The sequence below is a fragment of the Streptomyces siamensis genome (assembly GCF_039543605.1).
In the GTDB taxonomy this organism is placed as follows: Bacteria; Actinomycetota; Actinomycetes; order Streptomycetales; family Streptomycetaceae; genus Streptomyces; species Streptomyces siamensis.
This window is the reverse complement of sequence record NZ_BAABKB010000027.1, coordinates 1-115,343: the sequence shown is the minus strand read 5'-3', so window position 1 is coordinate 115,343 and position 115,343 is coordinate 1. Positions and strand designations below refer to the sequence as shown.

General features: G+C 71.8%; 94 protein-coding genes and 2 pseudogenes (1 of these 96 running past the window's edge). 57 read left to right on the top strand and 39 right to left on the bottom strand.

Annotated elements, in window-relative coordinates; all coding sequences use genetic code 11:
- Positions 1-1,227: the 3' portion of an FAD-dependent oxidoreductase gene (locus tag ABEB03_RS29105; protein WP_345655728.1), read on the top strand. It extends 171 nt beyond the left edge of the window; the window shows 1,227 of its 1,398 coding nt (coding positions 172-1,398); its start codon lies beyond the left edge, outside the window; its stop codon occupies positions 1,225-1,227.
- A gap of 98 nt (positions 1,228-1,325) precedes the next feature.
- Here the strand turns inward: ABEB03_RS29105 and ABEB03_RS29100 are convergent, their stop codons facing one another.
- Positions 1,326-1,571, bottom strand: coding sequence for a WhiB family transcriptional regulator (locus ABEB03_RS29100; RefSeq protein ID WP_345655726.1), 246 nt, complete (start codon positions 1,569-1,571; stop codon positions 1,326-1,328).
- Between the two features lie 273 nt (positions 1,572-1,844).
- Here ABEB03_RS29100 and ABEB03_RS29095 point away from each other — a divergent pair, with 273 nt between their 5' ends.
- Positions 1,845-2,633, top strand: coding sequence for a VOC family protein (locus ABEB03_RS29095; RefSeq protein ID WP_345655875.1), 789 nt, complete (start codon positions 1,845-1,847; stop codon positions 2,631-2,633).
- A 139-nt stretch (positions 2,634-2,772) separates the two neighbouring features.
- Here ABEB03_RS29095 and ABEB03_RS29090 read toward each other — a convergent pair whose 3' ends face one another.
- Positions 2,773-3,612 (bottom strand): patatin-like phospholipase family protein, encoded by an 840-nt coding sequence (locus tag ABEB03_RS29090; RefSeq protein ID WP_345655725.1) that lies wholly within the window; start codon positions 3,610-3,612, stop codon positions 2,773-2,775.
- A gap of 141 nt (positions 3,613-3,753) precedes the next feature.
- Between ABEB03_RS29090 and ABEB03_RS29085 the strand changes: the two genes are divergently transcribed.
- The gene (locus tag ABEB03_RS29085; protein WP_345655724.1) at positions 3,754-4,419 is read left to right on the top strand and encodes a TetR/AcrR family transcriptional regulator; all 666 of its coding nucleotides are present in this window, start codon (positions 3,754-3,756) and stop codon (positions 4,417-4,419) included.
- Positions 4,420-4,531: 112 nt separating this feature from the next.
- Here ABEB03_RS29085 and ABEB03_RS29080 read toward each other — a convergent pair whose 3' ends face one another.
- Positions 4,532-5,578 (bottom strand): LacI family DNA-binding transcriptional regulator, encoded by a 1,047-nt coding sequence (locus ABEB03_RS29080; RefSeq protein ID WP_345655723.1) that lies wholly within the window; start codon positions 5,576-5,578, stop codon positions 4,532-4,534.
- Between the two features lie 335 nt (positions 5,579-5,913).
- On the opposite strand from ABEB03_RS29080, the gene ABEB03_RS29075 reads away from it, so the two are divergent.
- A complete protein-coding gene (locus ABEB03_RS29075) occupies positions 5,914-6,801 on the top strand; it encodes an SH2 domain-containing protein (RefSeq protein WP_345655721.1) in 888 nt (295 codons plus the stop codon).
- 247 nt (positions 6,802-7,048) lie between these two features.
- Positions 7,049-8,206 (top strand): serine hydrolase domain-containing protein, encoded by a 1,158-nt coding sequence (locus tag ABEB03_RS29070; protein WP_345655719.1) that lies wholly within the window; start codon positions 7,049-7,051, stop codon positions 8,204-8,206.
- Positions 8,207-8,225: 19 nt separating this feature from the next.
- Here the strand turns inward: ABEB03_RS29070 and ABEB03_RS29065 are convergent, their stop codons facing one another.
- Positions 8,226-9,194 carry a multicopper oxidase domain-containing protein gene (locus ABEB03_RS29065; RefSeq protein WP_345655717.1) on the bottom strand — a complete coding sequence of 323 codons (969 nt, stop codon included), beginning with the start codon at positions 9,192-9,194 and terminating at the stop codon, positions 8,226-8,228.
- A gap of 274 nt (positions 9,195-9,468) precedes the next feature.
- On the opposite strand from ABEB03_RS29065, the gene ABEB03_RS29060 reads away from it, so the two are divergent.
- The 3 genes from ABEB03_RS29060 (at position 9,469) to ABEB03_RS29050 (ending at position 16,320) form a co-directional block, all read left to right on the top strand.
- Positions 9,469-11,898: a ThuA domain-containing protein gene (locus ABEB03_RS29060; RefSeq protein WP_345655873.1), complete on the top strand. Its 2,430-nt coding sequence runs from the start codon at positions 9,469-9,471 to the stop codon at positions 11,896-11,898.
- On the top strand, positions 11,898-14,123 hold the full coding sequence (locus ABEB03_RS29055) for an OmpL47-type beta-barrel domain-containing protein (protein ID WP_345655715.1): 2,226 nt from the start codon (positions 11,898-11,900) through the stop codon (positions 14,121-14,123). Before ABEB03_RS29060 ends, ABEB03_RS29055 begins: the two co-directional genes overlap by 1 nt.
- 100 nt (positions 14,124-14,223) lie before the next feature.
- Entirely contained in the window at positions 14,224-16,320 is a 2,097-nt protein-coding gene (locus ABEB03_RS29050; protein ID WP_345655713.1) for a HEAT repeat domain-containing protein, read from the top strand.
- Between the two features lie 74 nt (positions 16,321-16,394).
- Here the strand turns inward: ABEB03_RS29050 and ligD are convergent, their stop codons facing one another.
- Positions 16,395-17,411, bottom strand: a complete 1,017-nt coding sequence (gene ligD / locus ABEB03_RS29045) for a non-homologous end-joining DNA ligase (protein ID WP_345655711.1) — start codon at positions 17,409-17,411, stop codon at positions 16,395-16,397.
- A 74-nt stretch (positions 17,412-17,485) separates the two neighbouring features.
- Here ligD and ABEB03_RS29040 point away from each other — a divergent pair, with 74 nt between their 5' ends.
- Together ABEB03_RS29040 and ABEB03_RS29035 are read left to right on the top strand one after the other, a co-directional pair.
- Positions 17,486-18,556 (top strand): ATP-dependent DNA ligase, encoded by a 1,071-nt coding sequence (locus ABEB03_RS29040; RefSeq protein ID WP_345655709.1) that lies wholly within the window; start codon positions 17,486-17,488, stop codon positions 18,554-18,556.
- A gap of 370 nt (positions 18,557-18,926) precedes the next feature.
- Positions 18,927-19,937 carry a DUF3048 domain-containing protein gene (locus ABEB03_RS29035; RefSeq protein WP_345655707.1) on the top strand — a complete coding sequence of 337 codons (1,011 nt, stop codon included), beginning with the start codon at positions 18,927-18,929 and terminating at the stop codon, positions 19,935-19,937.
- A 30-nt stretch (positions 19,938-19,967) separates the two neighbouring features.
- On the opposite strand, the gene ABEB03_RS29030 is transcribed toward ABEB03_RS29035, so the two are convergent.
- Positions 19,968-20,432, bottom strand: coding sequence for a MarR family winged helix-turn-helix transcriptional regulator (locus ABEB03_RS29030; protein ID WP_095937823.1), 465 nt, complete (start codon positions 20,430-20,432; stop codon positions 19,968-19,970).
- Between the two features lie 248 nt (positions 20,433-20,680).
- Between ABEB03_RS29030 and ABEB03_RS29025 the strand changes: the two genes are divergently transcribed.
- From ABEB03_RS29025 to ABEB03_RS28990, 8 genes and pseudogenes are all read left to right on the top strand, one after another.
- The gene (locus ABEB03_RS29025; protein ID WP_345655703.1) at positions 20,681-21,463 is read left to right on the top strand and encodes a CoA transferase subunit A; all 783 of its coding nucleotides are present in this window, start codon (positions 20,681-20,683) and stop codon (positions 21,461-21,463) included.
- Positions 21,463-22,134, top strand: coding sequence for a CoA transferase subunit B (locus ABEB03_RS29020; protein WP_345655701.1), 672 nt, complete (start codon positions 21,463-21,465; stop codon positions 22,132-22,134). Before ABEB03_RS29025 ends, ABEB03_RS29020 begins: the two co-directional genes overlap by 1 nt.
- Before the next feature lie 17 nt (positions 22,135-22,151).
- Positions 22,152-22,334 (top strand): annotated as a pseudogene (locus tag ABEB03_RS29015) (3-oxoadipyl-CoA thiolase); the annotation flags it as partial.
- Positions 22,335-22,344: 10 nt separating this feature from the next.
- Positions 22,345-23,115: a protocatechuate 3,4-dioxygenase subunit beta gene (gene pcaH, locus ABEB03_RS29010; protein ID WP_345655699.1), complete on the top strand. Its 771-nt coding sequence runs from the start codon at positions 22,345-22,347 to the stop codon at positions 23,113-23,115.
- Between the two features lie 2 nt (positions 23,116-23,117).
- Complete coding sequence (gene pcaG, locus ABEB03_RS29005; RefSeq protein ID WP_345655697.1) at positions 23,118-23,681, top strand: protocatechuate 3,4-dioxygenase subunit alpha; 564 nt, start codon at positions 23,118-23,120, stop codon at positions 23,679-23,681.
- Complete coding sequence (gene pcaB, locus ABEB03_RS29000; protein ID WP_345655695.1) at positions 23,678-25,024, top strand: 3-carboxy-cis,cis-muconate cycloisomerase; 1,347 nt, start codon at positions 23,678-23,680, stop codon at positions 25,022-25,024. The genes pcaG and pcaB overlap by 4 nt, the downstream gene beginning before the upstream one ends.
- Complete coding sequence (pcaDC, locus tag ABEB03_RS28995; protein WP_345655693.1) at positions 25,021-26,163, top strand: bifunctional 3-oxoadipate enol-lactonase/4-carboxymuconolactone decarboxylase PcaDC; 1,143 nt, start codon at positions 25,021-25,023, stop codon at positions 26,161-26,163. The genes pcaB and pcaDC overlap by 4 nt, the downstream gene beginning before the upstream one ends.
- Positions 26,164-26,259: 96 nt before the next feature.
- Positions 26,260-27,051 (top strand): SDR family NAD(P)-dependent oxidoreductase, encoded by a 792-nt coding sequence (locus ABEB03_RS28990; RefSeq protein WP_345655691.1) that lies wholly within the window; start codon positions 26,260-26,262, stop codon positions 27,049-27,051.
- Positions 27,052-27,096: 45 nt separating this feature from the next.
- On the opposite strand, the gene ABEB03_RS28985 is transcribed toward ABEB03_RS28990, so the two are convergent.
- Positions 27,097-29,763: an ATP-binding protein gene (locus tag ABEB03_RS28985; RefSeq protein WP_345655689.1), complete on the bottom strand. Its 2,667-nt coding sequence runs from the start codon at positions 29,761-29,763 to the stop codon at positions 27,097-27,099.
- 260 nt (positions 29,764-30,023) lie between these two features.
- Between ABEB03_RS28985 and ABEB03_RS28980 the strand changes: the two genes are divergently transcribed.
- The 3 genes from ABEB03_RS28980 to ABEB03_RS28970 are packed head-to-tail and all read left to right on the top strand — an operon-like array spanning position 30,024 to position 33,534.
- Complete coding sequence (locus ABEB03_RS28980; protein WP_345655687.1) at positions 30,024-31,352, top strand: MFS transporter; 1,329 nt, start codon at positions 30,024-30,026, stop codon at positions 31,350-31,352.
- A gap of 4 nt (positions 31,353-31,356) precedes the next feature.
- Entirely contained in the window at positions 31,357-32,511 is a 1,155-nt protein-coding gene (locus ABEB03_RS28975) for an anhydro-N-acetylmuramic acid kinase (protein WP_345655685.1), read from the top strand.
- Positions 32,512-32,565: 54 nt separating this feature from the next.
- On the top strand, positions 32,566-33,534 hold the full coding sequence (locus ABEB03_RS28970) for a DUF2510 domain-containing protein (RefSeq protein WP_345655683.1): 969 nt from the start codon (positions 32,566-32,568) through the stop codon (positions 33,532-33,534).
- Positions 33,535-33,716: 182 nt separating this feature from the next.
- On the opposite strand, the gene ABEB03_RS28965 is transcribed toward ABEB03_RS28970, so the two are convergent.
- Positions 33,717-34,334, bottom strand: coding sequence for a TetR/AcrR family transcriptional regulator (locus tag ABEB03_RS28965; protein ID WP_345655681.1), 618 nt, complete (start codon positions 34,332-34,334; stop codon positions 33,717-33,719).
- Positions 34,335-34,617: 283 nt separating this feature from the next.
- On the opposite strand from ABEB03_RS28965, the gene ABEB03_RS28960 reads away from it, so the two are divergent.
- Complete coding sequence (locus ABEB03_RS28960; protein WP_345655679.1) at positions 34,618-35,589, top strand: phosphatase PAP2 family protein; 972 nt, start codon at positions 34,618-34,620, stop codon at positions 35,587-35,589.
- Positions 35,586-36,542, top strand: a complete 957-nt coding sequence (locus tag ABEB03_RS28955; protein ID WP_345655677.1) for a DMT family protein — start codon at positions 35,586-35,588, stop codon at positions 36,540-36,542. The genes ABEB03_RS28960 and ABEB03_RS28955 overlap by 4 nt, the downstream gene beginning before the upstream one ends.
- 71 nt (positions 36,543-36,613) lie before the next feature.
- Here the strand turns inward: ABEB03_RS28955 and ABEB03_RS28950 are convergent, their stop codons facing one another.
- Positions 36,614-37,468: a phospholipid scramblase-related protein gene (locus ABEB03_RS28950; RefSeq protein ID WP_345655675.1), complete on the bottom strand. Its 855-nt coding sequence runs from the start codon at positions 37,466-37,468 to the stop codon at positions 36,614-36,616.
- Between the two features lie 52 nt (positions 37,469-37,520).
- Positions 37,521-39,572 carry a phosphocholine-specific phospholipase C gene (locus tag ABEB03_RS28945; protein ID WP_345655673.1) on the bottom strand — a complete coding sequence of 684 codons (2,052 nt, stop codon included), beginning with the start codon at positions 39,570-39,572 and terminating at the stop codon, positions 37,521-37,523.
- Positions 39,573-39,896: 324 nt separating this feature from the next.
- On the opposite strand from ABEB03_RS28945, the gene ABEB03_RS28940 reads away from it, so the two are divergent.
- The 3 genes from ABEB03_RS28940 to ABEB03_RS28930 are packed head-to-tail and all read left to right on the top strand — an operon-like array spanning position 39,897 to position 42,060.
- Positions 39,897-40,961, top strand: a complete 1,065-nt coding sequence (locus ABEB03_RS28940; RefSeq protein WP_345655671.1) for an aromatic ring-hydroxylating dioxygenase subunit alpha — start codon at positions 39,897-39,899, stop codon at positions 40,959-40,961.
- Positions 40,958-41,128, top strand: a complete 171-nt coding sequence (locus ABEB03_RS28935; protein ID WP_345655669.1) for a hypothetical protein — start codon at positions 40,958-40,960, stop codon at positions 41,126-41,128. The genes ABEB03_RS28940 and ABEB03_RS28935 overlap by 4 nt, the downstream gene beginning before the upstream one ends.
- Positions 41,125-42,060 carry a PDR/VanB family oxidoreductase gene (locus tag ABEB03_RS28930; RefSeq protein WP_345655667.1) on the top strand — a complete coding sequence of 312 codons (936 nt, stop codon included), beginning with the start codon at positions 41,125-41,127 and terminating at the stop codon, positions 42,058-42,060. The genes ABEB03_RS28935 and ABEB03_RS28930 overlap by 4 nt, the downstream gene beginning before the upstream one ends.
- Here ABEB03_RS28930 and ABEB03_RS28925 read toward each other — a convergent pair.
- Positions 42,011-42,826 (bottom strand): IclR family transcriptional regulator domain-containing protein, encoded by an 816-nt coding sequence (locus tag ABEB03_RS28925; protein ID WP_345655665.1) that lies wholly within the window; start codon positions 42,824-42,826, stop codon positions 42,011-42,013. The two genes, ABEB03_RS28930 and ABEB03_RS28925, sit on opposite strands and share 50 nt — an antisense overlap.
- Before the next feature lie 187 nt (positions 42,827-43,013).
- Between ABEB03_RS28925 and ABEB03_RS28920 the strand changes: the two genes are divergently transcribed.
- Genes ABEB03_RS28920 through ABEB03_RS28905 form a run of 4 tightly spaced genes read left to right on the top strand, consistent with a single transcriptional unit; the run spans position 43,014 to position 46,406 of the window.
- Positions 43,014-43,985, top strand: coding sequence for an ABC transporter substrate-binding protein (locus ABEB03_RS28920; RefSeq protein WP_345655663.1), 972 nt, complete (start codon positions 43,014-43,016; stop codon positions 43,983-43,985).
- Positions 43,982-44,755, top strand: coding sequence for an ABC transporter permease (locus tag ABEB03_RS28915; RefSeq protein WP_345655661.1), 774 nt, complete (start codon positions 43,982-43,984; stop codon positions 44,753-44,755). Before ABEB03_RS28920 ends, ABEB03_RS28915 begins: the two co-directional genes overlap by 4 nt.
- Entirely contained in the window at positions 44,752-45,570 is an 819-nt protein-coding gene (locus tag ABEB03_RS28910; RefSeq protein ID WP_345655659.1) for an ABC transporter permease, read from the top strand. The genes ABEB03_RS28915 and ABEB03_RS28910 overlap by 4 nt, the downstream gene beginning before the upstream one ends.
- 20 nt (positions 45,571-45,590) lie before the next feature.
- A complete protein-coding gene (locus tag ABEB03_RS28905) occupies positions 45,591-46,406 on the top strand; it encodes an ABC transporter ATP-binding protein (RefSeq protein ID WP_345655657.1) in 816 nt (271 codons plus the stop codon).
- On the opposite strand, the gene ABEB03_RS28900 is transcribed toward ABEB03_RS28905, so the two are convergent.
- The 16 genes and pseudogenes from ABEB03_RS28900 to ABEB03_RS28825 form a co-directional block, all read right to left on the bottom strand.
- On the bottom strand, positions 46,378-48,552 hold the full coding sequence (locus ABEB03_RS28900) for a discoidin domain-containing protein (protein ID WP_345655654.1): 2,175 nt from the start codon (positions 48,550-48,552) through the stop codon (positions 46,378-46,380). The two genes, ABEB03_RS28905 and ABEB03_RS28900, sit on opposite strands and share 29 nt — an antisense overlap.
- Before the next feature lie 55 nt (positions 48,553-48,607).
- The gene (locus ABEB03_RS28895) at positions 48,608-50,218 is read right to left on the bottom strand and encodes a glycoside hydrolase family 13 protein (RefSeq protein WP_345655651.1); all 1,611 of its coding nucleotides are present in this window, start codon (positions 50,216-50,218) and stop codon (positions 48,608-48,610) included.
- 28 nt (positions 50,219-50,246) lie between these two features.
- Positions 50,247-51,122 (bottom strand): carbohydrate ABC transporter permease, encoded by an 876-nt coding sequence (locus ABEB03_RS28890; RefSeq protein ID WP_345655649.1) that lies wholly within the window; start codon positions 51,120-51,122, stop codon positions 50,247-50,249.
- On the bottom strand, positions 51,119-52,090 hold the full coding sequence (locus ABEB03_RS28885) for a carbohydrate ABC transporter permease (protein WP_345655647.1): 972 nt from the start codon (positions 52,088-52,090) through the stop codon (positions 51,119-51,121). Before ABEB03_RS28885 ends, ABEB03_RS28890 begins: the two co-directional genes overlap by 4 nt.
- 8 nt (positions 52,091-52,098) lie before the next feature.
- The gene (locus ABEB03_RS28880; RefSeq protein ID WP_345655645.1) at positions 52,099-53,454 is read right to left on the bottom strand and encodes an ABC transporter substrate-binding protein; all 1,356 of its coding nucleotides are present in this window, start codon (positions 53,452-53,454) and stop codon (positions 52,099-52,101) included.
- Positions 53,455-53,608: 154 nt separating this feature from the next.
- On the bottom strand, positions 53,609-54,607 hold the full coding sequence (locus ABEB03_RS28875) for a LacI family DNA-binding transcriptional regulator (protein WP_179332652.1): 999 nt from the start codon (positions 54,605-54,607) through the stop codon (positions 53,609-53,611).
- A gap of 108 nt (positions 54,608-54,715) precedes the next feature.
- Positions 54,716-55,405 (bottom strand): GntR family transcriptional regulator, encoded by a 690-nt coding sequence (locus ABEB03_RS28870; protein WP_345655642.1) that lies wholly within the window; start codon positions 55,403-55,405, stop codon positions 54,716-54,718.
- A gap of 106 nt (positions 55,406-55,511) precedes the next feature.
- Positions 55,512-56,513 carry a proline racemase family protein gene (locus tag ABEB03_RS28865; protein WP_345655640.1) on the bottom strand — a complete coding sequence of 334 codons (1,002 nt, stop codon included), beginning with the start codon at positions 56,511-56,513 and terminating at the stop codon, positions 55,512-55,514.
- A 22-nt stretch (positions 56,514-56,535) separates the two neighbouring features.
- Complete coding sequence (locus tag ABEB03_RS28860; RefSeq protein WP_345655638.1) at positions 56,536-57,444, bottom strand: dihydrodipicolinate synthase family protein; 909 nt, start codon at positions 57,442-57,444, stop codon at positions 56,536-56,538.
- Positions 57,445-57,941: 497 nt separating this feature from the next.
- Positions 57,942-59,327: pseudogene (locus ABEB03_RS28855) on the bottom strand (FAD-dependent oxidoreductase); the annotation flags it as partial.
- A complete protein-coding gene (locus ABEB03_RS28850) occupies positions 59,320-59,619 on the bottom strand; it encodes a (2Fe-2S)-binding protein (RefSeq protein ID WP_345655636.1) in 300 nt (99 codons plus the stop codon). The gene ABEB03_RS28850 and the pseudogene ABEB03_RS28855, both read right to left, overlap by 8 nt.
- Complete coding sequence (locus tag ABEB03_RS28845; RefSeq protein WP_345655634.1) at positions 59,616-60,773, bottom strand: NAD(P)/FAD-dependent oxidoreductase; 1,158 nt, start codon at positions 60,771-60,773, stop codon at positions 59,616-59,618. The genes ABEB03_RS28850 and ABEB03_RS28845 overlap by 4 nt, the downstream gene beginning before the upstream one ends.
- 66 nt (positions 60,774-60,839) lie before the next feature.
- On the bottom strand, positions 60,840-61,655 hold the full coding sequence (locus ABEB03_RS28840) for an ABC transporter permease (RefSeq protein ID WP_345655632.1): 816 nt from the start codon (positions 61,653-61,655) through the stop codon (positions 60,840-60,842).
- A gap of 10 nt (positions 61,656-61,665) precedes the next feature.
- Complete coding sequence (locus ABEB03_RS28835) at positions 61,666-62,556, bottom strand: ABC transporter permease (protein ID WP_345655629.1); 891 nt, start codon at positions 62,554-62,556, stop codon at positions 61,666-61,668.
- Between the two features lie 9 nt (positions 62,557-62,565).
- Complete coding sequence (locus ABEB03_RS28830; RefSeq protein WP_095937929.1) at positions 62,566-63,765, bottom strand: ABC transporter substrate-binding protein; 1,200 nt, start codon at positions 63,763-63,765, stop codon at positions 62,566-62,568.
- Positions 63,766-63,802: 37 nt separating this feature from the next.
- On the bottom strand, positions 63,803-64,840 hold the full coding sequence (locus ABEB03_RS28825; protein ID WP_345655624.1) for an ABC transporter ATP-binding protein: 1,038 nt from the start codon (positions 64,838-64,840) through the stop codon (positions 63,803-63,805).
- 134 nt (positions 64,841-64,974) lie between these two features.
- Between ABEB03_RS28825 and ABEB03_RS28820 the strand changes: the two genes are divergently transcribed.
- Complete coding sequence (locus tag ABEB03_RS28820) at positions 64,975-65,781, top strand: FadR/GntR family transcriptional regulator (RefSeq protein ID WP_345655871.1); 807 nt, start codon at positions 64,975-64,977, stop codon at positions 65,779-65,781.
- Positions 65,738-66,517 carry a cache domain-containing protein gene (locus ABEB03_RS28815; RefSeq protein WP_345655621.1) on the top strand — a complete coding sequence of 260 codons (780 nt, stop codon included), beginning with the start codon at positions 65,738-65,740 and terminating at the stop codon, positions 66,515-66,517. The genes ABEB03_RS28820 and ABEB03_RS28815 overlap by 44 nt, the downstream gene beginning before the upstream one ends.
- Before the next feature lie 4 nt (positions 66,518-66,521).
- On the opposite strand, the gene ABEB03_RS28810 is transcribed toward ABEB03_RS28815, so the two are convergent.
- Entirely contained in the window at positions 66,522-67,184 is a 663-nt protein-coding gene (locus tag ABEB03_RS28810) for an MmyB family transcriptional regulator (protein WP_345655619.1), read from the bottom strand.
- Between the two features lie 222 nt (positions 67,185-67,406).
- Between ABEB03_RS28810 and ABEB03_RS28805 the strand changes: the two genes are divergently transcribed.
- From ABEB03_RS28805 to ABEB03_RS28795, 3 genes are read left to right on the top strand one after another with little or no spacing between them, the layout of a single operon-like run.
- The gene (locus tag ABEB03_RS28805; RefSeq protein WP_345655617.1) at positions 67,407-68,057 is read left to right on the top strand and encodes a helix-turn-helix domain-containing protein; all 651 of its coding nucleotides are present in this window, start codon (positions 67,407-67,409) and stop codon (positions 68,055-68,057) included.
- Between the two features lie 32 nt (positions 68,058-68,089).
- A complete protein-coding gene (locus ABEB03_RS28800; RefSeq protein WP_095937784.1) occupies positions 68,090-68,620 on the top strand; it encodes a toxin-antitoxin system, toxin component in 531 nt (176 codons plus the stop codon).
- Between the two features lie 12 nt (positions 68,621-68,632).
- The gene (locus ABEB03_RS28795; protein ID WP_345655615.1) at positions 68,633-69,850 is read left to right on the top strand and encodes an MAB_1171c family putative transporter; all 1,218 of its coding nucleotides are present in this window, start codon (positions 68,633-68,635) and stop codon (positions 69,848-69,850) included.
- Between the two features lie 46 nt (positions 69,851-69,896).
- On the opposite strand, the gene ABEB03_RS28790 is transcribed toward ABEB03_RS28795, so the two are convergent.
- Positions 69,897-70,940: an alpha/beta fold hydrolase gene (locus ABEB03_RS28790; protein ID WP_345655613.1), complete on the bottom strand. Its 1,044-nt coding sequence runs from the start codon at positions 70,938-70,940 to the stop codon at positions 69,897-69,899.
- A 379-nt stretch (positions 70,941-71,319) separates the two neighbouring features.
- Here ABEB03_RS28790 and ABEB03_RS28785 point away from each other — a divergent pair, with 379 nt between their 5' ends.
- Positions 71,320-71,556, top strand: a complete 237-nt coding sequence (locus ABEB03_RS28785) for a hypothetical protein (protein WP_345655611.1) — start codon at positions 71,320-71,322, stop codon at positions 71,554-71,556.
- Here the strand turns inward: ABEB03_RS28785 and ABEB03_RS28780 are convergent.
- Positions 71,547-72,236 carry a 4'-phosphopantetheinyl transferase family protein gene (locus ABEB03_RS28780; RefSeq protein WP_345655609.1) on the bottom strand — a complete coding sequence of 230 codons (690 nt, stop codon included), beginning with the start codon at positions 72,234-72,236 and terminating at the stop codon, positions 71,547-71,549. The genes ABEB03_RS28785 and ABEB03_RS28780 overlap by 10 nt on opposite strands.
- Positions 72,184-73,083 (bottom strand): metallophosphoesterase family protein, encoded by a 900-nt coding sequence (locus ABEB03_RS28775; RefSeq protein ID WP_345655607.1) that lies wholly within the window; start codon positions 73,081-73,083, stop codon positions 72,184-72,186. The genes ABEB03_RS28780 and ABEB03_RS28775 overlap by 53 nt, the downstream gene beginning before the upstream one ends.
- A gap of 264 nt (positions 73,084-73,347) precedes the next feature.
- On the opposite strand from ABEB03_RS28775, the gene ABEB03_RS28770 reads away from it, so the two are divergent.
- The 3 genes from ABEB03_RS28770 (at position 73,348) to ABEB03_RS28760 (ending at position 77,523) form a co-directional block, all read left to right on the top strand.
- Positions 73,348-74,514 carry an ATP-grasp domain-containing protein gene (locus tag ABEB03_RS28770; RefSeq protein ID WP_345655605.1) on the top strand — a complete coding sequence of 389 codons (1,167 nt, stop codon included), beginning with the start codon at positions 73,348-73,350 and terminating at the stop codon, positions 74,512-74,514.
- Positions 74,515-74,665: 151 nt separating this feature from the next.
- Positions 74,666-76,354 carry a carbohydrate binding domain-containing protein gene (locus ABEB03_RS28765; protein ID WP_425589318.1) on the top strand — a complete coding sequence of 563 codons (1,689 nt, stop codon included), beginning with the start codon at positions 74,666-74,668 and terminating at the stop codon, positions 76,352-76,354.
- A gap of 155 nt (positions 76,355-76,509) precedes the next feature.
- The gene (locus ABEB03_RS28760) at positions 76,510-77,523 is read left to right on the top strand and encodes a D-cysteine desulfhydrase family protein (RefSeq protein ID WP_345655602.1); all 1,014 of its coding nucleotides are present in this window, start codon (positions 76,510-76,512) and stop codon (positions 77,521-77,523) included.
- On the opposite strand, the gene ABEB03_RS28755 is transcribed toward ABEB03_RS28760, so the two are convergent.
- The 4 genes from ABEB03_RS28755 to ABEB03_RS28740 form a co-directional block, all read right to left on the bottom strand.
- Positions 77,483-78,367: a sulfotransferase family protein gene (locus ABEB03_RS28755; protein ID WP_345655600.1), complete on the bottom strand. Its 885-nt coding sequence runs from the start codon at positions 78,365-78,367 to the stop codon at positions 77,483-77,485. The genes ABEB03_RS28760 and ABEB03_RS28755 overlap by 41 nt on opposite strands.
- Before the next feature lie 173 nt (positions 78,368-78,540).
- Positions 78,541-81,588, bottom strand: a complete 3,048-nt coding sequence (locus ABEB03_RS28750; protein ID WP_345655598.1) for an alpha-mannosidase — start codon at positions 81,586-81,588, stop codon at positions 78,541-78,543.
- Positions 81,589-81,613: 25 nt separating this feature from the next.
- Entirely contained in the window at positions 81,614-82,951 is a 1,338-nt protein-coding gene (locus tag ABEB03_RS28745) for a 6-phospho-beta-glucosidase (protein WP_345655596.1), read from the bottom strand.
- 759 nt (positions 82,952-83,710) lie between these two features.
- Complete coding sequence (locus ABEB03_RS28740; RefSeq protein ID WP_345655865.1) at positions 83,711-84,460, bottom strand: DeoR/GlpR family DNA-binding transcription regulator; 750 nt, start codon at positions 84,458-84,460, stop codon at positions 83,711-83,713.
- 126 nt (positions 84,461-84,586) lie between these two features.
- Here ABEB03_RS28740 and ABEB03_RS28735 point away from each other — a divergent pair, with 126 nt between their 5' ends.
- From ABEB03_RS28735 to ABEB03_RS28695, 9 genes are all read left to right on the top strand, one after another.
- Positions 84,587-85,651, top strand: coding sequence for a carbohydrate kinase family protein (locus ABEB03_RS28735; RefSeq protein WP_345655594.1), 1,065 nt, complete (start codon positions 84,587-84,589; stop codon positions 85,649-85,651).
- Between the two features lie 45 nt (positions 85,652-85,696).
- The gene (locus ABEB03_RS28730) at positions 85,697-86,983 is read left to right on the top strand and encodes an ABC transporter substrate-binding protein (RefSeq protein ID WP_345655863.1); all 1,287 of its coding nucleotides are present in this window, start codon (positions 85,697-85,699) and stop codon (positions 86,981-86,983) included.
- 1 nt (position 86,984) lies between these two features.
- Positions 86,985-87,947: a carbohydrate ABC transporter permease gene (locus ABEB03_RS28725; RefSeq protein ID WP_345655592.1), complete on the top strand. Its 963-nt coding sequence runs from the start codon at positions 86,985-86,987 to the stop codon at positions 87,945-87,947.
- A 12-nt stretch (positions 87,948-87,959) separates the two neighbouring features.
- Positions 87,960-88,796 carry a carbohydrate ABC transporter permease gene (locus tag ABEB03_RS28720; RefSeq protein ID WP_345655590.1) on the top strand — a complete coding sequence of 279 codons (837 nt, stop codon included), beginning with the start codon at positions 87,960-87,962 and terminating at the stop codon, positions 88,794-88,796.
- Positions 88,796-91,738 carry a glycoside hydrolase family 2 TIM barrel-domain containing protein gene (locus tag ABEB03_RS28715; protein WP_345655588.1) on the top strand — a complete coding sequence of 981 codons (2,943 nt, stop codon included), beginning with the start codon at positions 88,796-88,798 and terminating at the stop codon, positions 91,736-91,738. Before ABEB03_RS28720 ends, ABEB03_RS28715 begins: the two co-directional genes overlap by 1 nt.
- A gap of 129 nt (positions 91,739-91,867) precedes the next feature.
- Entirely contained in the window at positions 91,868-93,538 is a 1,671-nt protein-coding gene (locus ABEB03_RS28710) for a histidinol-phosphatase (RefSeq protein WP_345655586.1), read from the top strand.
- Positions 93,539-93,611: 73 nt separating this feature from the next.
- Positions 93,612-94,379, top strand: a complete 768-nt coding sequence (locus ABEB03_RS28705; protein WP_345655584.1) for an IclR family transcriptional regulator — start codon at positions 93,612-93,614, stop codon at positions 94,377-94,379.
- A gap of 106 nt (positions 94,380-94,485) precedes the next feature.
- Positions 94,486-95,727: a sensor histidine kinase gene (locus ABEB03_RS28700; RefSeq protein ID WP_345655582.1), complete on the top strand. Its 1,242-nt coding sequence runs from the start codon at positions 94,486-94,488 to the stop codon at positions 95,725-95,727.
- Positions 95,724-96,395, top strand: a complete 672-nt coding sequence (locus ABEB03_RS28695; protein WP_345655580.1) for a response regulator transcription factor — start codon at positions 95,724-95,726, stop codon at positions 96,393-96,395. The genes ABEB03_RS28700 and ABEB03_RS28695 overlap by 4 nt, the downstream gene beginning before the upstream one ends.
- Positions 96,396-96,450: 55 nt before the next feature.
- Here ABEB03_RS28695 and ABEB03_RS28690 read toward each other — a convergent pair whose 3' ends face one another.
- A complete protein-coding gene (locus tag ABEB03_RS28690) occupies positions 96,451-97,248 on the bottom strand; it encodes a carbon-nitrogen family hydrolase (RefSeq protein ID WP_345655577.1) in 798 nt (265 codons plus the stop codon).
- A 315-nt stretch (positions 97,249-97,563) separates the two neighbouring features.
- On the opposite strand from ABEB03_RS28690, the gene ABEB03_RS28685 reads away from it, so the two are divergent.
- Both ABEB03_RS28685 and ABEB03_RS28680 read left to right on the top strand, forming a co-directional pair.
- Entirely contained in the window at positions 97,564-99,003 is a 1,440-nt protein-coding gene (locus ABEB03_RS28685; RefSeq protein ID WP_345655575.1) for a multicopper oxidase family protein, read from the top strand.
- 174 nt (positions 99,004-99,177) lie between these two features.
- Positions 99,178-101,346: an MMPL family transporter gene (locus ABEB03_RS28680; RefSeq protein ID WP_345655573.1), complete on the top strand. Its 2,169-nt coding sequence runs from the start codon at positions 99,178-99,180 to the stop codon at positions 101,344-101,346.
- 55 nt (positions 101,347-101,401) lie between these two features.
- On the opposite strand, the gene ABEB03_RS28675 is transcribed toward ABEB03_RS28680, so the two are convergent.
- Positions 101,402-102,463: a hypothetical protein gene (locus ABEB03_RS28675; protein WP_345655571.1), complete on the bottom strand. Its 1,062-nt coding sequence runs from the start codon at positions 102,461-102,463 to the stop codon at positions 101,402-101,404.
- An 84-nt stretch (positions 102,464-102,547) separates the two neighbouring features.
- Positions 102,548-105,226, bottom strand: a complete 2,679-nt coding sequence (locus ABEB03_RS28670) for an FAD/NAD(P)-binding protein (RefSeq protein WP_345655569.1) — start codon at positions 105,224-105,226, stop codon at positions 102,548-102,550.
- Positions 105,227-105,568: 342 nt separating this feature from the next.
- Here ABEB03_RS28670 and ABEB03_RS28665 point away from each other — a divergent pair, with 342 nt between their 5' ends.
- On the top strand, positions 105,569-105,892 hold the full coding sequence (locus ABEB03_RS28665; protein ID WP_345655567.1) for a hypothetical protein: 324 nt from the start codon (positions 105,569-105,571) through the stop codon (positions 105,890-105,892).
- Positions 105,893-106,064: 172 nt separating this feature from the next.
- Positions 106,065-107,453, top strand: coding sequence for a glycoside hydrolase family 16 protein (locus tag ABEB03_RS28660; RefSeq protein ID WP_345655565.1), 1,389 nt, complete (start codon positions 106,065-106,067; stop codon positions 107,451-107,453).
- A 118-nt stretch (positions 107,454-107,571) separates the two neighbouring features.
- Here ABEB03_RS28660 and ABEB03_RS28655 read toward each other — a convergent pair whose 3' ends face one another.
- The gene (locus ABEB03_RS28655; protein WP_345655563.1) at positions 107,572-108,483 is read right to left on the bottom strand and encodes a helix-turn-helix domain-containing protein; all 912 of its coding nucleotides are present in this window, start codon (positions 108,481-108,483) and stop codon (positions 107,572-107,574) included.
- Positions 108,484-108,639: 156 nt separating this feature from the next.
- On the opposite strand from ABEB03_RS28655, the gene tkt reads away from it, so the two are divergent.
- The 5 genes from tkt to ABEB03_RS28630 all read left to right on the top strand — a co-directional run.
- Positions 108,640-110,739: a transketolase gene (gene tkt, locus ABEB03_RS28650; protein ID WP_345655561.1), complete on the top strand. Its 2,100-nt coding sequence runs from the start codon at positions 108,640-108,642 to the stop codon at positions 110,737-110,739.
- Positions 110,740-110,758: 19 nt separating this feature from the next.
- On the top strand, positions 110,759-111,904 hold the full coding sequence (gene tal, locus ABEB03_RS28645) for a transaldolase (RefSeq protein ID WP_345655559.1): 1,146 nt from the start codon (positions 110,759-110,761) through the stop codon (positions 111,902-111,904).
- Positions 111,901-113,622, top strand: a complete 1,722-nt coding sequence (gene zwf, locus ABEB03_RS28640) for a glucose-6-phosphate dehydrogenase (protein ID WP_345655557.1) — start codon at positions 111,901-111,903, stop codon at positions 113,620-113,622. The genes tal and zwf overlap by 4 nt, the downstream gene beginning before the upstream one ends.
- The gene (gene opcA, locus ABEB03_RS28635) at positions 113,619-114,554 is read left to right on the top strand and encodes a glucose-6-phosphate dehydrogenase assembly protein OpcA (RefSeq protein WP_345655555.1); all 936 of its coding nucleotides are present in this window, start codon (positions 113,619-113,621) and stop codon (positions 114,552-114,554) included. The genes zwf and opcA overlap by 4 nt, the downstream gene beginning before the upstream one ends.
- A partial coding sequence (locus tag ABEB03_RS28630) for a glucose-6-phosphate isomerase (RefSeq protein WP_459115354.1) occupies positions 114,547-115,343 on the top strand: 797 nt, incomplete at its 3' end. The genes opcA and ABEB03_RS28630, both read left to right, overlap by 8 nt.

Here is a 115,343-nt window from a genome sequence, read left to right as displayed (position 1 = left end):
GCCCATGTGCTGTGGTCCGGCGGCGTGCGGGCCCTGGAGGACCTCCTGCCCGGCGTCACCGAGGAGTTGATCGCCCGCGGCGCCCGCCGCGTACCGATCATGTCCGGCATGGTCAGCAAGGCGCCCTCCGGCCAGTGGTTCCGGCGGTTCAGCAACTCCCACCACGTCAACATCGTGTGCAGCCGGGACCTGCTCGACGCCACGATCCGCGCCGCGGTGCTCCGGCGGCCCGGGCTCACGGTGCGCGAACGGACCGAACTGGTCGGCCTCGAAGGCAGCGCCGACCGCGTGACCGGGGCGCGCGTACGGGGTCCCGAACACGAGGAGATCCTCACGGCGGACCTGGTCGTCGACGCGAGCGGCAGGGGCAGCCGCGCGCCGGTCTGGCTCACGGAGCTCGGTCTCCCGCCCGTACGGGAGAAGGTCGTCGACGCCGGAGTCGGCTACGCGAGCCGGATCTACCGGGCTCCGGCCGGCGCCGGCGACGACTTCCCCATCGTCAACGTCCAGGCGGACCCCACGCGGCCGCCGGGCCGCGGCGGCATCATCCTGCCCATCGAGGACGGCCAGTGGCTCGTCACCCTGGCGGGCACCAGGGGAGGCCAACCCAGCCGTGACGCCGGGGAGTTCGTCGCCTTCGCCCAGTTGCTGGCGCATCCCGTCATCGGCGATCTCCTCGCGAAGGCCGAGCCCCTCTCCGATGTGGTCACCACACGGAGCACGGCCAACAAGCGGCGCTACTTCGAGAAGATGCCCCTGTGGCCGGCCGGGTTCGCCGTGCTCGGGGACGCCGTCGCCGGGTACAACCCGGTCTACGGGCACGGTCTGACGGCCGCGGCGCAGAGCGTCGTCGCGCTCCGGCAGGTGCTGGCGGACCACGACCTGGCCTCGGCGGGGACGGCGCGACGGATTCAGCGCAGTGCCGCACGCCCCGTGGGTCAGGCCTGGGATCTGGCCGTGGGCCAGGACGCCTTCTACCCGGGCGCCACCGACGAACCGCCCAGCAGGGCCGAGCGTTTGGCCGCCGCGTTCATCGACCGCGCCGTGGATGCCGGCGCACGCAACCCGCACGCCCTGCGGGCGCTCCTCGACGTGATGAGCATGGAGCGGCCTCCGGCCCGTCTCCTCGCCCCCGACATGCTCTTCCGTGTCCTCCTCGGCAGAAAGCAGCCGCTGCTGGACGCTCCCCCGCTGACGGACGCCGAACGGCAGGCGGCCGGTCTCTGATCACGCCCGGGCGGGGCGGCGCCGTGCAGGAGGAGGCGCAACGACGGTCGTGGCGGCGCACCGGGCGGCGCGTCCGCACGACGGTGGACGGGCGCGGCTCACTCCCGGGCGCGTCGCAGCCCGAGGCGCTCCTTCTCGGAGAGGCCTCCCCAGACGCCGAAGCGTTCGTCGTTGCTGAGCGCGTAGTCGAGGCAGGCGGGGCGCATCTCGCACATCGCGCAGATGCGCTTCGCCTCGCGCACCGAGCTGCCCGGTTCGGGAAAGAAGAAGTCGGCCCCGGTCTGCGCGCACAGGGCCTGCTCCTGCCAGTCCAGGTCGGCCGCGGTGATCGTTTCCAAGTGCATGGGCATGATCGTGCCGCGGGACGAAAAACGTTCGATCAACGCGGGATCAACGACTCGTTCCAAAGCGCCCGGCGGCCTCCGATGATGGCCTCGCACGGCGCCAAGAGCACGGCGGCGCGCGGGGCCGGCGGTGAGCCGCACGAACTTGGAGGGGCCTTCCACGGCGGTGGAGCGAGCCGCCCAGAGCCCGGCGTGCGCGTCCCGGCGGCGATTGTCGGTGGGCGGTGCCAGACTCGGCAGAGCAGGCAACGGGACCCCTCAAAGGAGGGCATGATGCTCACCACCCGTTTCGTCACCGGCGCCCCGAACTGGCTGGATGTCGGCACGTCCGACATCGACGGCGCCACCTCCTTCTACGAGGGCCTCTTCGGCTGGCAGTTCCAGTCGGCGGGGCCCGATGCCGGCGGTTACGGCTTCTTCCAGCTCGACGGGAAGACCGTGGCCGGCGGCATGCAGACCACCGCGGAACAGGGCCCGCCCTCCTGGACCGTCTACTTCCAGAGCCCTGACGCGGAGGGCACGGCCAAGACGGCCGAGCAGTCCAAGGGCGCCGTGCTCGTGCAGCCCATGGACGTGATGGGCGAGGGCCACATGGCGATCCTCGCCGACAAGGCGGGCGTGCCGTTCGGCCTCTGGCAGCCGGCCCGGACCAAGGGGCTCGACCTGGCCGGTGAGCCGGGCTCGTTGTGCTGGGTCGAGCTCTACACTCCGGACATCGCGGCCGCCGCCGCGTTCTACAACTCGGTCTTCGGATGGGAGACCTCGGCGATGCCGTACCCGGGCGGCGTCTACACCTGCATCAACCCCGCGGGCACCGAGGAGGCGATGTTCGGTGGCATGGTGCCGCTGGCCGACGATCCCACCGAGGCGGAGTCCGGCGCGTACTGGCTGCCGTACTTCGAGGTCGAGGACACGGACGCCGTGGTGAGCAGAGCCCAGCAGCTCGGTGGCACGGTACGCATGCCCGCGACGGACATGGAGGGCGTGGGCCGCATGGCCAAGCTGGCCGACCCGTACGGGGCACGCTTCGCGGTGATCAAGAGCGCTCCGCAGCAGACGTGACGGCCGCGTCGGGAATCCCGGCGGGCCCCGGCGGCTCCGGCGCGCCGCGGGAGGTCCCGTCGGGCCCGACGCGTCGAAGGCTCCCCGGGCCTGACAGGTCGGTCCCGGTGGGGCCGCCGCCCGCACCGACCCACCGCCGTCAGCCGAACCACACCCCGGCGACGGATTCGGCGAGTGCGACGGCCTGGGCATGGCCGGCGCGGGCGGCGGCCGGACGGCGGGAGTCGTCCAGCATGTTGCGGCCCATCGCGCGGCGCGCGGCACGGTCCGGCACCAGGAGGCTCACGCGCACGCCGTGCCCCGCCAGTTGGGCCGCCTGGAGCGCGGCACTCGGGTGCGGGCCCACCGCCCGCGGGATCGGGGCGACCGCGACGACGCGCCGATGGTCGCGGGCGAGGTGGAGATTGGCCGTCGAACGGCTTCCGCCGTCCATCCAGCGACGGCCCCCCGCGGTGACCGGCGGCCAGACGACGGGCACCGCGCAGCTCGCCGCGACCGCTTCGAGGAGCGTCGGTCCCGAGGAGGCGTCGAACACCTCCAGACTCCCGGTCCGCGCGTCGACCGCCGTGATCCTCAACTCCCGCTCGGGCCATTGCCGTACGCCGCCCAGCAGGGTGCCCACCGTGTCGTGGACCACCGACTCGGGTCCGGTGCGCGCCGTCAGCGCGGCTCTGCCGAGGCGCTGGACCGACCGACGCGGATCGCGCGAACCCAGCGCCGCCCACAGGAAGCGCGCCGTCTGTGCCCAGGTCACACCGACGTCGACGGGGTCGGCTCCGGCGAGCTGCCCCCCGTACAGCTCGCCGGTGCCGACGCCCGAGGTGAGCCGGGCCGCGTGGACGGCGCCCGCGGAGGTGCCGATGACGGTGTCGGCGCCCGACACGTCGACTCCGGCGTCGGCGAGCCCGGCGAGCACACCGGCCATCCATGCTCCGCCGACCGCCCCGCCGCCGCCCAGCACCAGTGCCGTGTCCGCCATCAACGCTCCTCGTCCACCCCGAGTGGGGAGTGCTCCTCGAGCGGCGAACACGTCCCCAAGCGGGGAGTACTCCCCACTTCACCGCTCGACGATAACATCAGTACCGGGGAGTGCTCCCCGGTACTACCGAAAGGTGAGGTCATGACCGTCGACGGGAAGGGCCCCGGTGCGACGCGGCGCAGCGACGCCCGGCGCAATCGGGAGCGGCTCGTCGAGGCGGCGCGCGAACTCTTCGCCGAGCAGGGCCTCGACGCGCCGCTCGACGTGATCGCCCGCCGGGCCGGCGTCGGCAACGCGACGCTCTACCGGCACTTCCCGAGTCGCGCGGCGCTCGTCGACGAGGTGTTCGAGGACGCCCTCACCGCCACCATGGCGGCGGGCGAACGGGCCCGCACCGCGGCCGACGCCTGGACGGGGCTGGTGGACTACATGGAATCCGTCTTCGCGGGGCTGGCCGCCGACCGCGGTGCCATCGACCTGATGACCACCGGCCTGGAGGGCGTCACCACGCTGGAGGCCGTCCACGCCCACAACCGGGAGACGGTGGACGCACTGCTGCGACGAGGCCGTGAACAGGGCACGGTGCGCGGCGATCTCGGCGCCGAGGATCTCCTCTTCGCGCTGGCCGCGCTCGGCCGCGCCGTCCCCGCGCTGGCGGCGACGGCACCGGACGCGTGGCGCCGCCCCCTCGCACTGCTCCTCGACGGACTGCGCGCCTCGCCCGCCTCCGCGCCGCTGCCCGAGCCCCCGCTCACGGCGGACCAACTCGACGACGTGCTGCGGAAGCTGGGCCCGCACCGGCATTGACGCGCACGGTGGCGGGGTCCGTCACCAGGACCCGCGGTGACCTCGGTGCCCGCACGCCACACCACGTCCGCCGGGGCACGGGAAGCGGTCGCCGCCCGGATGCGCACGAGGACTACGCGGAGGCCCGCCGCACCAGGGCGGTCGGCAGGACCACGCCGCCGGACGAGTCCTCCGGGCCGGGCTCGGCGACACCGCCGTCGATGCGGCGCAGCAGCAGCCGGGCCATCAACCTTCCCATGCCCTCTATGTCCTGACGGACCGTCGTCAAAGGCGGGTCCGTCTGTTCGGCGACCGCCAGCATGTCGTCGAAGCCGATCACGGCCACGTCCTCGGGCACCCGCCGCCCGTGCTCGCGCAGGACGCGCAACGCCCCGGCGGCGGTCAGGTCGTTCGCGGCGAAAACGGCGTCGACGTCGGGCCGTCGCTCCAGCAGTTCACGCATCGCCCGCTCGCCGCCCGCGGGCGTGAAGTCGCCCTCCACGACGAGCTCCGGACCGGCGTCGGCCATGACGTCGCGGAACCCGTCCAGCCGGTCGACGGCCGACGTCTGGTCGAGGGCACCGGTGATGTGGGCGATCCGTGTGCGCCCGAGGCCGACGAGGTGCCGTACGGCCTCGCGGGCTCCGCCCCGGTTGTCGCAGTCGACGTACACGGCGGGCACGGCGTCAGGGGGGCCGTCGCCCCAGCCGGGCCGGCCGCCGAACACCGTGGGCACGCCCGCGCCGTGGATCAGGCCGGGCAGCGGGTCGTCGAGGTGCAGCGAGAAGACGAGGGCGCCGTCGACATGTCCCCCGGCGAGATACCGGCCGACCCGTGCGTGGTCGTCCCGACCCTCGGTGAGCAGCAGCACGAGCTGTGAGTCGTGCGCGGTCAACTCCTTGCTGATTCCGCGGAGCTGGAGGGCGAAGAAGGGGTCCGCGAAGACCCTGGTCTCCGGTTCCGCGATCACGACGGCCACGGCGTCGTGGCGCCGGGTGACGAGACTGCGCGCGGCCTGGTTCGGCACGTAGCCGAGTTCTTCGACGGCTCGTCTCACCCGCTCGGCGAGCGGCTCCCGCACGCCGTCACCGCCGTTCACGACGCGTGACACGGTGGCCCGGGAGACCCCGGCCCGCTCGGCCACGGCCTCCAGCGTGGGGCGCGACGCTGTCCCGGTCACCTCTGGGCACCTCCTCGGCGGTTGCGGATCAGGATAACCGCGCAGCCATGACAAGGTGCGAGCGCTCCGCGATCACTCGGACGGGCTCGCGTGCGGACTCCGGGCTCGCCACGGCACACCCGAATCGGGCTGGGCAGCGAGGTGGACCCGACCGGGCCCAGGCGCCCGGCACCCCCGCGGACACACCTGCACCCGCCCGTCCCGAGGCGCTCAACACCTCTGCGTCACACGTGGATCCGCCCGACCGGGGCCCGGGACGCCTCGCCACGCGCGAATCCGGTTGCGCCCGCGCCCGCGCCGGGCCGAGGATCGCCTCATGACCATGAGAAAGGCCCATGACGCCTGACCACCCGGCCACCTCGCTGGCTCCCTACGCCCGGCTTCCCCGCGCCCACCGGGACCTGAGCGTCCTGCACAGTACGGTCGACGCCTTCGGCCGCGCGCACTGGTTGCTGTCCGGCGATCCGCCCGCCGGGCGCCGCGCGAAGCCGTACGACGCCGTGGTCGTCACGGTCGAGGACGGCCGGCCCCACGAGACCCGGCTGGGTCCGCTGCGCGCCCGGTTCCCGCTGCTCGACGCCCTCCCCGACGGCGGATTCGTCGTCGCGGACGCCCGCAGCCGCCCCGGCGACGAGCAGGTGCAGGTTCTCGACGCCCTGGGGCGCCCCTCGTGGACGTTCCGCGTGGGCGACGCAGTGGAGCATCTGCTCACCGACGAGAGCGGTGACCTGTGGGTGGGCCACTTCGACGAGGGCGTGTACGGGGACGACGAACTCGCCCGGCCTGGTCTGCGGCGCTGGAGCCAGACCGGGGAGCCCTTGTGGTCGTACCGCCCGGTGCACGGCGGCGGTGAGATCAGCGACTGCTACGCGCTCAACGTGGGGGCCCGTTCGGCCTGGGCCTGCGCCTACACCGACTTCGCCCTGCTGGAGATCGCTCCCGGACGTGAGGCGAGAGCCCGCGCGAACCAGGTCTCGGGAGCGCAGGGACTGGCCGTGCACGCCGGCCGGGCGGCCTTCGTCGGCGGCTACGGCGGCGCACACGACCGGCTCGTGGTCGGCCGCCTCACGCATGAGGACTTCGTCGCCGTCGAGGAGGGCCGGCTCGTCCGCCCCGACGGCGGCCCGCTCGGCCGTCGCCGGCTCGTGTCCCGGGGCCGTCGCGTGTACGTCCAGGAGGAACCGTTCACGGAGTGGACGGTGTTCGACCTCGACGCTTCTTAGGGCCCGCCTACAAACGGATCCGCCCGGTCGAGGTCGGCCGGGGGAATGCCTCCTTGCGCCCTGGCAAGGGGGGTAACCCCCGGCACTCCCTGAGGACAGCGCATCGGCACATCAGCGGGAAAGCCGGATGGGCCGATCGTCCCTCCGCTGGTGGGATGGTGACCGACCGCAGGCCCGGGGCGACAGCCGCGGCCACGGCCTGAGCGGTCCCTGAATGCGCAGGCAACCTGAACAGAAGGGGATCATCATGCGTGTGCCCGGAACGCGTCGGCGAAGCCGACTCGTCCTGACCGGACTGGCCGCGACCCTCCTCGCCGTATCGACCGCGCCGACCGCGACCGCGAAGCCGCGACCGGCCGATCCGCTGCGACAGCAGGTGGAGGCGATCCTCGGCACGGGCGTCGTCGGTGTGTCCGCCGAGGTGACGTCACCGCACACCCGTGACAGCGCGCGCGCCGGAACGGCCCGGCGGGGCACCGCCGGGCCGATGCCGCACAACGGCAGGTTCCGGATCGGCAGCGCCACCAAGACCTTCACCGCCGCGGTCGTGCTGCAACTCGTCGGCGAGGGGCGCATGTCCCTGGACGACACGGTCGAGCAGTGGCTGCCTGGAGTGGTCCGGGGCAACGGCAACGACGGCCGCCGGGTCACCGTGCGACAACTGCTGCAGCACACCAGCGGCATCCCCGACGTCCTGCCGGAGATCCCGGCCTTGAACAGCGCGGACGGCTACCGGGCCGAGCGGCTGCGCACCTACTCCCCCGAGGAGTCGGTCAGGTCGGCCATGCGGCACCCTCCCACATTCCCCGCCGGCAGCGGCTGGTCGTACTCCAACACCAACTACCTTCTCGCCGCGATGATCGTCCATGGGGTCACGGGCCGGAGCTGGGCACAGGAGGTGACCGACCGGATCATCCGCCCACTGGGCCTGAAGGACACCAGCGCACCCGGCACCTCCCCGACCGTCCCGGGCCCCCACGCCCACAGCTACGCCGCGTTCCGCACCGGCACCGGCATCGACGTCACGGTCCTCAACCCCAGCATGGCCGTCGGTTCCGGTTCGCTGATCAGCACCACGCGCGACCTGAGCAGGTTCTACGCCGCACTGCTCGGCGGACGTCTGCTGGCTCCGGCGCAACTCGACGAGATGACGGCGACCGTGCCCGCGCCCGAACTGGGCATCCCCGGCGTGCGGTACGGACTCGGCCTGGGCGAGCTCCCGTTGCCCTGTGGCGGCAGCTACTTCGGTCACCCCGGCGAACTGCTCGGCTACCACAGCTGGGGCGGCGTCACGGCAGACGGCACTCGGACCGCCGTGGCATACGTCACCAGCGACGGCGGCCAGGGTACGCAGCAGGCCATGAGCACCCTCGTGGGCGAGGAACTGTGCCGAACGCGGCCCTAGATCCCGTGCGCGGCGTCTCCTAGTGCTCGTGCGCGGCGTGCTCGTGCGGGTCGTACCCCGGGATGGTGCCGTCCGTCTTCTTCACCAGGAACAATCCCACCATGCCCATGTCGGAATGGCTCTGGACGTGGCAGTGGTACATCCAGGCCCCGGCGCCGACGCCCTCCCCCGCGATCACCTGGAAGCCGAAGGAGTCCGCGGGACCGACGATCTTGTTGTCGACGACCCGGCTCGGATCGTCGGGGCCGGTCAGCAGGCCGGTGCGGTTGTCGGCCCAGCGATGACCGTGCATGTGGAACGTGTGGTAGTACTCGCCGTGCGTGATCATGACGAACTCCACGCGGTCCCCCACCGTGGCCTCGAAGTCGGGTCCGGAGTGGGCGGGTCTGTTGTTGATCGTCATGTCGTTGAAGACGATCGTGAAGGTCCGGTCGGGGAGGATGTCGCCCTTGCGGCGGACGATCACGGGCCCGTAGAGGCCTTTGCGGATGCCGCCCGTTCCGTGTTCCGTGCCGACCACGTGGTCGTGGTAGTGCCAGTAACCGGCGCTCCCGGGACGCCAGGTGCCGTCCTTGCGGCGGCCGGGTGCGTGGGTGCGCCAGGTGTAGGTGCGGGTGCCGCCCGGCTCGACGTCGCTCTTGTTCAACTTCGTGCCGTCGCTGGAGACTTCGTAGTCGAGGCCATGGACGTGCAGGCTCGCCGGCACATCCATGGTGTTCTCGAACTCGATGTGCAGGGTGTCGCCCTCGTCGAGTTCGATCAACGGCCCCGGGACCGACGCCTTGCCCTTCTCCAGGCCGTATCCCATCTGCCCGTCGGCGAGTTTCTCCGCGTACAGCTTGATGTGCCGGACCTCGCCGCCGGCCGGAGCGGTCCGCACATCGTCCGCGGCGCTCATGGCCCGCGGAGCCGCCGACAACGATGTCGCGGCGGTCGCGACCGCCGCCCCGCCGAGCAGCATCCGCCGGTTGAAACCGCGTCGGTCCATGCCGAACTCCCCACCCTGGTACGGAATTTACGGAGGCGAACCTGTGAGACGGTAGCCGCACCACCGTCGTTTATCCACACTCAGGACAAAGTTCGTTGAATCGCGGTCATACCTATTGGCGAGCCGCGAAAAGAGGTCTAGCTTCCTTGGCGTTTGCTGTGACCGACGAGGAGTGGATGACCACATGCGGCTCACATCGCATCAAGAGCCATCAGTCCTACGAGGGTTGAGCGCGAAAAGACGCAGAAGCAGGCGCCGGGCCTGGGCGTCGGCGCTGGCCGCCGGGGCCGTGACCGCGGGGGCGCTCTCCGCGCCCGCCGCGAGCGCGCGCCCGGCCCCGGACCCGTCCCTGACAACGATGTCCATCAAGTCGCCCCCGGGCGGCGCAAATGTGCGAGTGCTGATCTTCTACGGTTCGGCGGCGTCCGGGGACGAGTCACCGGTCGTGAACGCCGGCATCGAGGCCATCGAGAAGATCGGGCTGTCCGGCCCGGCCGCACAGCGCTTCAAGGTCGCGACGACGGACGACGCCTCGGTCTTCACCGATGACACCGAGCTGGGCCGCTACAACGCCGTCGTCTTCCTGACCGGCGGTGGCGACGTGCTCGATCCCGAGCAGGAGGCCGGGCTCGAGTCCTACATGGAGGCGGGCGGCGGATTCGTCGGCATCCACGACGCGGCCCGCGCGGAGCCGTACTCGGACTGGTTCACCGGGCTCATCGGGGCCCGCCCGGCCGGTACGAGCCCGACGGACGTCCAGCGTGCCACCGTCGAGGTAGGCGACCGGCAGAACCCCGCGACCAAGGACCTGCCGGTCCAGTGGAAACGCCCCGACCAGTGGCTCAACTGGGTCAAGAACCCGTCGGGCGACGTGCACACGGTGGCCCGGGTCCGCGAGTCGACGTACCGGCCCGGTGCCGGCGCCAACGGCTGGGACCACCCGGTGAGCTGGTGCCGGGACTACGACGGGGGCCGCTCCTTCTACACCGGGATGGGCGGCACGGTCTCGTCGTACGACGAGACCGACTTCCGTACGCACCTGCGCGGCGCCCTGCTCTGGACGACTCGTCTGGCGCAGGCCGACTGCAAGGCGGCGATCAACTCCAACTACAAGGCGGAGCGGCTCACCCAGCCCAACCAGCCGGGCCAGAACGACCAGATCGGCGAGCCGCACGGCCTGGTCACCGCCCCCGACGGCCGCGTCCTCTACATCGGCCGCGGTGGCGCCGACTCCTCCCAGCCCGTGATCACCGACTGGAACAACCCCGACGTCGGCAAGGGCAAGGGCGAGATCCACGTCTACGACCCGAAGACCAAGAAGGTCACCCTGGCCGGCGCGCTCACCGTGTTCGGCAACAAGGGCGGCGGGGACGAGCTGATCAAGGTCGAGGAGGGGCTCCTCGGCATCGAGCTCGATCCGCGCTTCGAGCAGAACGGCTGGGTGTACCTGCACTACACGCCCCATTCCCGGATCAACCGCGACACCCAGACGGCTGAGCGCCGGGTGTCCCGGTTCACGCTCGACCTCACCACGAACAAGCTCGACCTGGACAGCGAGAAGGTCCTCCTCAAGTGGCCGGTGCAGATCCACAGCTGCTGCCACGCGGGTGGCGGGATGGCCTGGGACTCCAAGGGCAACCTGTACATCGCGACGGGTGACAACAACTCCAGCCGCTTCAGCGACGGTTACTCGGGCAACAACCCGGAGCCCAACTACAAGGGCGTGTCGTTCGCGGACGCCCGCCGCACCGCGGGCAACACCAACAACCTCAACGGCAAGATCCTGCGGATCCACCCGGAGTCCGACGGCACGTACACCCTGCCGGAAGGCAACCTCTTCACCGGCAAGGAGACCGCGGAGGGCGGCGGCAAGACGCGCGGCGAGATCTATGTGATGGGCGTCAGGAACCCCGCCAGGATCTCCGTCGACAAGAAGACCGACACCCTGTACGCCGGCTGGGTCGGCCCGGACGCCGGGGCGCCGTCGACGACATGGGGGCCGGCGAAGTACGACACCTTCGCCGTCATCACCAAGGCGAGCAACCGCGGCTGGCCGTACTGCATGGGCAACAAGCAGCCCTACCGGGACCGCAACCTGCCCGATCCGACCAAGCCGCTCGGCTGGTACGACTGCGACCACCCGAAGAACGAGTCCCCGAACAACGACGGGCTCGTCAACCTGCCGCCGGTGACGGGGAACAACATCTGGTACTCGCCCCAGGGCGGCGCGCCGGACTACCCGCGCGACGCGAACGGCGTCCCGTCGTACAAGCAGGAGGAGGCCACCTACCTGCTGCCGTGGCTCAAGGGCGGCGGCCAGGCGGCCATGGACGGACCCGTCTACCGGTACGACGCCTCGATCGCCGACTCCGGCAAGTGGCCCGCCTACTGGGACGGCAAGTGGTTCGTCGGCGACTTCTACGACTCCGATCAGCCTCGCAACGCGGTCCTCACCGACCCGAGGACGGCCGGGGACGGGGGCCTGCCCGTGCACTCGGAGTCGCTGAAGAAGATCGTGCCGATCGGCAACGACGGCATCAAGAACCTCATGGACTGGAAGTTCGGACCGGACGGCGCGCTGTACGTCCTCGACTACGGCCGCGGCTTCTTCACCTCCGACACCAAGTCGGCGCTGTGGAAGGTCACTTACACCGGAGGCGGCGCGACTCCGGCGGCCGGCCGGCTGGCCAGGAAGGCGGAGTGATGTTCGCACGACGAAGAACGGCACGTCTGTGGACGACCCTGGTGGCGTCCCTGCTGATGGTGCTCGGGCTGACGTCGACGTCCGCGACGGCCGTGACGGCCGCCGTCGGGCGGTCCGAGGCACCGAAGGCGGCCGCCGCCCAGGTCCTCACCTGGACCGCGGGCGACGACATCACCCAGTACGCCTCGGTGCCGCAGACCGCGGTCGCGGGGCCCACCACGATCGTCTTCGAGAACAGCGCGGCGACCGGCAACACCACAGGGATGCCGCACACGCTGACGTTCGACGTGTCCGACCCCGAGTACAACAACGACGTCCCGCTCAACATCCTGGCCAACCCGAACGACGACCAGGGCGGCAGGCACACCGCCGAGGTGACGCTCACTCCCGGCCGCTACCGCTTCTTCTGCACCATGCCGGGCCACGAGCGGATGCAGGGCATCCTCGTGGTCACCGAGGGCGGCGGCTCGGACACCACGGCACCGGACACCTCGGCGTCCGTGACCGGGGCGCAGAACTCCGAGGATGCCTACGTCGGTTCGGCCACGGTCGCGGTGAGCGCGACGGACGCCGGCTCGGGCGTCGACCGGGTCGAGTACGCGATCGGTGACGCGGGCGCCTGGCAGCCGTACACCACACCCGTGGTCGTCGACCAGGTCGGCACCCACAAGGTCCGCTACCGTGCCGTCGACAAGGCGGGCAACACGGCCGCCGAGAAGAGCGTGGACTTCACCGTGGTCGCGCCACCGACCGACGACACCACGGCGCCGGAGACCTCGGCGACGGTCAGCGGTGAACGCGACGCCGCCGGAGCCTACATCGACATGGCGACCGTGACCGTCTCCGCCTCCGACACCGGTTCCGGCGTCAACACGATCGAGTACGCCGTCGACTCGGGCGGCTGGCAGCCGTACACGGCGCCCGTGATGGTGCACGCGCTCGGTGCGCACCAGGTGCGCTACCGGGCCACCGACAAGGCGGGCAACACGGCCGCGGCGAAGAGCGTCGACTTCACCGTGGTCGCGCCACCGGCGTCGGACACGACACCGCCGGTGACCGGGGCGACGGTGGACGGGACCAAGAACTCCGACGGCGCGTACGTGAAGAGCGCCAAGGTGACGGTCGGCGCGACGGACGAGGGCGGTTCGGGCGTCGCCGCGATCGAGTACTCGCTGGACGGCGGACCCTATCTGGCCTACTCCGCACCGGTCGTGGTCGACCGGGTCGGGGCGCACACGGTGGCGTACCGGGCGAGCGACAAGGCCGGCAACACGTCCGAGGCACGGACGGTGAGCTTCACCGTCGCCCCGGGCGGCGGGGTGCCCCCGCCGAACTGCCCGGAGTACGACGAGCGGTCGACGGTGATCGTCGGTTCGGTCGACTCGGGTGTGCCGAACCGGGTCACCGAAAGCCGCTGCCGCATCAACGAGTTGATCGAGGACGAGAAGGAATGGACGTCCCAGGCGCTGTTCCTCAAGCACGTCAGGACCGTCCTCGACCGGCTCCTGAAGGAAGGGGTGGTCGACCAGCGCGAGTACAACAGGATCAACAGGGCCGCCAAGCAGTCCGGCATCGGAAAGCCAGGCCAGACGGAGGGCTATCGCAAGATCTTCGACGGCTCGCCGGAGTCCTTCGCCAAGTGGGAGCAGGTGGGCGGCGGTTCGTTCGGGCTGAACGCGGACGGGTCGATCACCTCCGGCACCTCGACCGGCGGGCTCGGCATGCTGTGGTTCCCGCAGCGCAAGTACGGCGACTTCTCGCTGAAGCTCCAGTGGCGTGACGACGCGCCCGGCACCGGCAACGCCAACTCCGGTGTGTTCGTGCGCTTCCCCTGGGTCCACGACCATCCGCAGGAGTCGCGCCCCGAGTGGGTCGCCATCGAGTACGGGCACGAGGTGCAGGTGCTCGACCGGCCCGACGGCGACATGTACAAGACGGGCTCGATCTACGGCTTCGACCGGGTGGGCCTCGCCGGTGCGGGCGTCACCCAGAAGGGCACCTGGAACGACTACGAGATCCGTGTGGTCGACCAGCACTACTCGGTCTACCGCAACGGCGTACTGATCAACGAGTTCGACAACACCGGAGGCCAGGAGTTCTATCCGCCGCGCTCGGACGACCCGGGCACGGACGGCCGGCGGTTCGCCTCCGGGTACGTCGGGCTCCAGGTGCACAGCACGACCGATGTGATCTCCTACCGGGACATCCGGATCAAGGAGCTGTGAGGAGGTCCGGGCAACCCGGATCCGCCTGAGCCGTTGTCAGCGGCGTGCGGCATGCTGTGATCAGCGGCAGCCGTACGCCGCTGACGACGGGGAGGTCTGTGTGTTCACGGGGATCGAAGAGGTCGACTGGGCGTCGATGGGCCACGCCTACACCGACTCGGCCACGGACGTGCCAGACCTGTTGTGGGGCCTCGCCTCCGACGACCCGGCCCGCCGCGACATCGCCCTGGACGGCATGTACGGCGCGGTGCACCACCAGGGCGACGTGTACGACAGCACGGTCGCCTGCATCCCGTTCCTGTTCGAGCTGGTCGAGACGCCCACGGTGGCCGACCGGGACGCCGTCGTCGGCCTGTTGCGCAGCATCGCGGGCGAGAAGGAACCCGACCCCGAGGAGCTGGGCGGCCTCTTCGAGGACGAGGAGGAGGACGCCGCGTGGATCCAGCCGTTCCTCGACGCCTCGCGGCTGATCCGGGGGCGTGCCGACCTCTTCCTCGGACTGCTCGACGATCCCGACGCCGAGCTGCGTGCCGCGCTGCCGGGCGCGCTCGCGCATCTGCACGCGGAACCCGCGAAGGTGTTCTCCGTCCTGCGTGACCGGTTGCCGGTCGAGACCGACACCGAGGTCGCCCACGGCCTGGCGCGCGCCCTCGGCACCCTGGCCGTCGACCACGCCGAGACGCTCGGCTCCCAGGCCGGACCCGTCCTGCGGGACGTCCTCGACCGCACGGCCGACCCGCAGCTGCGCATGACGGTCCTCGCGCAACTGGCGCGCTGCGCGCCGGACCTGTTGCCGGACAACACCGCGGACGTGGCCCTGGAGATCATGCGCCTGGCGTACGAGGCGCGGTACGGCGAGTCCGACGAGGAGCCGGAACCCGCACCGGAGCGCCCGCGTACCCCCACGATGGTGTCGTATCTGCGGGACCTGGAGGCGGCGGACCGCAAGAGCGTCGACGCCGACCGGGCCGACGATCTGCTGGAGGAGCTGCACCGGGCCCTCGGGGACCGCGCCGATGTGCGTTTCGACCTGCTGAACGGGCAGTTGTGCTCCCAGGACTGGGGACAGCGCGTCGCGGCGGTCCGCATGAGCGGCCTGCTCCTGACGGGCTGGCGCGCACCGAACGACCTGCCGGTGGCCCTGCTCGCCCGGCAGCTCGTGGAGCAGGAACCGGACCTGTCCCGACGAGCACTGAACGAGCTGTCGCACGTGGCGCCGATCGCCCATGTCGTCGCGGACATCCTCGCCGTCTGCGTGCGGGAGTGGGACGACGAGTGGGAGCCCGACGGCTGGGAGCGGACGCTCTACGGCAGGGCGCTGGCGGCGCTGGCGCTCCAGGGCGACGAACGGGCCGTGCCGGCGCTGGTCGACGTCATGGCCGAGGGCGGCGACACACCGGAGTATCTGGCCCGGTGGGTGAAGGCGATCGGGGCCGGGGCGGCGGCGCCGCTCGGCCCGGTGCTGCACCGCCGTCTGGCCACGCTCCCGCCGGGAGCCCACCGCGACAGGAGCCGTCTGATCGACGCGCTGGGCGTCATCGCGCCGGCCCCGTCGCTGGAGCTGCTCGTCGCGATGCTCGGGGACGAGCAGGGCCGGCAGGCGCGCTGGTCGGCCGCCCAGGCTCTCACCCGGTACGGTCGTGCGGCCGGTGAAGCGGCGCAGCGGCTGAGGGAGTCGGTGACGGACGAGGCGACCCCGACAGAGATCCGGATGGACGCGGCGGAGGCCCTCTGGGCGGCGACCGGTGAGGCGGATCTGGTGCTCCCCGTCGTCCGTGACGGCCTGGACTCGACCCACTGGTACGGACGGTCGGCCGCCCTGCGCATCATCGGCGCGCTGGGCCCCGCGGGCGTGGCGCTGGCCCCGCGCCTGCGCGAGCTCGCCGTCACGGGTGCGAAGGTGCCGGCGGCCGTGGCCCTGTGGAAGGTGACGGGCGACGTCGAAGCGGTCCTCCCGGTGCTGCTGGACGAGTGGACGGCCACGCCCAGGAGCCGCCCGGCCGCGGCGTCCTGTCTGGCCGGGATGGGCCTGGCGGCCGCTCCCGCCCTCCCGCTGATACGCGCGGAGCTGGCCTCGTCCCGCCGCCACAACAACGACGGCACCACGGGCAATGTGCGCTACGACGTGGCCGAGGACGAGGCCCTGCTGAGGGACTGCCGGACGATCGAGACGGCGTTCGCGACGCACGACGGCTAGGCCTGTCGTCACCTTCCCCTCGTCGCGTGAAGGACGGCCCGACGGCGTCCGGTGCCGGGAATCGGCGGAGGGACCTAGCCGTCCTTCTGCCTGGCCCGGCTCGGCTGCACCCGCTTGGGCTCTCCCGGCATCTTGGGGTACTCCGGCGGGTACGGCAGGTCGCCCAGACCGTGGTCGTGCTCGTCGCGGGCGGCGAGTTCCAGCAGGGCTTCCAGGGAGAAGGCATGGTCGTCCATGTCGGCGTGCACGTCGCCGAGTTCGGCGAAGCGGGCCGGCATGGTCGCCAGGTCGAAGTCGCGCGGCTGGGCGTCGTCCACCTCGTCCCAGCGCAGGGGTGCGGAGACGGGGGCGTGCGGTCGAGGGCGGACCGAGTAGGCGGAGGCGATGGTGCGGTCCCTCGCTGTCTGGTTGTAGTCCACGAAGATCTTTTCGCCTCGTTCCTCCTTCCACCAGGCGGTGGTGACCTGGTCCGGCATCCGGCGTTCGAGTTCGCGCCCGGCGGCGATGGCGGCCCGGCGCACCTGGGTGAACGTCCAGCACGGCTGGATGGGGACGAAGACGTGCAGCCCGCGTCCGCCGGAGGTCTTGGGCCAGCCCGTCAGGTCGCCGTACTCGTGCAGGACGGCACGCAGTTCGTGGGCGGCGCGCACGGCGTCGGCGTAGTCGGTGCCGGGCTGCGGGTCGAGGTCGATGCGCAGTTCGTCGGGGCGGTCGACGTCGTCGCGGCGGACCGGCCACGGATGGAAGGTGAGCGTGCCGAACTGCGCGGCCCACAGGACGGCGGCGGGCTCGGTGGGGCACATCTCGTCGGCGCTGCGTCCGCTGGGGAAGGTGATGTGGGCGGTGGGAATCCAGTCGGGCATGTTCTTGGGCGCCCGTTTCTGGAAGAAGGACTCGCCGGTCACACCGTCCGGGTAGCGCTCCAGGGTGGTGGGGCGGTTGCGGAGGGCCCGCAGGATGCCGTCGCCCACGGCGAGGTAGTACCGCGCGAGGTCCAGCTTCGTGAACCCGCGCTCCGGGAAGAAGACCTTGTCCGGGCTGGACAGACGTACGGTCCTCCCGGCTGCCTCGAGTTCCACCGCATCGCCCATGCGAGCCACGGTAGGCGCGGGGCGCACGGCTCGCACACCGGGCGAAGGGCCCCGGCACCGCGCAGAATCGGAGCATGGATCTGCCGGTGATGCCACCCGTGAAGCCGATGCTCGCCAAGTCCGTGGCGAAGATCCCACCCGGTATGCACTACGAGGCGAAGTGGGACGGGTTCCGGGCGATCGTGTTCCGCGACGGTACGGAGGTCGAACTCGGCAGCCGCACCGGCAAGACACTGACCAGGTACTTCCCCGAGCTGGTGGCCGCGTTGCGGGAGCGGTTGCCGGAGCGCTGCGTCATGGACGGCGAGATCGTGATCGCCCGGGACGGGAGGCTCGACTTCGACGCGCTCACGGAGCGCATCCACCCGGCCGACTCACGCGTGCGCATGCTGGCGGAGAAGACGCCCGCGTCCTTCGTGGCCTTCGATCTGCTGGCCCTGGCCGACGAGTCGCTGCTCGACGTCCCGCTGAGCGACCGTCGGGCCCTGCTGGTGAGGGCGCTGTCCGGGGTGACGGCCCCGGTGCACGTGGCCCCGGCGACCACGGACAGCGAGGTCGCGCAGCGTTGGTTCGAGCAGTACGAGGGCGCGGGGCTCGACGGTGTGGTCGCCAAGCCGCTCACGCTGCCGTACCGGATGGACGAGCGCGCCATGTTCAAGATCAAGCACGAGCGGACGGCGGACGTCGTGGTCGCCGGTTACCGCTTCCACAAGAGCGGTCCGGTGGTCGGGTCGCTGCTGCTCGGCCTGTACGACGACGCGGGCACTCTCCAGCACGTGGGGGTGAGCGCGGCGTTCTCGATGAAGCGGCGCGCGGAGCTGGTCGAGGAGTTGGAGCCGCTGCGGATGGCGGACGCCGGGGAGCACCCGTGGGCGGCGTGGACGGACGAGGCGGCGCACGAGACGGCCCGGCTGCCGGGCGCGCCGAGCCGGTGGTCGGGGAAGAAGGACCTGTCCTGGGTCCCGGTGCGGCCGGAGCGGGTGGCCGAGGTGGCGTACGACCACATGGAGAACGGCGTGCGCTTCCGGCACACGGCCCGCTTCCGCCGATGGCGCCCCGACCGGACCGCCGAGAGCTGTACCTACGGCCAGCTGGAGGAACCGGTGGGCTACGACCTCGCGGAGATCCTCGGCCCCCAGGACTGACCGCGGACCGCCGACCCGAGCCACCGAATCCGGGATCGGCCGGCCCGAGCCCGGGAATCCAGGATCTGCCGACCCGAGCCACCGAACCGGGATCTGCCGGCCCCGCCCCGAGCTCCGCCTCCCCGCGGCCGCCCACCGCAAGCCCCCGAAGTCCGTGATCCGCCCACCCACCGGCAAGCACTCGGAATCTCTGACTCCGTCCGCTCGCCGACCCGTGGCACGCTCCACGCGCCCCTCTCTCTCGCCTTTTCACCCACTTCACTGAGCCGATCAGCTGATTTAACGCGCACAATCAGAATCGATCGGGTATGGCCATCGATGAACGTATGAACGCACAATCGATGACACAAGACTGGGTGGCACGGTGGGCATGCGACAGACGGCGCCGCTGCGGCGCGGCGCGATGACGGCGGCACTGCTGGCCGCGGCGGTGACGAGCTCCTTGCTGACAGGCTGCACCGGGGGTGGCCACGCGCGCAGCGGGGGTGCCCTCGACGACGGGCGCGCCCCGACGCCGAGCCCGATGCCCAGCCCGACCGCGAGCCCGAGCCCCGAGGTTCCCAAGAGCGCCGGTCCGGTGCTCGCCGTGAAGATCGACAACGTACGTGCGGCCCGGCCCGCGACCGGCCTCGACGCGGCCGACGTGGTGTACGCGGAGCAGGTCGAGGGCGGTCTGAGCCGGCTCATGGCGGTCTTCGCGACGACACTGCCGAAGGCCGTCGGACCGGTCCGCAGCGCACGCGAATCGGATCTGGAGCTGCTGGGCCAGTTCGACGAGCCGACGCTCGCCTTCTCCGGGGCGCAGCACAAGTTGCTGCCGCTGATCGACAAGGCGCCGTTGCACGCGCAGTCCGCGGACACCACGCCCGGCGCGTACTACCGGGCGGCGGACAGACCGGTGCCGCACAACCTGTATCTGCGCCCGGAGCGGCTGGTGGAATCGGCACCGGGCGGTGACGCGCTCACCACGGGATTCCATTTCGGCGCGGCGCCCGAGGGCGGCACCGAGGAGAACTCGCGCACCGTGCGCTACCCCGCGGCCCGGTTCACCTTCACCTGGTCCGACAGCAGGAAGCGCTGGCTGGTGGACATGGACGGGACGCCGACCGTGACCGCCGAGGGCAGGACGGTCGCGCCCGCGACCGTGGTCGTGCAGTACGTGAAGGTGCGCAAGTCCCAGTTCCACGACTTCCTCGGGAACAACACCCCGTACACGGAGACGGTGGGGTCGGGCACGGCGAAGGTGCTGCGCGACGGCCGGGCCTACGACGTGAACTGGTCGCGCCCCGACGCGGAGGACGGCACGGAGTTCACCACGAAGGACGGTACGCCGATGAACTTCGCCCGAGGTCAGGTGTGGGTGGTGTTCGCGAAGGCGTGAACGGGCGGGCGCAGGGCCCCGGCGAAGGTGTCAGCCCTGTGCGGCGAGGGGCTCCGAGGGGTTGCGGAGCCCCTCCGCGGCGTCCGAGACCCGCTGGATGAGGTCGAAGAACACGGTCTGCTCCTCGGCGGAGAGCGGGGCCAGGAAGACCTGGTTCATGCGCGCGGTGCGGACGGTCAGCTTGCGGTGGGTGCGCATCCCCTCGTCCGTGAGACGCAGCAGGAAGCGGCGGCCGTCCTGCGGATCGCGCACCTTGTCGAGCAGCCCGCGCCGGCCGAGCCGGCTGATGACCTCGGCGATGGTGGACCGGTCGAGCCCCACCCGCTCCCCCACCGTTCGCTGGTCGAGGCCGGGCTCCGCGACGAGCGCGTTCAGCACGGCGAACTGCGGCGAGGTGATCTCCTCGGAGACCATCGTGTTCCACAGCAGGTAGTGCGCCTGCTGCAGGCGCCGGGCCAGGTGCCCGGGGTGGGTGGAGAGATCCACCGCGGCCATGTGCGCTCCTCAGCTCCGCGTACGCGCGACCGACCGCGCCATACCAGGGTCGATATTCGTTGGTGCACTGAACAATACCTGGAGACCCCCACACCTGTCTCGCTCAGCGACAACACCCTCACCTGCATGTATCAGCGGGGTCTTGACGGACTCCGGCCCGGGTGGCAGCGTGTTCGAAACCTGAAGCAAATAATCAGTGCCCTGACTAACTGAGGCGCTGGACGCTCGGGAGAGATGAGGCTTCACGCATGGACAAGGTGGTCGCCACGGCCGCGGAGGCGGTGGCCGATGTGCCGGACGGCGCGACACTCGCGGTCGGTGGCTTCGGCCTGAGCGGTGTGCCGAACGTGCTGATCGAGGCGCTGTACGAGCGCGGCGTCGGCGGCCTCGGCGTGGTCTCCAACAACTGCGGGGCGATGGACTCCGGCCTCGCGGTCCTGCTCGCCGCGGGACGGATCGCGCGGGTGACCGGCTCCTACATCGGCGCGAACAAGGAGTTCGCCCGCCAGTACCTGGGCGGTGAGCTGGAGGTCGAGATGATCCCGCAGGGCACGCTCGCCGAGCGGCTGCGCGCGGGCGGCGCGGGGATCCCCGCCTTCTACACCCCGGCCGGGGTCGGCACGCAGGTCGCCGAGGGCGGACTGCCCTGGCGCTACGACGGCCACGGTGGTGTGGCACTCGCCTCCCCGCCCAAGGAGGTCCGGGAGTTCGACGGGACCGAGTACGTGCTGGAGCACGGCATCCGCACCGACTTCGCCCTGGTCCGGGCGGCGCGGGGCGACCGGCACGGCAACCTCGTCTTCAACAAGTCGTCCCGCAACTTCAACCCGCTGGCCGCGATGGCCGGCCGGATCACCGTCGCCGAGGTCGAGGAACTGGTCGAGCCCGGCGCCATCGACCCCGACGCGGTGCACCTGCCCGGCATCTTCGTCCAGCGCGTCCTGGCGCTGACCCCCGAACAGGCCGCGGACAAGAAGATCGAGCAACGGACGGTCACGACGCCCGCGGCGGACGGAACGGTGAACCGCTGATGGCCTGGACACGTGAGGAGATGGCGGCCCGCGCCGCCCGCGAGCTGCGCGACGGCCAGTACGTCAACCTCGGCATCGGACTGCCGACCCTGATCCCCAACCACCTGCCGGCCGGCGTGGAAGTGATCCTGGAGTCGGAGAACGGCATCCTGGGCACCGGTCCCTACCCCACAGAGGACCAGGTCGACCCCGACCTGATCAACGCGGGCAAGGAGACGGTCACCGTTCTGCCCGGTGCCTCCTACTTCGACTCCGCGCTGTCGTTCTCCATGATCCGCGGCGGGCACATCGACGTGGCGGTCCTCGGTGCGATGCAGGTCTCCGCGCACGGCGACCTCGCCAACTGGGCCGTTCCCGGCAAGATGATCACCGGGATCGGCGGCGCGATGGATCTCGTCCACGGCGCCCGCACCGTCATCGTCGTGATGACGCACACCGCCAAGGACGGCTCCCCGAAGATCCTCCGCGAGTGTGCCCTGCCACTGACCGGCAAGGCCTGCGTCGACCGGATCGTCACCGACCTCGGTGTCCTGGACGTCACCGCCGACGGACTCGTCCTCGTGGAGACCGCGCCCGGCGTCACGGTGCCGGAGATCCTCGCCAGGACCGACGCCGATGTGCGCGTCGCGGGCGGACTCACCGCACACCACGGCAAGGAGGTCACGTCGTGAGGGACGTCTACGCCGCGTTCGACCCCGCCGTCCTCAACCCGCGGGGCGGCGCCATCGCCCTCGGCCACCCTCTCGGCGCCTCCGGTGCCCGCCTCGCCGGCACCGTCGCCCACCAGCTCGCCCGCAAGGGCGGCGGAACGGGCGTCGCCACCCTCTGCATCGGCGTGGGCCAGGGCCTCGCCCTCGTCCTGGAACGATAGGAAGTCGACCATGGCTCTCACTCAGTCGGACATCGACGTCGAGATCAAGGATCTCCAGGACGTCTACGACAAGGCGGTCGCCGGCGGTGCCCCGATACGCCACCATCCGGTGCGCGACTACCCCCCGTACCGCAGTTCCGTACTGCGCCACCCCAAGCAGCCCCTGGTCGCCGTGGACGGCGGCGACCCCGAGACGGTCGAACTCTCCGGGCCGGTCTTCGGCGTCACCGACATCACCGACATCGACAACGACCTGACGCGCCGGCACCGCGGCGAGCCGATCGGCGAGCGCATGACCGTCTCGGGCCGGCTTCTCGACCGCGACGGACGTCCGGTGCGCGGCCAGCTCGTCGAGATCTGGCAGGCCAACGCGGCCGGCCGCTACGCCCATCTACGCGAACAGCACCCGGCGCCGCTGGACCCGAACTTCACCGGCGTGGGCCGGACCCTGACGGACGACCAGGGCCGCTACAGCTTCACGACCATCAAGCCGGGCCCGTATCCGTGGGGCAACCACACCAACGCGTGGCGGCCCGCGCACATCCACTTCTCGGTCTTCGGCACGGCGTTCACCCAGCGGCTCGTGACCCAGATGTACTTCCCGAGCGACCCGCTGTTCCCCTACGACCCGATCCTTCGGTCCGTGACCGACGGGGCGGCCCGCGACCGTCTGGTCGCCCGCTACGACCACGCTCTCTCCGAGCCCGAGTTCTCGCTCGGCTACGCATGGGACATCGTCCTCGACGGTCCCTCCGCCACCTGGATCGAGGAAGGCCGTTGAGCATGACCGAGCGGTTGCTCCCCACCCCGTCCCACACCATCGGCCCCTTCTACGGCCACGCCCTGCCCTTCCCCGGCGGCGGCGAGGTGGCGCCTCCGGGCCACCCGGACACGATCACCCTGCACGGATACGTGTTCGACGGCGCGGGCGAGCCGATCCCCGACGCCCTCCTGGACTTCTGGCAGGCCGCCCCCGACGGTTCCCTCGACGGTGCCGCGGGCTCGATGCGCCGCGACCCGTCGACCGGCGGCTTCCTGGGCCGCAACGGCACCGACTTCACGGGCTTCGGCCGGGTCGCCACGGACGCCGACGGGCACTACGCGCTGCGCACGCTGCCGCCCGGGAACAGCGGGCTGCCGTACATCAGTGTGTGCGTGTTCGCGCGCGGTCTGGTGCACCACCTGTTCACCCGGGCCTACCTCGCCGACGGCGCCGACCCGCTGCTCGACTCGCTGCCGCGGGACCGGCGCGCCACGCTGCTCGCCACCGAGGGCACGCACCGCACGTACCGCTTCGACATCCGCCTGCAGGGTGAGGGCGAGACGGTCTTCCTGGAGTTCCGGTGACCGGCTCGCCCGCCGGGCGGGAGGTGCCCCCCGGCGACCCCGGGGCGCTGCTCGCCCCCGGCCGGGCGGACTCCCCCGCGTCGTCCGCGACGTCGGACAGCGCCGTGCTCCAGGCGCTGCTGGACGCGGAGGCCGCGCTGACGCGGGCCTGGGTGGACCGCGGGGCGGTTCCCGCCGCCGCCGCGGCGGCGGTGTCCGCGGTCCGCGCCGACGACCTCGACGCCCGGGCCGTCGCCCGGGCGGCCCGGGACGGCGGCAACCCGGTGATCCCGCTGGTCGCGCGGCTGACAGCGGCGGTCGGCGCGGAGCACGGGCCGTACGTCCATCGTGGCGCGACCAGCCAGGACATCCTGGACTCGGCGCTGATGCTGGTCGCCCGGCGCACCCGGGACCTGACCGTGGCGGACCTGGAGCGCGCGGCGACGGCCCTGGGCCGGCTCGCCGCGACCCACCGGGACACGGTGCTGCCCGGGCGGACGCTGACCCAGCACGCCGTACCGACGACCTTCGGCCTGAAGGCGGCGGGGTGGCGGTCTCTGCTGCTGGACGCGCGGGACCGTCTCGCCGGCGTCCGGCTGCCCGCCCAACTGGGCGGAGCCGCCGGCACCCTGGCCGCCCTGACCGCTTTCGGCGCCGAGGACCCGCAGGCCCTGGTGGCCGCGTACGCACATGAACTCGGGCTCGCCGAACCGGCGTTGCCCTGGCACACCCTGCGGACACCGGTCGCCGACCTCGCCGGGGCCCTGGCGTTCACGGCGGGCGCCCTCGGCAAGATGGCGGCGGACGTCCTCACCCTCTCCCGCACCGAGATCGCGGAGCTCGCCGAGGGCTCGGGCGGCGGTTCCTCCGCCATGCCGCACAAGACCAACCCCGTGGCGGCGACGCTGATCGCCGCGGCGGCCCGGCGCGCGCCGGGGCTCGCCGCCACGCTCTACGCGTCCATGGTCGCGGAGGACGAGCGGCCGGCCGGCGCCTGGCACGCCGAATGGGAGCCGCTGCGCGATCTGCTGCGGCTCGCGGGCGGCGCCGCGGAGCAGGGCGTCGACCTGGCGGAGGGGCTTCGGGTGAACGCGGACGCCATGCGTGAACACCTCGGTCTCACCCACGGGTTGATCGTGTCCGAGCGGCTGGCCGTCGAACTCGCCCCGGTGCTCGGCCGGGCGCGCGCCAAGGACCTGCTGACAGCGGCCGCGCGGCGCGCGGTCACCGAAGGACGGCCCCTGGTGGAGGTGCTCGGCGAGGAGCCCGATCTCAAGGACCTCGACCTGGCCGACCTCACCGACCCCACTCGTTACACGGGCTCCGCCGGGGCCCTGACCGACCGTGCTCTGGAGCGACGTTGACCGACCCACTCCTCAATCACCGCGCCGAGGGCCCGGGCACTGCTCCCGCGCTGCTCCTCGGACCGTCGCTCGGCACGTCGTACGCCCTGTGGGACGCCGTCGCACCCGAACTGTCCGTCGACCACCGTGTGGTCCGCTGGGACCTTCCCGGACACGGCGGTTCACCCGCCGGACTCGTCCACCCCGGCCAGACGGTCGGTGAGCTGGCCGCGCTGGTGCTGGCACTGGCGGATGCGCTGGGCATCGAACGGTTCGCGTACGCCGGGGTGTCGCTCGGCGGTGCGGTGGGCCTGCATCTGGCGGTGCACCATCCAGAGCGGCTCTCCTCGCTCGCGGTGATCTGTTCCTCCGCCCACTTCAACGGCTCCAAGCCGTGGCAGGAACGTGCCGAACTGGTGCGCAGGGAAGGTCTCGCGCCGGTGGCCGCGACCGCCGACGCCCGGTGGTTCACGCCCGGCTTCACCGTGCCCCGGCTGGTGGCCGACCACCGTGCCGCCGACCCGGAGGCGTACGCCGCCTGCTGTGACGCCCTGGCCGCCTTCGACATCCGGGACCGGCTGGAGTCGATCGCCGTGCCGACGCTGCTGATCGCCGGACGCGAGGACCCCGCGACGCCGCCGGCGCATCTGCGGGAGATCGCGGACGCGGTGCCGGGTGCCGCGCTGGTGGAGATCCCGGGAGCGTCCCATCTGGCACCCGCACAGTGCCCTGAGGCGGTTTTGACGGCCCTGCGCGCCCACTTCTCGGGCGGGGCCCGGCGCGGCATGGAGGTGCGTCGCGAGGTGCTCGGCGACGAGCACGTGGACCGCGCGCAGGCCCGGCAGACCCCCTTCACCGCCCTCTTCCAGGACTTCATCTCCCGGTACGCGTGGGGCGAGATCTGGACCGATCCCACACTGGCGCGCCGCGAGCGCAGCATGATCACGCTGACCGCGCTGGTGGCCCACGGCCACTACGACGAGCTCGCGATGCACGTCCGCGCGGCGTTGCGAGGCGGACTCACGCCCGAGGAGATCGGCGCCGTGCTGCTCCAGACGGCCGTGTACTGCGGTGTTCCGGCCGCCAACTCGGCGTTCGCGGTGGCGCAGCGGGTACTGGCCGAGGAGGAGACGGCGGACGGGACCGCCGGATCAGGGTGACACCGGCAGACGTAGTGACAGCGGCACCAGGTACGCCCGGCCTCGGCTGCCTAGGGTGAAGGCAGCCATCTGCGCGCATCTGCGAACGGAGCCGTCGTGCCCACTGTCCTGATCACCGGCGCCACCTCCGGCCTCGGCCGTCACGTCGCCTTCGAGCTGGTCCGCTCCGGTCATGTCGTCCTCGCGCACGGACGCGACCCTGAGCGGACGCGGGCGCTCGTCGCGGAGCTGCGCGCGGAGGGCGAGGCGCACGGGTTCGTCGCCGACCTCGCCTCGACCGCGGAGGTCCGCCGGCTGGCCGAGGAGGTCGCCGCCGCGCATCCCCGTCTCGACGTGCTGGTCAACAACGCCGGTGTGGGCGCGGGTGCGCGGGGCTCCGGCCGCGAGGTGAGCCTCGACGGCCACGAACTGCGGCTCGCCGTCAACCATCTGGCACTGGTCGTCCTGACCCGCGCGCTGCTGCCCACGCTGCGCGCGAACGCCCCCGCGCGCGTCGTCAACGTCGGCTCGGCGGGTCAGGAGCCGCTGGACTTCGCCGACCCGGAGTTCACCCGGGGCTACGACGGAGTGTCGGCGTACTGCCGCAGCAAGTTCGCCCTGGCCGCGCACACGTTCACGCTGGCCGGGCAACTGGCGGGCACCGGCGTCTCGGTGAACGTCCTGCATCCGGCCACCTACATGGACACGGCGATGGTCCGGGAGGCCGGTGTCACTCCCTGGTCGACCGTGGCGGACGGCGCGGCGGGCGTGATCGCCCTGGCGACGCGGGACCTTGGGTCGGGCGGGTACTTCGACGGGACGAAGCCGTCCCGGGCGCACGCGGCGACGTACGACCCGGAGATCCGCGCGCGGCTGGAGGAGACGACGGAGCGACTGCTCGGCGCCTGACCGGCGGGAGTGCCGTCCGGTCGGGCGCCGACGCCGTCCGGCGGACTACAGGGTCCTCAGGGCGTGCTCCGCCTGGGTCACGAGTCCGTTCGCGCCGCAGGAACGGGCCAGCGTCAGGCCCTTGTTGAGCTCGGTCGCGGAGCGGGACAGGATGCCGTACTCCACGCGGGCCGCCGCGTGTTCGTACTGGCACGGGGAGGCCTCCAGATAGGTGACCGCCTGCGCGGCCAGCCGCACCGCCCGCTGGCCCGTCTCCAGGGCCGCCGCACAGCGCAGCGCCTCGCCGATGGCCGTGTCGGTGCCGAACCGCTCGGCCTGCCGCCGGGCGTCCGCCGACAACGCGGCGGCGCGTACCGGGTCCTCGGTGGCGAGGGCCCGGGCGAGGTCGAGTGCCCAGGGAGCGAGCACCGTGTTGTGGTGGCCACGCGCCCCGGCGGCCTTCTCCGCCGCCTCCAGTTCGTTGACGCCTTCCTTCGTACGGCCTGCGGCGATCAGCAGACGGCCGCGTACGGAACGGGTGTCGGGCAGCACGATCGTGGACGGGTAGGGCGGAGCGAAGCCGTAACGCTCGGCGATCTCGGCGGCCTCCTGGACGTGGCCGCGGGCGAGCAGCGTGTCGATGAGCCCGCAGGTCGCCGACCAGTACAGGGGAAGGCCGCGGCCGACCCGCTCGGCGAGGCGCAGCGATTCGCGCTGGTAGTGCTCCGCGTCGGTGAGCCGGCCCCGCCTGCGGTGCGCGAGTCCGAGGTAGGCGTTGGCCAGGGACTGGTGGCCGCCGCTCCAGCCGGACTTCACATAGGTGCGCAGGGCCTCGCTGAAGAGGCTTTCGGCACGGTCGAGCCGGTCGGCGTACGCGTAGGCGCTGCCCAGCATCAGGAGGAGTTCGACGCCCCACTCGGTGTCGGTCCAGCCGAGGCCCGGTGCGAGGCGGCCGTTGACGAGGGCGCGGTCGCACAGCTCCACGACCTCCTCCGCGTTCTCGCCGCGGGTCATCGCGTCGAAGCCGCGCAGTATCAGCAGCGCGCGTTCGGAGTTGTCGCGTCCGGTGCAGGTCTGGACGAGTTCGGCGAGTCCGCGGGAGTGTCCGGAGCGTTCCTCACCCGCGTGGATGCCTTCCCACATGTAGTGGACGGCCTGGAGCCGCATCCGGGCGGGGCCGGGAGGGAGCCGGTCGGCCTCCGCGTCGACCGTGCGGACCGCTTCCTCCAGCTGGTCGTTGTGGAGCAGCGCCTGGGAGAGCCGGAACACGGCGTCGACCCGCATGCCGTCGTCGAGGCCGGGCCGTTCGAGGGCGGCGCGCAGATGACCGATCGTCCTGGCGGGGGCGGTCAGGAGGGTGGCGCAGCCCAGTTCGTAGAGCACGCGGGCGTGCACCTCGGGGAGCGGCGGCTCCTTCAGGGCTCGCTCCAGGCAGCGCCTGGCCGCGTCGGGCGCGCCGACGGCGAGGTGTTCGCGGGCCGCCTCGCGCATCTGCTCGACGAGTTCGGGATCGTCGTCGGGGTGCACTTCGAGGAGGTGGCGGGAGGCCGCGGCGGCGCCGCGCCCGGACTCGGTGACCGCCCAGGCGGCCTGGCCGTGCATCGCGGTGCGCAGGGCCTCCGGGATGGAGCGGTAGACCGCGGTCGCGATGAGCGGGTGCACGAACTCCAGCTCGCCGTCGACCACTTGGCCGTTCGCCGGGTCGTTCCTGGTCAGGATGCGGGCGGCGCCGAGCAGCTCGATGCAGCGATGGGCCTCGTCGGCCTGCATGCCGGCGAGCTGGGCGGCGAGGTCGAGGGAGATGCCGCTGCCGAGTATGGCCGCCGCCCAGGCGAACCGGGTGGCGTCGATACCGAGTCCTTCGAGGCGGGCGACGAGCCCGCGGCCACGGGCCGACCGGTTCAGGTCGCGCAGTTCGGCGGCGGAGCCCTCGGCGGGCTCCAGGTCGCTGTCCTGCACCTTGGCGAGCAGTTCGACGGTCTCGTAGGGGTTTCCGCCGGTGACCGCCCACACCTCGCGGCAGAACGGCGCGTCGGCGTGTTCCCCGAGGGTGGCGCGGGTCAGTCCGGCGGCAGCGGCCGGGGTCAGCGCGTTCAGTGTGGCGATCGGGAGGGCTGTCGCGGCGACGGCGTCGAGCAGCCGGGCGCTCTCGCCGCTCACCCCGCCGGGCCGGCGGGCGACCACGACGAGGACGGAGAGGTCGTCGAGGCGTTCGGCGAACGCGGCGAGCCAGCGCAGGGTCTCCTGGTCGGCCCAGTGCGCGTCGTCGATGAGCAGCACGAGCGGCCAGTCGCGCCTGGCGAGCCGTCGCACCGCGGCGACGAGCCCGTCGCACACGCCCTGCGGGTCGGGCTGCCGGTCGCCCGGTTCCGTTATGCCGAGGGCGGGGCCGGCGATGTCGTACCAGTCGCCGAGATACTCGCGCGCCTCCTCCGGCAGCAGCGAGACGAGGGCGGGCTGGAGCAACTGCCGTACTACGTTGAACGGGACGGACGTGACGGTCTCTCCGCCGCGTGCCGACCACACGGCACAGCCGCTGCTCTCCGCGATCCGGCGCGCCTCGGCGAGGAGGGCGGTCTTGCCGAGCCCCGCCTCGCCGCTGAACACCAACAGGCTCCCCGAGGACGCCGAATCCGCGCGCAGCGCACCGATCGCCTCTTCGAGGGTGGCGACTTCCTCGTCGCGCTCCCACAGGGAAGCCGAGGCGACCGCTCCGGGTCGTGCCTCCGTCATCCCGCTACCTCCCCAGGTCGCCCAAACGACGTGCTGGAAACGAGCGTAGCCGTATGGAAGCCCCGGTGGAGGCGGCTCCACGGAGCTGTTCCCGAGACGGGTGACTGTGGGGTCCCGGAGGCGACGCCACGGGTCGTCCACCAGCACGTGTGAAAGTTATTGACAGTCGACGGGCCCGGAAATGAAGCTAACTTTCCAACATCAGTCTCCGCCTCCGGCCGGGACCGCCCGGCCCCGGCACGCCCCCGGGAGGAACCGGCATGAGCGCCCCCGCGCACGACCCGGACCTGCGCGCCGCGCAGCCCGAGCACTCCCGCAGAGCGCTGCTCGCGGGCTCCGTGGGCAACTTCATCGAGTGGTACGAGTTCGGGGTCTACGGCTACTTCGCGACGGTCATCGCGGCCCGCTTCTTCACTCCGGAGGGCGGCAGCGAGGTCGAGGGCCTGGTCAAGACGTACGCGTCGTTCGCGCTGGCGTTCTTCTTCCGTCCGGTGGGAGCTGCGCTGTTCGGGCGGCTCGGGGACCGGATCGGGCGACGGCCGGTGCTGATCCTGGTGATCGCGCTGATGACGGTGGCGACGACCCTGATCGGCGCGCTCCCCACGTACGCCACCGTCGGCGCCCTCGCCCCCTGGCTGCTCACCTTCCTGCGGGTGCTCCAAGGGCTCTCCGCGGGCGGCGAGTTCGGCGGCGCGGTCTCGGTGATGACGGAGTTCGCCCCGCCGGGCCGACGCGGACTGTACGGGTCGTGGCAGTCGTTCACGGTCGCGCTGGGCCTGCTGGGCGGCGCGGGCGTGGCGGCGCTGCTGGCCACCGTCCTGGACGCGCGGCAGCTGGAGGCGTGGGGCTGGCGGCTGCCGTTCCTGCTGACACTGCCGCTGGGCCTCGGCGCGCTGTGGCTGCGGCTCCGGCTGGACGAGACGCCCTCCTTCCGGCGCGAATCGGCCGGCGAGGGAGCGCGCGAGCGGCCGCCGCGCCGCGAGGTCGCCCGGGCGATCACGCTCGGCGCCGCGCGGGTCATGGGCTGGGCCGCGGCCGGTTACACCTTCCTCGTCGTCCTCCCCTCCTACCTGCAGAGCAGCCTGAACGCGAGTTTCCGGCAGGCGTTGCTCGCCACGGTCCTCGCCAACCTCGGCTTCGCGGTCACGATCGTCCCGGCGGGTCTGCTCAGCGACCGCGTCGGGCGCCGCCCGGTGATGCTCACCGGCGCCGTCCTGGTCACCGTGCTCGCGGTCCCGCTGCTCGACCTCCTTCAGGAGCCGGGGGCGTCGAACGCGGTGAAGGGGGTCGCCGTATTCGTGGCGGGTGCCGTCGTCGGGCTGATGGCGGGGCCGGGGCCCGCGATGCTCTCCGAGATGTTCCCGACGAGCGTCCGCTACACGGGCCTGGGACTCGCCTACGCCCTGTCCAATGCGGTGTTCTCGGGCTGTGCGGGGCTCATCATCACAGAGACGATCAAGCGGACGGGGAACGTGGACATCCCCGGGTACTACGCGGCGGCGACGTGCGCCGTCAGCGTCCTCGCGCTCGCCACCCTCGGCAGGCGTCCGCGTACGCTCGTCAAGGACCAGGAGATCCAGAGGAGTTGATCAGGTGCGGGTGATCGGCCTGATGTCCGGCACGTCGTACGACGCGATCGACGCGGCGGCGGCCGAGCTGACGCTCGACGGGGACAGTCTCGTCCTGCGCCCGCTCGGGCTCGTCGGCGAGGAGTACGACGCGGCCCTGCGCGAGACCCTCGCGGATGCGCTGCCGCCGGCCGCGACCAGCCTGGCCGAGGTGTGCCGGCTGGACACCCTGATCGGGCGGTCCTTCGCGGCGGCGGCCGTGCGCGCCGACCGTGAACTGTGCGACGGATCGGCCGAGTTGATCGCCTCGCACGGCCAGACGGTCTACCACTGGACCGAGGGCGGGCAGGTACTCGGCACCCTCCAGCTCGGTCAGCCCGCGTGGATCGCCGAGGCGACCGGGCTGCCCGTCGTCGCCGACTTCCGCCCCCGCGACATCGCCGCGGGCGGCCAGGGCGCGCCGCTGGTGAGCCTGATCGACCAGTTGTGGCTGCGCGGCAGGCCGGGTACGCCGGTCGCCCTGAACCTCGGCGGCATCGCCAACCTCACCGCGCCCGACGGCACCGCCTTCGACACGGGCCCGGCGTGCGCGCTCGTCGACGCGGCCGCCCGGGGGCTGAGCGGAGGGAGCCTGGCCTACGACGTGGACGGAGCGCTGGCCGCCCGCGGCAGCGTCCACGAACCCCTGCTGCACCGCCTGCTCGACGAGCCGTACTACGCGCTGCCGGCGCCCAAGACGACCGGCAAGGAACTGTTCCACCTCGGCTATCTGCGGGACGCACTGGCGGGTTTCGGGACGCTCACCGCCGAGGACGTCATCGCGACCCTCACCCGGCTCACCGCCCGCACGGTCGCGGATGCGGTGCGCGGGGTCGGGGCCACCGAGGTGATCGCCTCGGGCGGCGGAACCCGCAATCCCACCCTCATGTCGATGCTGGACACGGAACTGCCGGGTGTGCCGCTGCGCACCTCCGACGAACTGGGGCTCCCGTCGGACGCCAAGGAGGCGTACGCCTTCGCCGTGCTGGGCTTCCTGACGCTGCACGGGCTGGCGGGCACGGAACCGGCTAGCACCGGGGCCCGGCACCCCAGCGTGCTCGGTTCGATCACCCCGGGCCGCGGCGGGCTGCGGCTGCCGCCGCCCGCCGGCCGGGCGCCGGTCCGGCTCGTGCTGAAGTGATTCCCGGGGCACCCTCTCATCCGCCTTTCACCCGGGGCTCATACGGTGGGCACCATGACGCAGGCGACTCCTCCCGGCTGGTATCCCGACCCGGGGCAGACAAGTGACGCTCCCGCCACCGAGCGCTGGTGGGACGGCAAGGCATGGACGGACCAGACCCGCCCGGCCGGATCGGCCGCCCCCTGGGGTCCTCCGGCGTACCCCGCGGCCGGGCCGTACCCGGTCCCTCCGCAGTCCCGGCCGCGGCGCGGTCTGCGGACGGCCATAGCCGTCGCAGCCGCTATCGCGGTCCTGGCGGGCATCGGCGGCGGCGTGTACGCCCTCACCAAGGACGACGGCGGCAGCGCGAACTCCCAGGGCCCCGCGGGGCCGAACGGCCAGGGCGGCAACGGCGGACCGGGGGACGGCCAGGGCGGACCCGGCGACGGCCAGGACGGACCCGAGGGCCGGTCACCGGACCCCGACCGGTCCGGACAGCCGCAGACCGAGGACGGCTACGCGACCGACGGGCTCAGTGGGATCAGTCTCCCGGTGCCGGACGGCTGGACGGGCCGGAGCATGCAGGCCGGGGCCTCGGTCTCCACGAAGGACACCTACAAGTGCCCCGGCGACACCTCGCAGAACTGCCAGCGGGGCGGCGCCTACTCGGCTCCCGCCCTGGCGCAGGGCCTGAAGTCGACCACGGCGGAGGCGGCGGCCAAGGAGGACATCTCCAAGAACGCCAAGGAGTCGTACGGCGAGGGGTACGGCACGATCACCTCGCACACCGAACTCGCCTCCAAGGCGGTCACGGTGGCGGGCCAGAAGGGCTACCTGGTCCGCTGGAAGGTCGTGACGAGCAAGGGCGACGACGGCTACGTCGAGTCGCTCGTCTTCCCGTCCCCGGTGGTGCCCAAGAGTCTCGTCGTGGTGCGCTTCGGCATCGACGTCGGCTCCAAGGCGCCCGAGCTGTCGGTGATCGACACGATCACCAAGGGCATCAAGGCCGCGCCGGGAGCCGGCGGCAACGGCCAGAACGTGTGACCCTCACCGCTCCGGGGACCCCGCCGGGTCCCGGGAGCGGTGCGGGCTTGGATCGGCCGGGTGGAGCGCCCCTCCGCTCAAGGGGAACCCCACCCGGCCGGGGGGTGCGCGCCGCCCCCGTCCCCACGGTGCGGCGCGGTACAGGCCGACGTCCGGTCATCCCGCGGACGGCGACCTGAGTCTCAGGTCAGGCCGAGTGCGGGGAGCACGACGGCCTCGACGAATTCTGTGAGATACGCCTCGTCGGCGTACTGGCCCTCCAGGAGGGGGCGCACCCGCAGCACGCCGAGCAGCTGCGCGGGGATGAACTCCAGCGCCGGATGGTCGGCCGCGATCTCGCCGCGGTCCACCCCGCGCTGGATCATCTCCCTCAGCTCGGCGACCTCGGGTTCGACGAGCGCGTCGCGCAGCGCCTGCTGGAGCTCCCTGTCCTGCGTCACGGCGTGACCGAGTCCCTGGAGGAGCTGGGTGCTGTCACGCCCCGACCACTCGCCCGCGGCCCGCGCCGCCGCCCGCAGGTCCCCGGCGAGCGTTCCGGTGTCGATGCCGGAGAAGCGCGGACAGCGGTTGGCGCGCAGCGCCGCCGCCACGAGCTGGGGCTTGGTCCGCCACTGCCGGTAGAGCGTGGACTTGCTGCACCGGGTGCTCGACGCCACGCCCTCCATCGTGAGCGATTCGTACCCGCAGGACCGGATGTGCTCGAGCACGGCGTCGTAGAACTCCCGCTCACGCTCCGGCGTGATCTTGGAGCGGCGCGAGGCGACGACCGAGTCCGGTCCGTCCGCGGCCTGCGACGTCATGGCTCTTCTCCTCGTTGGATCCGGGCCGGCCCGGAACGAGTCCGGACGGAATCCGGCTCGTCTCGGTGGTCGGCTTCACACAGTCTAATCGATACGCCACTGTACCGGTACGGCCTCGTATCGGTACAGTGGCGTATCGGTACACACCCGTATCGGTACACCAACGTATCGGTACACTCTCGTATCGATGAGCCTTGGACAGGACCCACTCTTCTGTCGAGTGGATCCTGTCCTGGGCTCACCGCGCACCACCCAGCAAGACCGTCAGCAAGGGGGCCGGGGGATGAATTCCCGAACCGAGCCTGCAGAGTCCGCCGCGGAACCGGAGCCGCCCGACGCGGCCATACCCCGGGCGGTGCCCACGGGCACCGCCACCAGGGCGTACGCGCGCGTCGCGGCCGCGCTGCCGCGCCCGCGCAAGGGCGGCCCGCGTGTGCACGCGGGCACCGCGCGGGCCGGGGCGCGCCGTCCGTCGCCGCCCGACGACGCCTCGGCCCGGCCGCCGCTGCTGCGTGAGCTGCTGCTCGTCGTGGGCCTCTTCGTCGTCTACAAGGCCGGCCGCCAGCTCGCCGCCGGCCACACCGCCGAGGCCTTCCGCAACGCGGGCCACGTATGGAACCTGGAACGGGCCGTCCACCTCCCCGGCGAGGGCGCCGTCCAGGGAGCGCTGCTGCACAGCGACACCCTGGTGCACCTCGCGAACACCTACTACGCGACCGTCCACTTCCCGGCGACCGCGGCCTTCCTGATCTGGCTGTACCTGCGGCGCCCCGTCCACTACGTGTGGGCCCGCCGGATCCTCGCCGCGGTGACCGCCGCCGCGCTCGTGGGACACCTCGTCTTCCCGCTCGCCCCGCCGCGCCTGCTCGACGCGGCGGGCCTCGTGGACACCGGTCAGGTGTACGGCCCCACGGTGTACGGCGCGCACCCGGCGACCGACTCGATGGCGAACCAGTTCGCGGCCATGCCGTCGCTGCACTTCGGCTGGGCGCTGATGGTGGCGATCGGGCTGATCGCGGCCACCCGCTCCCGGTGGCGCCGGCTCTGGCTCCTGCACCCGCTGCTCACCCTGCTGGTGATCGTCGGCACGGCGAACCACTACTGGCTCGACTCGATCGTCGCGACCGCGCTGCTCGGCGGCGCCCTCGCGGTGATCCACCTTCCGCACCGGACGGCGACGACCGCCGGACGCGCCCAGGAGCGCGCCGGTGAACCAGTGGCGGACCTGCCGGAGCTCGTGGGGGCGGGGCGATGAACGCGACCGTCACCGCCATCGTCCTGTCCCTGTTCTCGGCCGTCGCCTACGCCGCGGCCGCCGTCGCCCAGGAGCGGCTCGCCGCCCGGTCCGCCGGATCGGGCACGCTGCGCCTGCTGGCCGGCGGCGCCTGGTGGTGGTCGGTCGCGCTCAACGCCTCCGCCGCGCTGTTGCACGTCGCCGCGCTCAAGTACGGCACGCTCACCCTGGTGCAGCCGCTCGGCGCGCTCACGCTCGTGGCGGCGGTCCCGCTCGGGGCGCGCATGGCGGGGCGGAGGGTCAGCGCGGTCGAATGGCGGGGCACGGCGCTGACCCTGATCGGTCTGGCGGCACTGCTCGTCACGGCGTCGGGACCCGCGCCCGACGACGTGTTGAGCGTGCCCGAGGCGCTGGCCGTCGCCGGCACGACGGCCGTGCTGATCGGCGGGCTGTCCCGTCCCGGCGCCCGGCCGGGCCTGCGGCACGCGACCGCCTCCGGATTCGCCTCGGGCGTCGCGTCGGCGCTCACCCAGACGGTGACGGTGGCGGCGACGGACCGCTCGGACTCTCTGCTCAGCGCCCAAGTGATCGTGGTGGCGCTGCTCGTGGCGGCCTTCGCGGCGGGCGGGCTGCTGCTGTCGCAGACCGCGTACCAGGGCGGTCTCGGCGCTCCGCTCGCCGTGGTGACCCTCGCGAATCCGGTGGCCGCGGTGGTGATCGGGCTGTCCCTGCTCGGCGAGCGGCTCCAGGGCGGCGCCGCCGGGATGCTGCTGGCGCTCGCCGGAGCGGGGATCGCGGCGTGGGGCGTGGTGACGCTGTCGCGCTCGGCGCCCGAGCCCGCGGCCCCCATGCACGACGCGGTGGACGACGACCACCCGGTCGCCGTGGTGCTGGCACTGGAGTCCGGACCGGCCGCGTACGAGCCCGCGTTGGTGCCGAAGCAGCCCGACTCGGGACATCTGACCACGCTCTAGCCCCCGGGTGGCGCCGGGAACGACGGAAGGGCGGTTGCGGGATCCCGCAACCGCCCTTCCGCGTGTCCGACTCAGCCCAGACCGCGGGAGTCCTGCTTGAGCGCCGTGTCCACGGTCAGCGCCGTCGCCACGACGAGGCTCAGCAGCGGCTCCGGGAGCTGGAAGTGGATCTGCAGGACGTAGTTGTCCGCAGTGGTGAACATCGTCTTGGCGAGGCCTTCCCAGGTCTTGGTGATCCGGGCCACCTCGTTGTCCGCGTGGTCGACGATCGCGAAGTTCCAGGCACGCCAGTTCTCCGCCTTGATCGCGCCGACCTGCTGACCGTTGACGTTCATCGCGAAGTTGATCTTCCCGAACATGTTCTGCTGCACGATCTCGCCGACGGGCGAGCCGTCCGGACGGGACACGATCACCCGCGACTTGAGGAACTTCGCGGGACGGGTCAGCAGCAGCTGCGGCTGACCGTGGGCGTCACGGATCTCCAGCCTGTGCGTCATGAACTGGTCGAGGCTGGAGACGAAGCGCAGGATCTTCTTCAGCGCGCTCTGCCCGACCTCGGTGACCGCACCGAGCAGGTTGCCGTTCTGATCCATGACCTTGTACTCGTTGGTCAGCTCGATCAGCTTGGCCTTCTGGTTCACCACCAGGACCGGCTCGGTGAACAGGCTGCCACCACCGGCCGCGTTGGGCGCGACACCGGCCTGCTGCTGCACCTGACGCTGCACGCCCGGGTCGGGTGCGGCCGCGGGCTGCTGCCCGTAACCCTGCTGCGGCTGGGCCTGGTGCGGCACCTGCGGCGCGGCCGGGGCCTGCTGGTCCGCATTCGTGTGGTCCGTCCACTGCGAACCGTCCCAATAACGCAACGTCTGGGGCGCCCCGTGCGGATCCGGGTACCAACCTGCAGGAGTGTTCGAATGCGTGGTCACCGGGGCACACTACCGTGAGATGGCCGGAATTCAACCGGCGGCCGGGCAACCATCAGACGGTCACGATCGCGGGGTCGCTGACACCGGGTCGGCCATTCTCGACATGTCCGGCGAATCGCCGCAGGAAGCCCGCGTCCGCGTCCGACACCACCGTCAGGTCGTACCAGCGCTTGCTCGACCGCAGGTCCACCGTGTGCTTCACGGTCGCGCCGGGCCGCACCTTGAACGACCGCGGACCCGCGCCGTAGCCGTCGGTGAGCTTCAGACGCACCGTGCCGGAGCCCTTGTTGCTGAAGGTCAGCTCCAGGTCGTCGCCCACGTGGCGGGCGGTGACCTCCGGGCCCGCCGTCCGGCCGGGACCCTTGAAGGTGCGCAGGAAGCCGTTGGGGCCGTGCACCGTGAGGTCGTACGAACCGTTCGAGTAGGCCGAGTTCCAGGTGTCCGCGACCGTCCGGCCCGCCTCGGTGGTGTACGTCCAGGGGCCGTCGGTGCGGTTGCCGGAGGTCACGAGGAAGGCGGCACCGGCCTTGGCGCCCGAGCCGAAGGTGAGCGTGAAGGTGCCGGCCGCCGCGTCCGCCGCGCCGTCCACCAGGGGCGCGTACTTGAGCGGGCGGGCCGGGCGCGAGCCGCGCTCCTGCTTCGGCAGCGCCGGGTTCGCGGGCGGCGTGGGCACGTAGTCGGGGTGACGGTCGCGGTCCGGCGGGCGGTACCCCTCGGTGTCCGGCAGGGCCACCGGCTTGGTGTCCCTGCGGGAGAAGTCGAAGGCCGAGGTGAGGTCACCGCTGATCGCGCGCCGCCAGGGCGAGATGTTCGGCTCGTGCACCCCGAAGCGGCGCTCCATGAACCGGATGACCGAGGTGTGGTCGAGCGTCTCGGAACAGACGTAGCCGCCCTTGCTCCAGGGCGAGACGACGAGCATGGGCACCCGCTGGCCGAGACCGTACGGCCCGGCGGCGTGACCCGCGTCGCCCTTGAAGAGGTCGGGACCGACGTCGACGGTCGACTTGCCCTGCGCGGCCGACTGGGGCGGGTACGGCGGCACGAGGTGGTCGAAGAAGCCGTCGTTCTCGTCGTACGTGATGAACAGGGCCGTCTTCGCCCACACCTCGGGCGCGGAGGTGAGCGCGTCCAGCACCTGGGCGATGTACCAGGCGCCGTAGTTGGCGGGCCAGTTCGGGTGCTCGGTGAAGGCCTCGGGCGCGACGATCCAGGAGATCTGCGGCAGCTTGCCGCCCTTCACGTCGGCCTTCAGCTGGTCGAAGAAGCCCTCGCCCTTGCGTGCGTCGGTTCCGGTGCGGGCCTTGTCGTAGAGGGGGTCACCGGGCTCGGCGTTGCGGTACTGGTTGAAGTACAGCAGCGAGTTGTCGCCGTAGTTGCCGCGGTACGCGTCGGGGATCCAGCCCCAGGAGCCGTTCGCGTCCAGTCCGTCGCCGACGTCCTGGTAGATCTTCCAGGACACCCCCGCCGCTTCGAGGCGCTCCGGGTAGGTGGTCCAGTCGTAGCCGGCCTCGTCGTTGCCGAGGACGGGCCCGCCGCCCTTGCCGTCGTTGCCGGTGTATCCCGTCCACAGGTAGTAGCGGTTGGGGTCGGTGGAGCCTATGAAGGAGCAGTGGTACGCGTCGCAGATGGTGAAGGAGTCGGCGAGCGCGTAGTGGAACGGGATGTCCTCGCGGGTCAGGTAGGCCATCGTGGTCGCCGACTTGGCCGGCACCCACTTGTCGTACTTGCCCTTGTTGAAGGCGGTGTGTCCGTCGCTCCAGCCGTGCGGCAGGTCCTGGATGAAGGCGAGCCCCAGATCGTCGGCCTCGGGCCGGAAGGGGAGCACGTCCTTGGTGCCGTCCGACTGGTGCCAGACCGACTTTCCGCCCGACGTCGTCGCGGGCCGCGGGTCGCCGAAGCCGCGGACGCCTCTCAGCGAGCCGAAGTAGTGGTCGAAGGAGCGGTTCTCCTGCATCAGGACGACGATGTGCTCGACGTCCTCGATCGTGCCGGAGCGGTGGTGGGCGGGCAGCGCCGCGGCACGCTGGATGCTGTCGGACATCGCGGTGAACGCCGCGGTACCACCGGCGAGTTGGAGGAATCGGCGCCGATTCACTTGGCTCATGAGTGGGTGACCTCTTGTCCTGACGGGCCGGTCGGCCGAACGGTGAGTGATTGTGCGCGGTTGGAGTGTTCCAAGAGCACCAAACGTCAGGGAAGGGCCCCGTGGCTCCCATGTGAAAGTCGGCGGTACGTGAGGCGAACGGTTTCGGACAGGGCGTCAGACCGTCGTCCCGAGCGGTCCATGACCTCGCCGACGGCTCCGGCGGACAGTGGGTCGACGAACCCTTCCGCCTGACGGAAGAACCCTTGCCGCACTGTGGCGGGCGTCACGAATCTGGTGCGCAGGCGGGGCGACGAGGCCCCGCGCCTCAGGGACGGGAACGCCATGCCTCACATGACCGCTTTCGCCAGGAACCAGTGGTACGTCGTCGCCCACGCGCACGAGGTCGGGCGCGAGTTGCTCGGCCGGACCGTCCTCGGTGAGCCCCTCGTCCTCTACCGCACAGAGGACGACGGGACGGCGGTCGCCCTGTCCGACCGCTGTGTGCACCGTCGTTACCCGCTCTCGGAGAGCCGGCTCGACGGCGACCGGATCGTGTGCGGGTACCACGGGTTCACGTACGACACCACGGGCGCCTGCGTGTACGTGCCGGGCCAGAAACGCATCCCGCGCACGGCCCGGGTCGCCTCCTACCCGCTGGTCGAGCAGGACTCCCTGATCTGGGTCTGGATCGGCGACCCCGCGCTCGCCGACGGCGGGACGATCCCGCGCGCCCGGCACCTCGACTCCCCGGGCTGGGTCACGGTCCGCGGTATGGAGCCCATCGACGCCGACTACGGTCTCCTCGTCGACAACCTGCTCGACCTCTCCCACGAGACGTATCTGCACGGCGGCTACATCGGCACGCCCGAGGTGGCCGAGACCCCGATCACCACCGAGGTCGACGAGGGCGCCGGCATCGTACGGGTCAGCCGGCACATGGACGACGCCGAGTGCCCGCCCTTCTACGCCCGCTCCACCGGGATCGAGGGGCGCATCACCCGCTGGCAGGACATCGAGTACCACGCCCCGTGCCTGTATCTGCTGCACAGCCGGATCGCACCGGTCGGCGTGCTGCCGGAGGCGGACGGCAGCGACCCGAACGGCTTCCACACCGAGATCACGTACGCGATCACGCCGTCCGGCGACGGCAGCGTCTACGACTTCTGGGCGGTGTCCCGGGACTTCGCTCCCGAAGACGAGGAAGTCACCGCCTTCCTGCACGACTTCAACCACACGGTCGTGATGCAGGACGTGGACGCGCTCAACCTGCTCCAGAGGACGCTGGGTTCGGAGCGCGCCGGCTATCAGGAGCTCAGCATCAACATCGACACCGGTGGACTCGCGGCCCGCCGCATCCTCGCCCGGCTGGTCGAGGAGGGCGACAAGCCGGTGGAGCAGGTCCGGTGACCGGTCCCACCGGGCAGATCTACCGCATCGACTGGCTGCCGGGCACGGACCTGCTGCACGGCACCTGTCACTGCGGCGCCGAGCACACCGCGCACGACCCGGTCGAGATGTGGGAGTGGATGCTCGCCCACCCCGACGGACACACCCTCCGAGGAATAGAGCGATGACCTTGTACGAAGCGGAACTCGTCGTCGGGCCACGGGAGTCCGTGGCCGACGGCGTGCTCGCGCTCACCCTGCGCCACCCGTCCGGCGCGGATCTTCCCGCCTGGCGACCGGGCGCGCACGTCGACGTCGTACTCGGGCCGGGACTGGAGCGGCAGTACTCGCTGTGCGGCGATCCGGCCGACCGCGGCACATGGCGGATCGCGGTGCTGCGCGAGGCCGACGGCCGCGGCGGATCGGCGTACGTGCACGGCCGGCTGGCCCCGGGCGACCGGGTCCGGGTGCGCGGACCGCGCAATCACTTCGCGCTGGAGCCCGCGCCCCGCTACCGGTTCGTCGCCGGCGGCATCGGCATCACACCGATCCTGCCGATGCTCGCCGCGGCGGAGGCGGCGGGCGCGGAGTGGACGCTGCTGTACGGCGGGCGGACCCGGGCGTCGATGGCGTTCGTCGAGGAACTCGGTCGGTACGGCGACCGGGTGCGGATCGCGCCCCAGGACGAGACCGGGCTGCTGGACCTCGATCCGGTGCTGGCCGCGCTGCCCGCGGGCACGCTCGTCTACTGCTGCGGCCCGGAGCCGCTCCTCGACGCGGTGCAGGAACGCTGTCCCCCGCGGCTGTTGCGCGTCGAGCGCTTCCGGCCGAGGGAAGCGGAGCCGGGCGGGAACACGGAGTTCGAGGTGGTCCTCGACCGTTCGGGACGCACGCTCGTCGTGACGCCGGACGTGTCCGTCCTCGACACCGTGCGCGCGGCCGGGATCGAGGTGCTGTACTCCTGCACCGAGGGCACGTGCGGCACCTGCGAGACGGACGTCCTGGAGGGGGTGCCCGAGCACCGGGACTCGGTGCTGACCGAGGCGGAACGGGAGTCGGGCGAGACCATGCTCATCTGTGTGTCGCGCTGTCGCGGGAAACGGCTCGTGCTGGATCTGTGATGCGGAGGTCGGCCTCGATCGCCGCCACCGTGGCCAGCAGGTGCGGCAGCAGGTCGCGGCGGACGGACTCGACGGAGTTGCGGCTGGCGTGCACGGGGATGTTCACGGCCGCCACCACCTCGCCGTCCCGGCCGCGCACCGGGGCGGCGACCGAGCGCAGCCCCTCCTCCAACTCCTGGTCCACGATGGCGTATCCCTGGCGTCGTACGCGGTGCAGCTCGGCCCTCAGCGCGTCGGCCGACACGATCGTGCGGGCCGTGAGGGGCCGCAGGTCGGCTCGGGCGAGCCGGGCGTCGGTCTCCTCGTCCGCGCGGTGCGCGAGGATCACCCGGCCCACGGAGGTGAGATGGGCCGGGAAGCGGGTGCCGACGGTGATGGCGGCGGTCATGATGCGCCGGGTGGGCACGCGGGCCACGTACACGATGTCGTCGCCGTCGAGGACGCACAGCGAGGACGACTCCCCCACCCGTTCGGCGAGTTGCTCCAGGTGCGGCTGCGCGATCTGCGGCAGGGAGAATCCGGAGAGATAGGCGTAGCCGAGTTCCAGCACCCGTGGGGTGAGCCGGAAGGTGCGGCCGTCGCTGTGGACGTACCCGAGGTCGACGAGGGTCAGCAGGAAGCGGCGGGTCGCCGCCCGGGTCAGGTCGCAGGCGCGGGCCACCTCACTGAGCGTCAGTTCCGGCTGGTCGGCGCCGAAGGCGCGGATGACGGCGAGGCCGCGTTCGAAGGACCGGACGAAGTGGGGCGCGCGGGCTGCTGCAGGCATGGTCGCCTCCAGAGGGACGTCGGGGCACGCTCGCCGCGCAGGGAGGCAAGCGCACTCCACTAACTGTCAACAATATTGTCAGCCAGAGCCATTGACCCGGCCGTACGGGAGTTCTACCTTCGCGCTGAGCACCATTGTGCGCTGTGCGCACACCCTGTCGGAACACCTCGTCTGCACAGGAGGAGCCATGCGTCGTCTGCTTGCCGCGCTCGCGGCCGGTACCTTCCTGGTCGCCGCGTCGGCCTGCGGCTCGTCCGACGGCGGTGGCGCCTCGGACAAGAACGCCTCGTCCGGCGGCACCACGACCGTCAAGGTCGGCATCATCCCCATCGTCGACGTCGCACCGCTCTACCTCGGGCAACAGAAGGGCTTCTACGCCAAGCGGGGCCTGAAGCTCTCCATGACGACGGCGCAGGGCGGCGCGGCCATCGTGCCGGGCGTCGTCTCCGGACAGTTCCAGTTCGGCTTCAGCAACATGACGAGCCTGATGATCGCCCAGTCCAACAACGTGCCCGTGAAGGCCATCGCCAACGGGGTCGCCTCGACAGGCTTGGCGGGCAAGGACTTCGGCGCCATCACGGTGAAGAAGGGCAGCGCCATCAAGTCGGCGAAGGACCTCGAAGGCAAGAAGGTCGCCGTCAACACGGTGAAGAACATCAACGAGACGGCGGTGCGCGAGTCGGTGCGCAAGGCCGGCGGCGACCCGTCCGAGGTGAAGTTCGTCGAGCTCGCCTTCGACCAGATGCCCGCCGCCCTGGACAGCGGGCAGATCGACGCCGCGATGGTGGTCGAACCGGCGCTCGCCACGGTCAAGAGCCAGGGCGGTACGGAGATCGCCTCGTCCCTGGTCGACGTCGCGCAGAACCTCACCGTCGCCATGTACTTCACCTCGACGCAGTACGCGCAGCAGAATCCCGGCGTGGTGAAGAAGTTCCAGGAGGCCACGGCCGAGTCCCTGGCCTACGCCGACGCCCACCCGGACGAGGTCCGGCAGATCGTCACCACGTACACGAAGATCCCCGCCGCGGTGCTGGAGAAGGTGACCCTGCCCAAGTGGCCGGCCGAGCCCGACCGCGCCTCGATCGAGGCCCTGGAGAAACTGGGCGCGCAGGACGGCCTGTTCAAGACGGAGCCCGACCTGGACAAGCTGCTGCCGTGAGGGGAGCGAACACCGCGCTGGGCGCGGCCGGGCTCGCGGCCTTCCTCGCCCTCGGCGAGGCGGTGCCGCGGCTCGGCCTCGTCAAGGAGCAGTACTTCCCGCCGACGAGCCGGATCGTGGGCGCGCTGCGCGACGAGTTCGCCGAGAGCGCCTTCTGGACCGCACTCGGCGACACCCTCACCGGCTGGGCACTCGGTCTGGCGATCGCGGTGAGTGCCGGGATCCTGGCCGGCGTGCTGATCTCGGTCGTGCCCCATCTGCGCGAGGCCACCGCCTCGACGGTCGAGTTCCTCCGTCCCATCCCCTCCGTCGCCCTGATCCCGCTGGCCGTCCTCCTGTACGGCACCGGTCTGCGCTCGGTCCTGCTCCTCGTGGTCTACGCGGCCTTCTGGCAGGTCCTCGTCCAGGTCCTGTACGGCGTCCAGGACGTCGACCCGGTGGCCGACGAGACGGCCCGCTCGTACGGGCTCGGCACCTGGGCGAGGGTGCGGCACGTGCTGTGGCCGACGGCTCTCCCCTACGTCATGACGGGCGTCCGGCTGGCCGCGGCGGTGGCGCTCATCCTCACCGTGACCGCCGAACTCGTCATCGGCGCACCGGGGCTGGGAGCCCGCATCGCGGTCGCGCAGACCTCTCAGGCGGTGCCCGAGATGTACGCGCTGATCGTGGTGACCGGCCTGCTCGGGCTGCTGATCAACGTGGGTGCCCGCACGGTGGAACGGCGTGCTCTGGCCTGGCACCAGTCGGTGCGCGGGGAGGTGACGGTGTGAGCGAGGTCCCCGTCGGCCGGACGCGGCCGGGAACCTGGCGCAGGGTCGTGCTCCGGCTGCTGTACGCCGCCGCCCTGCCCGTGCTCCTGGTCGTGCTCTGGTGGTTCGCGTCCGACGACAGCACCGACGTCTACTGGCCGCCGCTGCGCACCATCCTGAAGACCTTCCCCGACGTCTGGACCGGCGAACGGCTCCGCGGCGACCTGCGGCCCAGCCTGCTGCGGCTGCTCGGCGGCTACACGGCGGCGGCCGTCGCCGGGGTGGCGCTCGGCACGCTCATCGGCTCCTACCGCCGGGTGCGGGCCGTGTGCGAACCGGTCCTGGAGTTCCTGCGGGCGATCCCGCCGCCCGTCCTCGTCCCGGTCATCATGCTGTTCGCGGGCATCGGCGACGGCATGAAGGTCGCCGTGATCGCGAGCGGCTGCGTCTGGCCGATCCTGCTCAACACGGTCGAGGGCGTACGGGCGGTCGACTCCGTGATGACGGAGACGGCACGTTCGTACGGCATCACGGGCGTCGCCGAACTGCGGGCGCTGGTGCTGCCTGCGGCGAGCCCGCAGATCTTCGCCGGCCTGCGCCAGGCCCTGTCCATCGGGATCATCCTCATGGTGATCAGCGAGATGTTCGCGGCCAGCAACGGCCTCGGCTTCACCGTCGTCCAGTTCCAGCGCGGCTTCGCCATCCCCGACATGTGGACCGGGATCCTCGTCCTGGGCCTGCTCGGCTTCGTCCTCTCGGTCGTCTTCCAGCTGATCGAACGCCGGGTGCTCGGCTGGTACCACGGTCTGCGCGCGTCCTCCCGGCGGTCACCGTGATGCTCGCGAAAGGGCGGTCCATGCAGGAGCTTCTGGTCGTCTCCGGCCTGCGGAAGGTCTACGAGGGGCAGGGCCGCCGGGTGGAGGCGGTTCGCGATCTCACGTTCACCGTCGCGGCGGGCGAACTCGTCTGCCTGGTCGGCCCGTCGGGGTGCGGCAAGACCACGCTGCTGAAGTGTGTGGGCGGACTGCTGGCGCCGACGTCGGGCGAGGTGTCGCTGGCCGGCAGCCGGGTCTCGGGTCCGCCGCCCGGGATGGCGTTCGTGTTCCAGGAGTACGGGCGCAGCCTCTTCCCCTGGATGCGGGTACGCGAGAACGTCGGGCTGCCCCTGAAGCAGAAGGGGCTGAGCAAGCAGCGGCGCCGCGAACTGGTCGCGGACGCACTGGAGTCGGTCGGGCTCGCCGACGCCGCCGGTGCCTATCCCTGGCAGTTGTCCGGCGGCATGCAGCAGCGCGTGGCCATCGCCCGCGCGCTGGCCTACGAGCCGGACGTGCTGCTGATGGACGAGCCGTTCGCGGCGGTCGACGCGCAGACACGCGCCGATCTGGAGGACCTGGTGCGCGGGCTGTGGCGGCAGCGCGGGATCACCGTCCTGTTCGTCACGCACGACATCGACGAGGCCGTCTACCTCGGGCAGCGGGTGGTGATCCTGTCCGGCTCCCCCACGGTCGTCCAGGAGCAGCTGAAGGTCGATCTGCCGGACGAGCGGGACCAGTTGCACACACGGGTCTCCCCGCGCTTCGCCGAACTGCGCACACATGTGTACGAGCAGATCCAGGCGGCGAAGCGCGGGGAGCCCTACGGCCTCAGGAAAGATACGCCTCCACTTCGCTGAGCTGGGCCGCGGGCCAGCCCGTGTTGGCGGTCACCTGGAGGCGCAGGTAGCGCAGGTTCGTGCCGGCGGGCAGTGTCACGGTGACGGTGTTGCCGGTCGCCGGGTCGAAGCGGTAGGCCTTGGACGCCACGACCGTGGAGTACGCCGATCCGTCGGTGCTGCCCAGCACGGACAGGGTCTGTGTGCGGGCCTGCCACGCGGACGCCGGCGGCAGCTTGAGGACGAGACGGCGGGTGGCGAGGGTGGAGCCCAGGTCGGTCGTCCAGGACTGCGGGAAGGCGTTGTTGGTGGATTCCCAGTAGCTGTTCGCGTCGCCGTCGACGGCCTTCGCGGGCGTGTAGACGTCCTGCGAGCCGGTGGCGGTGGCCGGGCGTCCCGCGGCGAGGTTGCGTGCCGGATCGGGGTCCGGGTTCCCGGTGCCGGGCCGGGGCCAGGTGGAGCAGTCGCTCCAGGTCGAGTCCCAGCCGGAGTTGCCGCCGCCGTCGGTCAGGGTGAACGGGCCCGAGCCGGTCGGGTAGGGGCAGTTGTAGATGCCCGCCGAGCCGACGCCGGTGGCCTTGACGTTGCTGAATCTCGCGGCGCCCTGGGACTCGGCCTGGACGACCACCGTGCCGGTCCGGTCGACCGTGGCGCCGTCGACCCTGATGTTCTTCGTCGCGTATCCGCGCCCGCCGCCGGACACGAACTCGAAGGCGCTGTAGGGGCTGTCGGTGATCGTGGTGCCGGTGATGTCGACGGTCGCCTCGATGGCGCTGTCGTAGGAGTCCACGCGCAGCGCGCCCATCGGGTGGTTCCAGTTGGGGTTGATCGCGCCCGTGCGGACGAGGGTGTTGCCGGAGACAGTGATGGTTCCGGCGAGCGGGGAGAACGGGTCGAGGAACTTCTGGTTGGAGATGGCGATGCCGCTGCCCAGGGCGTTGGTGTCGGAGACGAGGTTGTTCCTGACGGCGATGTCGGTGCCGCCGTAGACGGCGATGCCGTTGGCGAGGTTGGGCTGGCTGATGGTGTTGTTCTCGAAGCTGCTGTCGGTGTCCGGGGCGTTGAGCGACCACATGGCCAGCGCGTCGTCGCCGTTGTTGCGCAGGAAGTTGTTGCGGACGCGGACTCCGCGCGCGTTGCCGTTGAGGTTGAGTCCGTCGGCGGTGGTGTCGAGGATGCGGTTGTTCTCGACGACGAGGTTGTCGTTGTTGCCGGTCAGCCAGAGGCCGACCTTGAGGTGCTGGAGCCACATCCCGGAGACGCTGGAGCCGGGCCCGAGCGAGCCGTTGACGAAGTTGTCCGGGTTGGAGTCCACCCGTTCGGTGACCTCGCCGATGACGGCGAAGTCCTTGAGGTGGACGCCGCCCGACGAGCTCGTCTGGTCGATGAAGCGCGAGGTGCGGACGACGGAGTACCAGCTGCCGGCGCCCTGGAGGGTGACGTTCTGGACGCCGTTCAGCGAGGACGTGATCCGGTAGTCGCCCGGCGGGATCCAGACGACGCCGCCCCGCGCCGCGGAGATCGCGTCCCGGAAGGCCTGGGTGGAGTCGCCCTGTCCGCCGGGGTCCGCGCCCTTGTCGGTGACGGACACCGATCCCGCGGGCCGGGCGGCCGCCGCCGCGACCTGCTCGAAGTCGGCGACGTCCACGGTGACCTGGGTGGACGTCGCCTGGAAGGCGACCTTGTCGCCCGCCTGCACGTTCTGCCCGAGCAGCAGGCGCGCGTTGTCGAACAGGTGGTGCGTCTTGGCACCCGCGATCCAGGAGGTGTCGACGTAGGAGTACTTGGAGGTGACGGGGAGGGTCCTGGAGATCTTCGTGCCGTTGACGTACACGTCCAGCGAGCCCGACTGGCCGTCGGGGACGCTGTAGGAGACGTTCACCGCGTTGGCGGCGCGCGGCACGGTGAACTCGACGCGCTGCCCGGCGGTCAGCCGTACGGCCTGCCGTCCGGAGGCCTCCGAGGCCAGAGTGCCCTGGGTGTAGTCCGGGCCGATCCTCGTGCCCGTGGAGGTCGCGGACTCGGCCTCCACCGAGGTGAAGGGCAGGTCGGCGCCCGCCGCCGCCACGGCGGAGTGGGCGGCGGCGGTGCCGAGCATGCCGGCGGCGAGCGCGACGACTGTGGCGCAGGCCAGTGGCATGCGCCTGACAGTTCTGTTGCTGTGCATGTGCTGATCCCTTCGAGGTGGGGGTGCGGGGACAGCGATGCGCCGTCGGGCGGCCTCAGGCGCGCAGCCAGGCCGCCGTGTCCTGCGGGAGCAGCCCGTCCGCGTCGAGCGGGCCGCTGCCCAGCAGCAGGCGGGTGTGCGGGGGGAGGGCGACGGGTCCGGCGGTGAGGTTCACGACGCAGAGCAGCCCGTCGGTGCGGGCGAAGGCGAGGACGCCGTCGGGTGCGGGCAGCCAGCTGAGCGGTCCGTCGCCGAAGCCCGGTTCGCCGCGGCGGATGCGGAGCGCCGCGCGGTAGAGGCTCAGGATCGACCCGGGGTCCTCGGCCTGGCGGTCGGCCGCGTACGCGGGCCAGTCGGCGGGCTGCGGCAGCCACGGTTCGCCGCCGAAGCCCGCGTGCGGTGCCCCGGCGGTCCAGGGCAGCGGCACCCGGCAGCCGTCCCGGCCCGGATCGGTGCCCCCGGAGCGGAAGTGCATCGGGTCCTGGATGCTGGCCGTCGGCAGTTCCACCTCGGGCAGGCCGAGTTCCTCGCCCTGGTAGAGGTAGACGGAGCCGGGCAGGGCGAGCGAGAGCAGGGCCGCGGCCCGCGCCCGCCGGGTGCCGAGGGCCAGGTCGGTCGGGGTGCCGAAGGCCTTGGTGGCGAAGGCGAAGGCGGTGTCGGTGCGGCCGTAGCGGGTGACGGTGCGGGTCACGTCGTGGTTGCACAGCACCCAGGTGGCGGGCGCGCCGACCGGGGCGTGCTCGGCGAGGGTCTCGTCGATGGAGGTGCGCAGCCGTGCCGCGTCCCAGGGGCAGGACAGGAAGGAGAAGTTGAAGGCGGTGTGCAGCTCGTCGGGGCGCAGGTAGCGGGCGAAGCGCTCGGTGTCGGGCAGCCAGACCTCGCCGACGAAGACACCGTCGTACGCGTCGGCGACCGCGCGCCAGGAGCGGTAGATGTCGTGGAGTTCGTCGCGGTCGACGAACGGGTTCGGGTCGCGGCCCTCGACGAAGTCGGGCAGCTCCGGGTCCTTGGCGAGCAGCGCGGCCGAGTCGATGCGCACGCCCGCGACGCCCCGCTCGAACCAGAAGCGCAGGATCTCCTCGTGCTCCTGGCGGACGGCGGGGTGCGCCCAGTTGAGGTCGGGCTGCTCGGGGGTGAACAGGTGGAGGTACCAGTCGCCGTCGGGGAGCCGGGTCCAGACGGGTTCGGCGGAGCCGGCGAACTGGGACGGCCAGTCGTTGGGCGGGATGTCACCGTGTTCGCCGCGTCCGGGACGGAAGTGGAACAGCTCGCGTTCGGGGCTTCCGACGGGGGCGGCCCGGGCGGCCCGGAACCACGGGTGCTGGTCGGAGACGTGGTTGGGCACGATGTCGACGAGGGTGCGGATGCCGAGTTCCCGTGCCTCGGCGATGAGCTTCTCCGCCTCGGCGAGCGTCCCGAAGGCCGGGTCGATGGCTCGGTAGTCGGCGACGTCGTAGCCGCCGTCGGCCATCGGTGAGAGGTACCAGGGGTTGAACCACAGGGCGTCCACGCCGAGTTCGGCGAGGTACGGCAGTCTGGCGCGCACGCCCGCGAGGTCTCCGGTGCCGTCGCCGTCGCCGTCCGCGAAGCTGCGGACGTACACCTGGTAGATGACGGCGGAGCGCCACCAGTCGCTTCGCGTGCGGGCAGGGGAAGGCTGTCCCACGGTGAATGCCTTTCTGGAGGGGGTGTCGTCAGCCCTTCGTGCTGCCCGCGCTGATCCCGGCGATGATGTGCCGCTGGAACACCAGGAACATCGCGACCATGGGGATGCTCGCGATCACCATCGCGGCGATGAGGACGGTCAGCGGGATGTTCTGGGACAGCTGGACGAGTGCCACGCTGATGGGCTGTTTGTCGGTGTCGGAGAAGACCATCAGCGGCCACAGGAAGTCCTGCCAGACGGCGACCAGGGCGAAGATCGACACGACTCCCAGGACGGGACGGGACATCGGCAGCACGATCGACCACAGCGTGCGCAGCCGTCCGGCGCCGTCGATCTCGGCGGCCTCCAGGACGTCTCGCGGAATCTGGTCGAAGAAGCGCTTGAGCAGATAGAGGTTGAAGGCGTTGGCCACGGCGGGCAGCCAGATGCCGAGCGGGTCGTTGAGCAGGCTGGTGTGGATCAGCGGCAGGTCCGCGACGGTCAGGTACTTCGGGACCACGAGCGCCTGCGCGGGGACCATCAGGGTGGCGAGGATGCCGCCGAGGATCACCCTGCCGAAGGCGGGCCGCAGTTTGGACAGGGCGTACGCCGCCGCCGTGCAGAACACGAGTTGCAGCAGCCAGGCCCCCGTGGCCTGCACCACCGTGTTCCACAGGTGGGTGGGCAGGTCCATCAGGTCCCAGGCGTCGGTGTAGCCGCTCAGGTGCCACGCGTGCGGTACGAGGGTCGGCGGGGTGCGCACCACCTCGTCCGGCGACTTCATGGCGCCGGTCACCATCCAGTACACGGGGAAGAGGAAGGCGAGCGCGAACAGCAGGACGACGCCCGTGAAGACGGTCCAGTAGACGGCCCGGCCGCGCGGACGGGCCAGGGCGAGCGGCGAGACCAGCGTACGAACGCTCATGCGTCCTCCCCGGTGGAGCGCGTCAGCCGCAGATACACCGCGGAGAAGACGCTGAGCAGCACAAGGAGCATGACGCTCAGGGCGCACGCCCCTCCGAAGTCGTTGTAGAGGAAGGCGTACTTGTAGATCAGGTAGAGCACCGTGACCGTCGCGTTCTCCGGACCGCCGCCGGTGATCACGAACGGCTCGGTGAAGACCTGCATGGTCGCGATGATCTGAAGGAGCATCAGCATGAGGATGACGAACCGGGTCTGCGGGATCGTCACATGGCGCACCCGCTGCCAGATGTTCGCGCCGTCCAGTTCGGCCGCCTCGTACAGCTCGCCGGGGATGCTCTGGAGCGCGGCGAGGTAGATGAGGACGGTGCCACCGAGGTTGGCCCAGGTGGCGACGATCACCAGCGAGACGAGGGCGGTGTCGGCGCCGTTGGACCAGTTCGAGGTGGGCAGGTGCGCGAACCTCAGCGCCTCGTTGGCGAGGCCGGCCCCGGGGTCGTAGAACCACTTCCACAGCAGTGCGCTGACCACCGGCGGGATCATCACCGGCAGATAGACGACGACTCTGAAGAAGGCCTTCGCGTGCCGCAGCTCGTTGAGGACGAGCGCCATCAGGAAGGGGACGGCGAAGCCGATGAGCAGAGCGAGCAGGGTGAAGGTCAGGGTGTTGCGCCAGGCCGCGGTGAACTCGGGGTCGTGGAAGACCCGCGTGAAGTTGGCGGTGCCGACCCATTCGCCGCCGGAACCCGGTGTGTACTTCTGGAAGGCGATCACCACCGCACGGATCGCCGGGTACCAGGAGAACAGGGCGAAGCAGAGCAGTCCGCCGATCAGGAAGGCGTAGGCGCGGGACTGTTCGGCCAGGCGCCGGCGCCACGGTCCCCCGGTCCGGCGCCCGGCCCGGAGCGGCTCCCCCTCCGGCACGCCGAGGACGGCCGAAGGGGGTGCCGCGGGCTTCGATGCGGTCTTCATGGAAGCGGTCAGCCCCGGGCCAGGATGGAGTCGATCTTGCCGGAGGCGTCCTTCAGCAACTGGTCGACGTCGGCGTCCTTCTTGGTGAGGACCGCGGAGACGGCGCCGTCGAGGACGGAGTAGATCTGCTGGGCCTGCGGCGGCTCGATCTTCATCTGGAGGCTCTGGTTGCCGTCGAGGAAGGCCTGGTAGTTCTCGACGGGGACGTTGGCGTTGGCCTTCTTGACCTCCTGGTCCTTCGCGTCGGCGGCGCCGGTGAACAGGCGCGGCTCGGGCAGGCCCACGGGCGCGTCGTTCTGCTTGGCGCGGGCGTAGTCGCCGAGGAAGCCCTTGCCGGGGGTCAGGAACATGTGGTCGAGCCACTTCAGGCCGGCCCTGATCTGCGCCGGGGTGTCCTTCTTGTTGAACATGTAGCCGTCGCCGCCGATGAGCGTGCCCTTGCCACCCGGCATCGGGGCGAGCGCCAGGTCCTTGTAGTTGCCGCCCTTCTCCTTCACCAGGATCGGGATGTTGTCCGGGGCGGAGAGGTACATGCCGAGCTTTCCGGAGCCCATCATCTGCTGCACGTCGTTGATGACGAGGAGTTGCTTGCTGCCCATGGAGTCGTCGCTCCAGCGCATGTCCTTGAGGTTCTGCAGGACGGCCTTGCCCTCGGGGGTGTCGATGTTCGCCTTCTTGCCGTCGGCGCTCACCACGTCACCGCCCTGCGAGTAGAGCTCGGCGGTGAAGTGCCAGCCTCCCTGGTTCTGGGCGCTGTAGTCGGCGTAGCCGACGGTGCCCTTGCCGAGCGCGGCTATCTTCTTGGCGTCGGCGCGCAGCTCCTCCCAGGTCGCCGGGGGCTTCTCGGGGTCGAGGCCCGCCTGCGCGAAGAGCTTCTTGTTGTAGATGAGGCCCATCGAGTAGCCGGTGCGGGGAACGCCGTAGATCTTGCCGTCGACGGTGTAGATGTCGCGGAGCTGCTGCTGGATGGTGCTGTAGCTCTTGAGCTCCTTGACGTAACTGGTGATGTCGGCGGCCTGGTTGACGTCGACCACGTGCTTCGCGTCGGTGAAGTACGTGTAGAACACGTCCTCCATCTGGCCGCCGGCGAGCTTGGCGTCGAACGTCTTGGGGTCCTGGCACGGGAACGCGTCGTGTGCGACGACGTCGATGTCCGGGTTGGCCTTCTCGAAGGCCTTGACGTCGGCCTCGAAGAACGAACGGTCGACCTTGGCGCTCTTGGGCGGCATGCAGTTGACCGTGATGCGGGTCTTGCCACCCGCGGATCCGTCGTCGTCGCTTGAGCCGCAGGCCGTGATCGCGGTCAGGGCGAGGGCGGAGGCCATGAGCGTGGTGCTGGTGCGGCGGAACCCGGGACTTCTCATCGGTGGACCCCTCTTGGGCAGGCGCAGGGAAGGCCCACGGCGCCGTACCCGAGTGGTGCGGCGTCCGTGTCTGGCGCCGCACACTCAAGCACCACCGACATTGCGGCGCAAGATCTCGCGCAGAATCTGTAATTATTCGACAGCCACTCGGCTCTCAGTGGCGGGGTACTTGCGCGGTGGACCCTCGCACCACCAACTCGGGCTCGAACAGCAGCTCTTCGGGAGTGACGCTGGTCCCGCCGATCTGCGCGTTCAGCAGTTCCACGGCCGCCCTGCCCATCGCCTCGATGGGCTGACGGACGGTGGTCAGCGGCGGCTCGGTGCAGTTCATGAGCGCGGAGTCGTCGTAGCCGACGACGGACACCTGAGCCGGCACGTCGAGCCCCTTGCGCCGGGCGGCCCTGACGACACCGAGCGCGAGCGGGTCGCTGGCGCAGATGAAACCGGTGATCCCGCGGTCGATGAGCCTGGAGGCCGCCGCGTGCCCGCCCTCGATCGAGAACATGGCGCGGGCGATGTGCTCGTCGGGCAGATCGGGGGCGAGCGCCCGTGCCGCCGCCAGCTTGCGCCCCGAGGGGATGTGGTCGGCGGGTCCGAGCACGAGGCCGATCCGCTCGTGTCCGAGCGAGACGAGGTGCCGCCAGGCCTGTTCCACCGCGACGGCGTCGTCGCAGGACACGCCGGGGAAGCCGAGGTGCTCGATGGCGGCGTTGACCAGCACCACCGGGATGTTGCGGTCCGCGAGCTGCCGGTAGTGGTCGTGCGGGGCGTCCGCCTGCGCGTACAGGCCGCCGGCGAACACCACGCCGGAGACCTGCTGCTGGAGCAGCAGGTCCACGTAGTCCGCCTCGGAGACCCCGCCCTTGGTCTGCGTGCACAGCACCGGGGTGAGGCCCAGCTGTGCGAGCGCCCCGCCGATCACCTCGGCGAACGCCGGGAAGATCGGGTTCTGGAGCTCGGGCAGGACGAGGCCGACGAGCCGGGCACGCTCGCCGCGCAGTTGGGTCGGTCGCTCGTAGCCGAGGACGTCCAGCGCGGACAGCACCGCCTGCCGGGTGGCCTCGGACACCCCGGGTTTGCCATTGAGGACCCGGCTGACCGTGGCCTCACTGACCCCGACCTTCTTCGCCACCTGAGCAAGTCGTCGCGTCATGCGCGCAAGAATAGCGCAAGAAATGCAAACCGTTTGCGTGGAGGGGGCGGATGCCGGCACCGACGCGGCCGTCTCGGCGCCGGGCCGCCCACGGGGCGGGCGACCGGCTCAGTGGGCCGCCCACAGCCCGCGGACGTGCCCGAGGTGACGTGTCATCACCTCGCGCACGGCGGCCTCGTCACGGGCGAGCAACGCGTCGAGGAGCTCCAGATGCTCCTCCGCGGACGCCTCCAGACGGCCGCTCTCGGCCAGGGCGTTCAGCCCGTAGAGCCGGGAGCGTTTGCGCAGGTCGCCGACGACCTCGACCAGGTGGGCGTTTCCTGCGAGGGCCAGCAGGCCCAGATGGAAGCGGGTGTCCGCCTCCACGTAGGCGATGAGGTCGCCGGCCGCCGCCGCGGTCACGATCTCCCGGGCGGCCGGGCGCAGGGCGTCCAGGGACACGGGGTCGGCGGTGGCGGCCAGCCCCACCGTGGTGGGGATCTCGACGAGCGAGCGGATGTGGGTGTACTCGTCGAGCTGCCGCTCGGAGACGACGGTGACCCTGAACCCCTTGTTGGGCACCGTGTCGACCAGGCCCTCCTTGGCGAGATCGAGCATCGCCTCCCGTACCGGCGTGGCCGACACTCCGAAGCGGGCGGCCAGCGTGGGCGCCGAGTAGACCTCTCCGGCGCGCAGTTCACCGGCGATCAGCGCGGCCCGCAGCGCGTCGGCGACGCGCTCGCGGTAGCTGCTCCGCTTCCCGCCGAGCGTGGGCAGGACGGGAGCGGCGGAGGGTGCGCTGCTGCGCCGGTCGGCCATGGGTTCTCCTCGTACGGGCCGAGCGTCCTCCGCCGGCTGGTGCCATGTCACGTACTACGGCCCCCAGTATCTACGCGGCGGGTGCCGCGACGGCGAGGGGCCCGGTTCACAGGACGAAGCCCGCCGGGAAGGGGTCGGTGGGGTCGAGCAGGTACTGGGCCGTTCCCGTGATCCAGGCGCGGCCCGTGAAGCTGGGCAGCACCGCGGGAATCCCGGCGACGTCGGTCGTGCCGAGCAGCCGTCCGGTGAAGCTGGTCCCGATGAAGGACTCGTTCACGAACTCGGTGTGCAGCGGGAGTTCCCCGCGGGCGTGCAGCTGGGCCATACGCGCGCTGGTCCCCGTGCCGCAGGGCGAGCGGTCGAACCAGCCGGGGTGGATCGCCATCGCGTGCCGCGAGTGGCGGGCGGTGGCTCCGGGCGCGTACAGATGGACGTGGTGGCAGCCCCGGATGGACGGATCCTCGGGGTGCACGGGTTCGCCCTCGGCGTTGATGGCGTCCATGAGCGACAGGCCCGCCTTCAGGATGTCGTCCTTGCGCGCCCGGTCGAAGGGCAGCCCGAACTGCTCCAGCGGCAGGATCGCGTAGAAGTTGCCGCCGTACGCGAGGTCGTAGGTCACCGTGCGGCCGTCGGCGAGCGTGGCCTTGCGGTCGAGGCCGACGGAGAACGACGGCACGTTCCTGAGCGTGACCGCGCGGGCCGCGCCGTCCTCGACCGCCACCTCTGCCACGACGAGGCCCGCCGGTGTGTCGAGCCTGATGGTCGTGACCGGTTCGACGACCTCGACCATGCCGGTCTCCACGAGCACGGTGGCCACCCCGATGGTGCCGTGCCCGCACATCGGGAGGTAACCCGAGACCTCGATGTAGATCACGCCGTAGTCGCAGTCGGGACGGGTCGGCGGCTGGAGGACGGCCCCGCTCATCGCCGAGTGGCCCCGCGGTTCGTTCATCAGGAGCTGTTTGATGTCGTCGCGGTGTTCGCGGAAGTACAGCCGCCGCTCGTTCATGGTGGCGCCCGGGACCGTGCCGATCCCTCCGGTGATCACCCGGGTGGGCATGCCCTCGGTGTGCGAGTCGACGGCGTGCAGGACGAGTGTGCTGCGCATGGCTCTCCTGGGGGTCGGGGCCTCAGCCGTGGGCGCGGACGAGTCCGGCGGCGACGGCCTGCTCGGTGGCGGAGCGCACGGCGGCCTCCTGCTCGGGCAGCAGCGGGACGCGCGGCGGACGGACCGGGCCTCCGTGGCGGCCGACGACGTCCATCGACAGTTTGATCGCCTGCACGAACTCGACCCGGGAGTCCCAGCGCAGCAGCGGGTGCAGCAGGCGGTAGAGCCGGCCCGCGGTGTCGAGGTCGCCGCCGACGGCTGCGCGGTAGAGCTCGACACTCGCCGCGGGCAGCGCGTTCGGGTAGCCGGCCACCCAGCCCTTCGCCCCGGCGACGGCGAGCTCCAGCAGGACGTCGTCGGCCCCGACCAGCAGATCGAGTTCCGGGGCGAGTTCGGCGATCCGGTAGGCGCGCCGCACGTCTCCGGAGAACTCCTTGACGCCCTGGACGAATCCGGCGGCGTACAGCTTGGCGAGCAGTTCGGGCACCAGGTCGACCTTGGTGTCTATCGGGTTGTTGTACGCGACGACCGGCAGGCCCACCCCGGCGACCGCCTCGTAGTGGGCGAGGACGGACCGTTCGTCGGCGCGGTAGGCGTTCGGCGGCAGCAGCATCACGGCCCGGCAGCCGGCGTCCTTGGCCTGCTCGGCCCAGCGGCGTGCCTCGGCGGAGCCGTAGGCGGCGACGCCGGGCATCACGCGCTCGCCGCCGATCGCCGCGACGGCGGTCTCGACGACCTTGGCACGCTCCTCGGGCGTGAGCACCTGGTACTCCCCGAGCGAGCCGTTCGGTACGACGCCGTCGCAGCCGTTCTCGACGAGCCAGGCGCAGTGGTCGGCGAACTTCGCGTGGTTCACGGAGAGATCGTCGTTCAGCGGGAGCGCGGTGGCGACGAGGACTCCGCGCCAGGGACGGTTCTCGGTGGAGGTCATGAACAGGTCCTCTCTCGGTACGGTGTGACATTTCACTGGCTCTTCGGCGCGTCGGTCGCCCGCCGGCCGTCTTCCTGGGCACCCGAGGGCGGCGGCGCGCCGCCCGAAGCCGGCCCTCGGGCGGCTGACCCGCCCGGGCCGACGGCGGCTCACCCGCCCTGGTCCACCCCCGGCTCGCCGCCGTGGCCTTCCCGAGGCTGACCACCGCGGTCTTCATGGAGCTCGCCGCCGCGGGCCTCCCGCGGCTCACCGCCATGGGCCTCTTGCGGCTGGCCGCCGCGGACCTTCCGCGGCTCACCGCCGTGGGCCTCTTGCGGCTCACCACCGCGGTCCCCCCGCGACTCACCGCCGCGGTCCTCTGGCGGCTCACCACCGCGGACCTCCCGCGGCTCACCGCCGTGGGCCTCTTGCGGCTCACCGCCGTGGGCCTCTGGCGGCTCACCACCGCGGTCCCCCCGCGACTCACCGCCGCGGTCCTCTGGCGGCTCACCACCGCGGACCTCCCGCGGCTCACCCGCCCGGGCGAGCACTCCGAGCGGCACCGGCCGGGCCAACAACCGCCGCGCGGCGGTCTGTTCGCACCCGGCGAGTCCCGCGACGGCGGGTTCGCACATCCGGCCCTGGCACCACCCCATCCCGGCGCGGGTGAGCAGCTTCACCGTCCGGACGTCACCCGCGCCGAGTTCCGCGACGGCCGTGCGGATCTCCCCGGCACAGACCTCCTCGCAGCGGCACACGACGGTGTCGTCGGTGACCTGGTCCGTCCAGTGCGCCGGGGGCGTGTACAGGGTGTCGAGCAGCGCGGCGAAGTCCCGCAGGCGCCTGCGGGACTTCGCCGCCGGGGCCCACTCCCACGGGTCGGGCACCAGGCCGGTCAGCCGCGCGGCGATCGAGCGGCCCGCGATGTGTCCCTCGGCGAGGGCCAGCGCCGCGCCGCCGACACCGGTGGTCTCGCCGGCCGCCCACACGCCCGGCACATCGGTGCGCTGCTCGTCGTCGGCGTACACCCGCGGTCCCTCGACGCGGCAGCCGAGCGACTCGGCGAGGTCGGTGTGCGGCAGCATGCCGTGCCCGACGGCGAGCGTGTCGCACGGGATGCGCCGTTCGGTGCCTGCCTCGACCCGTCCCCCGCCGTCGAGCGCGGCGACGGTCACGGCCTCGACCCGCCGCTCGCCGTGGGCCGCCACCACGGTGTGCCGGGGCATGAGCGCGACACGGTGCCGCAGGAGGCGGGCGGTGTACCCGGCGGCTTCGGCGACCTTGCCCGGCAGGGCCGCCAGCGCCCCGGCCCGGCGCGCGAACGCCCTGGGGTCGGCGGCCTCGACGAGCGCGGCCACCTCGACGCCCGCCGCGGCCAGGCCGGTCGCCACGGGCAGCAGCAGCGGACCCGTCCCGGCGACGACGGCGGTCCGTCCCGGGACCACCAGTCCCTCCTTGAGCATCGCCTGCGCCCCGCCCGCGGTCACCACCCCGGGTAGCGTCCAGCCCGGGAAGGGCAGGACCTTCTCGTACCCGCCGGTGGCGAGGAGCACCGCGTCGGCCCGCACGGACTCGGACTCCCGCTGGTCGGGACCGAGCAGGGCGTGCACGACGAAGTCGTCGGACCGCCTTTCCACGCACCACACATGACGGTCCGGCAGGTGCTCGACGGAGTCCGCCGCGGCGAGCCCGTCGCGCAGCCTCTCCCAGGTGTGCCACTCGTGGTGCAGCGCCTCGGGCCGCAGCGCGCCCAGCGCGGCCGCGGGCCGGCGGTAGAACTGTCCGCCCGCCCGTGCCGCCGAGTCGACCAGGGTGACGTGGATGCCGCGGGAGGCCGCGGCCAGGGACGCGGCGAGGCCCGCCGGGCCGGCGCCGACGACGGCGAGGCGGGGGCGGTCAGTCATCGTGGCCCGTGCCCTCCTGCGTGCGGATCTCGTCGCCGGGTCGCACCGGGACCAGGCAGGCCCGCTGGTTGGGGAGGCCGTTGACGGTGACCAGGCAGTCGAAGCAGACGCCGATGCCGCAGAAGACGCCGCGCGGACGGCCCGCGCCGCGTGTGGCGCGCCAGGACGTGACGCCCGCAGCCCACAGCGTGGCGGCCACGGTCCGGCCGGGCAGCGCCTCGATCTCCCGGCCGTCGAGGGTGACGGTGAACGCGGTGCCCGGCCGGGCACCGGCCCGTCGCAGCGGATTCACGCGGCCTCCTCGGGAAAGCGGTCGGGCCGGAACGGGGTGAGGTCGAGGCCGGGTGTCGCGCCGGTCAGGACCTGCGCGATCAACTGCCCGGTGCCTGTGGCGAGTCCGATGCCCGCGCCCTCGTGCCCGCAGGCGTGCAGAAGTCCGGGGACCCGGGGGTCGGGGCCGATCGCGGGCAGGTGGTCCGGCAGGTACGGCCGGAAGCCCAGGTACGTCCGCAGCGCGCGGACCTCCGACAGGAAGGGGAAGAGCCGGGTCGCGCCCTCGGCCAGTGCCCGGACGACGGGCAGCGAGAACGAGCGGTCGAATCCGACCCGTTCGCGGCTCGCCCCGATCAGGACCGGCCCCGCCGCCGTCCCCTCGACGACGGGCGACGTCTGGAGGGCCGCCGAGTCGCTGGCCACGTCGGCGACGTAGTCGGCCGCGTACACCTTGTGGCGCACCCGGCGCGGCAACGGCTCGGTGACGAGGACGAATCCGCGCCGGGGCAGCACGGGCAGCGGGGCGCCCGCGAGACCGGCCACGTCCGCGCCCCAGGTCCCGGCCGCGTTCACGACGGCCGGGGCGTGGATGTCGCCCCGGTCGGTCCGTACGCCGCGGACCGGTCCGGCCGGGGAGCGCAGCACCGCGGTCACGGTCCGCCCGGTGAGCAGTCGAGCTCCCGAGGCGCGTAGGAGGTGGGCGGCGGCCAGGGCGGGCATCACCTGGGAGTCCTGCGGGTAGTGCACGGCGCCCGCCAGGTCCGGGGCCAGGTGCGGCTCCAGGTCGCGGAGCCGGTCCGCCGCGACCGGCTCCGCCGTGACCCCGGCCGCCCGCTGGCCGTCCGCGAAGGTCTCCAGGGCGGCCAGTTCTCGGGGCGTGGCGGCCACCACCACGCCGCCCTTGGCCTCGTACTCGATCGCCGGTCCGAGTCCCTCCTGTGCGGCGAGCTCGGACCACAACCGCCCGGACAGCAGGGCGAGATCGAGTTCGGGTCCGGGTTCCTTGTCGGAGACCAGCAGGTTGCCCTCGCCGGCGCCGGTCGTGCCGCCGGTCACCGGGCCGCGGTCCACCACGGTGACGTCGAGGCCCGCGCGGGCCGCGTACAGCGCACAGGCCGCGCCGACCATTCCGGCTCCGACGACCACGACATCGCAGGTAAATGGCTTGGCCACGCCAGTACTATGTCACATACTTCTGTGCGCGCACAGGGTGCCGTGGAGAGGATCCCCACGGCACCCTCAGATCCTGCTGCCGGTCGCCGTGTCGGCCGACAGCCGCTGTGCCGCGTAGATCGGGATCACCGAGAGCAGGACGAGGACCGCCGCCACGACGTTGACGACCGGGGCCTGCTGAGGCCGTGTCATGTTGTTGAAGATCCAGATGGGCAGGGTCTCGATGCCGGGTCCTGCGGTGAACGTCGTCACCACGATCTCGTCGAAGGAGAGCGCGAAGGCGAGCATTCCGCCCGCGAGCAGGGCGGAGCGCACCAGGGGGAAGGTGACGTCCGCGAAGGCCCGGAAGGTGTTCGCGCCGAGGTCCATGGCGGCTTCCTCGTACGATCCCGCGGTGCGCCGCAGCCTGGCCACCACGTTGTTGAAGACGACCACGATGCAGAAGGTGGCGTGTCCGACGATCACGGTGAACATGCCGAGGCCTACACCGAGCGGTTCGAGCACCGTGCCGAAGGCCGAGTTGAGCGCGATGCCGGTGACGATGCCGGGGAGCGCGATCGGCAGGACGACCACGAAGGAGATCGCGTCGCGCCCGAAGAACCGGTGCCGGGCCACCGCGAAGGCGATCAGCGTGCCGAGCACCAGAGCGATGGCCGTGGCGCCCAGACCCGCCTTCACCGAGACCCACAGGGCCGCGCGGGCGCCCTCGTTCTGCCAGGCGGTCGACCACCAGTGCGTGGTGAGGCCGGGCGGGGGCCAGCTCGCGCTGCGGTCCGGGTTGAAGGAGTTGACCAGGACGAGCGCGAGCGGCACGTAGATGATCGCGAAGCCGAGCCCGGCGGCGACGCGCAGCGCGATGCGCGCGGGACGGGAGAGTTGCACTGCGGGCTCCTCAGAGGCTGCTCAGGGCGCCCGTGCGGCGCATCGCGAGCAGGTACACCACGATGACCACGACGGGGACCGTGCCGAGCGCGGCGGCCATGGGCAGGTTCAGTTCGATGTTGGAGTAGACGAGGTTGCCGATGAGCTGGGTCTTGCCGCCGACGATCTGCACGGTGATGTAGTCGCCGAGGCTGAGGGAGAAGGTGAAGACCGAGCCCGCGGCCACGGACGGCAGCACCATCGGCAGCACCACCGAGCGGAAGGTGCGCGCGGGGCGCCCGCCGAGGTCCGCCGACGCATCGAGCAGGTTGTCGGGCAGCTGCTCCAGCGCCGTGTGGATCGGCAGGATCATGTACGGCAGCCACAGGTAGGTCAGTGCGATGACCGCCGCGGGAAGTCCGAAGCCGGGTCCGCTCAGCCCGAACGGCTCCAGCATCCAGTCGGCGAGTCCGCCCTGCGAGAGGATCAGCCGCCAGGCGTACACCTTGACGAGGTAACTCGCCCACAGCGGGGTGAGGATGGCGACGACGAGCAGCGGACGCCACTTGGGCCTGGCGATGCGGGCCGTGAAGAAGGCGACCGGGAAGGCGATCAGCGCGCACAGGGCGGTCACGGCGAGGGCGACGCCGATGCTGCGCAGGATCACCTGCCGGAAGACCGGCGTGGTGAACAGCTCGTGGAAGTTGTCGGTCGACCAGACCTTCACGACCTCGGAGGTGAAGGAGTCGGTCGTCCAGAACGCCGAGACGAACAGCACCGCCAGCGAGCCGAGGTAGAGCACGGCGAGCCAGAGCAGGGGCGCGGTCAGGAGCAGGGACAGCCTGAGCCGCGGCCGGCGGTGCAGGGTCCCGGCGAGCCGCCGGACGGGGGACCGTCCGGCGGCCTGCGCGGTGGAGGTCATGGGTGTCTCTCAGCCCTTGATCTCGGTCCAGGCCTGGACCCACTTCGCGTACGGGACGCACTTGACGTCGGTGCGGCCGTCGAGGCACTGCTCGATGGGCGTGTTCCAGAAGGCGATGTTCTTCCAGTAGCCCTCGTCGGCGGCGTGGAAGGTGTCGCAGAACGACTTGTCGCTGGTCTCGGCGCACGCCTCGGTGTTGGCCGGGGCCTCGCCGAAGTACTCGGCGACCTGGGCGTTCACCTTCGGTGAGATGATCCAGTCCATCCACTTGTAGGCGCAGTTGGGGTGCTTGGCCTTGGCGGAGAGCATCCAGGTGTCGGACCAGCCCGTGGAGCCCTCCTTGGGCACGAAGGCCTTCACCTTCGCACCCTCGTCCTGCGTGAGGTTGGCGATGACCTGCCAGGTCGTGCCGATCACGGAGTCGCCGCTCTTGAACGCGGAGATCTCCTTGAGGTAGTCGCTCCAGTACTCCCCCACGTTCGCGCTCTGCTTCTTCAGCAGGTCGACGGCCGCGTCGAACTGCTTCTGGTCGAGGGCGTACGGGTCCTTGATCTTCAGTTCGGGCCGGGCCGACTTCAGGTACAGCGCCGCGTCGGCGATGTAGATGGGCGAGTCGTACGCGGTCACGTGGCCCTTGTGCGCGGCGGCGTCGTCGAAGACGGCGGACCAGGAGGTGGGGGCGGGCGTGACCTTCTCGGTGTTGTACATCAGGAGGTTGGCGCCCCGGCCGTGCGGGATGCCGTACATCTGACCGTCGACGGAGTTCCAGCCGCCGTTCTTCAGGCCGCTGAACACATTCTTGTAGTTGGGCACGAGGCCGGTGTTGACCGGGGCCGCGTCGCCGGAGGCGATGAGGCGCAGCGAGGCGTCGCCGGAGGCGGAGACGGCGTCGTACTGGCCGGTCTTCATCAGCTTGACCATCTCGTCGGAGCTGGCCGCGACCTTGGAGTTGACCTGGCAGCCGGTCTGCTTCTCGAAGTCGCTCACCCAGTCGACCTTCGGGTCGTTGGAGCCGTCCTCGACATAGCCGGCCCAGGCGATCAGGTTGACCTGCCCCTCGGTCTTGCCGAGCTTCGACTGCGCCTTCAGGTCGGGCGGGTTGAGTCCGGTGGACGAGGAGGAGCCGCCCGAGTCGGACGACCCGCAGGCGGTGGCCGCGAGGAGCACCGCGACGGCGGCGGCGGCTGGGAGGGTTCGGGTGAGGCGCACGACGTACTCCATACGTGACGGGGACTGAGCGTGGGGGTCAGCGGGGGTCGGGGACCTTGAAGGCGTGACGGCGGTGCCACTGGAGTCGGACCCGGGTGCCGCGCAGGGCGGCGACGTCCTCGGAGGAGGTCTCCAGGTTCTGCTGGAGGGCGGTGAGGCGACCGCCCGCGTCGAGGTCCACGAGGAAGCGGGTGGAGTCGCCCAGGTAGACGACCTCGACGACGGTGCCCGTGGCGGTGGAGTGTTCCGGCTCGTCGGCTTCGGCGGACTCCTTGAGGACCCGGATCTTCTCGGGCCGGATGCTGTAGGTGCCGGGAGCGCCGACGACCTGCTCGGCCGAGGCCCCTTCGAGGAGGTTGGAGGTGCCGACGAAGCCGGCGACGAAGCCGGTGGCGGGGCGTTCGTAGATCTCGGCCGGGGTGCCGACCTGTTCGACGCGGCCCTGGTTGAAGACGGCGATGCGGTCGCTCATCGTCAGGGCCTCCTCCTGGTCGTGGGTGACGAAGACGAAGGTGATGCCGACCTCGCGCTGGATCGCCTTGAGTTCGACCTGCATCTGCTCGCGCAGTTTCAGGTCGAGGGCGCCGAGCGGCTCGTCGAGCAGCAGCACCCGGGGGCGGCCGACGAGGGCACGGGCGAGTGCCACACGCTGGCGCTGGCCGCCGGAGAGCTGGGCGGGGCGTCGCTTGCCGAACCCTTCGAGCCGTACGTCGGCGAGCGCTTTGCGGGCCCGCACCAGCCGCTCCGGCTTGGGCACCTTGCGCACCTTGAGGCCGTAGGCGACGTTCTGCTCGACCGTCATGTGCGGGAACAGGGCGTAGTCCTGGAAGACGGTGTGCACGTCCCTCTCGAAGGGGGCGAGGCCGGTGACCTCCTGACCCGCCAGTTCGATGCGGCCGGCGGTCGGGGCCTCGAAGCCCGCGATCATCCGCAGCACCGTCGTCTTGCCCGAACCGGACGGGCCGAGCATCGAGAAGAACTCGCCGTCGGTGATGTCCAGATCGACTCCGGCCACGGCGGTCGTCTCTCCGAACGCCTTCCGCAGGCCCTGGAGCCGGATCGCCAATCCCTGCATGGGTGGGGAACCTTTCTGGTCCATGTCCACGTTGAAACACTGACCGGAAAGATATGAAGTCATAGTTCAAAGCTCAAGACCCCCTTAGAGTAAAGGTTGAGTCAACGCACGAGGTGGTGACCGTGAAGCAACACATGGGCGACGGTGTCCGCAGAGCCGTCTTCACACCCGTGGACAACCGCGCCCGGGTCGAGACGGTGGTCCGCAGGCTCGGCGACGCCATCGAGCTCGGACTGCTCGCCGACGGGGAGCAGCTGCCCGGCGAGATGGAGCTGGCCGGGCAGCTCGGCGTGTCCACCGTCACCCTGCGCGAGGCGCTGATGGCGCTGCGGCAGCAGGGACTGGTCACCACGCGCCGGGGCCGCGGCGGCGGCAGCTTCGTGTCCCTGCCCGAGGTCCCCGGCGAGGAGCGGCTGCTGGCCCGGCTGGCCGGCTGGAGCACCGAGGAGCTGCGCGATCTCGGCGACCACTGGGCGGCCGTGACGGGGGCGGCGGCCCGGCTCGCCGCGCAGCGCACCGAACCGGCCGACCTCCAGCCACTGCGGCGCACCCTGGACGAGCTCGCGTCCGCCGAGGACGCCGCAGCGCGCAGTCGCGTCTACGGCCGCTTCCACGTCGAACTCGCCGCCGCCGCGCAGTCCGCCCGGCTCACCCGCGAACAGGTCGCGCTCCAGACGGATGTGGGCGCACTGCTGTGTCTCGTGCTCGGGGACGACGAATATCGTGAAGAAGTCGCCGACCGTCACCGCTCCGTAATCTCGGCGGTGCAAGATGGGGCCCACGAATCGGCCAGAGCGCTGGCCGAGCGGTGCGTCCAGGACTCGACGGCGCGGCTCATCGCCCTCCGTCTCGCGATGCCGCGCACCGCGTCCGGTCCCCGTCCGCTGGAGGGCACCCATGAGCAGGAGCCCCGGCCAGGTCGGCGCCACGGCGACGCTTGACGCGACACCGCGGGCGGCCGTCGCCGCGCAGGTCCGCTCCACACTGGAGGCCGTCTTCGAGGCGGTCGCCGAGACCCGCGCCGACACCGCGGCCCTGCTCACCCGGGTCGCCGCGCGGGGTGACCGGCCCGCCACCGTCGACCTGGCGGCACTGCGCCCCGGGCTCCATCTGCGCCTCGCCCGGCAGGAGTTGGTGTCGGGCGCCGGATTCGTCGCGGCGCCCGGACTGCTCGCCGACGTACCGGCGTGGCTGGAATGGTGGCAGACGGGCCCCGACGGCGACGTGCGACCGCTGCTGCTCGACCTCGACCCGCGGCACTCGGCGTACTCCGACTACACGCACTGGGACTGGTTCGCCCTCCCCCGCGACACCGGACAGCGCGCCGTCGCCGGGCCCTACGTCGACTACCTGTGCTCCGACGAGTACAGCCTGACGCTGTCCGCGCCCGTGCACGTGGAGGGCCGGTTCGTGGGGGTCGCCGCTGCCGACGTGTATCTGCGGCACTTCGAGGCGGCGGTCGTCCCGCTGCTCCAACGGCTCCCGGGTCCCGCCCACTTGGTGAACGCCCGCGGCCGGGTCGCCGCCTCCGCCGACCCCGACCACCTGGCCGGCTCCCTCACCCGGGGACCGGACTTCGGGGCCGTCCTCGCGGCGGGACGGAGCGCGCGCTTCGAGCGGCTGCGGCTGGTGCCGTGCGACGGCGTACCGCTGGTGCTCGTGACACCGGCCGACTGAGCGCTCAGACCGCCCGCAGCTCCGCCGCGCCGTTGCGCGTGGTGCGGGACTTGCGCGGTCCGCCGCCCGGCATGGACCGGGCCGCGTCCCGCAGGACCAGGGTCATTCGCGTGTACCCCATGTCCCGAAGGGTCTTGGGGGTGTCGTCGACGATCCGGCAGTCCGTGCGGCCCCAGCGGGGATCGGGGTGCACGAGCGGACGTACGGCGCCGTCGTGCTCGACGGCGTCCGGGCCGACCGCGCGGATCCAGTGGGGCAGCCCGTGCCGGAAGGCGGCGTCCATGATGGGGTCCTGGGCGATCTCCCGGCGGATCGACTGGAGGCCTCGGTCCTGGCCGTGCCGCTCCACGGCGGCGGCGAAGTGCGCCAGCATCGGTAGGCACCAGCTCGACTCGTGCTCGCCGAGAACCGTGCTCGCGTCCGGGTGGAACAGCACGAACCGGAGGAAGTTGTCACCCGGCATGGCCGTCGGATGGGCTCCCACGCCGCCGAAAAGTGTCTCGAACGCCGCGTTCGACAGGACGACGTCCCAGCGGTGGTCGAAGACGACGGAGGGGAACTGAACGGCTTCGAGGAGGGCTGCGTAGTCCTGGAGGTACGCCTGAGCTTCGACGGTCTCGGGGACAGGGCGCGGCTGGGACCGCTGCCTTCCTGCCTGGTACGCCATCGGGAGGTCACCCCTCTTGCCTCTGCGGCCTTCACGCGGCGCCCCGATCCTGCTGCCCAGGGCACAGGCGTGTCAACTATCGTGGCATTTGGCGACCGTTGACGGCTGAATCTCGCCACAGTTGTGGCGAGACCTGGATGTGAGTTCGACCGAGGGGCTAGTCTCCCGGTGGTTCCTGACCTTCTTGAGAGCGACCTGTAGAGAGACGTAGGAGATCTGTCGGTGACGGATGGCTTCGAGGTTCCGGGCGCCACGGCGACGGTTCTGCTGCAGGCCGTCGTGACACGGGTCAGCGACCTGGCCACCAGGCTCGGCGTGCAGCTCTCCGAGGTCTTCGACATCCAGCGCCTGTCCGCCGGTTCCGGCGTCCCCGAACCCGTGGTGAAGGCCCTGCTGAGCGGCCGCCACGCCGGCGAACCCGACCTCCAGGCCCGCTTCCTGCAACGACTCGACCTGCTGCGCCGCACCCGCCTCAAGCCCAACGGACGCCGCTACACCCAGCAGGAGATCGCCGACGGCGCCGGCATGTCGCGCCAGCAGGCGGGTGCCCTCATCAACGGCGACCGGCGCCCCACCATGGAGCACTGCGACGCCATCCAGCGCTTCTTCCGGGTCCACGCCGGATTCCTCACGGCCGAGGACTCCGAGGCCCTCGTGAGCGCCCTCCAGCGCTCGGAGCAGGAACTCCTGCAAAGACTCGCCGACCGCGAACGCGCGGCGGCCGCCGCCGACCCGCTGGAGCGGCTGCTCCTGGACCACGGCGTCCGCGGAATCGCCTGGCGGGCCGCGCAGTTGCCCACCGACCAGCACCGGGACAAGGTCGCCGAGTGGCTGGACATGCTCCTGGAGAGCGTCAAACGGCCAGAGTCGTGAGCCGGGGGAGAGTTGTGGGCATCGGAAGGGAAATGCGCCGCCTGTGCGGCGAGTTGGTAGCGGAGCTGTCGCTCCCGGCACCGGCGGAACCCGCCGAGCTGTACGCGGCGCTGTGCGGCGCGATGAGCAGGCGCCGGGGCCGCCCCGTCCAGTTCCGCACGGCCGCCTTTCCGCCCGGCACCGCGAGCGGGCTCTGGCTCGACATGGCCGAACAGGACCTCGTCGTCATCGAGGAGCGCACCGCGCCGGACCACCAGCTGGTCATCCTGGGCCACGAGCTGTGGCACATGAAGGCCGGGCACTGCAGCCACCACGTCGAGGGCGCTGCCGTCGCCGCCCGTTTACTGAGCGACGGCGCCGACCTCCAGGAGACCGTCCTGAAGGTGGCCGCGCGCACCCGCTTCGACATGGACGACGAGAAGGAGGCCGAGAGCTTCGGCCTGCTGCTCGCCAGCAAGTGCCGTACCTGGCTGGCCGGTTCACCCCTGCGCGGGCCCGTGCAGCGTGACGGTCTGGCCGGCCGCATCGAGGCGTCGCTGGGCTACCGCGGACCGCAGGGCTGAAGGTCCCGGAACATGGACGGATCCAGCTACTACATCCCCGCCGCCGCCATGGGTGCCGCCATCGCCTTCAAGGGCCCGGCGCTCCTGCGCGGCTGGCGCGATCCGCTGCTGCGCTCCGTCGGTGTGCTCCTGGCGCTCGCGGGCCTGGTGTTCCTCTTCGCGGCCCCGCCCACCATCGGCAAGGTCAACGAGGTCACCGGGATCCCCAACATCTCGGCGCCACTGGTCTACTGCCTGCTGAGTGCCTTCAGCGCCTCCTGCCTGGTGCTGATCATCAACTGGCGTGGTGGCCGGCCCGAGGTGACCCGCCGCCTCTCGCGCCGCTGGATCGCCGGATACAGCGTGGTGGGTGCGGCGCTGATCGTGCTCTTCGCCCTCGGCGACGCCCCCGAGGAGCGGCTGCGTGACTTCGACACCTACTACGCGAACACGCCGTTCCTGCGCGAGATGATCGTGCTGTACCTCGTGGCGCTGTCGGCCGCGGGCATCGCGATGAACATCATGTGCTGGCGCTGGGCGCTCCAGGTGCACGGCTGGCTGCGGGCCGGCCTGGTGATCATCGCGTTCGGTTCGCTGTGCAACATCCCTTACTCGGCGGCCAAGTTCGTCGCCGTGGTCGCCCGCTGGAACGGCGGCGACCTGGACGGCCTGAGCACCAATGTGGCGCCGGTGCTGGCCTCCGCCGGAGCCCAGATCACCGCGGTCGGCTTCTGCGTCCCGCTGGCCTGCCAGCGCATCGGGGACAGCTGGAACACCTGGTCGACGTACCGCAGGCTGGGTCCGCTGTGGCGCGAGCTGAAGCCGGTCGCCGTGGACGAGGACCGGGCGGTGCGCATCTCCTGGTGGTCCTCCGCCGAACTCCAGGTCACCCAGCGGGAGTCCGACATCCACGACGGCATGCTGAGCCTGTACCCCTACTTCGACTCCGAGGTGCGCTCCGACGCCTACGACGCGGCCGTGGCGGCGGGATCGCCGCCCGCCCGGGCGCAGGCGGAGGCGGACGCGGTGATGGTGACGGCCGCGGTGCGGGCCAGGGCCGCCGATCCGGACGGCAGGGTCATCGACTCGGCGGAGGCCGCCGGAGGGGCGGCCGCCCAGGTCGCGTCCACCGACGGGCCGCGCGACCTGGTGGGCATGTCCATCGCCCTGCGCGAGTCCCCGGTCGTGGCGGCCGCCCGCGGGCGGGCCGCGAGGCGTCCGGAGCGCGACCTCCGGGAGCGCACCAGCTAGGGCCTTCCGACAAGGCGGGACCTGTCGGACCGGGCCTGGCGGAACCTCATGTGGCGCTGCGTTCGCTCGCCTCGCGCAGGTCCCGCTCCACCGCGCGGTTCTGGGGCGTGTCCGGCCGGCCCACGCTCGTCCCGGAGCGGCCCGCGCGCAGCAGCTCGCGCCAGTGCTCACGACTCCAGTCCGCGGGGGCCGTGGTGGTGGTGAACTCCTCGACCAGGGCCAGGAAGCGTGCCGGGTCGCTGTGGAAGGGGAAGTGGCCCGCGCCCTCGAAGACCTCCAGCCGGCTGCCCGGCATGGCCCGGTGCGCGCCGTGCGCGTGTCGGACGGGCACCACGCTGTCCCGGTCGCCCCAGAGCAGCATCGTGGGCATGCCCTCCGTGAGGTAGCAGCGGTCGAGCATGGTGACCGCCTGGCCGCGCCAGTCGACGACGGCCCGCAGGGTGCGGATGAAGGCGCTGCGGGAGGTCGTGTCGGGCAGCGCGTCCACCAGGGTCAGCAACTCGGGTGCGTCCTGGCCGAGATCGGTGTCGAGAAGGCTCATGAGCCGGGCGAACAGGCCTACTTGCAGGCGCATGCCGGGCAGCCGCAGCGCGGAGAGCATGAGGTGCGCGCCGGGCAGCGAGACCGCCCGCAGGACGGGGTTGACCTCGCCGCCGACACCGCCCGCGCTCACCAGGACGAGCCGTTCGGTGCGCTCGGGGTACTGGTAGGCGAACTGCATGGCGACGCCGCCGCCCAGCGAGTGGCCGACCAGGGTGGCGGACTCGATGTCGAGCGTGGCCAGCAGATCGCGTACGCCGTTGGCGTAGGCGGCCACGGAATAGTCGGCCCGCGGCTTGTCGGAGGCGCCGTGGCCGAGCAGGTCGGGCGCGATCACCGTGTGGGTGCGGGCCAGGTCGGGGATCAGCTCCGCCCAGGTCGCCGACGAGTCGCCGATGCCGTGGATCAGGACGAGCGCGGGACCCTCGCCGGCCATCCGGTAGGCGCGCCGGTAGCCGTGCACGACGCGGTGGTGCAGGCGCAGTTCCCCGTCGGCCACGGAGCGCAGCCGCACGGTTCTCCGCGGCCGTCCGAGCGGTGCGTCGGCCACCGGGCCACCTCCTGTCGCCACGCCGCCGTGCGGCGGCTCCCACGCCCTTCGTACGGGCGTCTCGCGTCCTCCTCGGCACACCGTCCGGGCGGCCGGGCCGCCCGTCGAGCGGCGCCCGCGCCGCCGGTCGCGGCTGCGTCCCGCCCGCCGTGCGGGCGGCCGCCGCGGTCCCGGGCAGGCGCCGTCCGGCCGTCGCGAGGGCGGCCCCGAGGCTCTCCTCCCCAGCCTAGGGCCCCTGTTCCACAGGGGATTTCCGTGATGTTTCGCCTCCGCTAAGCGGGCGAACCTCCACGTACCGAAACGGGATTGTCAGTGGCGGACGGCAAGCTGGAGTCAGGCAGCACCTGACACGACCAGCCGACCCGGGGAGAGCCGTCCGATGCCGACCGCCGTACTGACCGATCACGAACGCGCCGCCGTGCAGGCCTACCTCCGCCTCCTGCAGACCGTACGAGCCGCCTTCGACGGCCCGCCGGACGGGCGCCTACCACCCGTGGTGCCCCCCGCCGTGCTCGCGGAGGCGGAGCGGGCCCTGGCGGCGGCAGGTCTCGCGGGCAATGAGGAGGCGTTCTTCAGGCTGTTGCAGACCTGGTGCCCGGAGACCGCTCAGGCGTGAGGCACGGTGACGACCGTGCCGACCAGGCCCCGTTGGACGGTCCAGCGTCCGTCGAAGACCTCGACGCGCCGGCCGTCCAGCAGGGGCCCGGGGACCAGCAGCCGTGCGCGCAGGCGGCCCGAGGGGCCCTGGCCCGGGGAGCCGGGGTGCGGGAGCAGGTCGATGTCGGCCTCGGAGAAGTCCAGCCACTTCCTGGTGAGCGGGAACCACGCCTTGTAGACCGACTCCTTGGCGCTGAACAGCAGTCGGTCCCAGTGGACCGCGGGGTGCTCGGCGGCGAGCCGGTCGAGGCGGCCCGTCTCCGCGGGCAGGGCCACGGACTCCAGGACGCCCTCCGGGAGCGGCTGATGGGGTTCGGCGTCTATGCCGAGGGAGGCCAGGTCGGTGGCGCGGGCGAGTGCGGCGGCCCGATAGCCCTCGCAGTGCGTCATGCTGCCGATCAGGCCGGCGGGCCACTGAGGTGCTCCGCGCTCGCCCGGCAGGACGGGGGCGGGGGGCACCCCGAGCTTCTCCATGGCACGGCGGGCGCAGGCGCGCACGGCGGTGAACTCCCGGCGCCGCTTCTGCACGGCCCGTGTCAGCAGCGCCTGCTCCTCGGGGTACAGGCTGGCGCCCTCGGCCCAGTCGTCACCGTAGCTCTCCACTGCCACGGCCGACTCCGGGAGCAGCTCCTCCATCACCGGCTCCGACCTCCATCGGCAGAATGCGGCGCAGCGTGCCCGGCTCTCCGGGGCGCTTGCGCCATTCTCGGGGATAACCCACGGACACCTCTTCGAAGCGCACACCCTCGTGCCAGGTGGTCCGGGGGATGTGGAGATGACCGTAGACCATGGCCTGGACACGGAACCTGCGGTGCCAGTCGGCGGTCCGCCGGGTGCCGCACCACATGGCGAACTCGGGGTAGCGCAGGATGTCCGTCGGATGGCGGTCCAGCGGGTAGTGGTTGACCGGGACGGTCGGCAGGTCGTCGGGCAGTTCGGCGAGTCTGCGCTCGGTCTCGGTGACCCGGGCGTGGCACCAGGCGTCGCGGCTGGGGTAGGGGTCGGGGTGGAGCACGTGCTCGTCGGTGCAGACCACGCCCGTTCCCTCGGCGTAGGCCAGTCCCTGCGCCTTGGTCACGCAGCCCTGCGGCAGGAACGAGTAGTCGTAGAGCAGGAAGAGCGGGGCGACGACCACGGGTCCACCGGGCCCCTCCCAGACCGGGTAGGGGTCCTCGGGGGTGATGACGCCCAACTCGCGGCAGACAGCGACCAGATGCTCGTAGCGGGCGACGCCGCGCAGCTGCACGGGGTCCTTCGGGTGGGTCCACAGCTCGTGGTTGCCGGGCACCCAGATCACCTTGGAGAAACGTGCGGCGAGGGTCTGAAGCGCCCACCGGATGTCGGCGACGAGCTCTCCGACGTCACCGGCGACCAGCAGCCAGTCCTCGTCGGTCTCGGGGTGCATCTTCTCGACCAGGGCGCGGTTCTCCGGGTATCCGATGTGCAGATCGCTGATGGCCAGCAGATTCCCGTGCCCGGCGTCCATCGACCGCACTCTCCGCACCCCCGTAGAAGACGAATGGCAACACAAGAACACATACGCCCGGCACGGGACAAGGATGCCCGGACACGACACCCGGGAAATCCGTAACACGCCCGTAGCCGTACGGGGGGTGCGCGACCCTTATGATCGCCCCAACACGGCTGCCACGAACCTTTCTTGGCGTACGGCGGCTTGGTGTTCCTCCCTCTCCCCTGGCCGGGCACGGCCCGCTCCGCCGTGCCCGTGAACCCCCGAAAGGCGGCCTGCATGGATTTCCGCGTACGCGTCTGGCTCAACCGCACGTACGCGGAGAACGTGTTCTTCATGGATCAGCTGCGAAGTAATCCGCAGGGCCGCCCGGTCGAGATCCATGCCACGCACGGCGACCCGGACTCCCCCGTGCTGGCCGCCGCCGACACCGCCGAGCTGGAGCCCGAGGGCCTGTCCCCGCGCGCCTACGTCGAGTACGCCCTGGACCAGTGCGCGCGTCACTCCATAGACGTGTTCGTGCCGGTGCTGCACCAGGCCGCGATCGTGGCCCAGCGCGCCGAGTTCGCCGCGCTCGGTACGGCTCTGCTGGCCCCGCCCCCCGAGGCGGTGGCCGTCTTCCAGGACAAGGCCACCGCCTACCAGGCGGTGCAGGCGGTGGGTGTGCCGGTGCCGCCGTGGTGGCGGGTGCGCACCGAGGAGGAGCTCCTCACGGCCGTCGAGTCGCTGGAGGCCGCGGGTCACAGGGCCTGCTTCAAGCCGGCGGCCGGAGCGGGCGGAGTGGGCTTCCGTGTCATCACGCGGGCTCCTTTCTCGCTCATGCACCTCAATGGTTTCCCGAGCCCCTTCGTGCCGCTGGACCTGGTCGTGGCGGCGCTGCGCGAGGCGGACGAGCCCGTGGACTGGCTGGTGATGCCGCGGCTGGAGCAGCCCGAGGTGTCCGTGGACTGTCTGACCGCGCCGGACGGGCGGGTCCGCATGGCGGTGGGCCGCACGAAGAACGGCCGGCGCCGCGGCTTCACGCTGCACCCGTCGTGGACCGAGCCGGCGCGGCTGCTCGCGGAGGCGTTCGGACTGCACTATCTGTCGAACATCCAGTTCCGCATGTTCGGGGACCAGCCGGTCCTGATGGACGTGAACACGCGTCCGGCGGGAGGTCTGCACCAGCTGGCGCTGTGCGGGATCAACGCTCCCTGGGCCGCGGTGCGGCTGGCGCTCGGCGAGGAGACGGGCGAGGTGGTCCCGGCGTCCCTCGGAAAGGACTACACGGTGGTCTCGGGACCCCGCGCGGTGCGTCCCGTGTCGCTGCCGCAGCAGCGGACCGAGTCGCCCGCGCCGTCGCTGCCCGCCGTTCCGGCCCCGGCCACGGAGCCGATGGCTCCCTCCTCCGGCGGACCGTCCGCGTCGGCCGGCGCGCCCGCGACGGCGGCCACCCTGCCCGCCTAGCCTCCCCTCCCCCGACCTCCGCCACACCCCGTCACGCCTACCGGTCTGGACCAATTCTCGCGCAGCGTCTTGACAGCGAGATTGGTCCATACCAACTTGGTTGCGCACCTCTCAGCACTCCCGAACACCCCCATTTCTTCAGGGAGATCGCGTGCGCATCGCAGACCTCAGACGTTCCAGACATCGTTTCCTGGCCCTGCTCGGCACCGCCGCGCTGGCCCTGGCCGGGGCGGTCGCCCTCCCCGGCACGGCGCAGGCCGCCAACATCCTGTCCAACCCCGGCTTCGAGACCGGAAGCCTCTCCCCCTGGTCCTGTTCCGGCAATTTGGGCTCCGTCGTCTCCAGCCCCGTGCACGGCGGCTCCAAGGCGCTCTCGGGAGCGGTGAGCGCCAGTGACAACGCCCAGTGCACCCAGACCGTGTCGGTCCAGCCGAACACGACGTACAGCCTCTCGGGCTGGGTGCGCGGCAGCTACGTGTACCTCGGCGTGGACGGCGGTGCCTCCACCTGGACGACGTCCCCCTCGGCCTACAGCAAGCTGACCGTGTCCTTCACGACCGGCGCCTCGCAGACCAGCGCCAAGATCTACGTCCACGGCTGGTACGCGCAGGGCACCTACTACGCCGACGACATCAGCCTGGACGGGCCGGGCGGCGGCGGTGGCTCCGACACCCAGGCGCCGACCGCCCCCACGAACCTGACCTCCACCGGCAAGACCTCGTCGAGCGTCTCCCTGTCGTGGGGCGCGTCGAGCGACAACGTCGGCGTGACCGGCTACGACGTCTACAGCGGCTCCAACCAGGTGCTCACGGTGTCCGGCACCAGCGCCACCGTCAGCGGACTGTCCCCGAGCACCGCCTACACCTTCACCGTCAAGGCGCGGGACGCGGCCGGCAACACCTCCCCGGCGTCCAACGCCGTGTCGGTGACGACGAACGCGGGCGGGGGCGGCGGCACCGGCTTCAAGCAGGCGGCACCGTACCTGTTCGAGGGCTGGGGCGACCCGCCGAGCCCGACCACGGTCATGAACGCGACCGGCGTCAAGTGGTTCACGATGGCGTTCGTGCTCGACTCGGGCGGCTGCAACCCCGCCTGGGACGGCAACCGGGCGCTGACCGGCGGCGTCGACCAGACCGCCATCAACCAGATCCGCTCCGCGGGCGGTGACATCGTCCCCTCCTTCGGCGGCTGGCAGGGCAGCAAGCTCGGCGCCAACTGCTCCTCGGCGAGCGCGCTCGCCGGAGCCCTGCAGAAGGTGATCGACGCCTACAGCCTCAAGGCGATCGACATGGACATCGAGAACACGGACGAGTTCGAGAACGAGGCCGTGCAGGCGAAGATCCTGACCGCGCTGAAGACGGTCAAGGCCAACAACCCCGGCCTGAAGACCATCGTCACCTTCGGCACCTCGACGACCGGCCCGACGTACTACGGCAACCGTCTCATCGAGCAGGCGCAGTCCCTGAACGCGGGCATCGACGTCTTCACGATCATGCCGTTCGACTTCGGCGGCGGCTCCGACATGTACGGCAACACGGTCAACGCCACCGAGGGGCTCAAGGCCAAGCTGAAGTCGACCTTCGGCTGGGACGACGCGACGGCCTACTCGCACATCGGCATCTCCGGCATGAACGGCCTGTCCGACCAGCAGGAGAACACCACCCCGGCGATCTGGACGCAGATCCGCGACTGGGCGAACTCCCACCACATCGCCCGGCTCGCCTTCTGGGCGGTCAACCGTGACCGGCCCTGCCCCGGCGGCGGCGTGGTGAGCAACTGCTCCGGCATCAGCCAGAACACCTGGCAGTTCACCTCCATCACCGCGGGCTTCACCGGCTGACGGACCGCCAGGAGGACGAAGCAGGAGACACAGGTGGGCCGCCCGGACACCCGGGCGGCCCACCGCCGTCCGCACGACGGCCCCGAGCCGACGGTCCGGGCAGGTCACGGGATACTCTCGCCGCGACACCGGAACCGTCGGAAGGGCCCGTGGCGATGACGACACACCGTGAGGACGACACCTCGCCACGCGCCCCGCTGGGCACCTGGCCCACCCTGCTCGAACCCGCGCCCCGGCTGGCCCGCGCGCTCGGCCTCGGGCCCGAGGATCTGTGGGTCAAGCGCGACGACCTCACCGGCCTCGGCGGCGGCGGCAACAAGATCCGCAAGCTGGAGTGGACGTGCGGCGCGGCCCTGGCCGCGGGCGCGACGACCCTGGTGACGACGGGTGCGCCGCAGAGCAACCACGCGCGCCTGACCGCGGCGGCCGGTGCCCGGCTCGGTCTCCGCGTCGTCCTCGTGCTGGCCGGGGCACCCGGCGGGACGGCCTCCGGCAACCTGGCGCTCGACGGGCTCTTCGGCGCCACGGTCGTCTGGGCCGCGGACGGCGAGCCCCTGGATTCCCGCGCCCGCAAGGTGGTGGAGGAGGAGCGGGCACGCGGCGAGGTCCCGGCGCTGATCCCCTTCGGCGGATCGAGCGCGCTCGGTGCCCGCGGCTACGTCGAGTGCGCACGCGAACTCCTCGACCAGGCACCGGACCTGGCGACCGTCGTGGTGGCGCTCGGCTCGGGCGGCACCATGGCCGGCCTGGTCGCGCACCTCGGGACCTCCCGCGTCCTAGGTGTGCACTGCGGCGCCGTCACCGACCCCGCCGCGACGGTGACGCGACTGGTGGACGAGCTGGCCGGGCCGGGGGGCGTCACCGGGGCTCCGCGACTGCGCCTCGACCAGGTCGGCGACGGATACGACACGCCCGGCGAGCCGGTGATGAACGCCCTGACCCTGGCCGCGCGCACCGAGGGCATCGTCCTCGACCCGATCTACACGGGGCGGGCGATGGCAGGGCTGATCGCGGCCGTCGCGGACGGCGACATCACCCCGGGACGGCGCACCGTCTTCCTGCACACCGGGGGGCTGCCCGGCCTCTTCGGTCATCCCGCCACGCTCGCCCGGGCGGGCGCCGCGCTGCTCAGTCCTCCGGATAACCCCAGGCACGCGCCAACTGCCTGAGCCTGGGCGGGAGTTCGACCGAAGGATCGGCGGTCCGGGCGGGCTGCACGCGGCCGGACCTGATGGTCTCGCTCCAGTCGCCGAGCTGGGGGCGGAAGGTGCCGTGGTCCTGGGCCCCGTAGTCGAGCATGGCGGCCTCCCAGGGGACGCCCAGGTAGCCGCAGATGCCGCGGGTGGTGCTCTCCGGGTCGGCGGTGAGCGCCTCGTAGGTGATGACGTGGGCGTCGAGGTTCTGGCGGGCCTCCTCAAGCTTCTCGCTGTAGTCGAGGACCTCGGCGGTGATCCCCGCGGGGTCGGGATCGGTGCGCCGGTTCGTGAGGGAGGCGATGACGGCGCCGGGGTGGCGGAGCAGCAGGATGTAACGGGCGTGCGGCCAACATCGGTGCAGGCGCGGCCAGACGAGGGTGTTGGGCGGGGTCTTGTCGACGATGATCCGCTTGCCGCTGCGGGTGAGTTCGAGGTGCAGCAGCCGGTCCCACAGGGCGTGCTCCAGCTCGGTCCTGTCGAGTTCGAGCGCCCGCATCGCGTCCGCGGTGAAGTCGCGGGACAGGTGGACGTGGACGGTGCGCAGATGCATCTCGTGCGGAGCGCGGATCTGGCTGTGGCTGTTCAGCAGGACGCGCAGCAGCGTCGATCCGGAGCGCACGGACGACAGCACGAACACCGGTGATTCGACCAGGCGAGGGGCGGGCGGGGCGGTGTACCCGCCGTCGGCCGGACCGCCCGGCCCCCGGGGCGAGGGCACCGCGTCCAGAGCCCTCCTGGGCGGCCGCACCGCCTCGGCCATCAGCCTCCCCCGACGCCTCAGGCCCTTGCCGATCGCGGACATACGCGGGTCTCGCACCGTGCCACCTCTTTCTCGTCGTTCCCCCGCATCACAGGGGGGAAGGGCGAACTCCAGGTGTCGCGCGGGGAACGGGCCGTGGTCACGGCGGGTGTCGGACCCATCGTGACCAGGCCTCTTACCTCTTCCTTAATTCTTCATGGGAAGTGCGGCCGGATTCCTGTCGCGTGCGGTCACTTCTTCTCCACGGCCAGCCGCAGGGTCAGCACCTCGAAGGGCCGCAGGGTGAGCGGGACCGCGTTCCCGTCGGTGTCCGCGCGGGAGAGCGGGCGCTCCAGCAGGTCGGTCACCTGAGCCGCGCCGAGCGGGAACCCGGTGCGCAGGGTGCCGGTGGCGCGGCCGCCGCGGGACTCGTAGAGCCGTACGACGACATCGCCGGAGGCGTCGTCGGCGAGTTTGACCGCCTCGACGGTGACTCCTTCCCCGTCGACGGAGACGACGGGTTCGGCGGGGCCGTGCGCCTCGGCCGGCCGCAGCGGCAGGTTGAGGGCGTAGCCCTCGGCGACCGCGTCCTCGATGCTCGCCCCGGGCAGCAGGGAGTACGTGAAACGGTGGCGGCCCTGGTCGGCCCCCGGGTCGGGGACGCGCGGGGCACGCACCAGGCTGAGCCGGACCGTGGTGGTCGTGCCGCCGTCCTCGCGGACCGTGCGGGAGACGTCGTGGCCGTACGTCGAGTCGTTGATGACCGCGACGCCGTAACCGGGTTCGCCGATGTGCACCCAGCGGTGGCCGTACACCTCGAAGCGGGCTGCCTCCCAGCTCGTGTTGGTGTGCGTGGGGCGCTGGACGTGACCGAACTGGATCTCGGCCGAGGAGTGCGGGGCGCGGACGTCGACCGGGAAGGCGGCCTTGAGGATCTTCTCGCTCTCGTGCCAGTCGATGTCCGTCTCGAAGTCGATACGGGGGCTGCCGGCCCGGACCGTGATCGTCTGGGTGATCGTGGAGCCCTTGCCGAAGGAGCGGGTGACACGGATCGCGCCGGCCAGCGGGTCGTCCTCGACGACCGTGACCGAGTCGGGCTCCAGGAGGTCCGTGTACCGGTTCTTGTAGTGCTTGTCGATGTCCCAGGCGTCCCAGTAGTTGGGCAGGTCGGTGTGCAGGCGGAGCAGGTTGCCTTGGTCCGCGAGGACCTCGCGGTCCGCCCGCAGGTCGCGCACGGACGACAGGGTGCCGTCCTCCGCCACCCGGACCCGGACCAGCCCGTTGTCCAGGACGCGGCCGGACACCTTGACCGGCTGCGGGGGCCGGGCGTCGGCCAGGGGCGCGCTGCCGTTCGCCGGCACCTCCACGTACGCCGGCGTGCCGTCCGTCGTGCGGACCACCTCGGCGCGGTCGTACGGGCTGGTGTTGAAGACACGCGTCCCGCCGGAGCCGAGGGCGGTGATCGCGGCCGTCGTCAGCTCCTCCAGTTCCCGCCCGACGCGGGCGTACTCGGCCTCGGCCTCGCGATGCACCCAGGCGATCGACGACCCGGGCAGGATGTCGTGGAACTGGTGCAGCAGCACCGTCTTCCACAGCCGGTCGAACGCCTCGTACGGGTAGGCGTAGCCCGGCGCTTGGAGGGCGGCCGTGGTGGCCCACAGCTCCGCCTCGCGCAGCCGGTGCTCGCTGCGCCGGTTGCCCTGCTTGGTGCGGGCCTGGGAGGTGTAGGTGGCGCGGTGCAGTTCGAGGTAGAGCTCGCCGGCCCACACCGGGGCGTCCGGGTACTCCGCGCGTGCCTTGGCGAAGAACGCGTCGGGGTGCTCGACCTCGACCTTCGCGGAGCCCTCCAGGTCCTTCAGCCGACGGGCCCGCTCCATGATCTCGCGGGTGGGGCCGCCACCGCCGTCGCCCCAGCCGAAGGGGGCCAGTGAGCGGGTGGCGCCGCCCTTCTCGCGGTAGTTGCGCACCGCGAGGGCCATCTCCTCCCCGCTGAAACGGGCGTTGTAGGTGTCGACCGGCGGGAAGTGGGTGAAGATCCGGGTGCCGTCGATGCCCTCCCACCAGAACGTGTGGTGGGGGAACTTGTTCGTCTGGTTCCAGGAGATCTTCTGGGTGAGGAACCATTCGTTGCCGGCGAGCTTGGCGAGCTGCGGGTAGGCCGCGTTGTAGCCGAAGGAGTCCGGCAGCCACACGCCCTTGGTCTCGACGCCGAAGTGCTCGATGAAGAACCGCTTGCCGTGCACGAGCTGACGGGCGAGTGCCTCACCGCCGGGCAGGTTGCCGTCGGCCTCGACCCACATGCCGCCGACCGGTGCCCACTGGCCCTTCTTCACGGACTCCTGGATGCGGGCCCACACGTGCGGGTAGTTGTCGCGCACCCACTCGTACTGCTGGGCCTGCGAGCAGGCGAAGACGAACTCCTCGTACTCGTCGGCCAGCGACGTGACGTTGGAGAAGGTGCGGGACGTCTTGCGCTTGGTCTCGCGGATCGGCCACAGCCAGGCCGAGTCGATGTGCGCGTGGCCGACTCCGGAGACGATGTGGGCGCTGGCGTTGGCGGGCTTCGACAGCACCGGTTCCAGGGCCGCGCGCACGGCGGGCGCCGAGCCGGAGATGTCGTCCAGGTCGAGCAGGTCGAGGGCCCGGTCGAGCGCGTGCATGATCTCGTGCCGGCGCGGGTCGTGCTCGCCGAGCTCCAGCATCAGTTCGCGCAGCACCTGGATGTCGAGGTCCAGGTGCCACACGTCCTCGTCGAGCACGGCGATGTCGGCGCGGCGGAAGGTGTACAGCGGTCGGTCGCCCGCCGTCAGCACATCGCCCAACGGGGTCGGGCCCGCGAAGTCGTTGGCGAGGATGTCGGGGTTGGAGGCGGCCTCGACGAGGTACTCGACCGGCTCCCCGCCGACCGCCGGACGGGCGATGGGGACGTACTGGTTGAGCGGGTTGACCGCCTTCAGCGGTGTGCCGTCGGCGAGGTGGACGAGGGCCTCGGCCTGGTTGCCGGGCCAGTCGCCCACGAAGCCGAGGTCGATGACGGCCTCGACGCGCCTGCCCGCGTACGCGGCCGGCACCTGCCCGCGCATGCGGAACCAGGTCGTCCCCCACGGCGGGCCCCACGGGGTGTCCATCGCGAAGGGTTCGTACGGGGCGGCCGCGGCCTCCTCGAAGGGGACGGGCTCCCCCGGGGCCTGCCAGGCCTCCACCACGAGGGGGACGGTGGCGGCGTAGGTCGCGGGCTTGATGCGCTGGTCGTGGATGCGCTCGACGCGCTCCTCGATGCGGCGGCGTTCGTCATGCATGGCCGTACGTCTCCTCGCTCGGTCTCTACTTCAGGTAACCCAGGCCGGGGTGCGCGGCGGTGTAGCCGTCGACCAGCCGGTGTGCCACGTTCACGGAGTCGACGAGGGGGTGCAGCGCGAAGGCCTTCACCGCGGTCGTGCGGGACCCGGACTCCGCCGCCGACAGCACCTCCCGCTCCACCGCCTTCACCGCGCACACCAGGCCGGTGGCGTGGTCCGGCAGCGGGTCGACGGCGACCGGATGCGCGCCGTTGGCGTCCACCAGGCAGGGCACCTCGATGACAGCCGCGTCGTCGAGGACCGCCAGGGTGCCGCGGTTGCGGACGTTGAGGATCAGCGTGGTGCGCTCGTCGCGGGCGATGGCCCGCATGAGGGCGAGGGCGACCTTCTCGTAGCCGCCGGAGAGGTCGTCGGCGTCGCGTTCGCCCGCGCCGGCCGCGTCCCGGTTCTCCGCCATGTAGGTGGCCTCGCGTTCGGCGCGCGTACGGTTCCAGGCGCTCAGTGCGGCGGCGTCGGGGTGCGTCATCTCCTCGTAGAACCCCGCCTGCTGGTCGCGCAGGAAGGCGCCGCGCGTCCGGTCCGCCTGCTGGTAGGCGCGGACGGTCTCGCGGTTGAAGTAGTAGTAGTGCAGGTATTCGTTGGGGACGGCGCCCAGGGACCGGAGCCAGTCCGGGCCGAAGAGCCGCCCCTCCTCGAAGGAACCGAGCAGCTGCGGGTCCGCGAGCAGGCGCGGGAGTTCGTCCCGGCCCGCGATCCGCAGACCCCGCACCCAGCCGAGGTGGTTGAGCCCGACGTAGTCGATCCACGCCTCGCGCGGGTCGGCGCCGAGCACCTTCGCGATCCGGCGGCCGAGGCCGACCGGCGAGTCGCAGATGCCGATGACGCGGTCGCCGAGGTGCCGGGCCATGGCCTCGGTGACGAGGCCGGCCGGGTTGGTGAAGTTGATGACCCAGGCGTCGGGGGCCAGCCGCGCGACCCGGCGTGCGATGTCGTCGGCGACGGGCACGGTGCGCAGTCCGTACGCGATGCCGCCCGCGCCGACCGTCTCCTGGCCGAGGACGCCTTCGGCGAGCGCCACGCGTTCGTCGTCCGCGCGCCCCTCCAGGCCGCCGACGCGGATCGCGGAGAAGACGAAGTCGGCGCCGCGCAGGGCGTCGTCGAGGTCGGTGGTGACGGTCACCTCGGGCGCGTCCGGTACGCCCGCCGCCTGTTCGGCGAGCACCCGCGCGACGGCGGACAGCCGTGCCGGGTCCAGGTCGTGCAGCACGACCCGGGTGACGCGTCCCTCGGCACGGTCCCCGAGGAGCGCCCCGTACACGAGCGGCACACGGAATCCTCCGCCGCCGAGAATGGTCAGCCTCACGCGATTACCACCTTTGCGAGTTCTGCGAGTTCTGCGCGCCGGGCACGCTCGGCGTGCCGCGCGCGTTCCTGCCGGTACGACACGTTCGGTGCGGGCCGGGCGTGGGGCCCGCACGGCGTAGGCCGCGCATGCCGCCCGTACGGCGCGGGCCGCACGTGGCGCCCGTACGGAGCGGGCCGCACGTGGCGCCCATACGGTGTGGGCCGCGCGCGGTACCCGCACGGTGCGCCGCGCGCGTGCTGCCCGTGCGGCGCAGGCCGGGCGTGGCACCGGCACGGCGTAGGCCGCACGTGGCACGCATACGGCGCGGGCCGTCTGGGGCGCCCATACGGGGTCGGCCACGCATGGCGGCCGAACGGCGCGGGTCGCGCGTGCCGCCCGTACGATCCACCGCGGGCGGGACGCCCATGGCGGCCGTCGGGTGCGTCGGGGCCGTACCGACCGTCCGGCGCATGCCGTCCGTGCCGGCTGTCCGGCGCGTCGCCGCCGTGCCGCCGGTCCGGCGCATACCGTCCGCGCCGCCTGTCCGGCGCGTCGCCGCCATGCCGAGCGTCAGGCGCATGCTGCCCCTGCCGACCGTCGGGCGCATGCCCGGACCGGCCGTCCGGCGTGTGCCGACCGCACCAGATGGGCCGCATGCCGGGCCCGCCGGGCACGTCGTGCGCGTCGGGCCTGCCCGGCGCCGTACGCGCGGGCCGTCGCGCGTACCCGCGGCGGGCGTTCACGGCCGGGCCCACGCGGCGGATCCGTGGCCGGGGCTCATGCCACGACCACCCGCACGCCCGCCTCCTCCAGCGCGGAACGTGTCGCCGCGTCCACCGGCGCGTCGGTCACCACCACGTCCAGTTCCTCGGGGCCGCAGACCTTGGCCATGCCCGTGCCCGGGAACTTGGCCCGGTCGGCGAGCAGGACCACCCGCTCACCCGCCCTGATCATGGCGCGCTTGACGGGCACCTCGACGACGGTCGTGTCCATCACCTGGCCGCCGGGCCGCACTCCGCTGGTGCCGAGGAAGAGCCAGTCGGCGTGCAGCTGGCGCAGGTTGTCCTCGGTGAGGAAGCCGACGAGCGAGCGGTACTCGCGTCGGACCATGCCACCGAGCAGCACCAGCTCTATGTCCTCGTCGTCCGCGAGTTCCTCGTAGACCACCAGGTTGCTGGTGATGACGGTGATCCGGCGGCCGTGCAGCTGCCGGGCCAGCCGGTAGGCGGTGGTGCCGATGTCGAGCAGCACGGACTCGCCGTCCTGGATCATCGACGCGGCCTGCACGGCTATGGCGTCCTTCTCGGGCACGCGGACCTCGGCCACCTCGGCGAAGGGCTGGTCGCCCTCGTCCACGACCGCGCCGCCGTGCACCCGCGTCAGCAGGCCCTCCTCCTCCAGCTTCACCAGGTCGCGGCGGACCGTGGCGGGGCTCACGCCCAGCTGTTCGGAGAGGTCGGTCACGGCCGCGGGACCGCCGGAACGCAGGGCCCGCAGGATGAGTTGATGTCGTCGCTCTGCCAGCACACCCTGAACAATAGTCGTCATCTTTCTTCATTTCCATGCTCTGTTCTGCTCGACTCTTGCCAAATTCCTTGGCGGCGCGCACGATCCTGTGCACCGCTTGCAGACTTTTGACGAGAGGACGTACCCGTGGGCGACGAACGGCCCGATGTCCTGCTGACCGGTCTGCTCTTCTACGACCTCGTCCTGACCGGACTGGGCAAGCCGCCCACGCCGGGCGAGGAGATCTGGACCGAGGGCATGGGCGTCAGCCCCGGGGGCATCGCCAACCTGGCCGTGGCGTCGGCGCGTTACGGCCTGCGCACCTCCCTGGCCACGGTCTTCGGCGACGACGCCTACGGCACGTACTGCCATGACGTCCTCGCCGGCCAGGAGGGCGTCGACCTCACGCTCTCCCGTACCGCGGACGGCTGGCACACCCCGGTCACCGTCTCCCTGGCGCTCCCCCGGACCGGGCCTCCCGCCCCCGCGGGACACGTCCCCGTCCACGACCGCGCCCTGGTCACCCACGGCCAGGAACCACCCCACTCGCAGGACGCGCTGATGAGCGACCCGCCGGCGGCGCGCACCGCGCTCGTGCACATCGAGGCGGAGCCGCGCGCCTGGCTCGCCAAGGCGGCGGCGAACGGCACGCAGATCTACGCCGACGTCGGCTGGGACCCCACCCAGCAGTGGTCGCACGACCTCCTGGACCAGCTCGCGCTGTGCCACGCCTTCCTCCCCAACGAGACCGAGGCGATGGCCTACACGCGCACCGGCAGCGCGGCCGCCGCCCTGAGCCGGCTGGCCGAGCTGGTGCCGGTCGCGGTCGTCACCCGCGGCGGCGACGGCGCGATCGCCGTGGACCAGACGACCGGCGAGTACGCCGAGGTGCCGGCCCTCGACATCGATGTCGTCGACCCGACGGGCGCCGGTGACGTCTTCGGCGCGAGCTTCGTCGCGGCGTCGCTCGGCGGCTGGCCGCTGGAGGAACGGCTGCGCTTCGCCGTGCTCGGCGCCGGGCTCTCCGTGCGACGGCACGGCGGCGCCCTGGCCGCGCCCGGCTGGTACGGCGTCGACCGCTGGTGGCGCTCCGTCGACGACCCCGCACTGCGGCGCGCGTACGGCTTCCTGGCGGACCGGATCCCTGCCGACCCGGGCCCGCCCGTCCCGTACGCGCCCGTGACCCCGCCCGGCCCCGCCCGGCGGCACTGACCCCTCATGCGAAGACCCGAACAGATCCGAAAGGCGGTGGGAGCTGTGCGGCTCTCACGAAGAGGCCTGCTGCGCGCGGGCCTGGCCGGTACGGCCGCCACGGCGCTCGGCGGCCTGGCGACCGGCTGTGCCGTTCCGACCGGCTCGACCGGCCGGAACATGGTCCTGTGGTACTGGAGCGGCGGGCTGAGTCCGAAGGTCGTCCAGAACGCCAAGGCCCGCTACGACGACTCGATGAACCTCCAGGCCATCCAGATCGGCGGTTACTACCGCTCGAAGCTGATGACCACGATGACCGGGCGCGCCCACATCCCGGACATCGCCGGGCTCAAGGGCGAGGACATGGCCTCGTACCTGCCGAACTCCGACCAGTTCGTGGACCTGCGCACGCTCGGCGCCGCGCGGTACCGGGACCGGTACCTGCCCTGGAAGTGGGACCAGGGCATCGCCCCGGACGGCTCGATGGTGGGCTTCCCCATCGACTGCGGCCCGGTCGCCCACTACTACCAGCCGGCCGTCTTCGAGAAGGCGGGGCTGCCCCACGAGCCGGCGGACGTCTCCGCGGAACTCGACACCTGGGAGAAGTTCTTCACCGCGGGCGAGCAGCTCAAGAAGCGTCTGCCCGGCACCTTCATCCTCACCGACGCGCTCAGCGTCTTCGGCATCTCCGTCAACCAGTCGACCCGCCGGTACGTCGACGAGGACCGGCACTTCATCGGCGACCAGGAGCATGTACGCACGGCCTGGGACCGGGCGGTCGAGGCCACCCGCCGCGGACTGGTCTCGAAGATCGTCAACGGGACGCCGGACAACATATCCGCCACCGAGCGCGGCCTGCTGCCCAGCCAGCTCAACGCCTCCTGGGCGGCCGGCGACATCAAGCTCAACACACCGCGGACCAAAGGCAAGTGGCGGGTGGCCCAGTGTCCGGGCGGACCGTCGAACATCGGCGGCTCCTTCCTGTCGATCACCAAGGCCTGCCGGGAGCCGGAGCGCGCCTTCGAGCTGATCACCTGGATGCTCGACGCGGAGAACCAGGCCCAGGGCTTCGTCGACTCGGTGCTCTTCCCGTCGACCCCCGCGTCGTACGGCATGAAGCAGTTGCGCGAACCCGACGCGTTCTTCGGCGGTCAGATCACGATGGACGTCTTCGGCCCGGCCGCGCGGAAGATCCCCGTCGCCTTCAACAGCCCCTACGACATCGCGCTCGGCACCCCGATCAGCGACGAGCTGCGGAACTTCTCCGTCCTCGGCAAGGACCCGGACAAGGCATGGAAGGACGCCATGAGCAGCTGCCGGCGCATCGCGGACCACGTGGGGGTGAGCTACTGACATGGCTACCGCACCCGTGGTGGAGACGCATCCGGCGCCCGTGGCCGCCGCACCCGCTCCGCACCCCAGGAAGGGCGTGCTGAGCCACTGGCGGCTGTACGCCGCGATCTCCCCCTTCTATCTGCTCTTCCTCGCCTTCGGTCTGATCCCGGTCGGCTTCTCGCTCTACCTGTCGTTCCACCGCTGGGACGGGCTGGGCACGATGGAGTACGCGGGGCTGTCGCAGTACCGGTACCTGCTCGCGGACGGCCAGTTCTGGAGCGCGATCGGGAACACCGTCGTCATCTGGGCGCTGGCCACCTTCCCCATGATCTTCCTGGCGATGGTCACGGCCGTGATGCTCAACTCCGCGGTCCGCTTCAAGAACGTGTACCGCTTCGCCTTCTTCCTGCCGAACGTCACCTCGATCGTGGCGGTCGCGATCATCTTCGGCTCGGTCTTCTCCACCAACTTCGGCCTGGTCAACGCCTTTCTGCAGGCCGTCGGTCTCGACCAGGTGGCCTGGCTGAACACGCCCTGGGGCATCAAGGTCGCCATCGCCACGCTGATGACCTGGCAGTGGACCGGCTACAACGCGATCATCTTCCTCGCCGGTCTGCAGACGATCCCGGGCGAGCTGTACGAGGCGGCGCGGATGGACGGCGCCGGGCCCGTGCAGACCTTCTTCCGGATCACGCTGCCGCTGCTGCGCCCGGTGCTGCTCTTCGTGCTCGTCATCTCGACGGTCACCGGCCTGCAGAGCTTCTCCGAGCCGCAGGTGCTGCTCCAGACCACGGACAACAACTCGTCCTTCGCGGGCGGCCCCGGACACGCGGGCCAGACCATGGTCCTCTACTTCTTCCAGCAGACCTTCGACAACAACGACTTCGGGTACGGCGCCGCCGTCGCCTGGGGCATCTTCCTCGTCGTCGTCCTCTTCTCGATCGTCAACTGGCGCCTGGTGCAGCGCCGGGGCGAAGAATAGGAGCCCGCCACCATGGCATCCATCAAGGGTTCACGGAAGCGGGGCGTCGCGCTCCATCTGGTCCTGGTCGTCGGTCTGCTGATCTCGGTCTTCCCGTTCTACTGGGCCGTGATCATGTCGACACACGCCTCGACGGAGATCTTCTCCTACCCGCCGAAGCTGCTGCCGGGCTCGCACTTCGCGGAGAACGTCCGCCACCTCTTCGACAATGTCGACTTCTTCGGGTCGATGGCCAACTCGCTGCTGGTGGCGGGCACGGTGACCGTCCTGGTGCTGTTCTTCGACTCCCTGGCGGCCTTCGTCTTCGCCAAGTTCCGGTTCCCCGGCCGCCGGTTCCTGTTCGCGCTGATGATGGCGATCTTCATGGTGCCGGCGCAGCTCCAGGCGATCCCGCAGTTCGTGATCATGGCGAAGCTGGGCTGGATCGGCTCGATGACCGCGCTGGTCGTGCCGGCCGCCGCCAACGCGTTCGGCATCTTCTGGATGCGCCAGTACATGCAAAGCGCCATCCACGACGAACTGCTCGACGCCTCGAGGCTCGACGGCGCCGGGTTCCTGCGCCAGTACTGGCACGTGGCGCTCCCGGTCGTCCGGCCCGGCCTCGCCTTCCTCGGCATCTTCACCTTCATGGGCCAGTGGAACGACTACGCCTGGCCGCTGATCGCCCTCACCGACCCGCACAACGTGACCCTCCAGGTCGCCCTGTCCCAGCTCAACGGCGTCCACGGCACGACCGACTACGGGATGGTCATGACGGGCGCGCTGCTCGCCCTCCTCCCGCTGCTGGCCGTCTTCGCGATCGGTGCCAAGCAGATCATCGGCGACCTCGGCAAGGGGGCCATCCGTTGATGCCCGGTCCGACGGCCGGCGGCGCGTACGCCCCCGATCCGCTGATCGCCCTGCGCCCCTGGGAAGCACCCGAGGTGACCTCCTGGGGGCGGTTGCCGATGAACGCCGTGGACCGGCGGGCGGGTGCGCTGTCGCTCGACGGCGACTGGCGCTTCCAGCTGCTGCCGGCCCCCGACGCGCCCGACGGCGTGTGGGCGCGGGCCGAGGTCCCCGGTGCCTGGACCCTCCAGGACACCGACGACCTGCCGCAGTACACCAACTTCCGGATGCCGTGGGGCGACGTCCCGCCCGCGTCCCCCGCCGCGAACCCGACGGGCGTGTACGAGCGTGAGGTGGACGTGCCCGCCGAGTGGGCCGGCCGCCGGATCGTCCTCCATGTCGGTGCCGCCGAGAGCGTGCTGCTCGTCCATGTGGACGGGCGGCCGGTGGGGATCTCCAAGGACTCGCACCTGGCCGCCGAGTTCGACCTCTCGGAGGTGGTGCGTCCGGGGCGGCGGGCCACCGTGCGGCTCACCGTCGTCAAGTGGTCGGACGCCTCGCACATCGAGGACCAGGACCAGTGGTGGCACGGTGGGATCACCCGCTCCGTCCTGCTGTACGCCACCGACCCGCTGTACCTGGCCGACGTGACGGCGCGGACCCGGATCGACGGGGAACTGCGGGTGGACTGCCAGGTGCGGCACGCGGCGGGCACGCTGCCGGAGGGCTGGTCCGTGTCCGGCGAACTCGACGGCCGGCCCCTGACGCCGGACACCGCGTTCGACCGGGCCAACATGGAGGACGGCCGTGTCTCCGGCTTCCTCGGCGAGGCACGCCTCGGCACGCTCGTCCCCGGCGTCCGCCGCTGGAGCGCGGAGACGCCCGAGCTGTACGGCCTGACCGTGCGGCTGCACCGCGCCGACGGCTCGGTCGCCGACTCCACTCACCACCGCGTGGGCTTCCGCGAGGTCGAGGTCCGCGGCCGGGACCTGCTCGTCAACGGCGAGCGGGTCTACTTCAGGGGCGTGAACCGGCACGACTTCCACCCGCTGACCGGACGCACCGTGACGTACGCGGAGATGCACGCGGACCTGGCGGTGCTGAAACGCTTCGGCTTCAACGCGATCCGCACCGCCCACTACCCGAACGACCCCTCCCTGCTCGACCTCGCCGACGAACTCGGCTTCTACGTGGTCGACGAGGCGAACATCGAGGCCCACGACCACGCCCACGAACTCGCCGACGACCCGCGCTGGACGGCCGCCTACGTGGACCGTGTCACGCGCATGGTGCTGCGCGACCGGAACCACCCGAGCGTCGTCGTCTGGTCGCTCGGCAACGAGTCCGACTACGGCGCCAACCACGACGCCGCGGCGGGCCGGCTGCGCCGCCACGACCCGACCCGCCCGGTCCAGTACGAGGGTGCGGCCAAGCAGGGCTGGGCCGACCCCACGGTCGTCTCCGACATCGCGTGCCCCATGTACGCGCCGGTCGAGGAGTGTGTCGCGCACGCGCTGTCGGGCGAGCAGACGAAGCCGCTCATCCAGTGCGAGTACTCGCACGCCATGGGCAACAGCAACGGCACCCTCGCGGACCACTGGGCGGCCATCGAGTCCACCCCGGGGCTTCAGGGCGGTTTCATCTGGGAGTTCTGGGACCACGGCATCCTGCAGCGCGTGAACGACGGACGACCGGCCGGGCGCGGTGGCGCCGGGCAGTACGCCGACGGTGTCGCGGCGCCCGGCCACCGCTGGGCGTACGGGGGCGACTTCGGCGAGACGATCCACGACGGCGCTTTCATCGCCGACGGGATCGTCTTTCCCGACCGGACCCCGAAACCGGTGATGTACGAGCACCGCGAGATCGCGGCGCCGGTGCGGCTGGAACGTGCGGGCGACGGGCTGCGGATCACCAACCGCCGGCACTTCCGGGGCCTCGACCGGCTGGCTGCCGAGTGGCGCCTCGCGCTCGCGGACGGCGGCACCCTGACCGCTCCGGCCGAGCTGCCCGACGTGCCACCGGGCGGGTCCGCCACGTTGCCGGTTCCCTTCGACCTGCCGGACGACGGCGGCGAGGCCTGGCTGACGCTGCGGGTGACCACGGCGGTGGACGAGCCGTGGGCGCCTCGCGGCACCGAGGTGTGCGTGCCGCAGGTCCGGCTGCGCCCCGCCGCCGCGGCGCCGGACGCCGCCGTGGACGGCCCGCCCGTCGAGGTCGACGACGCCGGGCTGCTCGTCCATCCGCTGCTGGCCGCGGCCCCGGTCCTCTCCCTGTGGCGGGCACCGACCGACAACGACGAGCTCGGCGGGATGGCGGCGCGCTGGCGCGCCTGGGGCCTCGACCGGCTGACGCGTGAGGTCGTCTCGGTGCGCCGTGCGGGCCAGGGCGTCACCGTGCTCGCCGAGTACGGCACACCGGCGGGTGTCGTGCGTCATGAGCAGGTGTTCACCCGTGTCCCCGGCGGGGTCCGGGTCGAGGAGTCGGCCGAACTGCCGGACGGGCTGGAGGACGTGGCACGCGTCGGGTCGGTGTTCGAGACCGTCGCGGGGCTCGACGTCCTGGAGTGGTTCGGGCAGGGCCCCTGGGAGTCGTATCCGGACCGGAGCGCGGGCGCGCCCGTGGGCCACCACCGGGCCCGCGTCGACGATCTGTTCACCCCGTATCTGCGGCCCCAGGAGAGCGGCGGGCGGCACGGCGTACGGAACTTCACGCTGTCGGGGCCGGACGCCACCGGCCTCGCCGTGGCCCTGGACGCGCCGCGCCAGGTGTCCGTGACCCGCTTCGCCGCCGGGGACCTGGCCGCCGCCCACCACGACGAGCTGGTGCCGCGGATCGGCTGCGTCGTGCACATCGACGCCGCCCACCGGGGCCTGGGCACCGCCTCGTGCGGGCCCGACACGTCCGCCGCGTATCTCGTCCGGACCGGCACGCACCGCTGGTCCTGGACGCTGCGCCTGCTCTGATGCGGCCTCGTCCGTCCCGCGCCGCCGGCCTCGCCCTCCCGCAGGGCCGGCACGGCGGCGTGCGGATCGTCGAACATGCCCTTCCCGTCACGCCGTTGGTGAACCACCGACCCGGAGGACCCCACACCGATGACCGAGCAGCGGCTGCCCGCCTGGGCCGATCCGTCCGTCTCCCCCGCTCGCCTGGACGCGCAGGGCGTGTCCCGGCGCGGACTCCTGCGCCGTGCGGGCCTGTTCGGCGCCGCCTTCGCGGCCGGCCCGCTCGCGGCCCCCGCCGCGGCCGACGAACGGCGGTACGGCGGCGACGACCCCCGTCTCGCCCACCTCGTCGGCGACCACCATGTGCACTCCGTCTACAGCCACGACGCGAAGTACACGTTCTCCCAGCTCGCCCGCGCCGGGGCCCACTTCGGCCTCGACTGGATGGTCTTCAACGAGCACTCCAACGTCGGCCACGCACAGTACGGGGCCCGGCTGGAGCACCAGGAGATCGTCACGGCGCGCGCCGAGAACCCGCGCCAGCTGATCTTCCAGGGCCTGGAGTGGTACATCCCGGCCGCCGAGCACGCCACGGTGTTCTCGCCGCCCGGCCCCCACGAGGTGGACCTGCTGACCCGGTTCGAGCTCGCCTACGACGGCAAGCTGCTCGGCTACACGGACGGCGCGGCCTCGCACCCGGACACGGCGCGCAACGAGGCGCACGCCGTCGAGGCGGTCAGGTGGCTGGCCGAGCAGCGCCGCACGGGTTACGTCGACGACGTGCTCGTCCTCGCCAACCACCCGCTGCGCCTGGGCATCGACTCCCCGCACGAGATGCGCAACTGGCGGGACGCGGCCCCCGAGATCGTGATCGGCATGGAGGGCGCTCCCGGCGCCCAGGGCGGCGGCATACCGGGCTGGGTCGGCTCGGGACAACAGCGCGGCGAGTACGTCAACAAGCCGTCCGCGAACTCCTTCCCCGGATACCCGCAGGACGCGTACGTCCTGTACGGCGGCTTCGACTGGATGACGGCGACCGTCGGCGGCATGTGGGACGCCATGCTCGCGGAGGGCAGGCTCTTCACCGTCACCAGCAACTCCGATGTGCACCGCGTCGTCTTCGACACCTGGAAGAACGGCGACTGGGCGCCGGGGCGGAACTTCGACAACACCGGGCGCCTGCCCGACCCGGTGAACACGGACTCGCAGCAGCCGGGCGGTGACTTCTGGCCCGGCCAGTTCAGCCGTACGCACGTGGGCGTGACGCGGTACGCGTATCGCGCGGTGATGGCGGGGCTGCGGGCCGGCCGGGTCTGGGTCGACCACGGGCACCTGCTGGACGGGCTCGACGTCCGGCTCAAGCGGGACTGCGACCACGGCCGGGGCGTCACGACGGGCGGGCGGCTGCGCGTGCGCAGGGGCGACAGGCTCACGCTGTCCGTCACGGTGACGTCGGCCTCGCGCCCCAACCCGCAGGGAATCCTGCCCGAGTTGGCACACGTCGACGTGATCCGCGGCGCGGTGCGCGGACCCGCCGCCGACCGCGACGACTGGCGGGCGCCCGACACCCGGGTCGTGCGGACCCTCGACGTGAGCGGCAGGAGGGGCACGTACACCCTGCGCGTCCCGCTGACCGCCGGCGAGGAGTCCTTCTACGTCCGGCTGCGCGGCAGCGACGGCAACCGCAACGGCGCCGGATACCTCGGAGCCTCGGTGGACCCGCACGGCCCGGTCCCGCACGTGCCCGGCGACGGTGACCCCTGGGTCGATACGTGGTTCTATGCCAACCCGGTGTTCGTCGATGTGGCAGGTGATGGATGAGACGTCAGCCCGGCGCGTGCGTCGTCGCCGCCACGGTCCCCTCGTACGAGCTCAGGTAGCGGGAGCCCGCCTCATGTCCGCGCAGTCCGCGCCCGGCCGTCTGCTCGCCGTGCTCGCCGCCTTCGACCACGAGCACACGGCGTTGTCCCTCACGGCGATCGCCCGCCGGGCCGGACTGACCCTCACCACGGCCCACCGGCTGGTGGGCGCCCTCACGGACTGGGGCGCCCTGGAGCGCGGCGAGCACGGCGTGTACCACGTGGGCCTGCGCCTGTGGGAGGTCGCGGCGCTCGCCCCGCGCGGCCTCGGACTCCGGCAGACCGCACTGCCGTACCTGGAGGACCTGTACGAAGCCACTCACGAGAACGTGCAGTTGGCGGTCCGCGACGGCTCCGAGGTCGTCTACATCGAGTGGATCTCGGGGCGCTCCGCGGTCGGCGTCCGCATCCAGGTCGGCGCACGCTGGCCGCTGCACGCGACGGGCGTGGGACTCGCGCTGCTCGCGCATGGCGGGCCCGGTCTCCAGAAGGCGTACTGCGAGGGCCCGTTGGCCTCCTTCACCCCGTACACCGTGACGGATCCGGCGGTGCTCCGCCGTGAGCTGGCCGAAGTGCGCCGCACGGGTGTCGCGGTGAGCAGCCGTCAGGTCACCGACGACGCCCTGTCGGTGGCGGCCCCGGTGCGCGACGCGGGCGGCACGGTCGTGGCGGCGGTCTCGGTCGTGGTGCCCGAAGCCGACGCGCAGGTGCCGGCGTTGGTCCCGGCGGTCCGGCTGGCCGCGCGCGGCATCTCCCGGGCGCTCGGCTGGCAGCCCGAGGCACGCCCGGACCCGAACCGCTGAGTGCGCCGTGCGGGTCGCCGGAGCTCCGGATATCCCTCTCGTCGGTGAGGACTTCGGCATCGCGGGCTCGCGATACTGGGACGGCCCGTGCCCGGAGGAGCCGCGTATGCCCGCCCAGTCCTGGTTCGCCCCCGCCGTCTCCCGATGGCGGTCGCTGCGCTCGCGCCTGCGGACGACGCATCCGTACGTCGTCGACACCGCGCTCGCCGCGCTCGTGCTGTTCGCGGCCTCGCTCCAGTGGATGTTCCCCGACGAGGGCGACGACCGGCTCACCTGGCAGGGCTTCCTGCTGGCGGCCGGCACGGCGGCACCACTGGTCTGGCGGCGCCGCGCGCCCTTCCTGTCCGCCTGCGCGGTGTCGGTGTGCACGCCCGCGATGGCGCTCTACCACGCGCCGCCGCCGAACGTCGCCTACGGCGGCCTGGTGGTCCTCTACACGGTCGCCACGCTCTGCCCGCCCGCGCAGCGCCGCCTCACGCTGGTGACCTGGCTGGTCGGCGCCTCGCTCACGATGATGGCCAAGGAGCACGCGCAGCCGTTCGAGTACGCGTTCCACCTCACGAGCTTCCTGAGCGCCTACGCGCTGGGCATCCTCACCCGCGTCCAACGCGCGTACACCGCCGAACTGGAGGACCGGGCCGGTCGTCTGGAACGGGAACGCGCCTCCGACACGGCGCGGGCGACGGCGCAGGAACGCGCTCGGATCGCCCGGGACATGCACGACATCCTGGCCCATGCGGTGAGCCTGATGGTCGTCCAGGCCGAGGCCGGTCCGGTGGTGGTGCGCAGCGATCCGGAGCGCGCCGAGGCCGCCTTCGACGCCATCGCGACGAGCGGACGGGACGCGATGACGCAGCTGCGGCGGATCCTCGGGGTCCTCAAGGAGGAACCGGCGGAGGGGGCTTCGGCCCGGGTGCCGCAGCCCGGCACCGCCGCCCTCGCCGAACTGGTCCGCCAGGTCACGGAGTCCACCGGGCTGCATGTCGACCTGTGCACGACCGGCAGCCCCCGCCCACTGGATCCGGACACCGAGGTCGCCGCCTACCGCGTGGTGCAGGAGGCGCTCACGAACACCGTGAAGCACGCGTACGCTTCCACGGCGCGGGTCGAACTGGACTGGACGGAGGACGCGTTGACGCTCACGGTGACGGACGACGGCCGGGGGCCGGTGCGTTCGCCGGGCGCACGGGGTCCGGCGGCCCCGGCCGGCGGTCACGGGCTGATCGGCATCAGGGAGCGGGCCGTGGCCTGCGGGGGCAGCGCCGACACCGGCGGCGGCCCCGACGGCGGCTTCCGTGTCGCCGTACGGCTGCCCGCCGCCGTCGGCCGGCAGGCGGCCCTGGGGTGAGCATCCGTGTGGTGGTCGCCGACGACCAGGAACTGGTCCGCAGCGGCTTCAGCATGATCCTGGAGGCGCAGCGGGACATCGAGGTGGTGGCGGAGGCCGGGGACGGCGTGGAGGCGGTGGCCGCCGTGCGGCTGCACACGCCCGACGTGCTGCTCCTGGACATCCGTATGCCGCGCATGGACGGCCTGGAGGCGGCCCGGCTGGTGTGTGCCGAGTCCGGCTGCAAGGTCGTCATGCTGACCACCTTCGATCTCGACGAGTACGTGTACGAGGCCCTCTACGCGGGGGCGAGCGGCTTCCTGCTCAAGGACGTCCGGCGGGACGACCTCGTCCACGCGGTCCGTGTCGTCGCGGCGGGCGACTCGCTCCTCGCGCCCTCGGTGACGCGTCGCCTCGTCGCCGACATCATCCGTCGGCGCCGCGCCGAGTCCGCTCCCGAGCCGGCGCCGGCCCGGCTCGACGTGCTCACCGCCCGCGAGGAGGAGACCCTCCGACTGCTCGCCCGCGGGCTGTCCAACGCGGAGATCGCGACGACACTGTTCGTGAGCGAACACACCGTCAAGACCCATGTCAGCAACGTGCTGAGCAAGCTGGGGCTGCGGGACCGGGTGCAGGCGGTGATCTGCGCGTACGAGACGGGCCTGGTGACGCCCGGCTCCGCCCCGTAGCGCCGCGCCGGCCGGGCCCCGCACGGTGCCGTCGCGTGCGGTGCCGGGCCCCGGATCACCGCTGTCGGGGTGTCTGGATCGCGAGGACGCGGTCGCGCAGGACGGGGAGTTCGGAGCGGATCCGGGCGACTTCGGCCATCTCGACGTCCACGGTCGCCGTCTCCTCCTCGGCGCCGGTCTCACCGAGGACGGTCCCCCACGGGTCGACGACCACGCTGTGTCCGGCCTGCCGCATGCCGCCGTGGGTGCCGGCCGCGTCGCAGGCCAGCAGGAAGACCTGTTCCTCCAGGGCCCGCGTACGGGTGAGGAGCTGGAAGTGGTTCAGCCGCGCCGCGGGCCATGCGGCGGGCACCACGACGAGTTCGGCGCCCGCGTCGAGCAGCCCGCGGAAGAGTTCGGGAAAGCGGAGGTCGTAACAGATGGCGAGGCCGACCACGCCGAAGTCGGTGGGCACGGTGACGATGTCCCGGCCGCCGCCCATCAGGGTCGCCTCGCCGGTGTCGAAACCGTACCGGTGGATCTTGCGGTAGCTGCCGCGCAGGTCGCCGGTCCGGTCGAAGAGGAGGGCGGTGTTGTACAGCGTGCCGTCCCGGTCCCGCTCGACGATCGTTCCGGCATGGAGCCAGCTCCCGGCCGCACGGGCCGCGGCGGACATGATCTCGGCGGTGGGTCCGTCGATCCCCTCGGCGTCGCGCTGCCAGTCGTCGTAGGCCCAGGCTCCGGCCGTCCACAGTTCCGGCAGGACCACCAGGTCGTCGCCCGCCCGGCCGCGGACCAGCGAGGCCGCTCTGTGCCGGCGCTCGTCGGCCGTGTCGGACGCGTCCACGGACAGCTGGATCAGTGAGGCACGCATGGCTGTCTCCTCCGGGACCGTTGTCGTACGGCCCGTTGTCGCACGCCCCGAGAAACCTGTTCCCTTACGAGCGTAGGGAGCCGTGCGCACATCTGCGCCCTGTGCGCGGGTGCCTCCCGGGCGGCCCCGTGTCGCCCCGGGGCCGCCGGGTCCGGGCGGGGCCTCGCTCATCAAGGTGACGCGCGCGCCACCCTCTCGGGTCACGACCGTTTCATCCCGGTTCGAGGGCATGATGGCAGCCCACGACCGCCCGCTTCCCGTAGCCGCAGCCCAGAGGGGTCCAGCTTGTCCGCACCCGCCCGTCGACCCCGGACCGTGACCGGATCCGCACTTGTCGTGCTCGCCCTGGCGGCGGGCTGTACCGGACACACCGGGACGAGCACCCACGGCCGCGCGACGGCGTCGACCGTCCCGCTGGCGAGCCTGTCCCCGTCGCCGGCCCTGACCGCGCGGGCCACCGAGGACCTGCGCGACCCGCCCCAGATCGTGAGCAAGGACGGACTGCTCAGGACCAGGATCGTCGTCGAACGCAAGAAGGTCCGCCTGGCGGGCAACGACGTGTGGGCGCTGACGTACAACGGCATGTACGCACCGCCCACGCTGCGTCTGCGGCCCGGCGACCGCATGGAGGTCGCCTTCGAGAACAAGCTGGACCAGCAGACGAACCTGCACGTGCACGGGATGCACGTCTCGCCCGTCGGTCGCTCGGACAACGTCTTCCTCAAGATCGGGCCGGGGAAGAAGTTCACCTACGAGTACACCTTCCCCAAGAGCCTGGAACCGGGCACGTACTGGTACCACCCGCACCCGCACACACTGTCCGCCGCGCAGACCGCCGGCGGCATGGCCGGCCTCGTCGTGGTCGACGGCCTCGACGACCACCTGCCCGCCCCGCTGCGCGGCATCACCGAACGCGTCGTCGCCCTCAAGGACTTCCAGCTGGTCGGCGACCGGATCAAGACCGCGCACCTGAAGATGGGCGCGCCCACCACCCGCACCGTCAACGGACAGCTGAACCCGCGGATCAGGATCAGGCCGGGCGAGACGCAGCTGTGGCGGCTCGCGAACGTCGGGGCCAACATCTTCTACAAGGTGGCGCTGCCGGGCACCAAGTTCCACGTCGTCGCCCAGGACGGCTACCCGGTGAACAAGGTGTACGCGGTCGATTCCCTGGTCATCCCCGCCGGCGCCCGCTACGACGTGCTCGTCCAGGGGCCGGCGGCCGGCACGTCGGAACTGCTGACCCTGCCCTACGACAGCGGAAAGGCCGGCAACCGGTTCCCCCAGGCGACGCTGGCCACGGTCCGGTCCGAAGGTGAACCGATGCGGCCCGCGGCCCTGCCCACGGACTTCGCCCCGGAGGACGACCTGGGCAGGGAGACCGTCGCGGACCGCAAGACGATCACCTTCACGGAGAACAAGGCGGGCACGCTCTTCTACATCAACCACAAGCAGTTCGACCACAACCGCGTCGACTTCCGGGCCAAGCTCGGCACCGTCGAGGAGTGGACCGTCAAGAACGACAGCGACGAGGTCCACTCGTTCCACGTCCACACCAACGACTTCCAGGTGATGAGCATCGACGGCAAGCCGCAGACCAACTACGGCCTGCAGGACACCGTCGACGTCCCGCCCAGGGGAAACATGGTCGTCCGCATCCGGTTCCTCGACTATGCGGGCAGGACGGTCCTGCACTGCCACATCCTCAACCACGAGGACGCGGGGATGATGTCGGTGCTGCAGATCGAGAAGTGACCGCGCGGGCCGGCCGCACCCTCCCGCGCTCCCTCCCCGGAGTGAGCCGGCGTCCCGTATCCGTCGTACGGGGGAGCCCCCGATACCGCTCCCCCCGGCGATCCGCCGACCCCTCCTCGGGCACGACGCTGAGTGGCGATGTCATTCACCGTACCGACCGCCGGGAGGCCTACCGTGCTCGCCACGATCTCCCGGGCGGCGACCCGCCGCCCGCTCACCGTGATCCTCGTCTGGCTCCTCATGCTGCTGGTCGGCTTCGGCCTCGGCACGGGCGTCTTCGGCCGGCTCGTCGACTCGGTGCCCGACGTCCCGGGCACCGAGTCGGACCGGGCCGCCGCGTACCTCGACCGCGTCGACACCAGCGGTGAGTCGATCACCGCCGTCATCTCCGGCACGAAGGTCTCCGACCCGGCGCTGCGCTCCCAGGTGGGCCGTGCCGTCGCCGACCTGCGCACGGTCACGGGGGTCGCCTCCGTGCCCGACCCCTACACCACCCGCGGTCTCACCGCAGGGGACGGCAGGGCCCTGGTCATCCCGGTGACGCTCCAGGGCGACATGAAGTTCAAGGACGAGAAGAAGGCCGTGGACACGGCGGCCGACCGCATCCGGCGGATCGACGCGCCCGAGGTCCACGTCAGCGGCGGCCCGCTGCTCGGGCAGCAGATGGGCGGGCGCGCCCAGGAGGACGTGCAGCGTGCCGAGTTGATCTCCCTGCCGGTCGTCCTGGCGCTGCTGCTCGTCGTCTTCGGCGGGCTGCGGGCCGCCGGACTTCCCCTGCTCATCGCCGTCAGTGGGGTCGCGGGCGCGTTCCTGGCGCTCTTCCTCTTCAGCCAGGTCACCGACATCTCGGTGTACGCGATCCAGATCACCACCATGCTGGGTCTCGGACTCGCCGTGGACTACGCGCTGTTGATGGTGGTCCGGTTCCGCGAGGAGCGACGGCACACGGACGACGTCCTCGACGCGGTGCACCGCACGGTCGCGGGAGCCGGGCGGACCGTCCTGTTCTCCGGGCTCACGGTGGCCGTCAGCCTCTCCGGACTCCTCGTGTTCCCCAGCCCGTTCCTGCGCAGCATGGGGCTCGCCGTCGCCGCCGTGGTCGTCGTCGACATGCTCGCCGCGGTCACCCTGCTGCCCGCGCTCCTGGCGCGCTTCGGCGCACGCATCGCACCGGCCAAGGGCAAGGGCAAGGGCAAGGCAGTGACCGGGAGCGGCGACGCGGCGGCCGCCCCCGAGAACGCCCTGTCGAAGGGCTCCGCCGAGGAGGGCCGCGTCTTCGCCCGCCTCGCCCGCTTCGCGTCCCGCCGCCCCCTCGCCGTACTGGCCGTCCTCGTTCCGGCCCTCCTCGTCGTGGCCCTTCCCGCTGCCGGGATGAGGATCGGCATCGGAGACGCCAGGCAACTGCCCGCCGACACCGAGGCGCGGCAGATGTACGACGCCCTGGAGGCGCACTTCCCGCCGGGCACGGGGGTCTCGCCGGTCACCGTCCTGGTGCGGCCCGGCGCGGGCCCGGACACGGTGCCCCGCATCCGCGCCCTGTCGGACACGAGCGACGCGCGTGCGCTGCCGGACGGCTCCACCCTGGTGCACCTGCGGCCCGGCGGCAGCGTCGACGGCACGGCGGCGACCGACCTGGTCGAGCGCGTACGGGACGTGCGCGGGAACGAACCGGTCGAGGTCACGGGCGTCGCGGCCCGGCTCGTCGACTTCCGCTCGATGCTCGCGGAGCGGGCGCCCTGGGCGGCGGCCACCGTTCTCCTCGGCATCTTCGCCCTGCTGTTCGCGTTCACCGGATCCGTGCTCATCCCGCTGCGGACGATCCTGACCACCCTGCTCAGCCTGGGTGCCGCACTCGGCGCGGTGGTCTGGGTCTTCCAGGACGGGCATCTGGCCGGGCTGCTGGGCGCCGACGGCCTGGGTTCGCTCAGTCTGACGGCCCCGCCGCTGATCATCGCGATCGCCTTCGGACTCGCCATGGACTACGAGCTGTTCATCCTGGCCCGGATGCGCGAGACCTGGCTGCGCACCGGCGACGAGCACGACGCCGTCGTGACCGGTCTGCGCCGCTCGGGCCGTGTGGTCAGCTGTGCCGCGCTGCTCCTGGCGATCGTCTTCGGAGCCTTCATGACCGGCGGCTTCTCGCCCATCCTGCAGATCGGTCTCGGGCTGACCCTGGCGGTCCTGATCGACGCCACCGTGGTCCGCATGCTCCTCGTACCGGCCACGATGGCGCTGCTCGGCAAGCGCGCCTGGTGGGCGCCGGCCGCGCTGCGGCGGGCGCACGACCGGTTCGGGGTGAGCGAGGAGGCACCGGAACCGCGCCCCCAGTTGACGGGCGTCTGAGGACCATCCCCCGGGGGCCCGTCCGGCCGTCTCCCCCCGAACGACCGGACGGGCCCTAAGCGAAGCATTCCGTCCCCGCCGTCCTGCGGCGGGTGACGGAATGCTTCGTGAGATGTGCGCGGAACTCGTAGCAGCCGAGGGCCGTATGCAACGAATCCAGCGGGTTGACCGAGGCGTACACGATGACCTCGGAGGGCGAGCGCTCCACGCTGACGGGCACGGCGACCGGTGAGTCGTGCCAGAGCTCCTTCCCCTCGTCCGTCTGCTGCATCGCGAAGGCCCGTCTCAACTCGGCGTCCGGGAGCCTCCCGTCGGCGACCGCGTGGTCGAGCCGGCGGACGATCGCGGCGGAGCTCGCGTCGAGCAGGGCCCGTTCTGCTTTCTCGGCCTGCTTCTCGCGTTCGCGCTCGAAGCGCCGGCAGTCGTCCATGGTCGACTGCTCGTAGGTCACGGTGCCCGTCTCCCGCCGCGCCCGGAACTCGTAGCAGACCTGCTCGTTCGCGCCCGCGGACAGCAGGACCAGGTCGGTCAGCTGACTGCCGGTCACCTTCTGGTCCGCGAGATGGATGCCGTACGTCTGCCAGACCTCCGCCGTCTGGACGGCCATGAAGCCGCCCCGGCCCAGGGCGGCGCGCAGCTCCACCACGACGTCCGCGGCGACCGCCGCGGGACTGCGCGGAGCCGGGGGCGGCACCGGCTCCCGGCAGGCCGCGTACGGCAGTTCGTGCACGGAGACGGGCGGTGGCGCGGACGCCGGGACGACCTCGAAGCGGTAGCAGCCGCGCGTCGAGCCGGCGAACCAGCCGGACCCCTGCTGCGCGAACCTCGCGGTGACCGTGACCCGCCGGCCCCGCCGCCGGACCTCGGGCGCGTCCGCCCTGCCGTTGCCGGTGCCCAGCGTCCGGTCGATCTCGGTCCCGAGGAGGGCTCCGTCCCCCGCGGCCCGGGACAACCGGTCCCGGGACCGGTCGACGCTCTCCTCCATCGTGTGCCGCGCCCGGTCGTCGGCGCGTCCGGGCGCCGTACTGAGCCGCCACATCCCGAACAGGACCAGGACCAGCGCCGTCATCAGCACGGCCAGACAGCCGTTCAGCATGCATCCCCCGCGTTGCGCCATGCCCGCAGACTGCCCGGCCCGTGCTCGCCCGAGGGCCCTCGTGTCCGACACGTGATCGAACAGGGCCCGCCACGAGACGGTCGCTCAGCCGGGCAGCGCGGCGAGCAGACGACGGTCGCGCGGTGCGGACCCGCGGCCGAGGCGGGCGTCCAGGAGCCGCCGGGCGGCGTCACAACGGCCCGCCCCGACAAGGGCGTACAGCAGGGTCTCCTCGACGACCTCGCGCTGCGCCGCGCTGCCGCCGACCTTGCGCAGCGCCGGCAGGAGCGCGTCGAGTCCGCGCACGGCCTCGGGGAACCGCTCCTCGACGAGGTCGGCGAAGGCCTCGCACAGCGGGACGACGACCTCGCGCTGCACCGGGTCGGCGCCCGCGGCGTGGTCGCGCAGCCGGCGCAGCGCGGCGAGATCCCCGGCGGCGGCGAGGGCGACCGCCGCGTGCAGTGCGGTGAAGGCGGTCGCGGGCCGCTCCACGATCTCGCGGCCGACCGTGCCGAGGACGTCCTCGGCGGGCACCCGGCCCCGCCAGCTGTCGCTGAGCCGGGCCCGCCACAGCAGGGAACCCGAGTCGACCAGCGCCCGGATCCCGGTCACCCGGCCCGGGGCGAGCTGCGCGTACCAGCGTCTGCGGACGGCCGCGCCGTCGTCGAGGGCCAGTTCGTGCAGCGCGACGTGCCAGGAGAAGTGCGCCCGGTGGACGGCGCCCCGGCCCTGCCCGGACACCCAGGCGTCGAGCCAGTCACGGCCCGTCTCGTGGGCGCCGGACTCGTAGTGGACGTGGGCGAGCGCGTGCACGGCGTGCCCGGAGGCGGGTTCGGCGGCCAGGGCCCAATGGGCCAGTTCGGCGGCCTCGTCGAAACGGCCCTGTCCCTGGCGCAGGAAGGCGAGGAGCGAGGCGGGGAACCAGTGCCCGTCGTAGGCGGGCGCCGTCCGCTCGACCAGGCGCAGGGCGTATCCGTCGTCGAGGTCGTGCAGGCCGGAGAAGGCGATGGTGGGCACGGCGGTGGACAGCGCGAGCGCGTCGGCGGGGTACGCGTCGAGGTGTCCGAGCAGGGCGCCGGAGCCGTGGTCCGCGTCGTCGCCGTGGATGCGGCGTGTGACGACGTCGACGAAGGAGCGCTCCCGTTCGTCGGCCCGTTCGCCCGCGGACCGCTGGGCGTCGGCCAGTTCCCGCGGCACGTCGACGGCGGCACCGCACTCGTGGCCGAGCAGGGCGAGCGCCGCGTGTCCGAGCGCGAAGCCCGGGTCGAGGGCGACCGCGCGCTCGAAGGCGTCCTCGGCACCGGCCCTGACCCGGAGGACCCGGTCGAGTCCGGTGCGGTAGGCGGCGGCGGCCTCGGCGTGGGTGGACAGCGCGAGCCCGTGCGCGTCGACGGGCCGTCGGCGGGCGCCGCGGCGCGGCCCGGGGACGGGTGCGAGGAGCTGCCCGGCCAGCGCGGCCGCCTGGGCGCGGATCTCCGGGACGGCGGTGGTCTCCCACAGTTCCCCGCGGCGCGGGGCGCCGAGGGTGAACAGCGGGCGCTCGGCGCGGCCTTCGGCGTCGAGGAGGCGGCCGTCCCGGGTCGCCACCCCCATGCCGAGCGGGCCGGGGACCGCGGCGCCGGCGTCGAACAGCGAACGCCACAGGGGGTCTTCGGGACGGGGCCCGGGCCCGGTGCAGTCGACGACCCAGCCCACCCGGATCCGCGTGCCGTCGGAGAGCGCGACCAGCACGTCGTCGTCGCGGACCACGGCGCCGGTGACCGCGCCGGAGTGCACGCGCAGCCGCCGGGCGGTACGGGCGCGGGCCACCGACTCGGCGGTCACGGGTGCCATCCGGTGGCGGTGGGTGTTCCACAGCGCGCCCTCGCGTTCCAGGAACGCGGCACGCTCGTCGGGCGTCAGGCTGCGCCACAGCCGGGCGGTGTGCGGCCGCAGGCTGTCGAGGGCGAGACGCCAGTCGCCCCGGGTGCGCACGGCGCGGCCGATGTGGCGGTAGACGGTCCTGCGCAGCGCGGCCAGCGAGGGCGTGTCGAGGTCGTCCGGCGCGGTCATGGCCGGAGCGGGGCTGAGCGCGTGCGGCTGGGGCAGCAGTCCGTTGCGGGACGCGGCGTGCACGGTGCGTCCCGGCCGGTCCAGGCTCAGGGCGAGGTCGACGGCGGTGAGCCCGGTGCCGACCAGCAGGACGTCGGCGGAGTCGGCGAGCGGTCCGTCGAGGGCGTCCGGCGCCCACGGCGACGGCACGAAGCGTCCGCTGCCGCGCAGTGCGGACGGGAACCGGTCGCCGCGCGCGGGCGCGGGCCCGGTGGCGAGCACGGCGCTGTCGGCCCGCAGCAGGCTCCCGTCGGCGAGGTGCAGCTCGACCGCGTCTCCGGGCGCGCCGGTGCAGGCGATCGCCCGGGTCCGCAGCCGGCGCACGGCGACCGTGCCGTGGGCGCGGACGATCGACCCGGCCAGGGTGTCGGCCAGGTAGGCGCCGTAACGGTAGCGGGTGGCGAAGTCGGTTCCTCTGACGTCGGGTTCGCCGTGGCGGCAGAGCCACCGGGTGAAGTGGCCGGGATCGTCGGGGTAGCAGCTCATGCCGCTCGCGGGCACGTTCAGGCGGTGCCGCGGGTCGGGGGTCGCGTACGCGGTGCCCCGCCCCGCCTCCGGGGCCGGGTCGACCAGCACGAGGTCGACCGGCGCCCGCCGGCGGGCGGCCGTCTCGCACAGGTGCACGGCGGTCAGCGCGCCGGCGGCGCCCGCTCCGACGATGGCCACGGTGTGCCGCTTGCGGGCTGGGTTCACGGATACCTCCGGCGGGTTCTGCGGCGGGCTCGGTGTGCGGTTCTCCTTCTTCACCGTCCGGCCGGAAGGGTGTGGGGAGGGCTTCCGGGTCGGGGATCTCACCGGAAACTCAGGGTGCCGGTCGGCTGCTCATACTGTGTTCACCTCCGGGGGCGGCTGGACAACCGGGGTTTCCGGCCGTCTGTTGCCGTGTCTTCACAGGAATCTCGGGCAGTGGCCCTCGGATTCAATGAATCAACCCAGGTAAGGGGCGCCACGATGCACGCGTCGTGGCGGTGGTCGAAGAACCCGAGGAAGGCGTGCCGTGAGCGTCCCCGGACATCGAACCGGCCCGGTCGGACGGTGTGGTCGCGGCGCGGGGTCCTGGCCGCGCCCGGTGCCGCCGACCGGGCCGCCGTCGAGCGGGCGATCACGGCCACGGCCGAGCCCGCGGTCGAGGCGGTCGGCCACTGGTTCGGCGACACCGGCCGCGGATGCATCGGCCTGCACGACGCCAGGAGTGCGGCCGACCGCTCCGTGCCGGGCTACGAGTTCTGCGCGAGTTCGATGCTCGGCGACGTGGTCGTGGTGCGGCACTCGGGCGAGCGGACGGTTGGCCCGGCCAACGGCCTGAGCGGCTCGGACCTGTCGTGGACGGAGTGGAAGGCGGGCAGCGCCCCGGACTGACGGATCCGGCGAAGCACCCCCTTCACCTCATGAACTCCCTTGCGCGCAAAGGAGTTTCTGGGCTTTACCTCTTGACGACCGGAGTGACAGAGAGCACATTGGCCGCGCAGCTGATCTGAGAGCGCTCTCAAAAACACCCGCACACCCCACTCCGTACCCGAAGAGGCCCCCCATGAGAGAAACGCCCGGCAGACCTCGCCCCCTCAGGCGCGTGCTCGTCGCCGTGTTCAGCACACTCGGCCTGGCGGCCGCCGCCGCCACGGCCGCCACCCTCCCCGCGAACGCCTCCGCCCCCACTCCCCCCTCCGGCTGGTCCCAGGTCTTCCTCGACGACTTCAACGGCTCCGCCGGAACCGGCGTCAACACCGCCAACTGGCAGTACGACACCGGCACCAGCTACCCGGGCGGCGCCGCCAACTGGGGCACCGGCGAGGTCGAGACCATGACCTCCAGCACCAGCAACGTCGCTCTCGACGGCAACGGCAATCTGCTGATCACGCCACGGCGCGACGCCTCCGGCAACTGGACCTCGGGCCGGATCGAGACCAACCGCACCGACTTCCAGCCGCCCGCCGGCGGCAAACTGCGCGTCGAGTCGCGGATCCAGATGCCGAACGTGACCGGCGCGGCCGCCAAGGGCTACTGGCCCGCGTTCTGGATGCTGGGCGCGCCGTACCGCGGCAACTACCAGAACTGGCCGGGCGTCGGCGAGCTGGACATCATGGAGAACGTCCAGGGGCTCAACACCGAATGGGCGACGATGCACTGCGGCACCAATCCGGGCGGCCCCTGCAACGAGACGTCCGGGATCGGCGGCAACACCCCGTGCACCGGCACGACGTGCCAGGCGGGTTTCCACACCTACGCGATGGAGTGGGACAAGTCGACCAGCCCCGAGGAGATCCGGTTCTACCTCGACGGCGTCAACTTCCACACGGTGCGGGCGAACCAGGTCGACGCGACGACCTGGGCGAACGCCACCAACCACGGCTACTTCGTGATCCTGAACGTGGCCATGGGCGGCGGCTTCCCGGCGGCCTTCGGCGGCGGACCCGACAGCGGCACGGAGCCCGGCCACCCCATGGTCGTGGACTACGTCCAGGTGCTCCAGTCCAGTGGGAGCGGTACCACACCTCCTCCGTCCGGCAACCGTGACGCCTACGCGGCCATCCAGGCCGAGTCCTACGACAGCCAGTCGGGCACCATCACCGAGAGCACCACGGACACCGGGGGCGGACAGAACATCGGCGCGCTGGCGAACGGCGACTGGGCCGTCTACAAGGGCGTCAACTTCGGCTCCTCCGCGGCACACCAGTTCTACGGCCGGGTGTCGAGCGGCGCGGCCGGCGGAGTCAGCGGCCTGGTCGAGGTGCGCCTCGACAGCCGTACGAGCACACCGATCGGCAGCTTCGCACTGGCCAACACGGGCGGCTGGCAGTCCTGGAGGACGGTGCCGGCGAACATCGGTGCCGTCACGGGCACCCACGACGTCTATCTGACCTTCACCAGCGGCCAGCCGGCCGACTTCGTGAACGTCAACTGGTTCGACTTCGGCCACTGACGCACGACGGTCGTCCGGTGACCGACACACCCGGGCATGGGGCGACCGACGCACCACGGGCATCCGTCACCGACGGATGCCCGGCTCCGGGAGGGGCGGGCCCTGCGGCCCGCCCCTCTCAGCGCAGTTCGGCCCGGAAGGCCACCGGTGTCGTCCCGGTGTGCTGATGGAAGAACTTGGAGAAGTTGGCGGAGTCGGGGAAGCCCACGGCGACACCGATGCGGCCGATGGGCATCTCCGTGTGCGCGAGAAGACGCTTGGCCTCCAGGATCACGCGCTTGTCGATGAACCCCTTGGGCGTCTCGCCGGTGGCGGCGCGCACCGCGCGGACGAGGGTGCGGCGCGAGTAGCCGAGGGCGTCGGCGTACGCGCTGACGCTGTGAACGGTGGCGAACCTCTTCTCGACCGCGTCGCGGAAGCGGGTGAAGGTGGTGTCGGTCTGCTCGCGGGCCGCCTCGGCGGAGCTCGCGGCGAGATGGGCGAGGCGCAGCAGGAACGCCGTGAGGGAGTGCCGGAGCACCGAGGTGTGCAGGCTGAGCGGCAGCGTGGTCGTGTCGACGTACTCGCGTTCCAGCTGGGCCAGCGCGTGCTCCAGGGCGGCCAGCCGGGCGGCGTCGGGGTGCAGCAGCGGGGGCAGGTCGTAGCGGTAGAGGCCGGTGGCCTCGACGATCGCCCGCGGCAGGAAGCCGGGCTGCATGGTCAGGACGGTGCCGCGATAGCGGTCCGTCGAGGAGAAGCGGTGCACCTGGCCGGGCCGGATCCACAGGACGTCGCCCGCGGCGGCCTCGTACTCGGCGAAGTCGACCATGTGCCGGACGGGTCCCGAGTCGAAGAGCATCACGACGTGGAAGTCGATGCGGTGCACGCGCTCCAGCGGCGCGTCCACGTGCCAGGTGCGCCCCGGCCCCATCGAGCCGACCTGCATCCCGACACCGGAAAGGCTCAGGTCGACCGGGAAGGGGAAAGTCTTGATCCCGTCCCGGGACCCGTCGGCGCCCCCGGCAGCGCCTTGGGTGGTTCTGTCTGGCATGTCCTTCTCGCGACTGCTCGGTGCGGCTCTGTGCGGCCCTGCGTGTCCCACTTTCACCGAAGGCTGACACACGGGCACCTTCCCCAGCAAAAGTCAGACTTTTAGGTTTGAACGCGTCCGAGCAGTTACGACGCTTCGATCGAGGACTTCTTGAAGATGAGCACGCAGCAGAGCACCCCGACACCTGACGGCTCCCCGGACGGTCCGGAGTGGACAGAGCTCGACCGCCGTGCCGTCGACACCGCACGTCTCCTGGCCGCCGACGCCGTCCAGCAGGTCGGTAACGGCCACCCGGGCACCGCGATGGCGCTCGCCCCGGCCGCGTACACGCTCTTTCAAAAGGTGATGCGACACGACCCCGCGGACCCGGAGTGGACCGGCCGTGACCGCTTCGTCCTCTCCCCCGGCCACACCTCGCTGACCCTCTACACCCAGCTCTTCCTCTCGGGCTACGAACTCGAACTGGACGACCTGAAGGCGTTCCGCACGCACGGTTCGAAGACCCCGGGGCACCCCGAGTACGGACACACCGCCGGCGTGGAGACGACGACCGGGCCGCTCGGCCAGGGTGTCGCGAACGCCGTGGGCATGGCGATGGCCGCCCGCTACGAGCGCGGCCTGTTCGACCCCGAGGCCCCCGCGGGCGAGTCCCCCTTCGACCACACCGTCTGGGCGATCGTCTCCGACGGCGACCTGGAGGAGGGCGTCTCCGCCGAGGCATCGTCCCTCGCGGGCCACCAGAAGCTCGGCAACCTCGTCTTCGTCTACGACGACAACCACATCTCCATCGAGGGCGACACCGCGACCGCGTTCTCCGAGGACGTCCTGAAGCGGTACGAGGCCTACGGCTGGCACGTCCAGCGGATCGAGCCGTCCGCCGACGGCGACGTCGACGTGCACGCGCTGTACGCGGCGCTCAGGGCGGCGCAGGCCGAGACCGGGCGCCCCTCGATCATCGCGATGCGCACGATCATCGCCTGGCCCGCCCCGAACGCGCAGAACACCGAGGCCTCCCACGGCTCGGCGCTCGGCGCCGAGGAGATCGCCGCCACCAAGCGGGTCCTGGGCTTCGACCCGGAGCAGACCTTCCAGGTCGAGCCGGAGGTGCTGGCGCACGCCCGCACCGCGCTGGACCGGGGTGCCGAGGCGCACGCCGCCTGGGACAAGCGGATCGCCGAGTGGCGCACGGCCTCCCCGGAGCGCGCGAAGCTGTTCGACCGGATCGTGGCCGGCCAGCTCCCCGAGGGCTGGGAGACGCGGCTTCCCGTCTTCGAGGAGGGCACGTCCGTGGCGACCCGTGCCGCCTCCGGCAAGGTCCTCCAGGCGCTCGGCGCCGTCATCCCCGAGCTGTGGGGCGGCTCCGCCGACCTCGCCGGCTCGAACAACACGACCATCGACAGGACGTCGTCGTTCCTGCCGGCGGACAACCCGCTGCCGGAGGCCGACCCGTACGGCCGTACGGTCCACTTCGGCATCCGCGAGTTCTCCATGGCCGCGGAGATGAACGGCATCGCCCTGCATGGCAACACCCGCGTCTACGGCGGCACCTTCCTGGTCTTCTCCGACTACATGCGCAACGCGGTCCGCATGTCGGCCCTGATGCAGCTCCCGGTGACGTACGTGTGGACGCACGACTCCATCGGCCTCGGCGAGGACGGCCCCACCCACCAGCCGGTCGAGCACCTCGCCTCGCTGCGCGCCATCCCGGGCCTGAACATCGTCCGCCCCGCGGACGCCAACGAGACCGCCGTGGCCTGGGCCGAGATCCTCAAGCGGCACGCCACGAACCCGGCGCCGCACGGCCTGGCGCTCACCCGTCAGGGTGTACCGACCTACCCCGTCAACCCGGACGCGGCACGCGGCGGTTACGTGCTCGCCGACTCCTCCACCCCGACGCCCGACGTCGTCCTCGTCGCCACCGGCTCCGAGGTCGCCCTGGCCGTCGAGGCACGGCGGCTGCTGGAGGCCGAGGGCGTCGGCACCCGTGTCGTGTCGATGCCGTCGGTCGAGTGGTTCGAGGAGCAGCCCGCCGAGTACCGGGAGCAAGTCCTTCCGCCGTCGGTGAAGGCCCGCGTGGCGGTCGAGGCGGGCATCGGTCTGACCTGGTACCGGTACGTCGGTGACGCCGGACGCATCGTCTCGCTGGAGCACTTCGGTGCCTCCGCCGACGCCAGGACCCTGTTCACCGAGTTCGGCTTCACGGCCGAGAACGTCGCCGCCGCCGCGCGGGAATCCCTTGCCGCCCTCCGCGGTTGATCCGTTCGCACGAAGGAAGATGATCACTGTGACCGAAGCGACCGCGACCGCGGTACCTCTCAAGCGCCTCTCCGACGAAGGCGTCTCCATCTGGCTGGACGACCTCTCGCGCAAGCGCATCGCGTCCGGAAACCTCGCCGAACTCATCGCGTCCAGGCACGTGGTGGGCGTGACGACCAACCCCTCCATCTTCCAGGCCGCCATCGGCTCCGGAGAGGGATACGAGGAGCAGCTGGCCGACCTCGCCGAGCGCGGCGTGACGGTCGACGAGGCCGTCCGCATGATGACGACCGCCGACGTGCGCGCCGCGGCCGACATCCTGCGCCCGGTGTACGACGCGACCGGCGGCCGGGACGGCCGGGTCTCGATCGAGGTCGACCCCCGGCTGGCCCACCGCACCGCCGCGACGATCGCCGAGGCCAAGCAGCTCGCCTGGCTGGTCGACCGCCCGAACGTGATGATCAAGATCCCGGCGACGAAGGCGGGCCTCCCCGCCATCACCGAGGTCATCGGCCTCGGCATCAGCGTCAACGTCACGCTGATCTTCTCGCTGGAGCGCTACCGCGAGGTGATGGACGCCTACATCGCCGGCCTGGAGAAGGCCCGCGAGCGGGGTCTGGACCTGTCGGAGATCCACTCCGTGGCGTCCTTCTTCGTCTCCCGCGTCGACAGCGAGATCGACAAGCGGCTGGCGAAGGTCGGCACGGACGAGGCGCTCGCGCTCAAGGGCAGGGCGGCGCTCGCCAACGCACGGCTCGCCTACGAGGCGTACGAGGAGGTCTTCGGCGGAGCCCGCTGGACCGCGCTCGCCCCGTCCGGCGCCCACAAGCAGCGCCCCCTGTGGGCCTCGACGGGCGTCAAGGACCCCGCGTACAAGGACACGCTGTACGTCGACGAGCTGGTCGCGCCGGGCACGGTCAACACCATGCCGGAGGCGACGCTGGACGCCACCGCCGCCCGCGGTGACATCCGCGGCGACACGGTGACCGGCGGCTACGCCCAGGCCCGGGCCGACCTCGCGGCCGTCGAGCGGCTCGGGATCTCGTACGACGAGGTCGTGGGGCAGCTGGAGGACGAGGGCGTCTCGAAGTTCGAGGCGGCCTGGGAGGACCTGCTCGAAGCGGTGACGGAGTCGCTGCGCGGCAAGGGAGTTGAAGGGGAATGACCAGGAGTCGACAGCGTGCCGAGGACACGACGGCGGCTGCGGCCGCCGCGCCGGAGGGATCCGGTGACCAGACCGTGGAACCGGGCGACGTGACGACGGCACAGGGAGAGCCGGCCGCGGAGCCGGGCACGGCCGCCGCGGGCGCGGGCGACACGACGCACCGGGACGTCGCCGAGGCGCTCGGTCTCACGGGCGCCGACTGGGACAACCCGCTGCGCGACCCGCGCGACCGCCGTCTCCCGCGCATCGCCGGACCGTCCGGCCTGGTCATCTTCGGCGTCACCGGCGACCTGTCCCGCAAGAAGCTGATGCCGGCCGTCTACGACCTCGCCAACCGCGGACTGCTGCCGCCGGGCTTCTCGCTCGTCGGCTTCGCCCGCCGCGAGTGGGCGGACCAGGACTTCGCGCAGGTCGTCCACGACTCGGTGCGCGAACACGCGCGCACCGAGTTCCGCGAGGAGGTCTGGCAGCAGCTCGCCGAGGGAATGCGGTTCATCCCGGGCGACTTCGACGACGACACCGCGTTCAAGCAACTGCGTGCGGCCGTGGACGAGTTGGACGCCTCGCGGGGCACCAGCGGCAACTACGCCTTCTACCTGTCCGTGCCGCCGAAGTTCTTCCCGAAGGTCGTCCAGCAGCTCAAGAAGCACGGGCTCGCGGACGCGCCGGAGGGCTCCTGGCGGCGCGCGGTCATCGAGAAGCCCTTCGGACACGACCTGGTGAGCGCGCGCGAGCTGAACAAGATCGTGCACGAGGTGTTCGACCCGGACCAGGTGTTCCGCATCGACCACTACCTCGGCAAGGAGACCGTCCAGAACATCCTGGCGCTCCGCTTCGCGAACCAGATGTACGAGCCGATCTGGAACCGGTCGTACGTCGACCACGTCCAGATCACGATGGCCGAGGACATCGGCATCGGCGGCCGCGCGGGCTACTACGACGGCATCGGCTCCGCCCGTGACGTCATCCAGAACCATCTGCTCCAGCTGATGGCGCTGACCGCCATGGAGGAGCCCGCCGCCTTCGACGCCGAGTCGCTGCTCGCCGAGAAGCTCAAGGTCCTCAAGGCCGTGAAGCTGCCGGAGAACCTGGGCGAGCACACCGTGCGCGGCCAGTACGCGGCGAGCTGGCAGGGCGGCGAGAAGGTGCGCGGCTACCTCCAGGAGGACGGCATCGACTCCGCGTCGACGACCGACACCTATGCGGCCGTCAAACTGGAGGTCGACAACCGCCGTTGGGCGGGGGTCCCCTTCTACCTGCGCACCGGCAAGCGTCTGGGCCGCCGGGTCACCGAGATCGCGGTGGTCTTCCAGCGCGCCCCGCACTCCCCCTTCGACTCCACCGCCACCGAGGAACTCGGCGCGAACGCGATCGTCATCCGGGTCCAGCCCGACGAGGGCATGACCGTACGCTTCGGTTCCAAGGTGCCGGGTACGTCGATGGAGATCCGGGACGTCACCATGGACTTCGCGTACGGCGAGTCGTTCACCGAGTCCAGCCCGGAGGCGTACGAACGGCTGATCCTGGATGTCCTGCTCGGCGACGCCAATCTCTTCCCCCGCCACCAGGAGGTGGAAGAGTCCTGGAAGATCCTCGACCCGATCGAGGGGTACTGGGACGAGCACGGCAAGCCCGCGCAGTACCCCTCGGGAAGCTGGGGACCCGAGGAAGCCGACGAGATGCTCGCACGAGACGGACGGAGCTGGCGCAGGCCATGAAGATCGATCTGACCGACACCACGGCAAGCAAGATCAACAAAGCGCTCGTGCAGGGGCGCCGGGCCATCGGCACCCCCGCCGTGGGCATGGTCCTGACGATGGTCATCGTGACCGACGAGGAGAACGCCTACGACTCGATCAAGGCGGCCGAGGAGGCCTCGCGCGAGCACCCCTCGCGCACTCTGGTCGTCATCAAGCGCGTCGCCCGCACACCGCGCGACCGGACCAACTCCCGGCTGGACGCGGAGGTGCGCGTCGGCTCGGACGCGGGCACCGGGGAGACGGTCGTCCTGCGGACGTACGGCGAGGTGTCCGACCACGCCGACTCCGTGGTCCTGCCGCTGCTGCTGCCCGACGCGCCCGTCGTCGTCTGGTGGCCGGTGGACGCGCCGGACGTGCCCGCCAAGGACCCGCTGGGGGCGCTCGCCCAGCGCCGGATCACCGACATGTACGCCGTCGAGACCCCGCTCCAGGCCCTGGAGGCCCGCGCCGCCTCGTACGCGCCCGGTGACACCGACCTCGCCTGGACCCGGCTGACGCCGTGGCGGTCCATGCTGGCCGCCGCGCTCGACCAGGCCCGTACCAAGGTGATCTCGGCGGCCGTCGAGAGCGAGGCGGAGAACCCGAGCGCCGAACTGCTGGCCCGCTGGCTGGAGGCGCGCCTCGACGTCCCCGTCGAACGCGTCGTCACCGCGGGACCCGTGGTCACCGCCGTACGGCTGGGCACCGAGAACGGCGAGATCGTCATCGACCGCCCCGAGGGCCCGCTGGCCACGCTCACCCTGCCGGGACAGCCCTCGCGCACCCTCGCGCTGAAGGTGCGCTCCACCGCCCAGCTGATCGCGGAGGAGCTGCGCCGCCTCGACGCGGACGAGATGTACGCCGTCGCCCTGCGGGGCGAGGGCACCAAGGAGACCTCCCGTCATGACTGACCACCCCAAGCTCACCCGGCGCCCCGAGTGGGTGGCCCTGGAGGACCACCGCGCGGGTGCTCTGCTGCACCCGCGGCTGCGTGAGCTGTTCGCCGCCGACCCCGGTCGCGCGGAACGGTACGTCGTGCAGGTCGGGGATCTGCGCATCGACTACTCCAAGCACCTCGTCACCGACGAGACCCTGGCCCTCCTCCAGGAACTCGCCACCGCGACGGACGTGTTCGGGCTGCGGGACGCCATGTTCCGGGGCGAGAAGATCAACGTCACGGAGGGGCGGGCGGTGCTGCACACCGCGCTGCGCGCCCCGCGGGACGCGGTCGTCGAGGTCGACGGTGAGAACGTGGTGCCGGCCGTGCACGCGGTCCTGGACAAGATGGCCCAGTTCGCCGACCGGGTCCGTTCGGGCGAATGGACCGGTCACACCGGCAAGCGCATCAAGAACGTGGTGAACATCGGCATCGGCGGCTCCGACCTGGGCCCCGCGATGGCCTACGAGGCGCTGCGCTCGTTCACCGACCGCGACCTCACGGTCCGCTTCGTGTCCAACGTGGACGGCGCCGACCTGCACGAGGCCACCCACGACCTCGACCCGGCCGAGACGCTGTTCATCATCGCCTCCAAGACCTTCACCACCATCGAGACCATCACCAACGCCACCTCGGCACGCTCGTGGCTGCTCGACGCAATCGGCGGCGACGAGAAGGCCGTCGCGAAGCACTTCGTGGCGTTGTCGACGAACGCGGGGAAGGTGTCGGAGTTCGGCATCGACACCGCCAACATGTTCGAGTT

What these genes read in the sequence shown, in the direction of transcription:
- ABEB03_RS29100 (WP_345655726.1), bottom strand. Translation starts at nt 1,571, where the DNA reads ATGCACTTGGAAACGATCACCGCGGCCGACCTGGACTGGCAGGAGCAG.
- ABEB03_RS29095 (WP_345655875.1), top strand. Translation starts at nt 1,845, where the DNA reads ATGCTCACCACCCGTTTCGTCACCGGCGCCCCGAACTGGCTGGATGTC.
- ABEB03_RS29090 (WP_345655725.1), bottom strand. Translation starts at nt 3,612, where the DNA reads ATGGCGGACACGGCACTGGTGCTGGGCGGCGGCGGGGCGGTCGGCGGA.
- ABEB03_RS29085 (WP_345655724.1), top strand. Translation starts at nt 3,754, where the DNA reads ATGACCGTCGACGGGAAGGGCCCCGGTGCGACGCGGCGCAGCGACGCC.
- ABEB03_RS29075 (WP_345655721.1), top strand. Translation starts at nt 5,914, where the DNA reads ATGACGCCTGACCACCCGGCCACCTCGCTGGCTCCCTACGCCCGGCTT.
- ABEB03_RS29070 (WP_345655719.1), top strand. Translation starts at nt 7,049, where the DNA reads ATGCGTGTGCCCGGAACGCGTCGGCGAAGCCGACTCGTCCTGACCGGA.
- ABEB03_RS29065 (WP_345655717.1), bottom strand. Translation starts at nt 9,194, where the DNA reads ATGGACCGACGCGGTTTCAACCGGCGGATGCTGCTCGGCGGGGCGGCG.
- ABEB03_RS29055 (WP_345655715.1), top strand. Translation starts at nt 11,898, where the DNA reads ATGTTCGCACGACGAAGAACGGCACGTCTGTGGACGACCCTGGTGGCG.
- ligD (WP_345655711.1), bottom strand. Translation starts at nt 17,411, where the DNA reads ATGGGCGATGCGGTGGAACTCGAGGCAGCCGGGAGGACCGTACGTCTG.
- ABEB03_RS29040 (WP_345655709.1), top strand. Translation starts at nt 17,486, where the DNA reads ATGGATCTGCCGGTGATGCCACCCGTGAAGCCGATGCTCGCCAAGTCC.
- ABEB03_RS29035 (WP_345655707.1), top strand. Translation starts at nt 18,927, where the DNA reads ATGCGACAGACGGCGCCGCTGCGGCGCGGCGCGATGACGGCGGCACTG.
- ABEB03_RS29030 (WP_095937823.1), bottom strand. Translation starts at nt 20,432, where the DNA reads ATGGCCGCGGTGGATCTCTCCACCCACCCCGGGCACCTGGCCCGGCGC.
- ABEB03_RS29025 (WP_345655703.1), top strand. Translation starts at nt 20,681, where the DNA reads ATGGACAAGGTGGTCGCCACGGCCGCGGAGGCGGTGGCCGATGTGCCG.
- ABEB03_RS29020 (WP_345655701.1), top strand. Translation starts at nt 21,463, where the DNA reads ATGGCCTGGACACGTGAGGAGATGGCGGCCCGCGCCGCCCGCGAGCTG.
- pcaH (WP_345655699.1), top strand. Translation starts at nt 22,345, where the DNA reads ATGGCTCTCACTCAGTCGGACATCGACGTCGAGATCAAGGATCTCCAG.
- pcaG (WP_345655697.1), top strand. Translation starts at nt 23,118, where the DNA reads ATGACCGAGCGGTTGCTCCCCACCCCGTCCCACACCATCGGCCCCTTC.
- ABEB03_RS28985 (WP_345655689.1), bottom strand. Translation starts at nt 29,763, where the DNA reads ATGACGGAGGCACGACCCGGAGCGGTCGCCTCGGCTTCCCTGTGGGAG.
- ABEB03_RS28980 (WP_345655687.1), top strand. Translation starts at nt 30,024, where the DNA reads ATGAGCGCCCCCGCGCACGACCCGGACCTGCGCGCCGCGCAGCCCGAG.
- ABEB03_RS28970 (WP_345655683.1), top strand. Translation starts at nt 32,566, where the DNA reads ATGACGCAGGCGACTCCTCCCGGCTGGTATCCCGACCCGGGGCAGACA.
- ABEB03_RS28965 (WP_345655681.1), bottom strand. Translation starts at nt 34,334, where the DNA reads ATGACGTCGCAGGCCGCGGACGGACCGGACTCGGTCGTCGCCTCGCGC.
- ABEB03_RS28960 (WP_345655679.1), top strand. Translation starts at nt 34,618, where the DNA reads ATGAATTCCCGAACCGAGCCTGCAGAGTCCGCCGCGGAACCGGAGCCG.
- ABEB03_RS28955 (WP_345655677.1), top strand. Translation starts at nt 35,586, where the DNA reads ATGAACGCGACCGTCACCGCCATCGTCCTGTCCCTGTTCTCGGCCGTC.
- ABEB03_RS28945 (WP_345655673.1), bottom strand. Translation starts at nt 39,572, where the DNA reads ATGAGCCAAGTGAATCGGCGCCGATTCCTCCAACTCGCCGGTGGTACC.
- ABEB03_RS28940 (WP_345655671.1), top strand. Translation starts at nt 39,897, where the DNA reads ATGCCTCACATGACCGCTTTCGCCAGGAACCAGTGGTACGTCGTCGCC.
- ABEB03_RS28930 (WP_345655667.1), top strand. Translation starts at nt 41,125, where the DNA reads ATGACCTTGTACGAAGCGGAACTCGTCGTCGGGCCACGGGAGTCCGTG.
- ABEB03_RS28925 (WP_345655665.1), bottom strand. Translation starts at nt 42,826, where the DNA reads ATGCCTGCAGCAGCCCGCGCGCCCCACTTCGTCCGGTCCTTCGAACGC.
- ABEB03_RS28920 (WP_345655663.1), top strand. Translation starts at nt 43,014, where the DNA reads ATGCGTCGTCTGCTTGCCGCGCTCGCGGCCGGTACCTTCCTGGTCGCC.
- ABEB03_RS28905 (WP_345655657.1), top strand. Translation starts at nt 45,591, where the DNA reads ATGCAGGAGCTTCTGGTCGTCTCCGGCCTGCGGAAGGTCTACGAGGGG.
- ABEB03_RS28900 (WP_345655654.1), bottom strand. Translation starts at nt 48,552, where the DNA reads ATGCACAGCAACAGAACTGTCAGGCGCATGCCACTGGCCTGCGCCACA.
- ABEB03_RS28890 (WP_345655649.1), bottom strand. Translation starts at nt 51,122, where the DNA reads ATGAGCGTTCGTACGCTGGTCTCGCCGCTCGCCCTGGCCCGTCCGCGC.
- ABEB03_RS28885 (WP_345655647.1), bottom strand. Translation starts at nt 52,090, where the DNA reads ATGAAGACCGCATCGAAGCCCGCGGCACCCCCTTCGGCCGTCCTCGGC.
- ABEB03_RS28880 (WP_345655645.1), bottom strand. Translation starts at nt 53,454, where the DNA reads ATGAGAAGTCCCGGGTTCCGCCGCACCAGCACCACGCTCATGGCCTCC.
- ABEB03_RS28875 (WP_179332652.1), bottom strand. Translation starts at nt 54,607, where the DNA reads ATGACGCGACGACTTGCTCAGGTGGCGAAGAAGGTCGGGGTCAGTGAG.
- ABEB03_RS28870 (WP_345655642.1), bottom strand. Translation starts at nt 55,405, where the DNA reads ATGGCCGACCGGCGCAGCAGCGCACCCTCCGCCGCTCCCGTCCTGCCC.
- ABEB03_RS28865 (WP_345655640.1), bottom strand. Translation starts at nt 56,513, where the DNA reads ATGCGCAGCACACTCGTCCTGCACGCCGTCGACTCGCACACCGAGGGC.
- ABEB03_RS28860 (WP_345655638.1), bottom strand. Translation starts at nt 57,444, where the DNA reads ATGACCTCCACCGAGAACCGTCCCTGGCGCGGAGTCCTCGTCGCCACC.
- ABEB03_RS28835 (WP_345655629.1), bottom strand. Translation starts at nt 62,556, where the DNA reads ATGACCTCCACCGCGCAGGCCGCCGGACGGTCCCCCGTCCGGCGGCTC.
- ABEB03_RS28825 (WP_345655624.1), bottom strand. Translation starts at nt 64,840, where the DNA reads ATGCAGGGATTGGCGATCCGGCTCCAGGGCCTGCGGAAGGCGTTCGGA.
- ABEB03_RS28820 (WP_345655871.1), top strand. Translation starts at nt 64,975, where the DNA reads ATGGGCGACGGTGTCCGCAGAGCCGTCTTCACACCCGTGGACAACCGC.
- ABEB03_RS28815 (WP_345655621.1), top strand. Translation starts at nt 65,738, where the DNA reads ATGAGCAGGAGCCCCGGCCAGGTCGGCGCCACGGCGACGCTTGACGCG.
- ABEB03_RS28810 (WP_345655619.1), bottom strand. Translation starts at nt 67,184, where the DNA reads ATGGCGTACCAGGCAGGAAGGCAGCGGTCCCAGCCGCGCCCTGTCCCC.
- ABEB03_RS28800 (WP_095937784.1), top strand. Translation starts at nt 68,090, where the DNA reads ATGCGCCGCCTGTGCGGCGAGTTGGTAGCGGAGCTGTCGCTCCCGGCA.
- ABEB03_RS28795 (WP_345655615.1), top strand. Translation starts at nt 68,633, where the DNA reads ATGGACGGATCCAGCTACTACATCCCCGCCGCCGCCATGGGTGCCGCC.
- ABEB03_RS28785 (WP_345655611.1), top strand. Translation starts at nt 71,320, where the DNA reads ATGCCGACCGCCGTACTGACCGATCACGAACGCGCCGCCGTGCAGGCC.
- ABEB03_RS28775 (WP_345655607.1), bottom strand. Translation starts at nt 73,083, where the DNA reads ATGGACGCCGGGCACGGGAATCTGCTGGCCATCAGCGATCTGCACATC.
- ABEB03_RS28770 (WP_345655605.1), top strand. Translation starts at nt 73,348, where the DNA reads ATGGATTTCCGCGTACGCGTCTGGCTCAACCGCACGTACGCGGAGAAC.
- ABEB03_RS28760 (WP_345655602.1), top strand. Translation starts at nt 76,510, where the DNA reads ATGACGACACACCGTGAGGACGACACCTCGCCACGCGCCCCGCTGGGC.
- ABEB03_RS28750 (WP_345655598.1), bottom strand. Translation starts at nt 81,588, where the DNA reads ATGCATGACGAACGCCGCCGCATCGAGGAGCGCGTCGAGCGCATCCAC.
- ABEB03_RS28725 (WP_345655592.1), top strand. Translation starts at nt 86,985, where the DNA reads ATGGCTACCGCACCCGTGGTGGAGACGCATCCGGCGCCCGTGGCCGCC.
- ABEB03_RS28720 (WP_345655590.1), top strand. Translation starts at nt 87,960, where the DNA reads ATGGCATCCATCAAGGGTTCACGGAAGCGGGGCGTCGCGCTCCATCTG.
- ABEB03_RS28715 (WP_345655588.1), top strand. Translation starts at nt 88,796, where the DNA reads ATGCCCGGTCCGACGGCCGGCGGCGCGTACGCCCCCGATCCGCTGATC.
- ABEB03_RS28710 (WP_345655586.1), top strand. Translation starts at nt 91,868, where the DNA reads ATGACCGAGCAGCGGCTGCCCGCCTGGGCCGATCCGTCCGTCTCCCCC.
- ABEB03_RS28705 (WP_345655584.1), top strand. Translation starts at nt 93,612, where the DNA reads ATGTCCGCGCAGTCCGCGCCCGGCCGTCTGCTCGCCGTGCTCGCCGCC.
- ABEB03_RS28700 (WP_345655582.1), top strand. Translation starts at nt 94,486, where the DNA reads ATGCCCGCCCAGTCCTGGTTCGCCCCCGCCGTCTCCCGATGGCGGTCG.
- ABEB03_RS28690 (WP_345655577.1), bottom strand. Translation starts at nt 97,248, where the DNA reads ATGCGTGCCTCACTGATCCAGCTGTCCGTGGACGCGTCCGACACGGCC.
- ABEB03_RS28675 (WP_345655571.1), bottom strand. Translation starts at nt 102,463, where the DNA reads ATGGCGCAACGCGGGGGATGCATGCTGAACGGCTGTCTGGCCGTGCTG.
- ABEB03_RS28660 (WP_345655565.1), top strand. Translation starts at nt 106,065, where the DNA reads ATGAGAGAAACGCCCGGCAGACCTCGCCCCCTCAGGCGCGTGCTCGTC.
- ABEB03_RS28655 (WP_345655563.1), bottom strand. Translation starts at nt 108,483, where the DNA reads ATGCCAGACAGAACCACCCAAGGCGCTGCCGGGGGCGCCGACGGGTCC.
- tkt (WP_345655561.1), top strand. Translation starts at nt 108,640, where the DNA reads ATGAGCACGCAGCAGAGCACCCCGACACCTGACGGCTCCCCGGACGGT.
- tal (WP_345655559.1), top strand. Translation starts at nt 110,759, where the DNA reads ATGATCACTGTGACCGAAGCGACCGCGACCGCGGTACCTCTCAAGCGC.
- zwf (WP_345655557.1), top strand. Translation starts at nt 111,901, where the DNA reads ATGACCAGGAGTCGACAGCGTGCCGAGGACACGACGGCGGCTGCGGCC.
- opcA (WP_345655555.1), top strand. Translation starts at nt 113,619, where the DNA reads ATGAAGATCGATCTGACCGACACCACGGCAAGCAAGATCAACAAAGCG.